The sequence below is a fragment of the Pseudonocardia asaccharolytica DSM 44247 = NBRC 16224 genome (assembly GCF_000423625.1).
Taxonomy (GTDB): domain Bacteria; phylum Actinomycetota; class Actinomycetes; order Mycobacteriales; family Pseudonocardiaceae; genus Pseudonocardia; species Pseudonocardia asaccharolytica.
In genome coordinates this window covers 1-88,141 of sequence record NZ_AUII01000021.1, presented here as the reverse complement: position 1 = coordinate 88,141, position 88,141 = coordinate 1, and the positions used below count along the sequence as shown (strand labels likewise).

83 protein-coding genes, 1 tRNA gene and 9 pseudogenes are annotated in these 88,141 nt (G+C 71.2%); 53 read left to right on the top strand and 40 right to left on the bottom strand.

Features of this window, described 5'->3' with window-relative positions:
• Window positions 1-294 (top strand): integrase core domain-containing protein (locus G567_RS29785; RefSeq protein ID WP_037057649.1); only part of this gene is annotated, 294 nt, incomplete at its 5' end.
• Window positions 295-338: 44 nt separating this feature from the next.
• Window positions 339-1,508 carry an IS3 family transposase gene (locus tag G567_RS0118640; RefSeq protein ID WP_084796250.1) on the top strand — a complete coding sequence of 390 codons (1,170 nt, stop codon included), beginning with the start codon at window positions 339-341 and terminating at the stop codon, window positions 1,506-1,508.
• Between the two features lie 336 nt (window positions 1,509-1,844).
• Here G567_RS0118640 and G567_RS0118635 read toward each other — a convergent pair whose 3' ends face one another.
• On the bottom strand, window positions 1,845-3,473 hold the full coding sequence (locus G567_RS0118635) for a helix-turn-helix domain-containing protein (protein WP_028931177.1): 1,629 nt from the start codon (window positions 3,471-3,473) through the stop codon (window positions 1,845-1,847).
• Window positions 3,474-3,746: 273 nt separating this feature from the next.
• On the opposite strand from G567_RS0118635, the gene G567_RS0118630 reads away from it, so the two are divergent.
• The 7 genes from G567_RS0118630 to cofD all read left to right on the top strand — a co-directional run bounded on the left by G567_RS0118630 (window position 3,747) and on the right by cofD (window position 11,822).
• On the top strand, window positions 3,747-5,312 hold the full coding sequence (locus tag G567_RS0118630; protein WP_028931176.1) for an AMP-binding protein: 1,566 nt from the start codon (window positions 3,747-3,749) through the stop codon (window positions 5,310-5,312).
• Window positions 5,313-5,335: 23 nt separating this feature from the next.
• Window positions 5,336-6,562, top strand: a complete 1,227-nt coding sequence (locus G567_RS0118625) for a thiolase family protein (RefSeq protein WP_028931175.1) — start codon at window positions 5,336-5,338, stop codon at window positions 6,560-6,562.
• Between the two features lie 39 nt (window positions 6,563-6,601).
• Window positions 6,602-7,384, top strand: a complete 783-nt coding sequence (locus G567_RS0118620; RefSeq protein ID WP_028931174.1) for a nitroreductase family protein — start codon at window positions 6,602-6,604, stop codon at window positions 7,382-7,384.
• The gene (locus tag G567_RS0118615) at window positions 7,381-7,734 is read left to right on the top strand and encodes a hypothetical protein (protein WP_028931173.1); all 354 of its coding nucleotides are present in this window, start codon (window positions 7,381-7,383) and stop codon (window positions 7,732-7,734) included. The genes G567_RS0118620 and G567_RS0118615 overlap by 4 nt, the downstream gene beginning before the upstream one ends.
• A 209-nt stretch (window positions 7,735-7,943) precedes the next feature.
• Window positions 7,944-8,462 carry an LLM class flavin-dependent oxidoreductase gene (locus tag G567_RS0118605; RefSeq protein WP_028931172.1) on the top strand — a complete coding sequence of 173 codons (519 nt, stop codon included), beginning with the start codon at window positions 7,944-7,946 and terminating at the stop codon, window positions 8,460-8,462.
• Window positions 8,459-10,816: a bifunctional FO biosynthesis protein CofGH gene (locus G567_RS0118600; RefSeq protein WP_037057646.1), complete on the top strand. Its 2,358-nt coding sequence runs from the start codon at window positions 8,459-8,461 to the stop codon at window positions 10,814-10,816. The genes G567_RS0118605 and G567_RS0118600 overlap by 4 nt, the downstream gene beginning before the upstream one ends.
• A 22-nt stretch (window positions 10,817-10,838) precedes the next feature.
• Complete coding sequence (gene cofD, locus G567_RS0118595) at window positions 10,839-11,822, top strand: 2-phospho-L-lactate transferase (RefSeq protein ID WP_051233276.1); 984 nt, start codon at window positions 10,839-10,841, stop codon at window positions 11,820-11,822.
• 72 nt (window positions 11,823-11,894) lie between these two features.
• Here the strand turns inward: cofD and G567_RS0118590 are convergent, their stop codons facing one another.
• A complete protein-coding gene (locus tag G567_RS0118590; protein WP_084796247.1) occupies window positions 11,895-13,736 on the bottom strand; it encodes a LuxR C-terminal-related transcriptional regulator in 1,842 nt (613 codons plus the stop codon).
• Window positions 13,737-13,835: 99 nt separating this feature from the next.
• Between G567_RS0118590 and G567_RS0118585 the strand changes: the two genes are divergently transcribed.
• Together G567_RS0118585 and G567_RS0118580 are read left to right on the top strand one after the other, a co-directional pair.
• Window positions 13,836-14,720 (top strand): nitrilase-related carbon-nitrogen hydrolase, encoded by an 885-nt coding sequence (locus G567_RS0118585; protein WP_028931168.1) that lies wholly within the window; start codon window positions 13,836-13,838, stop codon window positions 14,718-14,720.
• A gap of 26 nt (window positions 14,721-14,746) precedes the next feature.
• Window positions 14,747-15,586: a polysaccharide deacetylase family protein gene (locus G567_RS0118580; protein ID WP_028931167.1), complete on the top strand. Its 840-nt coding sequence runs from the start codon at window positions 14,747-14,749 to the stop codon at window positions 15,584-15,586.
• A gap of 166 nt (window positions 15,587-15,752) precedes the next feature.
• Here G567_RS0118580 and G567_RS34895 read toward each other — a convergent pair.
• Both G567_RS34895 and G567_RS0118575 read right to left on the bottom strand, forming a co-directional pair.
• A pseudogene (locus G567_RS34895) lies at window positions 15,753-16,543 on the bottom strand (transposase family protein); the annotation flags it as partial.
• A 667-nt stretch (window positions 16,544-17,210) separates the two neighbouring features.
• Complete coding sequence (locus tag G567_RS0118575) at window positions 17,211-17,558, bottom strand: spore germination protein GerW family protein (RefSeq protein ID WP_028931166.1); 348 nt, start codon at window positions 17,556-17,558, stop codon at window positions 17,211-17,213.
• A 346-nt stretch (window positions 17,559-17,904) separates the two neighbouring features.
• Here G567_RS0118575 and G567_RS0118570 point away from each other — a divergent pair, with 346 nt between their 5' ends.
• From G567_RS0118570 to G567_RS0118550, 5 genes are read left to right on the top strand one after another with little or no spacing between them, the layout of a single operon-like run.
• Complete coding sequence (locus G567_RS0118570) at window positions 17,905-18,885, top strand: LLM class flavin-dependent oxidoreductase (protein WP_028931165.1); 981 nt, start codon at window positions 17,905-17,907, stop codon at window positions 18,883-18,885.
• Window positions 18,885-19,313, top strand: a complete 429-nt coding sequence (locus G567_RS0118565) for a YybH family protein (RefSeq protein WP_028931164.1) — start codon at window positions 18,885-18,887, stop codon at window positions 19,311-19,313. The genes G567_RS0118570 and G567_RS0118565 overlap by 1 nt, the downstream gene beginning before the upstream one ends.
• Entirely contained in the window at window positions 19,310-20,116 is an 807-nt protein-coding gene (locus G567_RS29780) for an alpha/beta fold hydrolase (RefSeq protein ID WP_037057645.1), read from the top strand. Before G567_RS0118565 ends, G567_RS29780 begins: the two co-directional genes overlap by 4 nt.
• On the top strand, window positions 20,113-21,024 hold the full coding sequence (locus G567_RS29775; RefSeq protein ID WP_051233275.1) for a DUF1028 domain-containing protein: 912 nt from the start codon (window positions 20,113-20,115) through the stop codon (window positions 21,022-21,024). The genes G567_RS29780 and G567_RS29775 overlap by 4 nt, the downstream gene beginning before the upstream one ends.
• On the top strand, window positions 21,017-22,348 hold the full coding sequence (locus tag G567_RS0118550; protein WP_028931163.1) for a M20/M25/M40 family metallo-hydrolase: 1,332 nt from the start codon (window positions 21,017-21,019) through the stop codon (window positions 22,346-22,348). The genes G567_RS29775 and G567_RS0118550 overlap by 8 nt, the downstream gene beginning before the upstream one ends.
• 9 nt (window positions 22,349-22,357) lie before the next feature.
• On the opposite strand, the gene G567_RS29770 is transcribed toward G567_RS0118550, so the two are convergent.
• Window positions 22,358-22,981: a TetR/AcrR family transcriptional regulator gene (locus tag G567_RS29770; RefSeq protein WP_084796244.1), complete on the bottom strand. Its 624-nt coding sequence runs from the start codon at window positions 22,979-22,981 to the stop codon at window positions 22,358-22,360.
• A 131-nt stretch (window positions 22,982-23,112) separates the two neighbouring features.
• Here G567_RS29770 and G567_RS29765 point away from each other — a divergent pair, with 131 nt between their 5' ends.
• A complete protein-coding gene (locus tag G567_RS29765) occupies window positions 23,113-24,681 on the top strand; it encodes a sensor histidine kinase (protein ID WP_051233273.1) in 1,569 nt (522 codons plus the stop codon).
• Window positions 24,682-24,727: 46 nt separating this feature from the next.
• Here the strand turns inward: G567_RS29765 and gap are convergent, their stop codons facing one another.
• From gap to G567_RS34890, 3 genes are all read right to left on the bottom strand, one after another.
• Window positions 24,728-25,750: a type I glyceraldehyde-3-phosphate dehydrogenase gene (gap, locus tag G567_RS0118535; protein WP_028931162.1), complete on the bottom strand. Its 1,023-nt coding sequence runs from the start codon at window positions 25,748-25,750 to the stop codon at window positions 24,728-24,730.
• Between the two features lie 133 nt (window positions 25,751-25,883).
• Window positions 25,884-26,537 (bottom strand): response regulator, encoded by a 654-nt coding sequence (locus G567_RS0118530; protein ID WP_028931161.1) that lies wholly within the window; start codon window positions 26,535-26,537, stop codon window positions 25,884-25,886.
• Between the two features lie 56 nt (window positions 26,538-26,593).
• On the bottom strand, window positions 26,594-27,043 hold the full coding sequence (locus G567_RS34890) for a pyridoxamine 5'-phosphate oxidase family protein (RefSeq protein ID WP_051233272.1): 450 nt from the start codon (window positions 27,041-27,043) through the stop codon (window positions 26,594-26,596).
• 294 nt (window positions 27,044-27,337) lie between these two features.
• On the opposite strand from G567_RS34890, the gene G567_RS0118520 reads away from it, so the two are divergent.
• Window positions 27,338-28,108 carry a hypothetical protein gene (locus G567_RS0118520; RefSeq protein WP_147201049.1) on the top strand — a complete coding sequence of 257 codons (771 nt, stop codon included), beginning with the start codon at window positions 27,338-27,340 and terminating at the stop codon, window positions 28,106-28,108.
• A gap of 4 nt (window positions 28,109-28,112) precedes the next feature.
• Here the strand turns inward: G567_RS0118520 and cydD are convergent, their stop codons facing one another.
• From cydD to G567_RS0118505, 3 genes are read right to left on the bottom strand one after another with little or no spacing between them, the layout of a single operon-like run.
• Window positions 28,113-31,505 (bottom strand): thiol reductant ABC exporter subunit CydD, encoded by a 3,393-nt coding sequence (gene cydD / locus G567_RS0118515; RefSeq protein ID WP_028931158.1) that lies wholly within the window; start codon window positions 31,503-31,505, stop codon window positions 28,113-28,115.
• Window positions 31,502-32,467 carry a cytochrome d ubiquinol oxidase subunit II gene (cydB, locus tag G567_RS33415; protein ID WP_084796242.1) on the bottom strand — a complete coding sequence of 322 codons (966 nt, stop codon included), beginning with the start codon at window positions 32,465-32,467 and terminating at the stop codon, window positions 31,502-31,504. The genes cydD and cydB overlap by 4 nt, the downstream gene beginning before the upstream one ends.
• A complete protein-coding gene (locus G567_RS0118505) occupies window positions 32,370-32,657 on the bottom strand; it encodes a cytochrome ubiquinol oxidase subunit I (protein ID WP_084796249.1) in 288 nt (95 codons plus the stop codon). The genes cydB and G567_RS0118505 overlap by 98 nt, the downstream gene beginning before the upstream one ends.
• On the opposite strand from G567_RS0118505, the gene G567_RS34390 reads away from it, so the two are divergent.
• A complete protein-coding gene (locus tag G567_RS34390) occupies window positions 32,656-32,871 on the top strand; it encodes a hypothetical protein (protein WP_147201050.1) in 216 nt (71 codons plus the stop codon). The two genes, G567_RS0118505 and G567_RS34390, sit on opposite strands and share 2 nt — an antisense overlap.
• 370 nt (window positions 32,872-33,241) lie before the next feature.
• Here G567_RS34390 and G567_RS0118500 read toward each other — a convergent pair whose 3' ends face one another.
• From G567_RS0118500 to G567_RS34885, 3 genes are all read right to left on the bottom strand, one after another.
• Window positions 33,242-33,658, bottom strand: coding sequence for a PspC domain-containing protein (locus tag G567_RS0118500; RefSeq protein WP_028931156.1), 417 nt, complete (start codon window positions 33,656-33,658; stop codon window positions 33,242-33,244).
• Between the two features lie 101 nt (window positions 33,659-33,759).
• Window positions 33,760-34,188, bottom strand: coding sequence for a pyridoxamine 5'-phosphate oxidase family protein (locus G567_RS0118495; RefSeq protein ID WP_211223967.1), 429 nt, complete (start codon window positions 34,186-34,188; stop codon window positions 33,760-33,762).
• Between the two features lie 142 nt (window positions 34,189-34,330).
• Window positions 34,331-34,804, bottom strand: a complete 474-nt coding sequence (locus G567_RS34885; RefSeq protein WP_028931154.1) for an Hsp20/alpha crystallin family protein — start codon at window positions 34,802-34,804, stop codon at window positions 34,331-34,333.
• A gap of 229 nt (window positions 34,805-35,033) precedes the next feature.
• On the opposite strand from G567_RS34885, the gene G567_RS0118480 reads away from it, so the two are divergent.
• Both G567_RS0118480 and G567_RS29755 read left to right on the top strand, forming a co-directional pair.
• Window positions 35,034-35,831: an IclR family transcriptional regulator gene (locus G567_RS0118480; protein WP_147201051.1), complete on the top strand. Its 798-nt coding sequence runs from the start codon at window positions 35,034-35,036 to the stop codon at window positions 35,829-35,831.
• Window positions 35,832-35,982: 151 nt separating this feature from the next.
• Window positions 35,983-36,669 (top strand): TetR/AcrR family transcriptional regulator, encoded by a 687-nt coding sequence (locus G567_RS29755; protein WP_051233269.1) that lies wholly within the window; start codon window positions 35,983-35,985, stop codon window positions 36,667-36,669.
• Here the strand turns inward: G567_RS29755 and hcaB are convergent.
• From hcaB to G567_RS0118460, 3 genes are read right to left on the bottom strand one after another with little or no spacing between them, the layout of a single operon-like run.
• On the bottom strand, window positions 36,620-37,441 hold the full coding sequence (gene hcaB, locus G567_RS0118470; RefSeq protein WP_028931152.1) for a 3-(cis-5,6-dihydroxycyclohexa-1,3-dien-1-yl)propanoate dehydrogenase: 822 nt from the start codon (window positions 37,439-37,441) through the stop codon (window positions 36,620-36,622). The genes G567_RS29755 and hcaB overlap by 50 nt on opposite strands.
• A gap of 8 nt (window positions 37,442-37,449) precedes the next feature.
• Entirely contained in the window at window positions 37,450-37,752 is a 303-nt protein-coding gene (locus G567_RS0118465) for a bifunctional 3-phenylpropionate/cinnamic acid dioxygenase ferredoxin subunit (protein ID WP_028931151.1), read from the bottom strand.
• Window positions 37,752-38,678 carry an alpha/beta fold hydrolase gene (locus G567_RS0118460; RefSeq protein WP_028931150.1) on the bottom strand — a complete coding sequence of 309 codons (927 nt, stop codon included), beginning with the start codon at window positions 38,676-38,678 and terminating at the stop codon, window positions 37,752-37,754. Before G567_RS0118460 ends, G567_RS0118465 begins: the two co-directional genes overlap by 1 nt.
• 176 nt (window positions 38,679-38,854) lie before the next feature.
• On the opposite strand from G567_RS0118460, the gene G567_RS0118455 reads away from it, so the two are divergent.
• From G567_RS0118455 to G567_RS34385, 7 genes are all read left to right on the top strand, one after another.
• On the top strand, window positions 38,855-40,231 hold the full coding sequence (locus G567_RS0118455) for an aromatic ring-hydroxylating oxygenase subunit alpha (protein WP_028931149.1): 1,377 nt from the start codon (window positions 38,855-38,857) through the stop codon (window positions 40,229-40,231).
• Window positions 40,232-40,260: 29 nt separating this feature from the next.
• A complete protein-coding gene (locus G567_RS0118450) occupies window positions 40,261-40,806 on the top strand; it encodes an aromatic-ring-hydroxylating dioxygenase subunit beta (RefSeq protein ID WP_037057640.1) in 546 nt (181 codons plus the stop codon).
• 29 nt (window positions 40,807-40,835) lie between these two features.
• A complete protein-coding gene (locus tag G567_RS0118445) occupies window positions 40,836-41,750 on the top strand; it encodes a VOC family protein (protein ID WP_028931147.1) in 915 nt (304 codons plus the stop codon).
• An 84-nt stretch (window positions 41,751-41,834) separates the two neighbouring features.
• A complete protein-coding gene (locus G567_RS29750) occupies window positions 41,835-42,560 on the top strand; it encodes a maleylpyruvate isomerase family mycothiol-dependent enzyme (protein WP_051233268.1) in 726 nt (241 codons plus the stop codon).
• A gap of 97 nt (window positions 42,561-42,657) precedes the next feature.
• The gene (locus G567_RS0118435) at window positions 42,658-45,009 is read left to right on the top strand and encodes a heavy metal translocating P-type ATPase (protein ID WP_028931146.1); all 2,352 of its coding nucleotides are present in this window, start codon (window positions 42,658-42,660) and stop codon (window positions 45,007-45,009) included.
• Window positions 45,010-45,028: 19 nt separating this feature from the next.
• Window positions 45,029-45,436, top strand: a complete 408-nt coding sequence (locus tag G567_RS32280; protein ID WP_051233267.1) for a DUF302 domain-containing protein — start codon at window positions 45,029-45,031, stop codon at window positions 45,434-45,436.
• A gap of 293 nt (window positions 45,437-45,729) precedes the next feature.
• Window positions 45,730-45,897: a hypothetical protein gene (locus tag G567_RS34385; RefSeq protein ID WP_154667163.1), complete on the top strand. Its 168-nt coding sequence runs from the start codon at window positions 45,730-45,732 to the stop codon at window positions 45,895-45,897.
• A 108-nt stretch (window positions 45,898-46,005) separates the two neighbouring features.
• On the opposite strand, the gene G567_RS34380 is transcribed toward G567_RS34385, so the two are convergent.
• The gene (locus G567_RS34380) at window positions 46,006-46,179 is read right to left on the bottom strand and encodes a hypothetical protein (RefSeq protein ID WP_154667162.1); all 174 of its coding nucleotides are present in this window, start codon (window positions 46,177-46,179) and stop codon (window positions 46,006-46,008) included.
• A 290-nt stretch (window positions 46,180-46,469) separates the two neighbouring features.
• Window positions 46,470-46,793, bottom strand: coding sequence for a hypothetical protein (locus G567_RS0118415; protein WP_028931145.1), 324 nt, complete (start codon window positions 46,791-46,793; stop codon window positions 46,470-46,472).
• On the opposite strand from G567_RS0118415, the gene G567_RS0118410 reads away from it, so the two are divergent.
• The 7 genes and pseudogenes from G567_RS0118410 (at window position 46,792) to G567_RS36700 (ending at window position 52,671) form a co-directional block, all read left to right on the top strand.
• Window positions 46,792-47,019, top strand: coding sequence for a hydantoinase B/oxoprolinase family protein (locus tag G567_RS0118410; RefSeq protein WP_147201052.1), 228 nt, complete (start codon window positions 46,792-46,794; stop codon window positions 47,017-47,019). The genes G567_RS0118415 and G567_RS0118410 overlap by 2 nt on opposite strands.
• Window positions 47,020-47,099: 80 nt before the next feature.
• Complete coding sequence (locus G567_RS0118405; RefSeq protein ID WP_028931143.1) at window positions 47,100-48,062, top strand: MBL fold metallo-hydrolase; 963 nt, start codon at window positions 47,100-47,102, stop codon at window positions 48,060-48,062.
• Window positions 48,063-48,095: 33 nt separating this feature from the next.
• Entirely contained in the window at window positions 48,096-49,772 is a 1,677-nt protein-coding gene (locus tag G567_RS29740) for an FAD-dependent monooxygenase (protein WP_084796236.1), read from the top strand.
• Complete coding sequence (gene fahA, locus G567_RS0118395) at window positions 49,769-50,983, top strand: fumarylacetoacetase (RefSeq protein WP_028931142.1); 1,215 nt, start codon at window positions 49,769-49,771, stop codon at window positions 50,981-50,983. The genes G567_RS29740 and fahA overlap by 4 nt, the downstream gene beginning before the upstream one ends.
• 125 nt (window positions 50,984-51,108) lie before the next feature.
• Window positions 51,109-51,342: pseudogene (locus G567_RS36310) on the top strand (trehalase-like domain-containing protein); the annotation flags it as partial.
• 113 nt (window positions 51,343-51,455) lie between these two features.
• A pseudogene (locus tag G567_RS36705) lies at window positions 51,456-52,025 on the top strand (glycoside hydrolase family 15 protein); the annotation flags it as partial.
• A 28-nt stretch (window positions 52,026-52,053) separates the two neighbouring features.
• On the top strand, window positions 52,054-52,671 hold the full coding sequence (locus G567_RS36700; protein WP_261763835.1) for a glycoside hydrolase family 15 protein: 618 nt from the start codon (window positions 52,054-52,056) through the stop codon (window positions 52,669-52,671).
• 149 nt (window positions 52,672-52,820) lie between these two features.
• Here G567_RS36700 and G567_RS0118380 read toward each other — a convergent pair whose 3' ends face one another.
• Together G567_RS0118380 and G567_RS0118375 are read right to left on the bottom strand one after the other, a co-directional pair.
• Window positions 52,821-53,465 (bottom strand): class I SAM-dependent methyltransferase, encoded by a 645-nt coding sequence (locus G567_RS0118380; RefSeq protein ID WP_028931139.1) that lies wholly within the window; start codon window positions 53,463-53,465, stop codon window positions 52,821-52,823.
• Between the two features lie 20 nt (window positions 53,466-53,485).
• A complete protein-coding gene (locus G567_RS0118375) occupies window positions 53,486-54,541 on the bottom strand; it encodes an NAD(P)/FAD-dependent oxidoreductase (protein ID WP_245585696.1) in 1,056 nt (351 codons plus the stop codon).
• A 55-nt stretch (window positions 54,542-54,596) separates the two neighbouring features.
• Between G567_RS0118375 and G567_RS0118370 the strand changes: the two genes are divergently transcribed.
• The 6 genes and pseudogenes from G567_RS0118370 to G567_RS37260 all read left to right on the top strand — a co-directional run bounded on the left by G567_RS0118370 (window position 54,597) and on the right by G567_RS37260 (window position 63,459).
• The gene (locus tag G567_RS0118370) at window positions 54,597-55,229 is read left to right on the top strand and encodes a helix-turn-helix domain-containing protein (RefSeq protein ID WP_037057638.1); all 633 of its coding nucleotides are present in this window, start codon (window positions 54,597-54,599) and stop codon (window positions 55,227-55,229) included.
• Window positions 55,230-55,497: 268 nt separating this feature from the next.
• Window positions 55,498-55,986 carry a transcriptional regulator NrdR gene (nrdR, locus tag G567_RS0118365; protein ID WP_028931136.1) on the top strand — a complete coding sequence of 163 codons (489 nt, stop codon included), beginning with the start codon at window positions 55,498-55,500 and terminating at the stop codon, window positions 55,984-55,986.
• Window positions 55,987-56,095: 109 nt separating this feature from the next.
• Window positions 56,096-60,004: pseudogene (locus tag G567_RS36920) on the top strand (LAGLIDADG family homing endonuclease); the annotation flags it as partial.
• Between the two features lie 321 nt (window positions 60,005-60,325).
• Window positions 60,326-61,324, top strand: a pseudogene (locus tag G567_RS36915) (LAGLIDADG family homing endonuclease); the annotation flags it as partial.
• A gap of 27 nt (window positions 61,325-61,351) precedes the next feature.
• A pseudogene (locus G567_RS36910) lies at window positions 61,352-62,512 on the top strand (TSCPD domain-containing protein); the annotation flags it as partial.
• A 151-nt stretch (window positions 62,513-62,663) separates the two neighbouring features.
• Window positions 62,664-63,459 (top strand): annotated as a pseudogene (locus G567_RS37260) (helix-turn-helix domain-containing protein).
• Between the two features lie 19 nt (window positions 63,460-63,478).
• On the opposite strand, the pseudogene G567_RS34375 reads toward G567_RS37260, so the two are convergent.
• A pseudogene (locus G567_RS34375) lies at window positions 63,479-63,601 on the bottom strand (IS5/IS1182 family transposase); the annotation flags it as partial.
• A 92-nt stretch (window positions 63,602-63,693) separates the two neighbouring features.
• On the opposite strand from G567_RS34375, the gene G567_RS0118345 reads away from it, so the two are divergent.
• From G567_RS0118345 to G567_RS0118315, 7 genes are all read left to right on the top strand, one after another.
• Window positions 63,694-63,951: a type II toxin-antitoxin system Phd/YefM family antitoxin gene (locus G567_RS0118345; RefSeq protein WP_028931133.1), complete on the top strand. Its 258-nt coding sequence runs from the start codon at window positions 63,694-63,696 to the stop codon at window positions 63,949-63,951.
• A complete protein-coding gene (locus G567_RS0118340; protein ID WP_028931132.1) occupies window positions 63,948-64,391 on the top strand; it encodes a type II toxin-antitoxin system VapC family toxin in 444 nt (147 codons plus the stop codon). Before G567_RS0118345 ends, G567_RS0118340 begins: the two co-directional genes overlap by 4 nt.
• Window positions 64,392-64,801: 410 nt before the next feature.
• Window positions 64,802-65,260 (top strand): NUDIX domain-containing protein, encoded by a 459-nt coding sequence (locus G567_RS0118335; protein WP_028931131.1) that lies wholly within the window; start codon window positions 64,802-64,804, stop codon window positions 65,258-65,260.
• A gap of 36 nt (window positions 65,261-65,296) precedes the next feature.
• Entirely contained in the window at window positions 65,297-66,271 is a 975-nt protein-coding gene (locus G567_RS0118330; protein ID WP_028931130.1) for a pirin family protein, read from the top strand.
• Window positions 66,272-66,341: 70 nt separating this feature from the next.
• Window positions 66,342-67,028, top strand: coding sequence for a transglutaminase-like domain-containing protein (locus tag G567_RS0118325; protein ID WP_084796234.1), 687 nt, complete (start codon window positions 66,342-66,344; stop codon window positions 67,026-67,028).
• Window positions 67,029-67,074: 46 nt separating this feature from the next.
• The gene (locus tag G567_RS0118320) at window positions 67,075-68,133 is read left to right on the top strand and encodes an MBL fold metallo-hydrolase (RefSeq protein WP_028931128.1); all 1,059 of its coding nucleotides are present in this window, start codon (window positions 67,075-67,077) and stop codon (window positions 68,131-68,133) included.
• A gap of 281 nt (window positions 68,134-68,414) precedes the next feature.
• Window positions 68,415-68,903 carry a DUF3145 domain-containing protein gene (locus G567_RS0118315; RefSeq protein ID WP_028931127.1) on the top strand — a complete coding sequence of 163 codons (489 nt, stop codon included), beginning with the start codon at window positions 68,415-68,417 and terminating at the stop codon, window positions 68,901-68,903.
• A gap of 267 nt (window positions 68,904-69,170) precedes the next feature.
• Here the strand turns inward: G567_RS0118315 and G567_RS0118310 are convergent, their stop codons facing one another.
• The 7 genes from G567_RS0118310 to aceE form a co-directional block, all read right to left on the bottom strand.
• Window positions 69,171-70,400: a beta-ketoacyl-[acyl-carrier-protein] synthase family protein gene (locus tag G567_RS0118310; RefSeq protein WP_028931126.1), complete on the bottom strand. Its 1,230-nt coding sequence runs from the start codon at window positions 70,398-70,400 to the stop codon at window positions 69,171-69,173.
• A 31-nt stretch (window positions 70,401-70,431) separates the two neighbouring features.
• The gene (locus G567_RS0118305; protein WP_028931125.1) at window positions 70,432-70,674 is read right to left on the bottom strand and encodes an acyl carrier protein; all 243 of its coding nucleotides are present in this window, start codon (window positions 70,672-70,674) and stop codon (window positions 70,432-70,434) included.
• 36 nt (window positions 70,675-70,710) lie between these two features.
• Window positions 70,711-71,700, bottom strand: a complete 990-nt coding sequence (locus G567_RS0118300; RefSeq protein WP_028931124.1) for a beta-ketoacyl-ACP synthase III — start codon at window positions 71,698-71,700, stop codon at window positions 70,711-70,713.
• Complete coding sequence (locus tag G567_RS0118295) at window positions 71,697-72,638, bottom strand: ACP S-malonyltransferase (RefSeq protein ID WP_028931123.1); 942 nt, start codon at window positions 72,636-72,638, stop codon at window positions 71,697-71,699. Before G567_RS0118295 ends, G567_RS0118300 begins: the two co-directional genes overlap by 4 nt.
• Window positions 72,639-72,790: 152 nt before the next feature.
• Window positions 72,791-74,038 (bottom strand): PucR family transcriptional regulator, encoded by a 1,248-nt coding sequence (locus tag G567_RS0118290; protein WP_028931122.1) that lies wholly within the window; start codon window positions 74,036-74,038, stop codon window positions 72,791-72,793.
• 93 nt (window positions 74,039-74,131) lie between these two features.
• Complete coding sequence (locus G567_RS0118285) at window positions 74,132-74,338, bottom strand: cold-shock protein (protein WP_028931121.1); 207 nt, start codon at window positions 74,336-74,338, stop codon at window positions 74,132-74,134.
• Window positions 74,339-74,531: 193 nt separating this feature from the next.
• Entirely contained in the window at window positions 74,532-77,300 is a 2,769-nt protein-coding gene (gene aceE / locus G567_RS0118280) for a pyruvate dehydrogenase (acetyl-transferring), homodimeric type (RefSeq protein ID WP_028931120.1), read from the bottom strand.
• A gap of 188 nt (window positions 77,301-77,488) precedes the next feature.
• On the opposite strand from aceE, the gene G567_RS0118275 reads away from it, so the two are divergent.
• From G567_RS0118275 to G567_RS0118265, 3 genes are all read left to right on the top strand, one after another.
• Entirely contained in the window at window positions 77,489-77,923 is a 435-nt protein-coding gene (locus G567_RS0118275; protein WP_028931119.1) for a DUF3052 domain-containing protein, read from the top strand.
• A gap of 76 nt (window positions 77,924-77,999) precedes the next feature.
• Window positions 78,000-78,458, top strand: coding sequence for a peroxiredoxin (locus G567_RS0118270; RefSeq protein WP_028931118.1), 459 nt, complete (start codon window positions 78,000-78,002; stop codon window positions 78,456-78,458).
• A gap of 43 nt (window positions 78,459-78,501) precedes the next feature.
• Window positions 78,502-78,576: transfer RNA gene (locus tag G567_RS0118265), tRNA-Val, on the top strand.
• A gap of 202 nt (window positions 78,577-78,778) precedes the next feature.
• On the opposite strand, the gene G567_RS34370 is transcribed toward G567_RS0118265, so the two are convergent.
• The 6 genes from G567_RS34370 to sigJ form a co-directional block, all read right to left on the bottom strand.
• Entirely contained in the window at window positions 78,779-78,919 is a 141-nt protein-coding gene (locus G567_RS34370; RefSeq protein WP_154667161.1) for a hypothetical protein, read from the bottom strand.
• Between the two features lie 198 nt (window positions 78,920-79,117).
• On the bottom strand, window positions 79,118-79,387 hold the full coding sequence (locus G567_RS0118255) for a hypothetical protein (RefSeq protein WP_028931117.1): 270 nt from the start codon (window positions 79,385-79,387) through the stop codon (window positions 79,118-79,120).
• Window positions 79,388-79,390: 3 nt separating this feature from the next.
• On the bottom strand, window positions 79,391-79,591 hold the full coding sequence (locus G567_RS0118250) for a hypothetical protein (RefSeq protein ID WP_028931116.1): 201 nt from the start codon (window positions 79,589-79,591) through the stop codon (window positions 79,391-79,393).
• Between the two features lie 41 nt (window positions 79,592-79,632).
• Window positions 79,633-79,956 carry a hypothetical protein gene (locus G567_RS0118245; protein ID WP_147201053.1) on the bottom strand — a complete coding sequence of 108 codons (324 nt, stop codon included), beginning with the start codon at window positions 79,954-79,956 and terminating at the stop codon, window positions 79,633-79,635.
• 165 nt (window positions 79,957-80,121) lie between these two features.
• The gene (locus G567_RS29720; protein WP_084796233.1) at window positions 80,122-80,418 is read right to left on the bottom strand and encodes a PASTA domain-containing protein; all 297 of its coding nucleotides are present in this window, start codon (window positions 80,416-80,418) and stop codon (window positions 80,122-80,124) included.
• A 120-nt stretch (window positions 80,419-80,538) separates the two neighbouring features.
• On the bottom strand, window positions 80,539-81,429 hold the full coding sequence (gene sigJ, locus G567_RS0118235; protein ID WP_028931114.1) for an RNA polymerase sigma factor SigJ: 891 nt from the start codon (window positions 81,427-81,429) through the stop codon (window positions 80,539-80,541).
• Window positions 81,430-81,530: 101 nt separating this feature from the next.
• Here sigJ and G567_RS0118230 point away from each other — a divergent pair, with 101 nt between their 5' ends.
• On the top strand, window positions 81,531-82,346 hold the full coding sequence (locus G567_RS0118230) for an SDR family oxidoreductase (protein ID WP_028931113.1): 816 nt from the start codon (window positions 81,531-81,533) through the stop codon (window positions 82,344-82,346).
• A 191-nt stretch (window positions 82,347-82,537) separates the two neighbouring features.
• Here G567_RS0118230 and G567_RS0118225 read toward each other — a convergent pair whose 3' ends face one another.
• Window positions 82,538-84,010, bottom strand: coding sequence for a DHA2 family efflux MFS transporter permease subunit (locus G567_RS0118225; RefSeq protein WP_028931112.1), 1,473 nt, complete (start codon window positions 84,008-84,010; stop codon window positions 82,538-82,540).
• A 595-nt stretch (window positions 84,011-84,605) separates the two neighbouring features.
• On the opposite strand from G567_RS0118225, the gene G567_RS0118220 reads away from it, so the two are divergent.
• The gene (locus tag G567_RS0118220; protein ID WP_028931111.1) at window positions 84,606-85,229 is read left to right on the top strand and encodes a sigma-70 family RNA polymerase sigma factor; all 624 of its coding nucleotides are present in this window, start codon (window positions 84,606-84,608) and stop codon (window positions 85,227-85,229) included.
• Window positions 85,230-85,264: 35 nt separating this feature from the next.
• Here the strand turns inward: G567_RS0118220 and G567_RS0118215 are convergent, their stop codons facing one another.
• From G567_RS0118215 to G567_RS34880, 4 genes and pseudogenes are all read right to left on the bottom strand, one after another.
• A complete protein-coding gene (locus G567_RS0118215; protein ID WP_028931110.1) occupies window positions 85,265-85,726 on the bottom strand; it encodes an ArsI/CadI family heavy metal resistance metalloenzyme in 462 nt (153 codons plus the stop codon).
• Window positions 85,727-86,043: 317 nt separating this feature from the next.
• Window positions 86,044-87,186 carry an RNA-guided endonuclease InsQ/TnpB family protein gene (locus G567_RS0118205; RefSeq protein WP_037057635.1) on the bottom strand — a complete coding sequence of 381 codons (1,143 nt, stop codon included), beginning with the start codon at window positions 87,184-87,186 and terminating at the stop codon, window positions 86,044-86,046.
• 136 nt (window positions 87,187-87,322) lie between these two features.
• Window positions 87,323-87,880: an AmmeMemoRadiSam system radical SAM enzyme gene (amrS, locus tag G567_RS0118200; RefSeq protein WP_028931108.1), complete on the bottom strand. Its 558-nt coding sequence runs from the start codon at window positions 87,878-87,880 to the stop codon at window positions 87,323-87,325.
• 38 nt (window positions 87,881-87,918) lie between these two features.
• A pseudogene (locus G567_RS34880) lies at window positions 87,919-88,141 on the bottom strand (hypothetical protein); the annotation flags it as partial.

The following is an 88,141-nucleotide window of genomic DNA, read 5'->3' as shown; positions in this document are numbered from 1 at the left end:
CGCCCGCACACCCCCGAGGACCAGGCCTGGATCGAGACCCTGTTCGGCCACGTCAAGGGCGAGTGGCCACACCTGGAGAAGATCAGAGACCCCGGCGAGCTCGAGCGCGAGCTCGACCGCCGCCGGGCCGAGTACAACTCCGTGCGGTTGCACGCCGGCGTCGGGTATGTCACGCCCGACGACGAACACGAAGGCCGCGGCGAAGGCATCCGCCAAGCCCGCCGCGACGGGCTCGCCGCGGCCCGCGAGGCACGGATCAACTACCGTCGAAACACGAGCAAGGACCACCGATGATCACTACCCGCTCGTGGTCGGGTATTCCATCGCCCGGCTGCTTCATTAACTCGGACACACCTCAGCGACGTGCGCTGGATCTGCTGGAGACGGGTCGTTCGGTGCGTGATGTCGCCGCGTCGTTGGGCATCGCCGAGTCCTGTCTGCACCGGTGGAAGTCGAGGGATCTGCTCGAGCGGGGTGTGAAGGCTGCGACCGCGCAGCAGGTGGAGTCGGCGGCGTTGGCCGCGGCCCGGGCGCGGATCGCGGAGCTGGAGACCGAGGTCAAGATCCTGCGCAAGGCCGCGGCCGCGGTGGAGCAGGTGGTGCCCCCAAAAGCACGGTTCGCTCTCGTGGCTGAGCTGGCCGCCGAGGGCGTGCCGGTCAAGCAGGCGTGTGTGTCGTTGGGGGTGTCACGATCGGGCTTCTACGAGGCGCAGACTCGTCCGCCCTCGGCGCGCACGATCCGCCAGGCCTGGCTGACCGATCAGATCACCGCCATCCACGAGGCGTCCCGCCAGACCTACGGCGCGCCGCGGGTGCGCGCTGAGCTCGTCCTGGCCCAGGGCGTGATCGTCTCGCGCAAGACTGTCGCGGCGCTGATGCGCCGCGCGCGTCTGGCCGGTCTTCCGTTGCGGCGTAAGGCCAAACGGGTCCCGCCGGCGATCACGGTGACCGACCTGGTCAAGCGGGACTTCCGCCGTCACGGGCCGAACCAGCTCTGGGTCACCGACATAACCGAGCACCCCACGCGCGAGGGCAAGCTCTACTGCTGCGTCGTGCTGGACGCCTACTCCCGCCGCGTCGTCGGGTGGGCGATCGACGCGCGCCAACGGGCCGACCTGGCCACCGCCGCGCTCGGGATGGCCATCGACGCGCGCGGGATCGCCGGGCAGATCCCGGGCGGGATCATCCACGGCGATCACGGCACCCAGTTCACCTCGTGGACCTTCACCGAACGCGCCCGCCGGGCCGGCCTGCTGCCCTCCCTCGGCAGCGTCGGTGACCCGTACGACAACGCCGTCGCCGAGGCCTTCTGGGCACGGATGCAGACCGAGCTGCTCGACCGGCAACGCTGGCGCACCCGCGTCGAGCTGGCCAACGCGATCTTCGAGTACATCGAAGGCTTCTACAACCGCCGCCGCCGGCACTCCGCATTGGACTGGCTCAGCCCCGTACAGTTCGAAACCATCGACCACCCGTCAGCCCCGGTCTCCTCACCGACGAGTCCGTGAAACGGGGTCAACATCAACCTGTCCGGTCCCAGGGGCCAAGCTCAAGCAGCGTGTAGGCGAGGGGTCCAGATCGGTGTCTGGTTGTCCTGGACAGGGTCGACAACTCATCCGATCCGGGCGCCGTCGACGGCGCCTGAAGCTGGATCCAGATCCGATCTTCGACCGCGGCGGTGTTGGCCCGGCCTTCCCGGGCTGCAGCAGCACCGCCAGCGGTTCTCAGTGCACTCGACCTGTACTGAACCAACGTCCACGGCGGCTGATGCCCGCGACCGCGCTTGAACGTCGGCGTGGCGCCCTCCTTGTCCGAATGCAATGCCGGCGAACAGGCGTGGGGTTCTACCCGTGCTCGAGGGCGGCCTGGACGCGCAATGCCAACTCGAGCAGGAAGCGGTCGTCGGGGTCGCGCAGGTTGACCTCGAGCAGCTCCTGAGCCCGCGCGAGCCGGTACCGGACGGTGTTGGGGTGGATGTGCAGGGCCGCCGCGGTCCGCTCGAGGTGGCGGTCGTTGGTCAGGTAGGTGCGCAGGGTCTTGACATATTCCGGGCCGCCGTCGGCGTCCGCGGCCAGCACCGGTCCGAGTGCCCGCCCCACCATCGACTCCATTGTCTGACGTGTAGAGCTGCGGACGAGCAGGCCATACAGACCGAGGTCCCGTGGCGAGAGCACTTCACCAGGAGCTGCCCGGCGGCGCGCGAGGTCGAGCGCGAGCGAGGCCTCGGCGTAGGAGTCGATGTACTCGTCCACGTCCGTGCACAACCTGCCGAACCCGGCCGCGAGCGTGTCCGGTGTTCCCGGGCGTACCCGGACGAGCTCCTGGAGCGACCGGTGAACCTGGCGGGAATCCTCGGTGCCGGGCGGCAGCAGGACGAGGACGTCTCCGCTCCGTGGCACGACGACTGCCTTCGGGTACCGGCTGTGCATCGCCCGCTCGACGCGGTCGAGGGTCTGCGGACCGATGAAGCGACCCTCTCCCGGGCCCGCCGTGTGGACACCCAGGCAGACGACGTGACGCGGGACCCGGAGATCGATGCCGAGCAGTGCCGCTCGCGCCTGCAACCCGGGCCGGTCGTCGATCCGCCCTTCGAAGAGATCGTCGAGGAACTCGGCGTAGACCCGGAGCTCGGAACGCAGGGCTGCTCGCTGGCGGAGCAGGTGGAGCGCAACGATCTCGCTCGTCGTCCCGAGCAGGTCGCGCTCGGTCGGATTCAGGTCGCGTCCGCCACGCACCCGCAGCCGGCCCATCGGCTCGTCACCGAGATCGACCTCGAAGCGGACCGGCTCCTCCGGGTCGGCGCCAGGTTGCCCCACGAGCGGCTCACCCGAGGGACCAGCCAGTTCCACCGGCATTCCGAGAGTGTGGGCGAGCACGCCGAGCCCGGCGCCGAGATCGTCGCTGCGGACCATCGCGGCCGCGACCTCGGTGGCCACGAGGAGGCCTCGGCGTGCGTCCAGAGCCAGCCGGCGATCCTGTGCCGAGCGGCGGCTCGCCGCCTCCACCTCGCAGATCCGGTGGATCGCCGAGCCCGTGTCGCGGGCGAGCCCGGTGACGAGGTGGAAGTCGTCCGGAGCCCAGTCGCGCGCGCGGCGGTCGGCCGCATACAACACGCCGAGGACCTCGGGACCGTGCACGAGCGGAGCGCAAAGCGCCCCCCGCATGCCCTCCTCGTCGATCAGGCTCTTCATCACGGGGGCACGCCGCGGGTCGTGCCGGTAGTCCCGCACGGCGAGCGCCCGTCCCTCGGCCGCCACCCGCCCCCCGATCCCCTCTCCGAGCGGCAGCCGCCATGTGGCGGGCATGCGAGAGGTGCGCAGGCCGCTGTGGGCCGCCATGGTCAGCACGCCGTCGGTGATGACTCCGCTCCAGCTGATGTCGACGCCGAGTGCCGTGCGGACGGTGTCGACGGCCGCCTGTGCGGCCGTTCCGACCGACCGCGCGGACAACAGACGTCGCAGGAACTCCTCCATGAGTCCGCCGGCCGGCTCGGCACCATCGGCGACACTGCCGTGAGCAGCGGTTTGATGACCGAGCGTCGACATCACACCCGTCAGGATAGGCACGAGTGCGCGGTCGATCACGTAGCGGACTGTGCCGGTCTGCTAGGCGGGCGACCGGGCTTCTGGCAGCCCGGCACATTGTCCAGGCCCGCGCCCGCTGTCACGGTTCATCTTCGACGTTGACGGTTGGCAGCGGTGGGGCGGGGCGGGCGAGGTCCGTCCCGCCGCCGGGAACGGAGAGCGATGGCCCGCGCGCGAGGCATGGTCGAGGACCTGATCCGATCACGTGTCGCCGAGCACCCGGACGCCACATGGCTGAAATGGCAGGACGAGGAGGTGCCGTGGCACCAGGTCCTGTCGCTCACGCAGCGCGCAGCCAACGGCCTGCTCGATCTCGGGGTGCGGCCTGGTGATCGTGTCGCCCTGATGATGAGCAACTGCCCGGAGTTCATCTGGATCCACCTCGGGATCCTCATGATCGGCGCGCACTCGGTTCCCGTGAACATCTCCCAGCGCGGGGCGACGCTGGCGCACATCCTCGCCGATTCCGATGCGACCACGGTGATCTGCCAGGCCGACCTCCGAGACGCGGTGCTGGCCGTCCGCCATGACCTCCCGGCGCTGCGCCACGTCGTCGTGCACGGCGGTCAGGTCGGCGGGGGAGTGGACTGGGACGTCGACCGGTTGCTGTCCGGTGCCGACCGCGAGCCGGACGTGGAACTGACCGAAGCCACCGGTGGGGTGGGGATGATGTACACGTCGGGCACGACCGGGCCACCCAAGGGTGTCGTGGCGACCAGGTACGACCTCAACCCGCTGTTCGCGGTGCTCAAGGCGTCCGGCGTGCAGCCAGGGGAGACGCTGTACACCGGTCTGCCGCTGTTCCACGCGAACGCGCTGCTGGTGTCGATGCTGGGCTCGATGTTCCTGGACGCCAAGCTGGCGCTGGCGCCGAAGTTCACCGCCTCGCGGTTCCTCGACGACTGCCGACGCTACGAGGCGGTCGCGTTCAACACCTTGGGCGGGATGATCTCGATCCTGCTCAAGCAACCGCCGCGCGACTCCGATCGTGACCACGAGGTGCGCACGGCGGTGTCGGCCGGCTGCCCCCCGGACCGGTGGCAGGAGTTCGAGCAGCGCTTCGGCCTGCGGATCATCGAGTGGTTCGGCATGGTGGATTCCCCGGGAATCCTGCTCAACGACGTCGGCAAGATCGGTTCCATGGGCCGAGCCGGGGTATCCGGGGTCGAGTTCCGCGTGGTGGGGGAGGACGACGCTTCGCTGCCGCCGGGTGCGGTGGGCGAGTTGGTCTTCCGTCACCCGAAGGGCCGGCTCACCTACTACCACAAGCTTCCGGAGGCCACCGAGACCGCGTACCGGGGCGGCTGGTTCCATTCGGGGGATCTCGCCGAGATGGACGCGGACGGGTTCTTCTACTACCGGGGCCGGAAGAAGGAGTCCATGCGCCGGCTCGGGGAGAACATCTCGGCCTGGGAGATCGAGACCGTCGTCAACGCTCACCCCGCGGTGCTGGAAAGTGCCGCGCATCCCGTGGCATCGGAGCTCGGCGAGGACGAGGTGAAGGTCTGCGTCGTCGTGCGAGCGGGTCATGAGCTGACGCCGGAGGCACTGCTCGATTTCTGTGTGGGCCGCATGGCGAACTACGCCGTCCCCCGGTACGTGGAGTTCCTCGACGAGCTCCCCAAGACCGCGACCGAACGCAACCAGTACGCCGCGCTGCGCTCCCGCGGAGTGACTCCGCAGACCTGGGACCGCGAGCAGGCCGGCTACCGGCTGCAGCGCGTATGACGGCACCCGCAGGAGGCCACGTGATGAACGACGTCGCGATCGCCGGCACGGCGATGACCCGCTTCGGCAAGTTCCCCGCCGCCACCATCCGCACCCTCGCGGAGGAGGCGGTCCGCGGCGCGCTCGCCGACGCCCGCATGAGCGCGGCGGATGTCGGCATGGTGTTCTTCTCCAACGCGGTCGCCGGCGTGATCACCGGCCAGGAGATGATCCGGGGCCAGGTTGCGCTGCGGCACACCGGGTTGCTCGGCAAACCGATCGTCAACGTGGAGAACGCGTGCGCGTCGGCCTCGACGGCGTTCCACCTCGCCGTCGGTGCCGTGGCGTCGGGTTCGGTCGACGTCGCGCTCGCGGTGGGGTCCGAGAAGCTGACTCATCCCGACAAGACCCGCTCGTTCGCCGCGATCGGCACCGCGGTCGACCTGTTCCAGATCGACGAGCTCAAGCGGTGGACCCGCGGCGAGTCGGCCGGGTCACCCCTGCCCATGGAGGCAGAGGACGACGACAGCAAGCGATCGTTCTTCATGGACGTCTACGCGGCCAACACCCGCGCCTACATGAAGGCGAGCGGGGCGACCGTCGAGGACTTCGCCGAGGTCGCGGTCAAGAGCCACGCCCACGCGGCGCTGAATCCCCACGCGCAGTACCGCTCCCCCGTGACGGTCGAACAGGTGCTCGCCAGCCGGACGGTGGCCCACCCTCTCACGCTGCTGATGTGCTCGCCGATCGGCGACGGTGCCGCGGCGGTGGTGGTCTGCTCGGCCGATCGGGCCCGACGCAACGGGCTCGACCCCGTCCGGGTGCGCGCCAGCGTTCTGGTCTCGGGCACCGACCATGCCCCCGACGAGCCCGGCTCGGTGGAGCGCGCATCCGCTCTCGCGTACGAGCGCGCGGGGATCGGCCCGGAGGACCTCGACGTCCTCGAGGTGCACGACGCCGCGGCGCCGGCCGAGCTCATGACCTATGAAGAGCTGGGCCTGTGCCCGGCCGGGAGCGGGCCGGCGCTGCTCCGCTCCGGTGCGACGTGCCTGGGTGGTCGGCACGTGGTCAATCCCAGCGGCGGCCTGCTCGCGAAGGGCCACCCCATCGGTGCCACGGGGTGCGCGCAGCTCGTCGAGCTCGCCGACCAGCTCCGCGGCCGATGCGGCGGGCGGCAGGTGGCCGGCGCACGGACGGCGCTGGCCGAGAACGGCGGAGGTTTCCTCGCCACCGACACCGCGGCCATGGCGGTCACCGTGCTGTCAGTGTGAGGCGCACGGTCCAGTTGTTCCCACCAGAGAGGAAGAACGATGGAGTTCAAGCAGGTCGTCGGTAACCGGCGGACGATCCGCTTCTTCGAACCGGAGAAGCCGGTCGAGCCAGAAAAGATCCACATCATGCTCGAGGCCGCCAACCGCTCCTCCCGCGCGGTCAACGCCGATTTCGTCAAGGCGGTCGTCTGCTACCGCGACGAGCTGGGCGAGGAAACCCTCGAAAAGCTCAAGACACCGACCACCACGGTGCAGCTCGACCTCGCTCCCGTGGCCATCTTCTGGTACGGAGACACCACCTTCGACCAGGGCGCCCAGGACCGGCTCAAGGAACTCACCGACCTCGGCGCGCTGCCCGTGACGCACGGATGGTCCCACGCCTATGTCGACGAGGTGGCCTACACCCAGGTCGTGGCGCCGATGGCCAAGGACCAGATCGCGAACACCTGGGCGGTCTCGGTCGAATGCGGTCTCGCGATCAACCAGGCGATGCTCGCCGCGGTCGACGAGGGGTTGGGGGTCGGTCTGCACGCGTTCAACGGCGCCGTCGCCAAGGAGGCGCTGAACATCCCGGACCACTGGATCCCGATGTGGCTCATGCTCGTCGGCTACCCCGCGGAAGACCCCAGGGGTGGCGGCCAGCGGCCGCGCCGTCCGCTCTCGGCCAACTTCTACCGTGGGCGGTACGGCACGCCGTGGGAGGACGTTCCCGGGGTCGCCGAGAAGCTCGTCGCGGCGGGGATGCTGCAGGAGCCGATGGATGCGGAGAGGCGCAGGGCGGAGGTCCGTCAGCTGGCCGAGCGATTCGGTCTGCCGCTGTGACGGAAGACATCCGAGCTGCCGACTCGGTCAAGCGCTGGTTCGCCAGCGCTGGACACGACGCGGCCCCGGCGCAGACGCAGGAACACTACCTGCACGTTCTGGTGCAGTTCAGCGCACACGCGGGGAAGCCCCCGGATGACCTGGTCGCCTTCTGCTTCCTGCGCAAGAGGGGCACCGGCGAGCGGTTCGTGAGCGTCAAGCGACGGGTCACGATGAACGAGTGGATCGCGGCCTTCGTCGCCGAGCAGGGTTGGAGGGGCAAGGACGCCGTCGCCAACGCGAACATCGTGCGCGGTTTCCTCATCCACAACGGGGTCCTGATCCAGGGCAAGGTCTGGACCGGATCCTGACCATGGCCGGCGCTGCGGCACCGACCGGGAACGCCGGTGCCGCACCATCGGGTGCACTTCCGTCGGCCGGTGCCCGTGCCCGCGACGGTCAGCCCGCACGACGAGCGCCACCCGCGCACGAAGATCGACCGGCTGGGACGCTACCGCCCAGCGCACCGTCGCAGCGGCGTCGGGTGAGACCGGCCCGACGGCGGGAAGAGGATGGGTCATTGAGCATCAAGATCGGCTACAAGGCGTCGGCGGAACAGTTCGGACCGCGGGCGTTGGTGGAGTTCGCGGTGCGGGCCGAACAGGCGGGCCTGGACAGCGTGTGGACCTCGGATCATTTCCTGCCCTGGCGGCACCGGGGCGGGCACGCCCCGTTCGCGCTGGCCTGGCTGGCGGCCGTGATCGAGATCAAGCTGTCCTACGACCGTGACCCCGCGGCGGCGCTGGAGAACTGCCGGTTCTGGGCGCCGTTGTCGCTGACCCCCGAGCAGAAACACAGCGTGGACTCGGCCGAGGAGATGGAGCGGCTGGCCGACGCGTTGCCGATCGAGCAGGTGGCCCGGCGTTGGATCGTGGCCTCGGATCCGGACGAGGCGGTCGCGCAGATCAAGCCCTACCTCGACGCCGGGCTCACCCACCTGGTCTTCCACGGCCCCGGCCACGACCAGCAGCGGTTCCTGACCCAGTTCACCGCGGACATCCTGCCGCGGCTGCGCACGCTGACCTCGGAGACGCCGTGACCAACACCGCGCTGCTGGACCTGCCCCTGCCGGAGCTGATGGCCCGGGCGCGCGCCGTGCGCGAGGGCCGAACCGGGACCCGGGTGACCTACTCGCCGAAGGTCTTCATCCCGCTGACCCACCTGTGTCGGGACCGGTGTGGCTACTGCACCTTCGCCCAGCCACCGCGTGCCCTTGACGCACCGTTCCTCGCCCCGGACCAGGTGCTCGCGATCGCGGTGCGCGGTGCCGGTGCGGGTTGTCACGAGGCGCTGTTCACCCTGGGCGAGCGACCGGAGCTGCGTTATTCCGACGCCCGGCGGTGGCTGTCCGAGCACGGTTACGCCTCCACCGTCGAGTACCTGGCGGCCATGTCCCGGCTGGTTCTCGACGAGACCGGCCTGTTGCCGCACGCCAACGCCGGCGCGTTGACGACCGAGGAGCTCTCGTCGTTGCGGCCGGTCGCGGCGAGTCAGGGCATGATGATCGAGTCGCTGCGCCCGGATCTGGCGGCGCATCGCGGCGCCCCGGACAAGAGCCCGGCCCGTCGCCTGGCCACCCTGCAGGCCGCCGGGGCGCTCGGCATCCCGTTCACCACCGGGATCCTCGTCGGCATCGGGGAGAGCGCCGCCGACCGGCTGGCGGCGCTGGAGGCGATCGCGGACGCGCACCGCCGCCACGGCCATGTGCAGGAGGTGATCGTGCAGAACTTCCTGCCCAAGCCGGGCACGGCGATGCGCGCCGCCGCCCCGTGCCCCCGGGAGGATTTCCTGGCCGCGATCGCGCTGGCCCGGTTGGTGCTGCCGCCGCAGGTGCACCTGCAGGCCCCGCCGAACCTGTCCGACGAGTTCGGGAGCCTGCTCGACGCCGGCATCGACGACTGGGGCGGGGTGTCCCCGGTCACCGCCGACCACGTGAACCCGGAGCGCCCGTGGCCGGCGCTGGACCGGCTGCGCGCGGTCACCGAGTCGGCCGGGATGGTCCTCGCGCCCCGCCTGACCGCGTATCCGGAGTACGTGCGCGAGCCCGAGCGCTGGTTGGACGAGGGGCTGCGGTTCCCGGTCCAGGACCGGGCCGACGCCGAGGGCCTGGGCCGTGACGATCCGGGGGCAGTATTCCCCGAGCGCTACACCGACGCCCAGAACGTGGGGACCGGGGCCGAGGTGGTGTTGCTCGGTCGCCGCTCGACGGCCTGGTACTCCGGCGCGGACCGGCCCCCGCCGACGCTCGTGCCGGCGCGCGGGTCCGCCCGCGGGGCGGTCGCCGAGGTGCTCGCCGGGGTGCGCGCCGGGCAGAAGGTCGGCGAACACGAGATCGTCACCCTCTTCGCCGCCCGCGGACCGGAGGTCGCCGCCGTGGCGGAGTTGGCCGACGAACTGCGCGCGGCGGCGGTCGGGGAGCGGGTCACCTACGTCCGCAACCGCAACATCAACTACACCAACGTCTGCACGTTCAAGTGCCGGTTCTGTGGCTTCTCCAAGGGGCCGCTCTCGCTCAACCTGCGGGGCAAGCCCTACCTGTTGACCCTCGAGGACGTCGCCGACCGGGCGCGCGAGGCGTGGACGCGGGGCGCGACCGAGGTCTGCCTGCAGGGCGGCATCCACCCCGGCTTCGACGGCGACTTCTACGTCCAGCTCACCCGCGCCGTGACCGCGGCCGTGCCCGACATCCACGTGCACGGCTTCACCGCGCTGGAGGTCATCGAGGGCGCGCGCCGGCTCGGGGAACCGCTGGCCGAGTACCTGCGCCGCCTGCAGGACGCGGGTCTGCGCTCCCTGCCCGGCACGGCCGCGGAGATCCTCGACGACGAGGTGCGCGCCGTGCTGTGCCCCGACAAGATCGACACCGAGGAGTGGTTGGACGCGCATCGGACCGCTCACCGCATCGGGCTACGGTCCAACATCACCATCATGTTCGGGGCGGTGGAGCAGCCCGGGCACTGGGCCCGGCATCTCCTCCGCACCCGGGCGCTGCAGCGGGAGACCGGGGGGTTCACCGAGTTCGTGGGTCTTCCGTTCGTGCACATGGCCGCACCGATCTACCTCAAACGGGCGGCCCGTCGGGGTCCGACCTGGCGCGAGGTGGTGCTCATGCACGCCATCGCCCGGATCGTCTACCACGGTCTCATCGAGAACATCCAGGCGTCCTGGGTCAAGCTCGGCACCGGTGGGGCGGCGCAACTGCTAGCCGCGGGGGTCAACGACCTGGGCGGGACGCTCATGGACGAGAACATCAGCCGCGCCGCGGGGGCCGCCCACGGCCAGCTGCTCGACGAAACAGCGCTCCGAGCCCTCGTCGACGGTGCGGGGCGTCGCCTCGTTCGACGCACCACGCTCTACCAGCACGCCGACACCGACCTGGTCACCCAGCCCTGAGGAGCGGAACGGAACTGTCCGAATGCTGAAAGACACCCGCGTCCGACGATCCCGCCGGATCGTCGGGCTCGGCGGCGGGATCGGCGCGTCCCGGCTCTGGCGCGCGCTGGTCGCCCTGGTGCCGCCGACCGATCTCACCCTCGTCGTGAACACCGCCGACGACCTGTGGATGCACGGGCTCCGAATCTGCCCCGACCTCGACACCACCCTGTACGCCCTGGCCGACCGGCAGGACACCCAGCGCGGATGGGGACTGCGCGACGAGTCGTTCCGCTGCATGGAGGCGCTGCGCGACCTCGGCCACGACGTGTGGTTCAACCTCGGCGATCGCGATCTGGCGACCCATCTGTTCCGGACCGGGCTGCTGCGAACAGGCGTTGCGCTGACCGAGGTGACCCAGAGGTTGGCCGCCGGGATGGGCGTTGCGGTGCGCGTGCTGCCGATGACCGAGGCCGAGGTGGCGACGCGAGTCACGACGGTCGACGGACGCGGCCTGCACTACGAGGAGTTCCTGGTCCGCGAGCACGCCGCTCCGGCCGTCGCGGACGTGGACTACGCGGTGTCCGGCGAGCCGGTCACACCGGCGCCGGGCGTGCTCGACGCGCTGCGTGCCGCCGATCTCGTGGTGATCGCCCCGAGCAACCCCGTGGCGAGCATCGCGCCGATCCTGGCTGTTCCCGGCATCCGCGATGCCGTGGCGGAGGCCCAGGACGTGGTCGCCGTCACGCCGATCGTGTCGGGTGTGCCGATCACCGATCCGGGCGAGCAGCGGCGAGCGGTCGCCCGCGCGGCCCTGCTGGCCGCCGCCGGCGTCCCGGCAACCGCATCCGGAGTCGCCACGCTCTATGCGAAGCTGTGCGCGCGATACGTGCTGGACGTCGCCGACTCCGCCGAGGCCGCCGCCGTCGCCTCGCTCGGGTTGGAACCGCTGCTGGTTCCGACCCTGCTTCACCAGGGCGCTTGCGCGCGGGACCTGGTGGCGACGGTGCTGGGACGGTCGGCGTGACGGAGCCGGGTGCCCTGACGGCGCCGTCCAGTTCCGCAAGCCAACCTCGTCCTCGACCGCGCGGTGGCCGACTCACGCACGCCGATGTGTCCGGCGAGCACGGGACGCAGCCTCGGGCCGCCGGGCTGCTTCGGGCGCCGGTGGGCGGAAGGGTGCCGAGGGGTACGGGGCCGGGGCGATGATCCGGTGTTGGCCGGCCTGTATCTGGTAGACGAGGTGGGCTTGCGCGATCGAGGGGTCAGCGGTCTCGTCGGGGTAGACGAGATTGGTCTGGTTGGCGGTGCCGAGGTGGTAGGAGCCGTTGACTCCTCGGTGGATTCGGTGCCGGAGCAGGTCGTTGACCAGGCGGAAGTCGTGGGGGGCGGCGCATTGCGACCAGGTGGCGGCCAGCAGGTGCACGATGTCGTAGTGGATTCCGGCGCTGGACATGCCGGGTTCGGCGTGGTGGCGGTGGCGGAACCGGCGGCCGAATTCGTTGCCGAAACGGTCGTTGTAGCGGCCGGTGACGGTCGCCCAGAGGAGATCCTCGGCCGCTGGCCCGGCTTGTTCGAGGAATTCCGGTATCGATGGTGAGTAGAGCGTGTAGAGCAGCGCGTCGGTGGGCGTGTGCCGGAATCGGTGGAGAAAGCGCGCCGTTTGAGGCGCAGAGAAACAGGCGATCATGACGGCGGCGGGATCGAGAGCATGAATCCTGTCCACCGCCGCGCGCCAGTCGGGCTCAAGCGGGCTGATGTGGTCGACTGCCGGTTGCCATCCGCTGCGTTCGGCGGTATCGAGAGCCGGCGCCGGGAAGGTGGTGAGGTCCGGATCGGCGGAGTCGAGGACGAGCAGCCGCCTCGATCTCGGACTCCACCGGCCGGAGTCGCGCAGGGCGTTGAGCGTGCGCAGGAATCCGGCGCCGTACGCGCTCTCCTGCGCGCAGACCTGGAACACGTTGCCGAACCGGTCCGGCTCGTCGGCGACGAGCCGGGCGGCGCTGGCGGAGGTCGAGTGGTGCAGCAGCGGGCAGCCGGCGGCGGAGGCGGGGCCGAACTGGGCGGCGAGACCGCTGCGGCTGCGTTCGAAGGTGTAGCCGATGGTGATCGCGTCGACGTCGCGGGCCACCAGTTGCTCGACAGCGGCGCGGATGGCGGCGCCGCGGGTGGCGTCGGCGTGTACGGCGAGGTGTTCGAGCAACCGGCCGCCGATGCCGCCGCGTCGGTTGATCTCCTCGACCGCCAGCTGGGCGCCGCGCTGCATTTGCTGGCCATCGCGGGCGGAATCGCTGTTCGCGGGGTAGACCGCGCCGATGACCAGTGGCCGTCGCCGCAGCGGGCGTGGTCGGTGTGGGGCGGGGGCCATCGCGTCGGCCGCCCCGCGGACCTCCGCCTCGAGTCGGAGCAGTCCGACCGGTGCGAGTCCGCCCAGGCTGGTTCCGGGTAAGGGGAGGGCGAGCAGCTCACGGTCCAGGGCGAGCGCGGCCGCCGCGGCCCTGCTGGGTACCTCCAGCTTGCCCAGAACCCGCTCCACGTGGGTGGCGGCCGTGCGCCGGGAAACGCCCAGGCGCGCCGCGATGTCGGGGTTGGTCAGGCCGCACGCGAGCAAGGTCAGTACCTGCAGCTCCCGCCTGCTGAGCCCGGCGACGTCGTCCGGCTCCACCGGGTCCAACTCCACCTCGCAACTCCCAGCCACGCGGCCGGCAGTGATGCGCACCCGCAGCCGCCGCCCGGCCTCGGGCGAGCCGGGCGGATCCGGGGCGAGCTCTCCGATCCACACGAAGGAAAGCGGCGAGGTCGAGCCGAGCCCGGCCGCGGCCCGCAGATAACCGGTCAGGCGGGCGTGCCGGGTGACCGCGCCGATAGGCCGGTCGCGAATCGACCCCGCGCGTGACACCTGCGCTGTCGCCCCCGACCAGCGCCCCGCACTGGTGGCCATCAACGGATGCTAGCCCGGCCTGTCGGTCAGATGACCGACGCGAACCCGGCCAGGGTCCGGTCACGATGCTCTCGACCCACACCCTCGAGGAGGAACTCGATGCCCCGCATCGCCGCCTGCACCTCCCTGTTCCGCGAGGTCACCGACTTCGACGCCTTCGCCGCGCACGTCCGGGAGCTGCTCGACCGGGCAGCCGGCGCGGACCTGGTCGTGCTCCCGGAGCTGGTGACCTTCGAACTCATGACCGCGGTCCCCGGATGGCGGGATGCCACCGACCTGCAGCCCGCGATCGAGACCGCCCGGTTCGCCGAGCAGTACCGCGAGTTCATCGCCGCCGAGGCTGCCCAGCGCCGCCAGCACGTCCTGGCCGGATCACATCTGGTGCGCACCGGCGACGGCGGCCTGCTCAACGTCGCGCCCCTCTACGGCCCCGACGGAACGCTGGTCCACGAGCACGCCAAGACCCACCTGTTCCCGCTCGAGTTCACCCTCGGCATCGGTGAGGGCGACGAGATGGCCGTGGTCGAGCTACCGTTCGCGACCGTCGGTGTCAACATCTGCTACGAGGCGGAGATCCCCGAATGCTCGGCGTCGCTGGCCGAGCAGGGCGTGCAGATCCTGCTCAGCCCGTCGCTGACCCTGACCGAAGCCGGATACTGGCGGGTCCGGCACTGCCTGGCCGCCAGGGCCATCGAGAACCAGATCTACACCCTCCACTCCGGCGCCGCCGGCCCCGCCCGTGGGCCGTGGCCGGGCGCGTGGGCGCGCAGCTCGATCCTCGGCCCGTGCGACACCGGCTGGCCGGACAACGGGATCCTCGCCGAGACCGCACCGAATGTCGATGCGGTCGCGATCGCCGACGTCGACCTCGATCGACTGGCCGAGAACCGCAAGACCGGCGCCGCGACCACCTTCGCCGATCGCCGCCGCCGCGCCGAGCGCTACCAGGTCTGGCCCTCCCACCACGCCGCCACCACCCACTGACCCATCCCCCGAGGAGAAAGCTGTTCATGAGCAAGCCCACCGTGTGCCTGACCTTCGACTTCGACGCCATCTCCGTCTGGATCGGCAGCTTCGGGGTCTCCACCCCCACCTACGTCTCGCGCGGCGAGTTCGCGGCGAACGTGGCGACCCCCCGGATTCTCGACCTGCTGGAACGCGAGGGCGTCACCAGCACCTGGTACATCCCGGGTCTGGACGTGGACACCTACCCGGAGGTGTGCAGGCGGATCCGCGACGCCGGCCACGAGATCGGCCACCACGGCTACGCCCACGAGGGACCCACCAGCCTGGAGGAGCCCGCCGAGCGCGAGGTGCTCGAGCGTGGGCTCGACGCCCTGGACCGGGTCCTCGGAGTGCGCCCCGCCGGGTACCGCTCGCCGGCGTTCGACCTCTCGCCGAACTCCACCCGCCTGCTGGCCGAGTACGGGTTCCGCTACGACAGCAGCATGATGGGCCACGACTTCGAGCTCTACCGCTGCCGCACCGGCGACGTGATCCACACCGACCGGGCGATCGAGTTCGGGCCCGAACTGGACCTGGTCGAGGTACCGGTCTCCTGGACCCTGGACGACTTCCCGTTCATGGAGTTCGCGCTCGTTCCACCGATGATCGTGCCGGCGTCCACCGACGTCGAGGGCCTGGCCAACCGCTGGCTGTCCGATTTGGACTTCATGGTCGAGCACGTGCCGCACGGGGTGTTCACCCAGACCTTCCACCCGCAGTCCATCGGCCGCGCCGGACGCATCCGCATCCTCGAACGGATCATCCACCGGGCCAAGGACCACGGCGCCCGGTTCGCCACCGTGAACGAGGCCGTCGGCTCGTGGGCGGCACGGGCCGCCGCGTGAGAAGTGGTCTACGCCTCGTGATCATTTGGAGGTCACGTGGCCGGGTCGCCCTGCCATCTTGGTTGATCGCACCGTTGTGGGACCAGTTCGCCGCGCTGTTGCCCGTCCAGGGAGTCAACGAGGCCTTTCCAGTAATGGATTGATCATTTGGTCTGCTCGTGCCGGGGTGAAGCAGGACCAGGGACGCGGCGGCGACGGCGTCGATGCGCCAGGGGTACAGACTGACCCCACGCAGGGCCTTGTACGTGGTCATGAGCAGGGAGGTCCCGCGTTCGGCCGGCGCGCGGGTCGCGGTGTGCAGGGCACTGACGGTGTGCTGCACGGTGCTGAGCCGGGCCGGCCCCGCTAGCTTCTCGATCGGGCAGGTGAGTCGGCCAGCCTCACCGATATAGCCCAGGTCGGCCAGCACCGCGTGGGCCTCGTCGGCCCAGTCGGCAAACCCATCGACAGCCCGGGGTGAGCGCGGGCGCAGGTCAGGTCGTGCTCTCGGCCCGGGCGCACCGGCGACACCTACAGCGGCCAGCCGTCCAGAGCGGTCACCACCTGGATGTTCCCGCCGTGATGACGATACTTGCGGGAACCACGACAGATCCACTTTCGCAGTCGGGCCGACCGCGCGAGCGGTCGGTGTGGACCACGATGCCGTCCAGGGTGCCGTCCAGCTGGACGTGGCCGTACCCGGCCGCCCGCGTCGCCAACAGGGCGCCGCACAGGCCGGGGCGCCCTCGGCGAGCACGTCGAACGCCTCGTGCAGGTACTGGTAGACCGTGGACTGGCCGATGGCATAGTCGACGGCGAGCTGCGCGATACGGGTGGCATCGATGAACCAGCACAGCACCGACCCGGCCTGGTCATGGCAGTCCAAGACGCGGCGGCCCTGCAGGGTCCCGCGACAGGCCCGCTCACCGACCAGAGGGCCGGCCAGGAATGCAACGGTGGAGGCCTCGATCGGAGCACGGCGGTGTAGGTGACAGAATCAGAAACGCGGGACCTCGGTGTTCAAGTCGATTGTAGAGCGCCCGGCAAACGAGGGTGGAATGTGGCTACGGGTAGAGGCACGGACCCATAAGTGATCACCGGGGTGCTGAGTCCTGGCTGTGGCATCGCCGCGCCCGACGGCTGGCCGCTGTGGATCGTTGACGTGGCTCTGGCCGCGAGCGCGATACTCTGTGCGCCCGCCGCCACACCAGACTGATCGACGCACTCGAAGCCTGGACCAGTGAAGGCCACGTGGTGCTTGCCGACCTGGGCCACGAGGACGAGAACACCCGCTGGTCCTGCCGATCGAGACCACCCGAGGCCAGCGGCTGACGGAGGACCAGCGCACGGTCAATACCCTGCACGCCGCAACCCGCGCGCAGGGGCCCGGCCAGCCTGCCGGCCTGGAGGAGCAGAAGCTCTGCCCAGTCGCGGGAGGTCGTCAGCGTGCGGCTGATCTTGCCGGAGGCGAACTACCTGGCTTCGCTGGCTCGTCGTCCTGCACCTCGCAGGTCGCCGCGGCAGCGGCCGCCACCTCCAGCGCCGCCCACCCGGACGGCACTGGCTTCGCCTCGGCCGCAAGATTCACGAGGCAGGAAGACCCATCGCGAGTGGGCGGTGCGCCGACGACGAGGGCCTGCCCCGATCATCGGTTCGCGCGGGCCTGGGCCTTCGCGATCGTGCGGGCGGTGAGCAACGCGGTGACGGCGACCGTGGCGACGGCGGCGATCAACCGGTTCACGTCCACCGCGGGCTCCCACCGCACCGTCCCCTCGCGCACCACGAACGCTCCGCTCGGCCGGCCGCCCCAGCCGATCCCTCCGCCGGATCCCTCGCCGCCCTGCTTGGCGTCGCGACCACCGCCACCGCCCGCCCCGCCGCCGACGCGTGCCGCGGGGATGATCGTGACCTCGTCCGCGGTGACCGGCTCGCCGTAGACCCGGTTGACCCGGATCGCGTCCTCGACCCGCTGCATGGCCGTCGACACGTCCATCCTGCACCTCACTCTGCTCGCCACGGCCCCGGTCGGGGCCGTCCGGCTCATGCTGGCGCCGACCGCGGCCCCCGGCAAGGCCGGAGGTCTGCCGCGACCCGGGCCGACCTTCCCGCTCGCTCGGGCGACACCGCGCTCCCGGCGCCGGCTCTCGTCGTGCGGATTGCGAATGACCCGACCGATCGATCTGGTCAGAGTCGAATCTCGTTCCTCGGATCGCGGTCTATTCCTTGAAGATCCGCGCTAAATCCTGGCCTTGACGACGCCGAGTGGGCCCAATACCTTACAGACCGATCGATCGGGTCTTGCCACCGATCGTCCGCATCGACGGGAGGCGCCCGTGCGAGTGAGCATCGGGTTCACGGGATTCGGTCCCCTGGGTCCCACGTTCGAGGCCGTCCGCGCCGCGGAGGAGGGCGGGCTCGACGGCGTCTGGAGTGCCGAGCACATCGGCTTCCATGACGCGGTCGTGCCGTCGGCCGCCTACCTCGCCACGACCGAACGGATCGACGTCGGCCTGGTCGGCCTCGCCCCGGCGAGCCGGCACCCGGCGATGACCGCGACCGAGCTGACCTCGCTGTGCGAGCTGGGGCCGGGACGGGTGCGGGTTCAGGTCGGCACCGGTGACGCCACCCTGGTCGCCAAGCTCGGCGCCCGCCATCCGCGTCCTTTGGAGACGGTCGCGGCCTACGTCCGGGTGCTGCGCGACGTGCTGGCCGGACGCGAGCTGCACGTGGAGCTTCCGGTGGGACGGTTCGACGGCTTCCAGCTCGCCCCGGTCGCGGTACCGCCGGCGATCGACGTCATGGCGATCCGCTCGAAGATGCTGCGGCTGGCCGCCGAGATCGGCGACGGCGTCTCGCTCAGCGCCGGCGCGTCGGAGACCTACCTGACCGAGACGGTCGCCGAGATCGAGGCGCATCTGGCCGAACAGGGCCGCGACCGAGGGTCCTTCCGCATCACGGCCTTCGCGTTCGGGCTGGTCGCTCCCGATCCCGAACCGCTGGTGAGCGCGTTCGGGGCGCTGCTGACCACCTTCCCGGCCGAGACGGCCGCCTACCTGGCCCGCGGCGCCTTCGACACCGACGCCTACCTGGCGGCGGTCGCGGCCACCCGCACGCTCCAGGCGGCCAAGCTCATTACCCCGGAGGTGGTCCGCGCGATCACCTTCACCGCCGCGCCCGACGAGATCGCCACCGAGCTCGCGCGGTACGCGGCGACCGGCGTCGACGAGCTGGCGATCCTGCTCGTCACGCCGCCGCCGCTGCTCGCCGACGCGGTCACCGCGATCGCGGCCCCGCGTTCCGCCGACCTGCAGGAGGTCTGATGTCCACCGCCGCGACCGACGAGGCCGCCGTCCGCGAACTGCACCGGGGATTCATCGACGCCAACAAGGTCGGCGACGTCGCGTTCCTCAAGGCGCACATGGTGCCCGGCGACAAGCTCATCTGGGACAACCTCAACAAGAGCGTCTACATCGGACTCGACCACATCTGCCGCCTGTGGGAGTACCTTCGATACGTCTCCGGCGGCGTCCCGGCCCAGGTCGAGGTCTGGGACGAGCAGGTCCATGTCGTCGGCGACCTGGCCTGGGTCCACGCGATGATGCGCTTCCAGGCCGACTTCGGCCCGGTCGGCAAGGTCGACATGCCCAGCCGGGAGACCGAGATCTGGCAGCGGATCGACGGCGAGTGGAAGATGGTCCACTTCCACTGCTCGATCCACGAGCCCGAGGGCGCGGAGGGCGGGTTGTGACCGGGCGGCCGTTCACCGCCCCGGGGCCGGTCGGCGCGCTGCACGGCGTCGACGGCGGCGTCCCCTCCGAGCGCCCTCCCGTGGTCTTCGTGCACGGCATCAACGGCTCGGCCGCGGACTGGGCGGAGGTGGCCGAGCTCCTCGGCGAGGAGCGGCGCACGATCGTGTTCGACCTGCGCGGGCACGGCGCCTCGGTCGGGTGCGGGCCGTTCGGCGCCCGCGACTATCTCGGCGACCTGCTCGCCGTGCTCGACGATCGCGGAATCGGGCGGGCACATGTCGTGGGTTCCTCGTTCGGTGGGTCGGTGGCGGTGGCCGCGGGTGCGCTCGCCGCGGAGCGCACCCGCTCGATCGTCGTGCTGGGCGGCGCGTTGTGCGTCGAGGAGCCACCCGACATCGAGGCGGGTGTGGCGGCGATGCGCGAGGCGGGTGCGACGGCGGTCTTCGCCGCGATGCTGGCCCAGATCTCGTTCGCGCCGGGCACCGATCCGGCGCTGGTTCGGGCGGCGGCCGAGCGGGCGGGGGCGCGAGAGATCGACGTGATCGCCGAGGTGACCCGGACCGCGTTCGCCGCCGACATCACCCCGCTGGCCGAGCGGGCCGCCGTCCCCGCGCTGGTGATGGCCGGGGAGCACGATCGGACGACGCCGGTCGCGCTGGCCGAGCGGCTCGCCGCGGCGCTGCGCACCACCGCGCAGGTCCTCCCGGGCCGCGGTCACCTGGCCATGCTCGAGGATCCCGCCGCCGTGGCCGCGCCGCTGCGCGAGCACCTGGCCGCCCACGACGGCGGCGGCGACCGGTGACCTACTCGATCGTGGCGCGCGACCCGGACAGCGGAGCGCTCGGGGTGGCGGTGCAGTCGCACTACCTCGCCTGCGGCTCGGTGGTGGCGTGGGCGCAGGCCGGCGTCGGTGCGGTGGCGACGCAGTCGGTGGTGGAGGTCGGGTACGGCCCGGACGGGCTGCGCCTGATGGACGGCGGGGCGCCGGCACCGGAGGCGCTCGCGCGACTGCTGGCCGGCGACGCGCAGGCCGCCGTACGCCAGGTCGCGATGGTCGACGCCGACGGGCGGGCCGCCGTGCACACCGGCCCCGGCTGTGTCGGCGCGGCAGGGCACCGGATCGCGGACGGCGTCAGCGCGCAGGCGAACATGGTGGCCGACCCCGCGGTGTGGGAGGCGATGATCGCCGCCTACGGGGCGAGCGCCGAACCGGATCTGGCCGGCCGGCTGCTGGCCGCCCTCGACGCGGCCGAGACCGCGGGCGGGGATCTGCGCGGCCGTCAGTCGGCGGCGATCCTCGCCGTCGGCGGCGAGCGCGGGGCCCGGCCGTGGGACGGCCGCCTCGTCGACCTGCGGGTCGACGAAGACCTAGCGCCGCTGTCCGCGCTGCGCCGCCTGCTCGACGTGCAGCGGGCGACCGCGCGGATGACCGGCGTCCTGTTCAGCGGCGTGCTGTTCGCGTCCTCCCCGAGCCACGGGGAGGTGGATGCGGCGCTGACGTCGCTCACCGCCGCCCAGGACGGCCTCGACGGCAACCGCGAGCCGACGTTCTGGGCGGCGGTGCTGCTGGCCAGGGCGGGCCGGGCCGAGGAGGCCCGCCGCCGGCTCGCACAGGCGACGGCCGAGCATCCCGGGTGGGCCCCGTTCGTGCACCGGGTCGCCGCCGCCGGCCTGCTCACCCCCGACCAGGCGGCGGCGCTGCGTGGCTGACCCGACGGCAGAGACCGTCGACCTGCTCCAGCAGCTGATCCGCAACCGCTGCGAGAACGACGGCACACCGGAGTCCGGCCAGGAGGTGCGCAACGCGGCGGTGCTGCTCGACCGGCTGGAGTCCACGCCGCTGGACGTCGAGACCTACGAGCCGGCACCCGGCCGCACGAGCCTGGTCGCCCGGATGGACGGCAGCGACCCCGGCGCCCCGGCGCTGCTGCTGATGGGCCACACCGACGTCGTCCCCGCCGACGCCGACCGGTGGCGGCGCGACCCGTTCGGCGGCGAGTTGGTGGACGGCGAGGTGTGGGGTCGCGGCGCGGTCGACATGCTCAACCTGACCGCGTCGATGGCGGTCGCGGTGCGCCGGCTGGCCCGCTCCGGCTTCCGTCCGCGCGGCACGCTGATCTACCTCGCGGTCGCCGACGAGGAGGCGCTCGGCGTTCACGGCGCGCAGTGGCTTGTCGAGCACCACCGCGACGCCGTCGCCGCCGACTACGTCCTCACCGAGACCGGTGGGATCCCGTTCCCGTCGCCGGGCGGGGTGAAGCTGCCGGTGCTGGTGGCCGAGAAGGGCATCCAGTGGTGCCGGCTGCGGGTGCGCGGCACCGCCGGTCACGGCTCGCAGCCCTACCGCACCGACAACGCGCTCGTGCTCGGCGCGGAGGTCGTGCGCCGGCTGGCCGAGCACGAGGTACCCGCACAGATCCACGAGGTCTGGCGACGCTTCGTCGAGGGGATGGGCTACGGGCCCGAGCTGCGCGACGCGCTGCTGTGCCCCGAACGGCTGCGCGAGCTGCTGCCCACGCTGCCGCTGGGCATGGCACGGCAGTTCCACGCCTGCACCCACCCCATGATCGCCCCGACGATCGTCTCGGGCGGATCCAAGATCAATGTCATTCCGGACGCGGTCGAGCTGCAGCTCGACATCCGCACGCTGCCCGGTCAGTCGGCACGCGACGTCGAGGAACTGCTGCGCGACGCCCTCGGCGACCTGCGCGATCGCGTCGAGATCGACACCGAGGTGGCGGTGGAAGCCAGCGCGTCGGCGATCGACACCCCGCTGTGGGACACGCTGCGCCGCGTCTCGGCGCGGTTTCACCCGGGCGCGGCCACGGTGCCCTATCTCGTCGTCGGCGCCACCGACGCGCGCTTCCTCCGCCGGCTGGGCGCCACCGCCTACGGCTACGGCATGTTCTCCCGCAAGATGACCTTCGAACAGTTCGGGACGATGTTCCACGGCACGGACGAACGCATCGACGTCGAGTCGCTGGGCCTCTCGGTCGCGCTGTGGGAGGACGTCTGCCGCGACCTGCTGGGGTGAGCCGGATGGTCAAGGCTGCGCGCCGCGCAGCAGGATCTCGATCGTGTCCCGGACGAGCTGCTCGGTGGACACGTCAGGGTCCAGCAGCCGGACGTCGGCCGCCGCGGTCCCCATCATCCAGAGGATCCGGTTGAGCATCGTGGGCTCGATATCGGCCCGCAGGTAGCCGTCCTCCGCGGCCCGGCGCACGAACGAGGACACCAGCATCTCGTAGTGGCGGTAGCGCCCCATCACCGACGGCACCGCCCCGGCCATCGCCGGCAGCCGGCGCATCAGCCCGATGTTGGGATCGCCGTCGATGGCCCCGCTGAGCGCCTCGGTCATCATCATCCGCAGCTGGTCCATCGAGGTGCCGCCGGAGGCTGCGATCGCCGCGCTGCGCGCCAGCAGCTTGCCCATCGCATGATCGACGGCCAGTTCGAGCAGCTCCCGCTTGCTGCGCACGTGATGGTAGATGCTGGACTTCGCCAGGCCGCTGGCCTTCGCGAGATCGGCTACCGAGGTGCCGTCGTAGCCGCGTTCGGTGAACACGGCAATGGCGACGGTGACGACGTCGTCGAGATCGCGACGCGCCGACGCCCGCGGACGTCTCGTCCTCGCCCCGGAGCTGCGCGCCGACGCCATGGTGGCCATCGTCGTTGATCCTATATCCCGCCCTCGCTCGCACTGGGATATCGGGGTGATTGCCCTCGGGAGGTGTCCGTGCCACGTTGGCAGGAGGCTCCACCCGTGCGCCGGACCGCTTGTGAGGACAGGGGGATCCGATGCCGACCGACCCTCCCGCCGTCGCCGAGGGACGACCCCGGCCCGACGTGTGGGGACTGCTGGACGCTGTCCTGGTCGTCGGGTCGGACCTGGAGCCGGACGCCACCCTGCGGCGGATCGTGCAGTCCGCCGTGGAGCTCGTCGACGCGCGATACGGGGCGCTCGGCGTGCTGGGGCCCGACGGCGCCATCTGCCGGTTCATCCACGTTGGACTGGACGAGGCCACCCGAGCGCGGATGGGTCCGCCTCCGGAGGGCAAGGGGTTGCTCGGCCGGCTGATCCGCGATCCGCGGCCGCTGCGGCTGGCGGATCTGAGCGCCCATGAGGCGTCGGTCGGGTTCCTGCCGAACCACCCGCCGATGCGCAGCTTCCTGGGTGTTCCGGTGCGGATCGGCGACTCGGTGTTCGGCAGTCTGTACCTCACGGAGAAGGCCGGCGGCGGCGAGTTCACCGCCGACGACGAGGCGGTGGTGCTGGTCCTCGCCACGGCGGCGGGGATCGCGGTACGCAACGCGGACCTCTTCGAGCAGGCCCGGCTGCGGGAGTCGTGGCTGGAGGCGTCGGCGGAGATCCGCGGTGAGCTGCTGTCCGGGGCGACCGAGGAGGACGTGCTCGACCTGATCGCGCTGCGCGCGCTCCAGCTCACCAGCTCGGACGCGACGTTCATCGTGCTCGGCCCGGATCCGGTCGACGGGTGTTTCATGGTCCGGGCGCAGCGGGGACTCGCGGAGGCGGGCATGGTGGGCCGCCGGCTGGACGGGGGGAATCCGCTGCTCAGCGGGACGGCGGACGGCTCGACGGTCGCGGTGCCGCTCACGTCCGAGGAGCGGGCGATCGGAATGCTGGTCGCGGTGCGCGGGCACGAGCGGCATCGCTTCCAACCCGCGGAGATGCCGCTGCTCACCTCGTTCGCCGAACAGGCGGCGCTCGCCCTGGAGCTGGGCGGGAAGAACCGGGCGCAGCGTCAGCGCGACATCCTCAGCGACCGCGACCGCATCGCCCGCGACCTGCACGACCACGTCATCCAGCGACTGTTCGCCACCGGCCTGCTGCTGCAGAGCACGTTGCGCGGCACCGATGACCCGATCGTGCGGCGCCGGATCCAGCAGGCCGTCGACGAGCTCGACGAGACCGTCCGAGAGGTCCGCACCTCGATCTTCGACCTGCACACCTCGAGCGAGGACACCGACGGCGGGCTGCGTCGCCGGCTGGTGGACGCCGCGGCCGAGGTGACCCAGGGGCGCGGGCTGTCCCCGTCGGTGCGGATCGCCGGGCCGGTCGACACACTCGTGCCGGCGCAGGTGGGTGCGCACGCGGTCGCGGTGGTGCGCGAAGCGGTCAGCAACGCGGTGCGGCACGCGGCCGCGGCCGCCGTGACGCTCACCGTGGAGGCGGGGGAGGACCTGCTGATCGAGGTGGCCGACGACGGGATCGGGATCGATCCCGGAGCGGCCCGCAGCGGGCTGCGCAACCTGGCGGACCGGGCGCACGAGTGCCACGGCGAGTTCACGGTGCGGCCGCAGCCCCAGGGCGGCACCCGATTGCGGTGGCGGGTGCCGCTGCGGTGACGGCCCCGGGGTGACGGCCCCGGGGTGACGGCCCTGCGGCAACGACTCAGCGCTCGTCGTCCGGGAGGGTACGGGCGATCAGGTCGACGAGATCGACCGTCCGCTGCGCGAAGCCCCACTCGTTGTCGTACCAGCCGAAGACCTTGACCGTGTTCCCCACGGCACGTGTGAGCGCGGTGTCCACCAGGCACGATGCGGGCTCGCCGATCACGTCGGTCGAGACGACCGGTTGCGCGGTGCAGCGCAGGATGCCCTTGAGCGGCCCATCGGCCGCTGTCGTGAACGCGCGGTTGATCTGACCGGTCGTCGCCGGTTCGGTCAGCCGGACCGTCAGGTCGACGAGCGAGACGTTCACCACCGGGACGCGCACCGCCACCCCGTCGAGGCGACCGGCCAGCTCGGGGAGCACGGTTCCGATCGCGTCGGCGGCGCCCGTGGTGGTGGGGATGATGTTCACCGCGGCCGAGCGGGCCCGGCGCAGGTCGCGGTGCGGCCCGTCGAGCAGGTTCTGGTCCGCGGTGTAGCTGTGCACGGTGGTGATCAGGCCCTCCTCGATCCCGAACGCGTGGTGCAGCACCTGGGCCATGGGGGCCGCGCAGTTCGTGGTGCACGAGGCGGTGGAGACGACGTCGTGCCGCAGCGCGTCGTAGACGTCCTGGTTGATGCCCATCACCACGGTCGCGTCGACGTCCTTGCCCGGGGAGGTGAGCACCACCTTCCGCGCCCCGGCGGCCAGGTGGGACGCGGCCTGCTCGCGGGTGCGGAACCGGCCGGTGGCCTCGATGACCACGTCCACGCCGAGCCCGCCCCAGTCGAGCAGCGCCGGATCGGGCTGCTGGAAGGCGCGCACCTGGCGGTCGTCCACCGCGAGGTAGTCGCCCCCCACGGCGACGCGCCGATGCCACGGCCCGTAGGTGGAATCGTGGCGCAGCAGGTGCGCCACGGTCTCCACCGGCGCCACGTCGTTGACCGCCACGACCTCGAAGCCCTTGTCGTCGCGTTCCACGGTGCTGCGCAGAACACCCCGCCCTATCCGTCCGATCCCGTTGATGCCGACGCGGACAAGCATGATCCACTCCATTCACCGCCGCTGCTGGTCGCCACCCATCGTCGGCGCGGCGGCACGGCACTCCCACGGTCGTGCGGCCTCCGTCGCGGGGGCCCAACGCCCCCGGCAGCCGGGACCGAGGCGCCAGGCCGGGCTATCCGGCCGAGCCGGAGCGGCGCCGCTCCGCGGCGTAGACAGCGGCCTCGGTGCGCCGGGAGAAGCCGAGTTTGTGCAGCAACGAGGACACGTAGTTCTTGACGGTCTTCTCGGCCAGGAACAGCTCCGCGCCGATCTGACGGTTGGTCAGCCCGTCGGCGACGAGGCCGAGGATGCGCCGCTCCTGGGGGCTGAGCGAGGCGTAGCGCGGGTCCTCCGGCTCGTCCCCCTTGCGCAGCCGCTCGAGCACCACAGCCGTGGCCTTGGGGTCCAGCAGCGAACCGCCCGCGGCGACGGTGCGGACGGCGCCGACGAGGTCGCCCCCGCCGACCTGCTTGAGCAGGTAGCCCGCCGCGCCCGCCATGATCGCGCCGAACAGCGCCTCGTCGTCGGAGTACGAGGTGAGCATGAGGCAGGCGGGCGGCGGATCGAGGGCGGCGCGGATGTCGCGGCACACCGAGACCCCCTCGCCGTCGGGGAGCCGGACGTCGAGGATGGCGACGTCGGGACGCAGCGCCGGGACGCGGGCCAGTGCTTGCGCGGCGGTTCCGGCCTCACCGATGACCTGGATGTCCTCCTCGCTCTCCAGCAGCTGGGCGATCCCGCGGCGCACGATCTCGTGATCGTCGAGCAGGAAGACAGAGATGGGCACGGTGGTCTCCTCCAGGTGATCGTCCGGGCCGCTCGGCGAGCCGGCTGCGGGTGGTCTCATCGGCGCGGCGCACCGTTGGGGAGCAGGCGCAGCCGGCGGCCGGTCAGGCGCTGCAGGGGGATCGCCACGAGGTGCGCCGCGCGGGCCGGAGCCCAGGGAACCGGGGCGCGCTGGTCGAGCGCCGCCAGCCGGTCGGGGTCGGTCACCTCGTACGCCTGCCCGACGCCCAGCACGCTCCACCCGATGCGCCGCACCGGGTCGAGCTCGTCGATCTCGAATGCGATGACGGCGCGGTCCGTCGCGGCCAGCGTCCGTCCGTCGGCGGTGCGGAACAGGACCTCCTCGCCGTCGAGCACATAGTTGACCGGATGCGCGGCGGGCATCGCAGCCTCGGTGAAGACGACGCGGCCGACCCTGCCCTTGAGCAGCAGACTGAGGCATTCGGCACGGTCGAGCGAAACGAGCTCGACGGCAGGGGCCACGGTGTCCGGGTCGGGGAGGGTCACGGACAGCCAGTCTGGGTGAGGCCGAGCCGCATCGGTAGGGGCGGATGTCCCATCATTCGGTGGCCCCGATAGGGCCTTTTGGCACCCCCCGTGGGCGCAGGAGGACCCGCAGTGCTTGCAGGGTGCGCCATCGGGGTGAGCATGACGGGGCCGGGCCCCGCGGGGCAGAGTCGGATGGCCCTCCGGCCCCGGCCGGAGGTCCCCGGGTCGGCACCGAACGACCCGACGGACGGCGCGGGTCATCGGGCCCTCCGGCCGTCGGGCGCGCGGCCCGGAACATGCAGGCTGGAACGCGTGACCGCGCAGCAACTCAGCCAGCCACAGCCGCCCGCCGGAGCACCCGTGTTGACGGCGGCGCTCGACCGGGCACTCACTGCCGTGAGCACACCGATGTTCACCGGAGCGGTCCGCTGGTGGGTCAGCGGTACCAACGGGGGGATCGAGCTGCGGACGGCCGTCAGCGGGAACATCCCGGTCTCCGTGCAGCGCCCGACCCGCGTCGCGGCGGGGTCGGCGCTGCTCGCCGCGCGGCTCGCCATCGCGGTCGCGGGGTACCGGCCGTTCACGACCCTGCTGCCCGACCACCGCCGCCCCGGGATCCTCGCCGTGCTGCGCAAGGGCGGCGCCGCCGAACCGAACCAGTCGGAGCGGGCCCTCTACGGCGCGCTCGTTCAGCCCGCGGTGGAACGCGCCGGCCGGCCGATCGGTGTCGCGGCCACCCTCCCGCTGCTGCGGCGGGCCGCCGACACCGAGGGTGCGTGGCTGCGCAGCTCCCTGGACCCGGGCGACCGCACCCGGATGGAAGCACTGCTCGACGAGTCCGGCGGCGCCGTGCCGTCCGGCGGGCTGCTCGTGGTGGTCGGCAGCCACCACGACCTGCCGACCGGCGATCTGCGGGCGGGGCTTGCCGTGCAGCGGGTCCTGCTCTGCGCGGCGGCGCTCGGTCTGTCCGCCGAGGTGCTGGCCGGGCCGGTGGAACTCGCCCGCCGCAGCCACGAGCTGCCCGGCGCAGGTCCGGGTCTGGTCCCGCAGGTGCTGCTGCAGGTGAGCAGCCCCATCGGGTAGGTCGTCAGCCGATCGGTCCGAGCCGGGCCGGGCCGCCGCTGCCGGCGGGGTGGCCGAGCCGCACCTGCGGGATGCCGGGGGTCTGCTCGGGCCGGTGCGTGACCAGCAGCGCCGTTCGTCCGGCGGTGGCCGTGAGCAGCTCCGCGGACAACGCATCCGCCGTCTCCGGATCGAGATGCGCGGTGGGCTCGTCGAGGATCAGCACCGGCCGGTTCGCCAGCAGTGCCCTGGCCACGCCCAGCCGCTGGCGTTCGCCGCCGGACAGGGCGCCGCCGTGCTCGCCGATCGGGGTGTCGAGACCCTCGGGGAGGCCGGCGAGCCAGTTGCCGAGCTGGGCCCGGCGCAGTGCGTCGACGAGCTTCTCCTCGGTCGCGTCCGGCGCGGCCAGCTGGAGGTTCGCGCGCAGCGTGTTGTCGAACAGGTGGGTCCAGGCGCCGCACCAGGCGATGCCGCTGCGCACGTCGTCACCGGTCAGGGTGCGGGCATCGCGGCCGCCGGCGAGCACGCGGCCCGCGCTGGGGTCGAGCATGCGTTGCAATGCGGCGACGACGCTCGACTTGCCCGATCCCGACGGGCCGGTCAGGGCGACCCGGCCGCCGTCCAGCAGCAGCAGGTCGACATCGCGCACCACGTCGCGGGTCGCGCCCGGCCAGCGCACCGCGAGCGACTGGGCCTCCAGCGTGGCAGGCGGCCCGACCGGAGCGGGGTGTTCGGGGTCGGTGACCGGCGCCGGCCGGCGCTCCAGTTCGGCGAGCCGCTGCGCGGCGGGCCCCGCGGCGAGCAGCCGCACCGCCGCGTCCGGGAGCCCGGCCACCACGTCGGCGAGCGCGAGCGGGGTGAGCGCCAGCACGGCCAGCCCCGGCCCGGGCAGCAGCCCGGCGCGCAGCGCGGCGATCCCGGCGGCGGTGGCGAGCACGGTGGTGGTGCCGATGGCCAGCACGCCGAGCGCACCGCCGAGCCCGCGAGCGGTGGCGCTGCGCCGCAGCAGCCCGCCCAGCCGGACGTCCGAGGCGGCGAGCCCGCGGTGGTAGCGCTGCGCCGCGCCGAACACGAGGAGATCGGGTGCGGCCTCGAGCACCTCGACGGCGCGGGCGACCACGTCGCTGCGGGCGGCCGCGGTGCGCCGCTCGGTGCGGTGCACGGCCCAGGCGGTGAGCGCGGGCGCCACGATTCCGGCGACGACGACACCGACGGCCACGACGAGGCCCGCGACCGGCAGCAGGAGCCCGAGCCCGACCGCGGTGCCCAGCCCGACCACGGCGGCCGACGCGGCCGGCAGCAGCACCCGTACCAGCAGGTCCTGCTGGGCGTCGACGTCGCCGATCAGGCGGGAGAGCAGCTCACCGCGGCGCAGCCGGGCGGTCGCGGGGGGTCCGAGGCGGACCAGCGACTCCCAGATCCGCACCCGCAGCTCCGCCATCGCGCGCAGCACGGCGTCGTGCGAGACCAGCCGTTCGGCGTAGCGCAGCACGCCCTTGCCGAGGCCGAAGGCGCGCACCGCGACGATCGCGACCATCAGCGTCAGCACCGGCGGTTGCAGGGCCGCGGTGGAGATCAGCCAGGCCGAGGTCGCGGTGAGCGCCACCCCGCAGCCCAGCGCCGCGCTGCCCAGCAGCACGGCCGGTGCGAGGCGGCCCCGCTGCGGGCGGGCCGCCGACAGCACCCAGCGCAGGGCACCCCGGACCGGCCGGACGTCGGTGAGTTCCGGAGCGGACACCGAGACCGCCGGGGGCGCGCCGATCTGCGGTGCCGGGGGTGCCGGGGGCGCGGTCACCGGGCTGGCGACGGCCCCGAGCTCGACCACCCGGTCGCAGTGGGTGAGCACCCGCGTCCGGTGGCTGACCAGCACGACGGTGCGTCCCGCGGTGATCCGCGGCAGTGCCGCGGTGATCGCGGCCTCGGTGTCGGCGTCGACCCCCTCGGTGGGTTCGTCGAGCAGCAGCAGCGGCCGGTCGGCGAGCACCGCGCGGGCCAGCGCGACGCGGCGGCGCTGACCGGTGGAAAGGCCGGTGCCGTCCTCGCCGACGGGGGTGTCGAGCGGGACGTCGAGGGCAGCGACCCGGGCGGCGTGGCGGACCCGCTCCTCGGCGGCGTCCGGGTCGGCGAGCCGGATGTTGTCGGCGACGGTGCCGGTGAGCAGCACCGGCCGTTGCGGGACCCACGCGACGCGCCGCAGCCAGGCGGCCCGGTCGATCTCCGCCAGGTCGACACCACCAAGGGAAATGCGGCCCGCATCGGGCCCGCGCAGACCCAGCAGCAGGTCGAGCAGCGTGGACTTGCCCGCGCCGCTGCGCCCCCGCACGCCGAGCACGGTGCCCGGCTCCACGACCAGATCCAGCCGGTCCAGGATCCGGCCCGCGCGGCCGTCCACGACCACCTGTTCGAGCCGGAGCGGCACCCGTGCCGGGTCGGGCGCGGGCGTGCGCCCGGCCGCGGCGGGCGCGGGCGTCTCCAGCACGGCGAACACCTCGGTCGCGGCGGCCAGGCCCTCCGCGGAGTCGTGGAACCGCGCCCCGACCGCGCGTAGCGGCAGGTAGACCTCCGGCGCCAGGATGAGCACCAGCAGCGCGGTCGCCAGGTCGAGCCTGCCCTCGACCAGCCGCAGCCCCACCGACACGGCGACGAGGGCGACCGACAGTGTCGCGAGCAGCTCGAGGGCGAGCGCGGACAGGAACGCCACCCGCAGCGTGCGCATCGTGGCCTTGCGGTAGGCCCCGGCGAGGATGCGCAGGCGGGACGACTGGTGACCGGCCCTGCCGAACGCGACCAGCACCTCGAGCCCGGCGACCAGATCGAGGAAGTGGTGCCCGAGGACGGCCAGCGCGCGCCACTGCCGGTCGGTGGACCGCTGCGTGTACAGCCCGATCAGGATCATGAAGATCGGGATCAGCGGCGCCGTCACCGCGATGACCAGCCCGGAAACCCAGTCGGCGAACAGGATGCGCCCCGCCACCACGGCCGGCACCACCGCCGCCACCAACAGCGTCGGCAGGTACCGGCTGAAATACCCCTCCAGCCCGTCGAGCCCGCGGGTCGCGAGCGTGGCGAGCTCACCGGTGGGCGGGACATCCCGGTGCCGGGGACCGAGCCGCAGCACATGCGTCACGAGCTTCGCGCGCAGCTGCCGGATGACATCGGCGGCGGCGCGGTGCGCGGCGACCTCGCCCGCCCAGGACAGCGCGGCGCGCCCGGCCACGAGCGCGAACAACAGCAGCAGGACCGAGGTGAGCTCGCCGAGCCCGGCGCCGCCGAGGAACGCACGCTCGATCCCGTCGGCCAGCAGCTCCGCCTGGACGAGGACCAGCAGCGCGGTGGCCACCGCGACACCCGCGGCGAGCACGACGAACCGTCGTGCCGCCGAGGCGTGCCGCAGCAGCCGTGGGTCCAGTGGTTTCACGGTCGCCCGCTGGTGGCGGGTTGTCTGCGGGGCGGCAGGCCGGCGGCGGGCGGGATGTCGGAACGGCCGATCCGGCGGCGGAACCCCCAGAACGTCCAGGCCTGGTAGGCGAGCACGACCGGGGTGAAGACCGCAGCGACCCATGTCATGATCTTCAGCGTGTCCGGGGTGGACGCGGCGTTCGTCGTGGTGAGGCTGTAGGCCGGATCGGTCGTCGACGGCAGGACGTCCGGGTAGAGCGAACCGAACAGCGTCACCGTCACCGCGATCACCGCCACCGCCGTGAACAGGAACGCCCAGCCCTCGCGCCCCATGCCGGCCGCACCGATGCCCGCGACCAGCGCGAGCGCGGCGACGATCGCGGCGACGCCGGCCCCGCGGGCCAGTCCGGCGGTCCGCACCTGCACATCACCGGTGGTCTTGAGGGCGAGGAACACCGCGCCGTGCAGGAGGAACAGCAGCACGGTGGCCAGGCCGCCGAGCAGTGCATAGGGGTTGAGCAGGGTCAGCAGCGTGCCGGTGAACTCGTGGTCGGCGTGCAGCGGAACGCCCTGCACCATGTTGGCGAACGCCACGCCCCACAGTAGCGCGGGCACGAACGAGCCGACGATGATGGCGCGGTCCCAGTTCCGCCGCCGGCGATCGCTGTCGATCTTGCCGCGGAACTCGAACGCGACCCCGCGCAGGATCAGCGCGACGAGGATGAGCAGCAGCGGTAGGTAGAACCCGGAGAACAGGCTCGCGTACCACTCCGGGAACGCGGCGAAGGTGGGGCCGCCCGCGACTCGTCGGTGTCGTCGTCGCCGGCCGGAGCCGATGGGGGCGGGCCCGCCTGGGCGTAGCGGACCATCAGCACGCCGTCGATCACCGCGAGGGCGCCGTAGAGCACGGTGAACAGGCGAACGGGGTGATGAGCCCCGCGACGGCCGCCGGGTAGAACCAGCGGGGCACGCTGCGGGCACGGCGGCGGGTGAACCACAGCCCGAGCACCGAGATCAGCCCGGCGAGGAGACCGAAGCCGATCATCAGCCGGAAGCTCCAGCAGGAGACGGGGATGTTCGGGCGGTAGTCGCCGGGGCCGTGGGTCTGCTCGGCGGCCGCCTGCAGGTCGTTGATTCCCTCGACCTCACCGTCGAAGGAGCCGGTGGCCATGAACGACAGCACACGGGGCACCCGCCCCCGGACCGCGGTTCAGCGCCGAGCCGACCGCGCCCGCCCCCGCCGTCGCGGTCCCGACGATGATCAGCAGCAGCGGCCCGACGAGCGCCCAGCTCACCGCCAGCAGCCCCAGCTCCTGCAGCAGCAGGGCGGTGCCGGCGAGCAGGAACCCGAGCGCGGCGCCGATGGTGAGAGGGACCGGCGGTGAAGGTCCGGTCGCCCACCGGGCCCGCCCACCGGTTCGCGCCGACGCCGACCGCGATGGCCAGCAGCAGCAGGATGATCCCGAGGGAGACGAGCCCGCCCCGGCCTCGACCTCCGGTCAGCGACAGCAGCAGCACGACGCCCACCACGATCACCGTGATCGCGGGTGCCATCCGCCACGGAATGGGCACGCCATGGCCGTCGAGCAGCCAGGCCAGGCCTCCGACGGTGAGCAGCAGGCCGACGGCGATGCGGTTCCAGTGCGGCTGTCTTCGTGGCGGTCTGCCGGGCTCGCCGAGGGCCGATCCGGTCCCGGCGAGCCGTTCAGCGTCCATCGTGGCCGGAGCGTTCACGCTGTTCCCCGTGCTCACGGCTCACCGCCTCGCCGAGAACACGACGAGCACGCCGATGGCCACGACGACCAGCGGCCAGAACGCGTGCTCGCCGAACCACGGCGCCCACTGCCGCAGGAACAGCAGCACACCGAGCGCGACGAGCGACGCGCCGACGGCGACGGCCACCGTCTGCCATGCGGCCGGTGACCCGGTGTGTTCGGGTTCGTCCTCGCGGGCCTCGGGCAGCGCCACCCAGGCGACGATGTAGGCCAGTACCCCGGCGCCGCCCGACAGGGCCAGCGCCACCGCGGCGATACGGAGCAGAACGGGATCGACGCCGAGGTAGCGGGCGATGCCGCCGCAGACGCCGCCGATCATGCGATCGCGCCGGCTGCGGCGAAGCCGGCGCACGTTGTGCTCCTGGACGGGTGGGGACGGGGAACCGGGATCCGTCATGGCTCACCTCCGGATGGGCTCGACCTCGACGGTGCCGCGCGCGTCGTCGCGTGTCGCGGGCCGAAAGCCCGGGGTCGAGGCGGCGGAGGGCCCCTCTCCGGTCAGCTCACCGCGCTGACCACCGCAAGCCTGCGCCCGCTGAGCTGCTGCAACGGGATCGCGATCGTGTGCGCGATGCGACCGGGAGCCCACGGGGTGGGCATGCGGCCGGCGAGGTCGACGAGCCTGCCGGGCTCGGTCACCTCGTAGGCCACGCCGACGCCCAGGACGCTCCACCCGGTGCGGCTGTCCTCGTCGATCTCGTCGACCTGGAAACCGACGACCGCGTTGCGGGTCGCCACCGCGAGCTTGCTCCCGGTCCCGGTGCGGAAGACGACCTCCTCACCGTCCAGGATGTAGTTGACGGGATGAGCTGCGGGTAGGGCGAAGTCGGTGAACACGACTCGGCCAACGGCTCCGCTCGCCATGAGCCGGAGGCACTCGTCGTGGCCGATCTCGACGAGCTCGGTGTCCCTGGCTGATGTGGACAAGATATGGCCTCCGGTCGTTCTCTGTTTCGCCTGCATGGTCGCGGGCTGTGCCCCTGTTGGACAGGGCCGGAGGTCCCATTCCGAATCGGGACGCGACAGGGCCGGGCCACCCGGTCGGACGACCCGGCGTCGCACGCGGGGCTCAGCCCTTGGTGATCTGGATCTTGGCGGGCTCGCGCTCGACCTGCTCCGGCTCGGGAACCCGGATCTCGAGGATGCCGTTCTCGTAGGTCGCCTTGATATCGGGCTCGGCGACACCGTCCGGCAGGGGGATCGTCCGGCTCAGGCTGCCGTAGCGCAGCTCGCGGCGCAGGTAGCCGTCCTCCTCCACCTTGTCCTCCATGCGGCGCTCGGCGTTGATGCGCAGCATCCCGTCGCTGACGGTGATCTCGACGTCCTTCTCGGGGTCGACGCCGGGCAGCTCGGCTCGGATGACCTGGGTCTTGCCGTCACGGAATACATCGACGCCGATGAGGTCCTCGCCGGGCCATTCCCAGCTGAGCCCGAACGGCCGGCGCACGGACAGGGATCGCATCCAGTCATCGAACATGCGGTCCATCCGGTTGAACCGGTTTGCGAGGTCGCTGCCGCGGTCACGCCGCATCACGCTGCTCATGTGCAGTCCTTCCGTAGGGACGATTCCGACGCCCTCGACCCTGCCCCGGTTCCGCGGCGGCGGGCAGGGACCTTGTCCCCGATCCGCGGGGGTCCGAGGGCTCCGACCGGGCGCGACGACCGTCGCGCCCGGTCGGAGCAGTACGCGGTCACCACCTTGTCCGTTGACAGTTGCAACGGAGCCCCCTAGCATGTAAATAATTATTTACTTCGCAGTGATCGAGGTCGCCATGAGTGAGGCCAGCGTCGTCGTCCAATCGGATTGTCGGCGTTCTCGGCAACTTCTGGGAAATCCGGTTCCAACCAATGCGGCGAGTCGTACGTTGGCACTGTTGAGTGCTTTCGACGGATCCCGGTCCGTACTCGGGGTGAGCGAGCTCGCCTCGCGCGCCTGCGTGCCGAAATCGACCGCCCATCGATTACTGGCTGTGCTGATCAATCACGGATATGTGAAACGGGACGGAAACCGGTACCGGCTGGGCGAGCACGTCTTCGAACTCGGGTCGCGCGCGCTGCGGCCTCGCGGGCTGCGCGAGCAGGCCGTTCCGTTCATGGCCGAACTGCACCACGCGACCCTCGAGACCGTGCACCTCGCCATCCTGCACGACCAGCAGGTGCTCTACCTGGAGAAGGTCTTCGGACACCGCGCCGTGCCCTGCCCGACCACCGTCGGCGGGCGCAATCCCGCGCACTGCACGGCGCTGGGCAAGGCGATCCTGTCCCGCTCGGCCCCGGAGACGGTCGAACGCGTTGTGGCGCATGGTCTGGCCCGCCGCACCCCGCACACCACGACCAACCCCGACCTGCTGCGCCGGAACCTGTCCCGGGCGCGGGACGAGGGGGTGGCGGTCGACCTGGAGGAATGCCGGCTGGGGCTGGCCTGCGTCGCGGCGCCCATCGTCGATCGCCGCACCGGTGAGGCGATCGCCGCGCTGTCGATCAGTTCGCCGACCGCCCGGTTCGACCCGCGGCGCCTCGGGGCCCGGCTCGGCAAGGTGGCCGACACGCTCTCGCGCGCCTGCTCCTGATGCCCATCCTCGAGCGCGCGCCGCCGCCACCGACGTTATGGCTCCATAACGTCGCTGAAGGTGTGCCGCCACCGACGTTATGGCTCCATAACGTCGACGGCTGTGGTTGGGTGGGAATGGCGTATCCGGCACGTGGTGAAGGAGATGGACGATGGACGGCGTTCGGATGGCGCAATCCCTCACCGACGGCGGGGCGGGCGAGGATAAAGCTACCCGGCCGCGCCGCAAGAAATCCGCCGAGCAAACGCAGCGGGATATCCTCGTCGCAGCCGGCCGCCGGTTCGCCCGAGCCGGATACGCCGCCGTCACCCTCAAGGACATCGCCGACGACGTCGGGGTGACCGCCCCGCTCGTCGTGCGCTACTTCGGCTCCAAGCACAACCTGTTCCGGGAAGTGGCGAAGATCGAGGGTGGTCCCGATATCGACGCGGCTGATCTCGCGGGGCCGCTGGAGACGCTGGGCCCGCGGCTGGCGCGCCAGCTCGTGGCGTACTGGCTGGACCCGGACATCAGCTTCCCGGCGATCGCGCTGGTGCGGTCCCTGGACGTCGAGGAGGCCAAGACGCTGTTCGTCGAGGAGGTGAACCGGCGCCTGATCGACCCGCTGGTGGCCACCCTGCCCGGCCCCGGTGCATGGCTGCGGGCCCGGCTCGTCGCCGCCCAGGCGGTCGGGTTCGGCCTGTTCGCCTTCGGTACCCTGCTCGAACCCGACACCCGGCTCCCAGCGGCATCCGATATCGAGGTCGAGGACATCGTGACGCTGTTCGGGGCCGCGTTGCAGGCCTGCATCACTCCTGCAGGCTCGCCATCGCCGCCTCCATCGCCCGGCGCCCGCTGATCCCGACGCCCCCGTCGCAGTTGTGCACCGATCCCGTCGCGGTCCGCGCGTTGTCCCGGGACGCCAGCAGCACGTAGTGGCCGGTGTAGTCCGACGGCGTGATCCGGATCTCCAGCGGCGAGAACCGCTCCGTCATGTCCTCGACCGGCAGCGCCCCGAACGACGTGTCCTGCAGGTCGAGTGCGCGGGGGCCGCGCAGATCGGTCGGCATCGCGCCGGGCGCGACCCCGTTGACCCGCACGTCCGGGCACAGCTCGTAGGCCAGCTGCTTGATCAGGCCCATCACCGCGTGCTTCGACGCGGTGTACAGCGGGCCGCCACCACCCGGCCAGAACCCCGCATTGGACACGGTGAAGATCATGCTGCCCTCGCTCTCGCGCAGTGCGGGCAGCGCGGCCTTGGCCCCGAGCAGGTAACCCTTGACGTTGAGCCCGAAGATCTGGTCGAAGGCCGCCGGGAGCGTCTCACCCGGCAGCGCCTCGAGCGGGGTGTTGAAGTCCCAGAGGCCGGCGTTGCCGATGAAGGTGTCGAGCCGGCCGAACTCGGCGAGCGTCTCGGCCACGGCCCGTTCGTTGTCGGCGAGGCTCGTCGCGTCGCCCTCGACCACGAGGACCCGCTCGCCGAAGCGGCCGGCGAGCGCCTTCGCCTTGTCGGGGTCGAGCTCCAGCACACCGACCCGCGCCCCCTCGGCGACGAAGCGATCGACGATGCAGCGGCCCAGCCCCGAACCCCCACCGGTGAGCAGGGCGACGTCGCCGTCCAACCAACCCATGGCTTCTCCTAGATGTCGACGAAGACGGCGTCGTCGGCCACCCGCACGCGGTAGGTGGTGAGGTCCTCGGTGGCTGGCAGGCTGAGGGCCCGGCCGGTGCGCAGGCAGAACTTCGCGAAATGCCACGCGCATTCGACCTGCGCGCCGTCGACGTAGCCGTCGGCCAGCGACGACTCCTCGTGTGTGCACGTGTCCGAGGTGGCGAGGAACTCGCCGTCGACGTTGAACACCGCCACCGGCGGGTCCGCGTCGATCCGGGCCGCCTCACCTGGTTTGATCTCTGAGGCGCCGCAGGCCCGCACCCACGCCATCACCGGTCGCCCTTGATGAAGTCGATCAGGACCTGGTCGTGCTCCTCGGGTTTCTCCCACTGCGGCCAGTGCGCGGCATCGGCCATGTTGTAGAACTTGGCGCCCGGGATCAGCCCGGCGACGTACTCGCCGTAGTCCGGGCCCTGGCCGGGATTGTGCTCGGTCCAGAAGACCAGCGCCTCGGGCTGGAACTTCGTGAGCTCCTCCTCCTCCCACCGCGGGGCCCACCGCCACTGCCTACCGATCCAGTACACGTTCTGCATCGACCGGTAGATCTCCGGGAAGGAGTAGAGCCGCAGCCGGATCTCCACCATTTCGTCAGTCATCCGCTCCGGGCTGGCGACCAGCCATTCCATGCGTTTCCGGACGGTCTCGAACGTCGGGTTCACCACCGACCGGACCGACAGTTCCTGCAGCGCGGGGCCGCCGCCGGGCTGGGGGCGAAAGTCCGTCTTCTTGAGGTTCACCATCCCGAACCCGGTGTTCAGGATGAGTTTCCCGCACATCTGCGGGTACCGCATACCGAACTCGAAGGTGATCACCGCGCCCATCGACTCACCCTCGATATGGGCCCACGAATAGCCCAGCCCCTCGATCAGGTCCGCGAGCGCATCCACCTGCAGGTCCAGCCGCTGTTCGTCGTTGTAGGGCTCCTTGTCGGTGAAACCGTGGTACAGCGCGTCGGCCGCGTAGACACGGAAGCCGTTGGCGGCCAGGTTGTGCAGGTTACGGGCGTAGGTCTCGGCGTGGCCACCGACGCCGTGGATCAAGATGAGCGGCTCGCCGTCGCCGCATTCGATGACGCGGTGTCGCCAGCGCTTTCCCTGGACGATTCTGGTCTGGGTGCCGAGCAGCTCGGTCGCGACCGACTTCCACTCGGTGAGCGGCTTGCACGCGACCGTCTTCGACAGCGTCAGGACCTCCATACGGAGCAGACAAGCCCATCCGAGGCGGCTCTCGGTACGGCGCTGTTCCACGACGTGGAACCGAGCTGGGACGGCGGATCGGTTCCACGACATGGAACGAGCCGCTCGGTCGGCTGTGCGCGGCGAACATAGGTTGGCCCTGCGCCGGCGTCGCGAGCCAGATCAGGAGGAAAGCCATGGCCATCGCGGCCGAGAAGTTGCAGCAGCTCGTCTCTCTGGACCGAGGCGAGATCGATCGCAGCATTTTCAGCGACTCGGAGATCTTCGAGCAGGAGATCACGTCGATCTTCGGTCGCAGCTGGTTGTTCCTGTGTCACGAGAGCCAGATCGCCAAGGCGGGCGACTTCTTCGAGGCCCCGATGGGCCGCGACAACGTCCTGGTGGTGCGCCAGAAGGACGGTGGCATCAAGGGGTTGCTCAACACCTGCGCGCATCGCGGAAACGCGGTCTGCCGGGCCGAAGAGGGCAACGTCAAGAACTTCATGTGCACCTACCACGGCTGGACCTACGACCTCGCGGGGAAGCTGATCGGGGTCCCGGGCTTGCAGGAGCTGTACCACAACGAACTCGACCTCGCGGCCCACGGGCTGCGCGAGGTCGCGCAACTGGACACCTACCGGGGCTTCGTCTTCGCGACCGCGGACCGCGACGCTCCACCGCTCGCGGAGTTTCTCGGCCGCACGGGACGCGCCGGGCTCGAGATGATCGCGGGCCAGGGCGAGATGGAGGTGGTCCCGGGGATCCAGAAGTTCGTCATCCCGTGCAACTGGAAGTTCGCCGTGGACAACCTGTTCGACTGGTACCACCCGCAGATCACCCACCTGTCCGCCCTGCAGGCCGGGCTCGTCCCGGCGCCGACCGATCCGCGGGGCAGGCAGATGTCGGCCACCGGCGTCGCCGGCCCCGACGGCGCCGAGCTGGAGCTGATGGGCGGCGTGGCGAACGAGGACACCCCCGACCAGATCGTGTTCCTCGACGTCTTCGGCCACGCCCTCGCGGGGCCCACCGTGGAGACGATGGGCAACCTCGACGGAGCGGTCGACCACTCCTGGCGCGATACCCCGCGGGCGCGCGAGGCGCTGGGGCCGATGGCGCGGCGGGCGGTCGGCCACACCAACATCTTCCCGACGTTGTGGATCGCCCCCGAGATCCGGCAGGTCTCGCTACGGGTGCCGCGGGGCCCGGAGCTGACCGAGATCTGGTGGTTCACCTTCGTCCCGCGCGAGGCCGGCCCGCAGGAGCGGGCGATGACGATCCAGGCCGCCATCCACGTCTTCGGGCCCGCCGGCGCGCTGGAGCAGGAAGACGGCGAGAACTGGACGCAGAGCACCATACAGACTCGTGGCACGGCCAGCCGGATGATCCCGCAGGCGCTCAAGATGAACCTCGGGCGCGGCAAGATCGTGGACGACGACGGCCAGGACCCGCCCTATATCGAATGCGGCATCAACGAGCACGGGCAGCTGTGGACCTTCGCGTCGTGGATGGCGTGGCTGTCCGGATGCGGCTGGGACGAGCTGCGCAACCGCACCACCCCGCCCGACGTGATCTGACCGCCGACCGAGCCGAGAACAGGACGACCATGACCGTCGACCACAGCATCCGAGCCGAGACCGACACGCTCGCGGCCGCGCTGCGGCAGTTCGAGGTGGAGCGCTTCTACACCGACGAGGCGGCGCTGCTCGACGCCCACCGCTACCACGAGTGGGTGCAACTGTTCAGCGACGACACGCATTACTTCATGCCGATCCGGCGGACCCGGCTGCGCCGCGAGCTGGACAAGGAGTTCACGAAGCCGGGGGAGATCGCCTATTTCGACGACACCAAGCCGATCCTGCTCGGCAGGGTCGCCAAGCTCGCGACCGGCACGGCGTGGGCGGAGGACCCGCCGTCGCGCACCCGGCATTTCGTCACCAACGTGCGGATCGAGGAGGACCGGGGTGACGAGCTGGAGGTGTCGTCCAACTTCATTCTCTACCGCACCCGGCTGAAGTCGGAGGAGACGACCTGGGCCGGCTCGCGCCGTGACCTGCTGCGTCGCCACGAGGGCTCGTTCCTGATCGCCCGGCGGCACATCCTGCTCGAGCAGACGGTCCTGCTGTCGCAGAACCTCAGCAACTTCTTCTGATCCACGCGCGGCATCGAACCGGAGCAACCATGAAGATCACATCGCTCGGCTACCTGCGGCTGGAGTCGCCGGAGGCGAAGGAGTGGTCCACCTTCGGTCCCGAGGTGCTCGGGCTGGCGGTGTCGGAGGACCCGCTCGGCCGGGACGGCACCGTCGCGCTGACCAATGACGACCGGCCCGGCCGGATCGTCATCAGCGAAGGGCGCCACAACCGGCTCCAGCGCATGGGCTGGGAGGTGCCCGGCGCGGACGACCTCGCCCTGGCCGTCGAGGAGCTGGAGCGGGCCGGGGTGGCGGTGCGGCGAGCGACCGCCGAGCAGTGCGCGGCGGCCCGGGTGCGCGATCTGGTCGGCTTCACCGATCCCGCCGGGTTCGCCCACGAGGTGTTCTACGGCCAGCTGGTCGTGCCCGGGTCGTTCCGGCCGGGGCGGGCCATGTCGGGTTTTGTCACCGGAGCCCAGGGCCTCGGCCATATCGTGCTCATGGTGCCCGACCTCGCGGAATCGCTGGAGTTCTACCGCACCGTGCTGGGCTTCAAGGTCAGCGACGAGATCGACATGGGCGGAGAGCGGCTGGTCTTCCTGCACGTCAACCCGCGCCACCACACCCTGGCGGTCGCCGGCGTCCCGGGCATGCGGGGGCTGCATCACCTGATGCTGCAGGTCGGCTCCGTCGACGATGTGGGGATGGCCTACGACCTGTGCCTGGATCGGAAGATCCCGATCGCCATGACGCTCGGCAGGCACACGAACGACCGGATGCTGAGCTTCTATCTCCGTTCCCCGAGCGGGTTCGAGATCGAGTACGGCTGGGGCGCGGACACCGTCGACGAGGACCAGTGGGTGGTCACCCATATGAGAAGCCCCAGCATCTGGGGCCATCGGCCCGGCGACGCGCCCCCGCCCGGCTGCCTGGAGCCGGGCGCCGGGAGTCGTTCGTCCTGACCGGGCCGGGCTGGACGGGCCCGTCGGGTCGATGCACGATGCCGGTGTGACGATGTACGGCCGTCCGGCTCCGGGATCCCCCCGATGAGGGCGCAGGACCGCCGCGAGCTCGCGGTCACCCGTCCTTGGATGCGCGACGGCGAGACATTCGTCGCGGAGATCGTCACCAAGCTCTCCGACGACCAGCTGCGTGCCCCCAGCGCGCTGCCCGGGTGGAGCCGCGCCCACGTCGTCGGACACCTCGCCCGCAACGCCGAGGCGCTGCAGCGGCTCGCGACGTGGGCGCGCACGGGCGTCGAGACCCCGATGTACCCGAGCCCGGAGCACCGCAGCGCCGCGATCGAGGCGTCCGCGCAGGCGCCGGCGGCCACGCTGCGCGAGGAGCTGCACACCACCGCCGCGGCGCTGGAATCCGCGCTGGACGCGTTCGACGACGCGACCTGGCGCGCCGAGGTGCGCAGTGCTCTTGGCCGTCCGATCCCGGCCGCGGAGATCCCGTGGATGCGGGTGCGCGAGGTGTGGCTGCACGGGGTCGACCTGGACGCCGGCGCCACCGTCGCCGACCTGCCCGCCGGGGTCGTCGACGCCCTGCTCGACGATGCGACGGACACCATGTCCGCGCGGGAGGACATGCTGTCGGCGCGGCTGGAGGCGACCGACCGGGACCGTGCCTGGACGCTGGGGCAGGGCGAGGGGCAGGTGCTGCGCGGGAGCGCGGCCGACCTGCTCGGCTGGCTCCTCGGACGCACCGACGGCTCGGGCGTCACCGCCGGCCCCGGCCCGCTTCCCGTCGCCCCCCGCTGGCTCTGAGCTGACCCGCCCCGTCACGCCGCGGCCCGACCCGGGTTCCCTAATACCTTAGGGGGGTATAGTATCTGCGCCCGCGGTCGAGCGCAGGGAGGGCACATTGAATGCGAACACCGCGACCACGGTCATCGAGGCCTCCGGCCTGCTCCGAGGCTCCTCGAAGGGCGTCGTGGAGGCCGCGCTGTCGCGCCGGCCGGGCGTGATGAGGGTGGCGATGAACCCGGTGGCCCAGACCGCCACGATCACCTACGACCCTGCGCGGACCTCGGTGGCCGACCTCGCCGAGTGGGTCCGCGACTGCGGCTACCACTGCGAGGGCCGGTCGGTTCCGGAGCATGTGTGCGATCCGATGCTGCAGCCCCAGGAGGAGATGGCGCACGGCGGCCATCACGCCGGCATGTCGATGGACGCGATGGCCCGCGATATGCGCAACCGGTTCCTGGTGGCCGCGGTGCTGTCGGTACCGATCCTGCTGTGGTCGCCGATCGGGCGCGAGGTGCTGGGGTTCACGGTGCCGGCGCCGTTCGGGCTGCGCGACGACGTGTTCTCGCTGCTGCTGAGCCTTCCGGTCATCGGCTACTCGTCGTGGATCTTCTTCGACGGCGCGTACCGGGCGCTGCGGGCCCGCACGCTGGACATGATGGTGCTGGTCGCGGTGGCGATCGGGGCCGGCTGGAGCTACAGCCTGGGGGTCACCCTCACCGGCGGCGGCGAGGTGTTCTACGAGGCCGCCGCGGTCCTGGCCGCGTTCGTGCTGCTGGGGCACTGGTTCGAGATGCGGGCCCGGGGTGGGGCGAACGACGCCATCCGGGCGCTGCTGGAGCTGGCGCCGCCGATGGCAGTGGTGCTCCGCGATGGCCAGGAGGTCGAGGTGCCCACCGCCGCGGTGCGGGTGGGGGACCTGCTGCTGATCCGGCCAGGCGCGAAGATCCCGGTCGACGGCGTGGTGACCGACGGCGAGTCCGAGGTCGACGAGTCGATGGTGACCGGGGAGAGCCTCCCGGTGACGAAGTCGCCCGGCTCCGAGGTGATCGGTGCGTCGATCAACGCGAGCGGGACGCTGCGGGCGCGGGCCACCAAGGTGGGCTCGGACACCGCGCTCGCCCAGATCGTGGCGATGGTGCAGGAGGCCCAGAACTCCACGGCGCCCGGGCAGCGACTTGCCGACCGCGCCGCGTTCTGGCTGGTGCTCGTCGCGCTCCTCGGCGGTGCCGCCACGTTCGCCGGATGGGCCCTGTTCTCCGAGGAACCGATCAGCGTGGCGCTGCTGTTCGCCATCACGGTCGTGGTGATCACCTGCCCGGACGCGCTCGGGCTGGCCACCCCCACCGCGGTCATGGTCGGCACCGGGCTGGGCGCCAAGCGGGGCGTGCTGTTCAAGAACGCCACCGCGCTGGAGGCCTCGGCGCGGATCGACACCGTCGTGATGGACAAGACCGGAACCCTGACCAAGGGTGAGCCAGAGGTCACCGACGTGATGGTCGACGGGATGGCCGAGGACGAACTGCTGGCGCTGGCCGCTGCGGTGGAGCGGGAGTCCGAGCACCCGCTGGCCGCCGCGATCGTTCGGTACGCGGCCGGGCGCGGCATACCGGACCTGACCCCGACCGGTTTCCGCAATGTCCCCGGTCACGGGGCGTTCGCTCAGGTGCGGGGTCGCCGCGTCGTGGTGGGCAACCGCAAGCTGATGGTGACCGAGGACGTCGCCTTCGACGCGCTCATGCCGCGCCGGGACGAGTTCGCCGCCGCGGGACGCACCGCGGTGCTGATCGCGGTGGATGGGCGCGGGGTCGGGGTGATCGCCCTTGCCGACGCCCCCAGGGAGACGGCCGCGACGGCGGTCGCGGAGCTGCGCGAGTCCGGCGTCGAGGTCGTCATGCTCAGCGGGGACAACGAGACGACGGCCCGCCGGATCGCCGGGCAGCTGGGCATCGACCGGGTGATCGCCGAGATGCTGCCGGGGGAGAAGGCCGCGACGATCACCGAGCTGCAGCGGGCCGGCAAGCGGGTGGCGATGGTCGGGGACGGGGTGAACGACGCCCCGGCGTTGGCCCAGGCCGACGTGGGCATCGCGATCGGCGCCGGCACCGACGTCGCGATCGAGACCGCCGACCTGGTGCTGATGCGCTCCGACCCGCTCGACGTCCCCACCGCCCTCACGATCGGCCGCGGCACCGTTCGGAAGATGCGGCAGAACCTCGCCTGGGCCGTGGGGTACAACGCGATCGCCCTGCCCATCGCCGCCGGCGTGTTCGCCCCGGCGTTCGGGCTGGTGCTGCGCCCCGAGATCGCGGCACTGTCGATGTCGGGATCCAGCTTCCTGGTGGCGGTCAACGCCCTGCTGCTCAAGCGTCTGAAGCTGCCGCGGCCCCCGGAGCCGACCCCGGCCCCGCCGCACGCGCCGGCGAGCCGGCCGGCCGGCGCTGAACCACGAGCGCAGCATCGCGGTTGACCTGCCCTATCCCGAGGCGGTGTCGCGGACCCGCGAGGTGCTGGTCGAGCAGGGCTTCGGCGTACTCACCGAGATCGACGTGCAGGCCACGCTGCGGGAGAAGCGGGGCCTGCAGATGGAGCCCTACGACATTCTCGGGGCCTGCAATCCGGACCTGGCCCACCAGGCGCTCGATATCGACCGCAGCATCGGCGTTCTGCTGCCGTGCAACGTCGTGGTGAGCGCCCGCGACGACGGGCGGCGCGGGCGAGCCCGGGATCCGCGACAAGCGCCGCGCCCAGGCCGAGCGTCAGCATCATCGCGGCGGCGAGCCCCAGCCAGCCGACCCCGACGGCGACGTGCGCGGCGCGCAGGATCCGTCGCGGTCGTCCGGCCAGCCGGATCCGGCCACCGATCGCGGTTGCCGCGGCGGAGTCGCCGGGCGTGAGCATGGTCGAAGCGGATACTCGGGCATCGTCAGTGGTCCGGGGCGGCGCGGTCGTCCCGTTGTGGTGGTCGGCTCGGCTGCTCCCCGGGCGGTAGTCGCGGAGCGGCGGCTGCTCCTCCCGGCGTATCCGCCGGCGCGGAATCGGCCGTCCAACACCACCGAGAGCGCGGTGAATGCGCCCGTGAATACATCCAGTGCGGCAGGTCAGGTGTCTCCCGCAGGCCGGTCCGGGTCGAGGTCGAAATTCCTAGCGTTCTCCTCGTCCGATCCGAACCTGCAAATGGGAGATGACGATGCAGCTCACGACCACGAATCCGACCCCGATCGCCACGATCTCCGTTCTGTCGGACGGCAACCCACTGCTGCTGACCACCGAGGGCGAGTTCGTCATCAAGAACCTGGTGCTCATCGCGGGTGCGCTGTTCGTCGCGGCGACCCTCCCGGCGCGACGCCGGGCATGAACGGGCGAGTGTGGTGCGAGTCGCCGGTGCGCGGCGCGCACCCGGCCGCGCCGTCGGCCCGAGGCGCAGGCACCACCATCGCCAGGCGCCGACCGATGACCGTCGGGCTCAGGTTCTGCTGCGGACCACACCATGATCGGGGGCGAGATTTCGTTCCAGGAGCGAGAATGCCTCGGCGAGTTCACGGATTCCGGATGGACTGTTCGCGACGGTCGGCGCCGACTTGATGATCGCCTTGAGGACGGCCTCGTGGGCCTGCTCGATGAGACTTTGGTCAGCCATGCGTGCCGAGGCTAGACCCCCCTGTGAGCGCGTAACAGTGTTCTAACACTGTTACGCACTCACAGGGGGCTCCCTCCTGCAAGGGATGCGTCGGCGGGGCCGGCTGTGTCCATCAGCACTCGGAGCCCGCCGGGCCGGCCGGACGAATGGGGCAACGCCGCGGACTGACGGCCGACTCCGTGGTCCGTCACGCGCATTGCCCGGGAGCGGGCGGCGGCGACTCAACGCCGCCGCGCATGCCCTGTTGCAGCGTCTCCCTCCCGGGGACCCCGCGGTCTGGCTCGAAGACCTCATGGCCGCGGCCCTGGCGGCGCGGGCCGGTGCGGAGCGGGCCTTCTCCTGGGATGTGTCGCTGCGTCCTCCGGCGGCGGGCCCCACGACCAGTACGAGTTGTGCCCGCTGTGCGCGGGGGCGAGCAGGGCCCGCCGCGCCCACGCCGCCCCACGTCCGGCCCACCGCAGCACCGGCTCCGCGCCCGCCGCCAGCAGCACCGGATAGAGCCCGGCCAGGTAGTAGGGCTTGCCGCCGGTCACCAGGAACGTGGCGGCGACCAGCACGTACGCGACGGCGGCCAGCGCGGCGAGACCGGACCAGGCGGCGGGGACGCGCCTCATGACCGCATCACCATCCACAGTGGATCCGATTCTCGCGTCGGTGCTGCAACGCAGGGTGGACGCCATCGCCGAGGAGATGGCGACGATGCTCGTGCGCTCCTCGCGTTCGTCGATCTTCAACGAGATCGGCGACCTGGTCACGGTGCTGTTCGACGAGCGCGGCCGCACCTGGCGCAGGCCGGGTTCGCCGCTGTCCGGCCCGGCGGTCATCGAGCTGGGGGTTTGATCTGCGGGGTTCCCCTGGGTCGGTTTCCGGCGTACTCTTCCGGCAAGATAGTCAAAGTTTTGATCGTCGGAGGGGTCGGGATGGGACCGAAGCCGTTCGCATCGTCGCAGGACCTGGCGGTCAAGGAGCAGACTCTCGAGGCGCTCGCCGAGGGCGTCTACGCACTCACCGCGGAGGGCGACCCGAACGTCGGCGCGATCGAGGGGGAGGACTTCCTGGTCTGCTTCGAGGCCATGGCGACACCCGTGGCGGCGTCGAAATGGCTCGCCCGGCTGCGCGAGCACACCGACAAACCGGTCCGCTACCTCGTGCTGTCGCACTACCACGCGGTGCGCGTGCTGGGGGCGTCGGCGTTCGAGACGGACGTGATCGTCGCGCATGAGCAGACCCGGGAGCTGATCGCCGAGCGCGGCAAGCAGGACTGGGACTCGGAGTACGGGCGGATGCCGCGGCTGTTCGACACCCCCGAGTCGATCCCCGGCCTCACCTGGCCGACCCTCACCTTCTCCGACCGGCTCACCATCGACCTCGGCGGCGACCGCGGCGACCTCGTGCTGCAGTACTGCGGCCGCGGGCACACCGAGGGCGATATCGTCGTCTGGCTGCCGCGCCAGCGGATCCTCTTCGCCGGGGACCTCGTGGAGTCCGCCGCGGCGCTCTACACCGGCGATGCCTTCCACCGCGACTGGTCGACGGGCACGCTGGACCGGGTGGCGGCGTTCGGGGCGGAGATGCTCGTGGGCGGTCGAGGCGCGGTGGCACGCGGCCGCGGGCAGGTCGACGCCGCGATCAGCCAGACGCGGCATTTCCTCGAGGTCATGATCGGCGAGGTGCAGGCCGTGCAGCGGCGCGGAGGCACGGCGCGCGAGGCGTTCGAGACCTGCCATGCCGCACTGCACCCGCAGTATGGGCGGTGGCCGATCTTCGAACACTGCCTGCCCTTCGACGTGTCGCGCCTGTGGGACGAGCTGTCCGGCGTCGAGCGCCCGGTCATCTGGACGGCCGAACGCGACCGCGAGGTCTGGGCTCAGCTGCAGTCCTAGCGAGCCGGCGTCCGCGACGACGGGAGTTCCGTCATGAACAGTGGACCGATCTCGTGGCCCGCCGACCCGGTCGTCGTGGTGGGTGCCGGCCCGGTCGGCCAGACCGCCGCGTTGCTGCTGGCCCGCTGGGGGGTGCCGTCGGTGGTCCTCGACCAGCGCAGCGAGCGCGACCCGATCGGGTCGAAGGCGATCTGCCAGCAGCGTGACGTCCTCGATATCTGGGAGGCCGCGGGTGCCGGGGCGAAGATCGCCGCCGAAGGCGTCACCTGGACCACCGCGCGGACCTTCCACCGTGACCGCGAGTTGTTCAGCTACACCTTCGTCGACGCCGGCAGCTCGGCGTTCCCGCCGTTCGTGAACCTCTCCCAGGCCCGCACCGAGCAGGTGCTCGACGAGCGGATCGCCGTCGAGCCGCTGGTCACGCTGCGGTGGGCGCACCGGGTCGTCGACCTCACGCAGCACGCGAACGGCGTCACCGTCCACTGCGACACCCCGGCCGGACCGACGGCCCTGCGGACGCCGTACCTGCTCGTGTGTACCGGGGCGCGCTGCGAGGAGCTGCGCCGGCTGCTCACGGTGTCCTTCGACGGCCAGTCCTTCGACGACCGGTTCCTCATCTGCGATATCCGCACCGACCTGCCGGGCTGGGCCTCCGAGCGACGGTTCTACTTCGACCCGGTGTGGAACCCTGGCCGGCAGGTGCTCATCCACCCCTGCCCGAACTCGACGTTCCGCATCGACTGGCAGGTTCCCCCGGACTACGACCTGGACCGCGAGGAGGCGTCGGGGGCGCTGGACCTCCGGATCCGGGCGATCATCGGTGATCGCGACTACGAGATCGTGTGGAAGTCGGTCTACCGCTTCCATTCCCGCTGTGTGAACCGGATGCGCGTCGGACGGGCGCTCATCGCCGGCGACGCCGCGCATCTGGTCGCCCCGTTCGGCGCGCGGGGACTCAACTCCGGGGTGGCCGACGCCGAGAACGCCGCGTGGAAGATCGCCTACGCCGGTCACGGCTGGGCGCCCGAGGAGCTGCTGGAGACCTACCACGCGGAGCGGCACACCGCGGCCCGGGAGAACCTGGAGGTCACGACGGCGACCATGGACTTCCTGGTGCCCCCGGACGCGGCGCGGGCCCGGCGGCGCGTCGAGGTGCTGGCCGGCGCGGCGACCGACCCGGCGGTCCGCGCGCAGGTCGATTCGGGGCGGCTGTCCGAGCCGTTCTGGTACGTCGAGTCCCCGCTGACCACGACCGACCCCTCCCGGCCGTTCACCGGTCGACCGCCCCGCGGCGCGGCGCCGCCCGCCGGGCCCGGCGTGCTCGTACCCGACGCGCCGATCAGGATGCCCGGTGGCGGGCCCGGCCGGTTCCGAACGCTCGCCCGCGACGGGTTCCTGCTCCTGCTCGCCGCAGACGCCGACCCGGTTCCGACGCGGGAGGCCGCCGCGGCCGCCCGCGGACCGGTCCGGGTACTCGCCATGAGCGACATCGACCCGGCCGGTGCCGTGTCGGAGGCGTTGCGGGCCCGGCCGGGCGAGGTGTGGGTGATCCGGCCCGACGCGCACGTCGCCGCCGTGCTGGGTGCGCCCGCGACCGCCGCGGTCACGGCCGCGCTCGACCGCGCGCTCGGCCGCACGGCCGTCATGGGCGAAGATCGGACGCAGTGCCACCGATCCACCCCCGCACCTCTGCTGGAGACGCCCTCATGACCTGGCTCGATCTGCCCGAGGACACCGGTTTCGGACTGGAGAACCTGCCCTACGGCGTGTTCAGCCCGGCCGAGGGACGCCCCCGGATCGGCGTCGCGATCGGCGCTGCGGTGCTCGACGCCGGTGCCGTGGCCACCGCGACGGGCGCACCGTTCGCGCAGCTGCTCGCGGGCCCGGTGCTCAACCCGCTGCTGGCGGCGGGCAGGCCGACCTGGCAGCAGGTGCGGCGGGCCCTCGTCGAATGGCTCACCGAACCCGTATTCGCGGACGTGGTGCGTCCGCATCTGCATCCGCGCGCCGAGGTGACGCTGCAGCTGCCGGTCGAGATCGGCGACTACGTCGACTTCTATGCCAGCGAACACCACGCCACCAACGTCGGCCGGATCTTCCGGCCGGACTCGGATGCGTTGACGCCCAACTGGAAGCACCTGCCGATCGGCTACCACGGCCGGGCCGGCTCCGTCGTCGTGTCCGGGACCCCGATCGTGCGCCCCACCGGGCAGCGCAAGGGCCCGGCGGACCCGGAGCCGGTGTTCGGTCCGTCGGTGCGGCTGGACATCGAGGCGGAGGTCGGGTTCGTCGTCGGTGCCGGCAGCGCGCTCGGCACCTCGATCCCGGTGGCGGACTTCGCCGAGCACGTGTTCGGGGTGTTCCTGCTCAACGACTGGTCCGCCCGCGACATCCAGGCGTGGGAGTACGTGCCGCTGGGCCCGTTCCTCGGCAAGTCGTTCGCCACCTCGGTCTCGCCGTGGATCGTCCCCTTGGAGGCGTTGCGGTCCGCCCGCGTCGCCCCGCCCGCGCGCGACCCGCAGCCACTGCCGTATCTGCGCGGCGCCGAGGACTGGGGACTCGACCTGGCGATCGAGGTGCGGCTCAACGGGCACCGGCTCGCCCGCCCGCCGTTCGCGGCCATGTACTGGACGCCCGCGCAGATGCTTGCGCACCTGACCGTCAACGGGGCGCCGACGAGGCCGGGGGATGTCTACGCCTCGGGCACCGTCAGCGGGCCGGAGCGCGACCAGCGCGGATCGCTGCTGGAGCTGTCCTGGGGCGGCACCGAGCCGCTCACCCTAGCCGACGGCAGCACCCGTACGTACCTGGAGGACGGCGACGAGGTGACGATCAGTGCGTCCGCGCCGGCGCCCGGCGGCTCCCGGATCGAGTTCGGCGAGGTCAGCGGCCGGATCGTGCCGGCTCCGGACCGCACGTGAGTGACACAGGCGCCGCGGAGTGACGCTTGCACCGCTCGAGCAGCAGGATCGTCGGCGTGCAGAACCCCGGCGCCGCGCACGACTGACCGGTCAGATCCCGTCGAGGACAACCCCGAGGAGCGACCGTGACCAGCACACCCATCGCCGACCACGCCCTGCTCTCCGACCGGCATACCGCCGCGCTGGTCAGCCGCACCGGATCGATCGACTGGCTGTGCCTGCCGCGGTTCGACTCGCCGTCGGTCTTCACCCGGCTGCTCGACCCGGGTGCGGGCCACTGGTCGGTGCACCCATCGGACCCGGACGCCGACGTGCGCCGCCGCTACGTCGACGAGACGATGCTCCTCGAGACGACCTGGACCACTGCGACCGGCACGGTGGTGGTGGTCGACGCGCTGGCAACCGGCCCCGGCGAGGATCCGCATTCGCTCGGCGCGCACGCCCCGCGGCTGCACCAGGCCTACCAGGGCCCGTGGCGCGAGCTCGTGCACCACAGCGGCCGGGTCCTGCAGGCGCTGTCCTACCAGCCGACCGGCGCCGTGGTGGCCGCCCCGACCACGTCACTGCCGGAGGATGCGGGCGGGGAACCCAACGGGACTACCGCTTCTCCTGGGTCCGCGACGCGAGCCTCACCCTGGAGGCGCTGTGGGTCGCGGCCTGCCCCGACGAGGCGCACCAGTTCTTCGACTACCTCGCCGCCAGCTCCGCAGGCGAGGTCCGCTCGGGCGCGGACCTGCAGATCATGTTCGGCGTCGGCGGCGAGCACGACCTGACCGAGCGGGAGCTTCCCCACCTCGTGGGCTGGCGCGACAGCCGTCCGGTCAGGGTCGGTAACGGCGCCTGGAACCAGCGGCAGATCGACGTCTACGGCGAACTGCTCGGCTCCGCACATCGCCTCGTCGCGCAGCTCAACCCCGACCATCCGGGAGCGGTGGCCTGGCGGGAGTTCCTCATCGCCTGCGCCGATGCCGCGGCCCGCCGCTGGCGGGAGACCGACCAGGGCATCTGGGAGGTGCGCGGCGAGCCGCGGCACTTCCTGTACTCCAAGCTGATGTGCTGGGTCGCGCTCGATCGGGCCATCGCGATGGCCGACACGCTCCCGGGCCGGCGACCGCACCACGGACTGGCATGCCGCCGCCGCGGAGATCCGCGAGGCGATCCTCACCCGGGGCTGGAGCGACATCGCCAAGTCCTTCACCCAGTCCTTCGGGTCATCGGACCTCGACGCGTCCAACCTGATGATCCCGATCGTCGGGTTCCTGCCCGCGGACGACCCGCGGGTGCTCGCCACGATCGACGCCGTGGCGGAGCGGCTGACCGATGCCCGCGGGCTGGTCTACCGGTATCGCACCGAGAGCGGCACCAACGCCGACGGCCTGGCCGGGGAGGAAGGCGCGTTCCTGCTCTGCACGTTCTGGCTCGCGCAGGCACTCGCCGTGTCGGGGCAGGTGTCGCGGGCCCGCGCGGTGTTCGAGCGGGCCATCCGCTACGTCAACGACGTCGGCCTGCTGGCCGAGGAGGCCGAGCCGGCCACCGGTGAGCTGCTCGGCAACTTCCCGCAGGCGTTCAGCCACATCGGCCTGGTCAACGCCGCCTGGGCGATCAGCCAGGCCGAGGCCGCACGGGCCGCTTCGGCAGGAACGCGGCCGGGACCAGGCACAGTACGGCGATCACCAGGGTCTAGGTGAACGTGGAGGCGAACGCGTCCGCGCCGGCGGCCGCGGCCGGCTGGCCCTGGCTGGTCGGCACGCCGAGCTTCCGAAATGGTGGTCACGGGCCGGTGTCCTTTTGAGTCAATGGAGTTTTGGCGTTTCTTGCGCGCCGCGGCATCGGCAGGTCATGGACGCTTACGAGCTCGAAGGACCGAATCATGCAGTGTGCTCTCGTGGCCGTGCGGGCCGGTGGCCTGCCGGGGCCGGGACTCGGCGACGACGATGGCCCACCGGTCGGGGTCGAGGCCGGCCGCGGCCTCCTCGGCGGTGAAGCACGCCTCGTGGGGTGGGGCGTGCCCGTCGGTGGTCGGCGGATCCGCTGGGTGGTGGCCGACGACGAGCAGCGTGCCGCCCGGCGCGACCGCGGCCGCCAGCCGGCGCAGCAGCGCCTCGGGCGCTGCCGCCGGGTGCACGTAGTGGGTGGAGACCAGGTCGAAGTGTTCCTCGGCCGGAGCCCAGGTGGTCAGGTCGGCCTGTACCCAGTCGATCCGGCTCGTGATGTCGGCGCCGAGGGTTTCGGCGTGCTCGTGTGCGCGGCGCAGCGCGGTGGTGGCGATGTCCACCGCCGTCACCCGCCATCCGCGCGAGGCCAGCCAGATGGCGTCGGCCCCGTGGCCGCAGCCGGCGTCCAGTGCCGTGCCGGGTGCGAGATCGCCGGCCTCGACCACCAGCTGCGGGTTGGGTCCCCTGCCGTGGACCGCGGCGGCGTGGTCGCGGCAGACCTGCTCCCAACGCTGTTCCCAGTACGCCTTGCTGAATTCTTCGGACACGACGGTTCCTTTCCGTGGTTCTAGAGGCCGTGGCGACGGTTGCCGATCACCAGTTCGCCGACACGCGCTTCCGACTCGGCCGACAACGGGTCCCGGTAGGCGGCGACCGCCTGGCGGGTGTCCTCGGCGACCAGGTCGGCGTTGATCTGGGCCGCCGCGGTCGCGCCCGCCGCCGCGGCGGTACCGACCTGGGCGGCCAGGTCGGTGACGTTGCCCGCGACCCACACCTCGGGCACCTCGGTGCGGCCGGTCGCGTCGGCAGGGATGTGCTCACCGAGCCCCGAGGGGTGTTCCGCCGGCGCCAGCCCGAGCGCGGCCAGGAAACCGGCGCGCGCCACCATCCGCGGCGGGACCGCCAGCGCCTCGCGGGTCACCACCGTGCCGTCGGTCAGCCGCACGCCGGCCAGGCGGTCCTCGATGATCTCCAGGGCAGCCACCTCGCCGTCCATCACCCCGATGCCGCGGGCGGCCAGCTGCTCGGCCTGCTCGCCGGTCGGCGGCGGCATGGTGTGGGTGAAGAACGTGACGTCGGCGCTCCACTGCCGGAACAGCAACGCCCCGTGCACCGCCAGCGGCCCGGTGGCCAACACTCCGATGGCCCGGTCGCGGACCTCCCAGCCGTGGCAGTACGGGCAGTGCAGCACGTCCCGGCCCCACCGGTCCCGCAGCCCCGGGATCTCCGGCAGCTCGTCGACCAGTCCGGTGGCCACCAGCAGCCGGCGCGCCCGGACCGTCCGGCCGTCGGCCAGCGTCACCGCGAAGCCCGTCCCATCAGTACCGTCCTCGCGTGCCACGCCGGCCACCTCGCCGGTCACCACGCGGCCGCCGTAGCCGCGGACCTCGGCGCGGCCCCGCTCGAGCAGCTCCGTCGGCGGGGTCCCGTCCAGGGCCAGCAGCCCGTGCACACCCGTGGCCGGGGCGTTGCGCGGGGCACCCGCATTGATCACCACCACCGACCGCCGCGCCCGGGCCAGCAGCAGCGCCCCGCTCAATCCCGCGGCGCCACCGCCGACCACCACCACGTCACAGCCGTCCCCCAGCCGATCGGTCACCACGATCACCTCCACGGCGACCATGCGCCGACCCCGGGCATATCTGCAAACCTTATTGCTGATCTGGCAAACTAAGGGCATGGACGACATCGACCAGGCGCTCGACGCGGTCGGCCCCCGGCTGCGCGCGCTGCGCCGGCGGCGCGGGACCACGCTGGCCGACCTGTCGGGGGCCACCGGCATCTCGGTGAGCACCCTGTCCCGGCTGGAGTCCGGCACCCGCCGGCCGACCCTCGAGCAACTGCTCCCCCTGGCCAGAGCGCACGGCGTCACGCTCGACGAGCTCGTCGACGCCCCACCCACCGGCGACCCGCGCATCCACCTGCGCCCTGTCGCCTGTCCCGGCGGGATGATCGTCCTGCCCCTCACCCGGCGCCCCGGCGGCGTCCAGGCCTACAAGTTCGTGATCCCGGCCAGCCTCCACCCGATAGAACCCGACCCGCAGACCCACGAGGGCTACGAATGGCTCTATGTCCTCGACGGACGGCTGCGGCTCGTCCTCGGTGAACACGATCTGGAGCTCTCGCCCGGCGAAGCCGCCGAGTTCGACACCCACGTACCGCACTGGTTCGGCGCCGCAGGCACCGAACCGGTCGAGTTCCTCAGCCTCTTCGGCAAACAGGGCGAACGCGCACACCTCCGCGCCCGCCCCAGGACAAGACACCCACTCGAACGATCCGACCAGCGCAGAACTGTCGGGGGCCGCTGGTAGACCTCACACAGGTATCCCGACCAGACCCGGTCGGCCGGGTCGCGGCGACAGGGAGGCGCCTCGATGCAGGATGTCGTTGCGGGCGCGCTGTGCCGGGTGAGCACGGCGTGTCGCGGACGGGCGCCACCTCCCCGCCGTCCACGAACGAGCGATGCTGGGCCGTATCGGCGTGCCGGAGTTCGCGAATCCCACATCTTGTGGTTACATACGTGTCGTTCGGCCACAGGTTGTGGTTCGGCGGCCTCGCAGGAGGAGGAGGATCGTCGCCATGCGCTGCCCGTTCTGCCGTCATTCCGACTGTCGCGTCATCGACTCCCGCGAGGTCGACGACGGCAAGGCCACGCGGCGCCGCCGGTCCTGCGCGGAATGCGGCCGGCGGTTCACCACCGTCGAGGAGGCCGTGCTCGCGGTGGTGAAGCGCAGCGGCGTGACCGAGCCGTTCAGCCGGGAGAAGGTCGTGCGCGGTGTGCAACGGGCGTGCCAGGGACGTCCGGTCGGCGAGGATGCCCTGCAGCAGCTCGCGCACCGCGTCGAGGAGGCGGTGCGGGCGAGCGGGTCCGCCGAGATCCCGAGCCACGAGGTCGGGCTGGCCATCCTGGGGCCGTTGAAGGAACTCGACGAGGTCGCGTATCTGCGCTTCGCGAGCGTCTACCGGTCGTTCTCCTCCATCGAGGACTTCGAGAAGGAGATCGCCGATCTGCGCAGGCCGGTTGCCGGGGAAGCAACCGAGCTGCCGGGTCGGCCCCCGCGGGAGTGAACGACGCACAACTGAGCACGAGGGGCCAGCGCCGACCCCGGCCGGACACCGCCCGCTCGCGGCAGCGGCGGTGTGACAGCAGCATGTTCGGATGCAGGAGAGGGAGAGCATGACGGAGACCGTCGGGGCCGGATCGGCCTCGGGTAACGCAGCCTCGGACACGGCGAAGGGCAGGGCGGCGAAGGCCGGCGCCAAGAGCGAGGACAAGCGCAAGCGGCCCGCTGGGCTGACCGTCGAGCGCCTCCACACCAGCCCCGGGGTGCACCCGTACGACGAGGTGAACTGGGAACGTCGCGACGTCGTCATGACGAACTGGCGGGACGGCACGGTCAACTTCGAGCAGCGCGGCGTCGAGTTCCCCGACTTCTGGTCGGTCAACGCCACCAACATCGTCACCAGCAAGTACTTCCGCGGCGCGGTGGGCAGCCCGCAGCGCGAGTCGAGCCTGCGGCAGCTGATCGACCGGGTCGTCGGCACCTATCACCGCGCGGGTGTGGAGCACGGCTACTTCGCGACGGAGCAGGACGCCGAGATCTTCGCCCACGAGCTCACCTGGATGCTGCTGCACCAGGTGTTCAGTTTCAACTCGCCGGTGTGGTTCAACGTGGGGACGTTGAGCCCTCAACAAGTCTCGGCGTGTTTGACGTACGACTCGCTGGTCAGTACTCCCGCCGGGCTCGTCCCGATCGGCGAGCTCGTCGAGCGCGACGCGGTGGGTATGAAGGTCTTCGACGCCCAGGGGCTCACCTCGATCGTCGCGACCAAGGCCAACGGGGTGCGTGAGGTGATCCGGCTGCACACCAAGGCCGGGCATCAGCTCGACCTCACGCCGGACCACGTGGTCTGGAAGAGCACCGGAGCAGGTACCGGCAGTTGGGTCGAGGCCGGCACGCTTCAGCCCGGCGACCAGCTGGAATGGCACCGCACCCACTCATACGGCGAGTCGGCCATCGAGGTCGCCCAGCTTGCCGAGGCCTCGTTGGCCGGCTGGCTGCAGTCCGACGGGTTCGTCGGAAAGTACGAGCTGGGCGCCAACCGGTCGCTCACGATCGAGGCGATGACGGTGAACCCCGCCGAACACGCCTGGGTCACCGCTGCGATCGACGCGGTCTTCCCGCAGGTCCACCGCCACGAGCGCATGGTGGCGACGCAGAACGCGGCCCTCGACTGCCGACGAACCCGCCTGTATGGCGCCGAGCTCACCGCGTTCGTCGATCGCTGGCGGCTGCTGACCCGCGGCGTCGACACGACCGTGCCCGAGCACCTGTTCACCGCGCCGCTCCCGGTCGTGGCCTGCTATCTGCGCAGCCTGTTCCAGGCCGAGGGCTACGTCTCCCGTCGCGAGCGCTCCACGCTCCTGGCCATGGACATGATCAGCGAGAAGCTGATCCGGGGCGTGCAGTCCCTGCTCGGACGGTTCGGGATCTTCGCCCGCGTCCGCCGGAAGGCCGAGAAGTGCCCGGACCGGCACGACCTGTGGTGCATCCAGATCCAGAACGCCGGCGATCGCCGAATCTTCGCCGACGAGATCGGGTTCGTGGATCCCGTGAAGGAGGCAAGGCTCGAAGCGTCGTTCGACCTGCCAGGGCGGCCCGCACGGGAGGTGAAGCGGCTCCAGATCGCCTCGATCGAGCAGCTCGGCGAGCGGGAGGTCTTCGACATCCAGACCGAGTCGGGCGAGTTCCTCGCCGACGGCCTGCGCGTGCACAACTGCTTCATCCTCGCGGTCGACGACACGATGGAGTCGATCCTGAACTGGTACCGGGAGGAGGGGCTGATCTTCAAAGGCGGCTCCGGTGCCGGGCTGAACCTCTCGCGGATCCGCTCCTCGAAGGAACTGCTGTCCTCCGGCGGCACCGCGTCCGGCCCGGTGTCGTTCATGCGCGGCGCCGACGCCAGCGCGGGCACCATCAAGTCGGGCGGGGCCACCCGGCGCGCGGCCAAGATGGTCGTCCTCGACGTCGACCATCCCGATATCGAGGAGTTCGTCCAGACCAAGGCCAAGGAGGAGGCCAAGATCCGGGTGCTGCGCGACGCCGGGTTCGATATGGACCTCGGCGGCGCCGACATCACCTCGGTGCAGTACCAGAACGCGAACAACTCGGTCCGTGTCACCGACGAGTTCATGCGCGCGGTCGAGGAGGGTACCGAGTTCGGACTGCGGGCCCGCCTGACGGGCGAGGTCATCGAGCGGGTACCGGCTCGCAAACTGTTCCGCGGTATCGCCCAGGCGGCCTGGGAATGCGCTGATCCCGGAATCCAATACGACGACACGATCAACGACTGGCATACGTGCCCGGAGTCGGGGCGAATTACGGCGTCGAATCCGTGCTTCCCGGCCGATCAGCGAGTCTTGACCGACGCCGGCCTGGTACCGATCGGTGAGCTGGTCCGCCGTGCGGCGACCGGCGAAGCGTTCGCGGTGTACACCAGCGACGTCACCAACGAGGCGAACCCGGCGTCGGCGGTGGTGGCCACGCGGCCCACCCGCTACATGGTCACCGGTGTCAACGAGATCCTGGAGCTGCGGTTTCGCGACGGCAGCCGGCTGCGGTGCACACCGAACCACCGCATCTGGACCGCCAACAAGGGCTGGGTGCGCGCGGAGGACCTCACCGAGGACGACCGCGTCGTGCGATCGGTCGAACATGCACCACGGCCGCACGCCGGCGTCGCTCTGCCGTCGCTCGCGATCGACGCCGGGCGGATCGCGCGTGGCCGCCCGCTCGCCGAGGTGCCCGAGAAGTGGACACCCGAGCTGGCTGGATACCTCGGGTGGCTGGTGGGCGACGGCTGCCTGACCTCGGCGGGCTCGGTCACGATCTATGCGGGTGAGTGGGAAAGGGAATCGCTGCTCCCGCGGCACCGGGCGCTACTCGCACGGATCACGGGCGCGGAGGCCAAGCCGAGCGTGCAGTCGAATGGCACCGTGCAACTGCGCGCACTGCGTGGCCGGTTCGCGACTTTCCTGAGGATGCTCGGCGTGACTCTTGGACGGGCCGCGGCCAAGACCGTTCCGGAACCGCTGTTCGAAGCCCCGGAGGAAGCGGTTCGTGCGTTCCTGCGTGCGCTGTTCGACGCCGATGGATGTGTGGTAGATCAGGCGGCGAAGGGCACGCATTACGTCGGGCTCAGTAGCCGGTCGGAGGAGCTGCTCATCGGCGTGCAGGAACTTCTGGCGAGCCTGGGGATTCGGGCGCGGATCTACCGGACGGGCACCACCGACGTGACCTTCCGTTACGTTCGGAAGGACGGATCCGAGGCCACCTACGGCAGCGACGGCCCGGGTTACGACCTGCGGATCAGCGGGCGCCATATCGGCCGCTTCAGCGAGCACATCGGGTTCGACCATCCCGAGAAGGCCGAGCGGCTCGCCGACGTCCTGCGGCGGTACTCGTTCTACGACGTCGACGAGACCACCCGCCTCGCGATGCGCGTGTCCCGTGGTTTCGAGACGACCTACAACCTCACCGAGCCTCGCAACCATTCCTATGTCGTCAGCGGCATCGTGGTCGCAAACTGCTCCGAATACGTTCATCTGGACAATTCCAGCTGTAACCTGGCGTCGCTGAACCTGCTCAAGTTCCTCGACGACGGCGCGTTCGACGCGCAGCGGTTCGCGAAGGCCGTCGAGCTGGTCGTCACCGCGATGGACATCTCCATCTGTTTCGCCGACTTCCCGACCGAGCGGATCGCCGACACCACCCGCAAGTTCCGCCAGCTGGGCATCGGCTACGCCAACCTCGGCGCGCTGCTGATGGCCAGCGGGCACGCCTACGACTCGGAGGGCGGACGGTCGCTCGCCGCGTCGATCACCTCGCTGATGACCGGTGCGGCGTACAAGCGTTCGGCCGAGCTCGCCGGGGTGGTCGGGCCCTACGAGGGCTACGCCCGCAACGCGGAGGCGCACCAGCGGGTGATGCGCAAGCACGCCGCCGCGAACGACGACTACCGCACCCTGCCGGCCAGCACGCCCGTCCGGAAGCTCGCCACACTCACCTGGAAGGCATGCCTGGAGATCGGCGAGCGCAACGGCTGGCGCAACGCGCAGGCCTCGGTACTCGCACCGACCGGTTGTCTCACCGGCGACACGCTGGTGACGACGAGTCGTGGGCTCGCCCGTCTCGGCGAGATCGGCAACGTCTACGGCGACCGGTGGCAGGACCTCGACACGGAGGTGTCGACCGACGAGGGTCCGCGCCGCGCCACGAGGTTCTTCGTGAACGGCGAGGAACCGACCCGGAAGATCATCACCCAGGGCGGCTACACGATCCAGGGCACCCTGGCGCACCGGATCAAGGTCGTCGACCGGGCGACAGGGGAGTGGCGCTGGAAGCGGATGGCCGACGTCGCCGCCGAGGACATCGTGCCCATGCAGCTCGGCATTCTGGTCGGGGCGCCGCGGAACGTGCCGATGCCGGTGCTCGACCAGGCCTACTACACCGGCGAGCGCGGAGTCGTCGTCCCGGACACGATGAACGCCGAGCTGGCCGAGCTGGTCGGATATTTCATGGGTGACGGCAGCCTGCACGCCAAGGGGATCCGGCTCTGTGTGGCGGACGAGGACCTCGATGTCGTCGAGCGGCTCGCCGTCCTGAGCAAGGAACTCTTCGGGATCGAGCCGGTCATTCGTCCACAGCAGGGTTACCGCGAGGTGACCATGCAGTCCGTTCGTCTGGCCCGGTGGTGGCGGGCCGCGGGCTTCGCGAAGCGAGCACCCCGCGACGACCACGCCGGGAAGGGGTGGCGCCCACACGTGCCCTCCGCGGTCCTGGAGAGCAACGATCCGGCGGTCTATGCGGCCTTCCTCCGCGGGCTGTTCGAAGCCGACGGCACCGTGCTCGACGGCGTCCCGTCGGTGTCGACCGCATCGGCGACGTTCGCCGGGGAGGTCCGGACGCTGCTGCTGGCACTCGGAATGGTGACGACCACCCGGGAAACGGTCAGCGGATGGGGAGGCAGCCAGTACCAGGTTCGGCTGCGCAATCTCGACCACGCGCTGGTCTACGACGAGTGCGTGGGCTTCATCGGCGAACGCAAGGCGCGGCTGCTACCTGATCTCGAGCCCACCCAGAGCGGCAACCGCGACCGAATCGTGCTGCCCCGCGCTGTGTGGGAGGAATTGGCTCCGGTCGGGCACGAGCGGCGGAACCTCATCCTCGACGCCGTCCGACGCAGCGGTGGCGTGTCGCGTTCGACGGCGAGGCTCCTCCAGGCGGAGAGCCCTGATCCGCGTCTTGAGCATGCCCTCGGATATGCGTTCGAGACGGTGGCCGAGAACGCGGACGGGGGGGTCCGGCCCACCTACGATCTCTCCGTCCCGGACAACGTCACCTACGTGGCCGGCGGTTTCGTCAGCCACAACACGATCGGGCTGATGATGGACTGCGACACGACCGGCATCGAGCCGGACCTGGCGCTGGTCAAGTTCAAGAAGCTGGTCGGCGGCGGTTCGATGCAGATCGTCAATCAGACCGTGCCGCGCGCGCTGGCCGCACTCGGCTACCAGCCCGAGCAGGCCGAGGCGATCGTCGAGTACGTCGCCGAGCACGGCCACGTGATCGACGCCCCGGGCCTGCGCCCCGAGCACTACGAGGTGTTCGACTGCGCGATGGGCGAGCGTTCCATCGCCGCGATGGGGCACGTGCGAATGATGGCGGCGGTCCAGCCATTCCTTTCGGGGGCTATATCAAAGACCGTGAATATGCCGGAGGCAGCGAGCGTCGAGGACGTCGAGAAGATCTACCTCGAGGGCTGGCGGCTCGGCCTCAAGGCGCTCGCGATCTATCGCGACAACTGCAAGGTCGGCCAGCCGCTTTCGGCGGGCAAGGAGGCCCGCAAGGACGCCAAGGAGGAGGCCGCCGGGCCGGTGGAGGTGCGGCCGGTCAGGCGTCGGCTGCCCAAGAAGCGCCCGAGCGAGACCGTGTCGTTCACCGTCGGCGGTGCCGAGGGCTATCTGACCGCGGGCTCCTACCCCGACAACGGCCTCGGCGAGATCTTCGTGAAGCTCGGCAAACAGGGCTCGACGCTCTCCGGGGTGATGGACGCGTTCTCGATGTCGATCTCGGTCGGGCTGCAGTACGGCATCCCACTGGAGTTCTACGTCTCGAAGTTCTCCAACCTGCGCTTCGAGCCGGCCGGGATGACCGACGACCCGGACATCAGGATCGCGACGAGCGTGCTCGACTACCTGTTCCGCAGGCTCGCGCTCGACCATCTGCCCTACGAGAAGCGCGCCCAGCTGGGCATCTTTTCCGCGGAGGAACGCGCGGCGCAGATCGCGGACAATGACGCCGAGGTCGATCTGGAGGGTCTGCGCACCGGTGTCGACTCCAGCGGCGCGCCGCGGCCGACGGCGATGGCGACTCCGGCGCCGGTCGAGGTCGGCAGCTCCACCGAGCTGCTGGAACTGCGGCTGGGCAAGGCGGCCGACGCGCCGCTGTGCCTGACCTGCGGGACGAAGATGCGTCCGGCCGGTTCGTGCTACGTGTGCGAGGGCTGCGGCGCGACCAGCGGCTGCAGCTGAAAACGAGCGCTGTTGCACTAAGCGCCTATCCAGGAGTCGTGCGTGTAACTCGGCACGAGGTCGCCGGGCGGGGGGACGTTGACAGGGGCCTCGCCGGGGGTTGGATCGAGGCTGCTCGCATCGTCCGTCCACCGGCGAGGTCGTGGTCAGTATGCGCCCGCCCAGCGTGTTCGCCAACGGTCCGGGATCGGAGATCACGCGGCTGCGCGCCCTGTTGCGCGGCCGGTGGCGCCAGGCGCGGCGCGCGGTGATGGTGCTGCTGTCGCAGCACGGGATGGCGGCGGCCGAGATCGGGGCGCTGCTGGGGTGTCATCCGGTCACGGTGCGGCGCTGGGTCGGCCGGTTCAACGCCGAGGGGATCGCCGGCCTGGCCGACCGTCCCCGCTGTGGGCGGCCCCGCCTCGGCGGACCCGGCTCACCGAGCGGATCGCCGCGCTGCTGGCCCGCCCGGGGCCGTGGACCCTGCTGAGGGTCGTCACCCCGGGCCGCAACCGGCAGGTGACGGTGTTCGGGGCGTTGGAGGTGGGCACCGGGCGGTGGGTGTATCGGCTGGGCCGCCGGCACGCGGCCGGCTTCGTCGCCCTGCTGCACCTGCTGCACCTGCTGGTCCAGGCGGTCCCGCAGGCCCCGGCGATCGTGGTGATCTGCGACAACGACAGCATCCACCATGCCCGCGCGGTCACCGCCTTCCTGCGGGAGCATCCCCGGGTGGAGGTGCTGTACGGGGGCACGCTACAGCCCGCACGACAACCCGGTGGAGCGGATCTGGGCGGCGTTGAAGAACTTCGTGGCCAACACCGCCGTGGGCTGGCCGGGCCGCCGGAGACAGATCCACACCTTCTTCCGCGCCCGCTCACCCGACCAACTGTTGACCACCGCCGCGCCCTGGACCAGCCCCTGGCTGGCTGCCACCCGGTTACGAACAGAACTTCTGGAATGCCGCTTAGAGCGCCCGGCAAATGAGGGTCAGCGCAAGCGGCGGGTGGTGGGCCGGGTGGGCCAGCGGTAGAGGCTGCGGGCGCGGTTGATCAAGCGGCGGATCACGGTGAGCGCGGCGGCGAGGCAGAGGTAGAACTCGACGACGGTGGATGCAACACCTCGGCCGCTGGCAGTCTGGAGTCGCGTGACACGTCGACCAGCTCCGTCTAGTCTGTCTAGATAAGGGGTCGAGGAGGGTTGCGATGAACGGACACTGGCAGTTGCAGGAGGCCAAGCAGCGTTTCAGCGAGCTGATCAGGTCAGTCGAGACCGATGGTCCACAGTTCGTCACCAGGCACGGCGAGGAGGTCGCCGTGCTCATCGACATTGCCGAGTACCGGCGTCTCCGAGGTGGTGAAGAGGACTTCAAGGCGTTCCTGCGGTCCGCTCCTGACGTCGACCTGGAGATCTCTCGGTCGGCAGCGCCTGCGCGAGTTGTCGGCTTGGATGCGGGGGAATGAGCTTTCTGCTCGACACCAACATGGTGTCGGAAATCCGTAAGAAGGTGCCGAACGCCGGCGTTTCTGCCTGGTTCGCGTCGGTTCCCGCGAGCGAGTTGTTCCTGAGCGTGCTGGTTGTCGGCGAGATCAGGCAGGGTATCGAGCGGCTGGCTCGGCGGGACTTGGGCCAGGCCGAGACTTTCGAACGGTGGCTCGGACAGCTGGTCGACGTCTATAGCGACCGGATCGCCCCCGTCACCGCTGAGGTGGCCGAGGTTTGGGGGCGCCTCAACGTCCCTGACCCTTTACCGGTCGTTGATGGCCTATTGGCAGCAACCGCGCTGGTACATGGATGGACCCTGGTCACGCGGAACGTCAGGGATGTCGCCTCAACCGGTGTGCGCCCCTTGAATCCCTTCACCACGGAGGGCGTCCGGAGGAATAGCGCACGCCAGGAATAAGCGCACTGCGCCAGTAGCGCTCGGGCGAGGGCCGGTCAGGCGGCGTAGTCGGGGAGATCCGCGTCCGTGCCACCGAATTGGTACTCGAGACCAGCAGCCGTTGGATCATGCTGGTTTTGAGCATGGCGTTCCGCATCCGCAGTCCGGTTGCGGTGGCGGGTGCCAGGAACTTTCCCGGATTGGCGCCGCGCTGCCATTTTGCGGCGTACCCGCGTCGGCGCGAGGGCGATCGGCCCCAAGGAGATCGGCTGACTGGACCAGGCGGTCGTTGCGCTCGCCGGCACCGGTCTGACCGGAGCGGAGATGCTCGACGTTGCCGCAACACTCGCCGGTCGGGCCGCCGCCCGCCCTGGAACCTGACGGCGGCCCGCCGCCGGTCGCCCCGAGGCGCGGCCCTACTGTCACCAGCCGTGACCGCGCGTTTCCGGCTCGTTCCGGCTGCCTACGTCGTGCTGCGCCAAGACGATCAGATCCTGCTCCAGCTGCGTCAGGGCACCGGTTTCATGGACGGGCACTGGGCCACCGCGGCCGCGGGGCACCTCGAGGCCGAGGAGTCGGTGCTCGAGGCCGCCTGCCGGGAGGCGGCCGAGGAACTGGGCATCACAGTCAAGGCCGACGACCTCGTCCCGCTCACCGCGATGCACCGCACCCGGCGCACCGGCCGGTCAATCGACGAGCGCGTCGACTTCTTCTTCGAGTGCCGGCGCTGGAACGGGGAGCCGCGCCTGGTGGAGCCGGACAAGGCCGCCGAGCTGCGCTGGTTCCCGCTCGACGCGCTGCCCGACCCGGTGGTGCCGCACGAGCGGTCGGTGTTCGAGCGGCTCGCCTGTGGCGGCCTGCCCGCGGTGGTCACCTTCGGATTCGACTGATGGCCGCCCCACCCGCCGCGACGTACTGTCGGCGGGATGAGCAACACGGTCACCGATCCCGTCGTCGAGATGTGTGCGAGCGCGGCCACCGCGGGCCCGGTCCGCGACGTGCAGCCGGCCAAGACGGTCATGCTGGGGGAGAGCATGCAGGTGCGGCGCCTGCTGCCGAGCCTGCGCAGGCGGATGGTGGGCGCGTGGTGCTTCGTCGACCACTACGGTCCCGACGACATCGCCACCGAACCGGGGATGCAGGTCCCGCCGCATCCGCACGCCGGGCTGCAGACCGTCAGCTGGCTGCTGGAGGGGGAGGTCCATCACCGCGACAGCCTCGGCGGCGACCAGTTCCTCCGGCCCGGTGAGCTGGGGCTGATGACGGCGGGATCCGGGATCGCGCACGCGGAGCAGTCGCCCGACCCGCACGCGCCGCGATTGCACGGCGCCCAGCTGTGGATCGCGCTTCCCGACGCCGAGCGGGCGATCGCACCCCGCTTCGAGTACCACGCCGACCTGCCCGTGGTCACCGACCGGGGTCTGCGTGCCACCGTGCTGATCGGCGAGCTCGCCGGGGCGGCCTCACCGGGACGGGTGCACAGCCCGCTGGTCGGGATCGACCTCGAGCTCGCCTCGGGTGCCGACGTCCGGATCCCGATCGAGCCCGACTTCGAGCACGCCGCGCTCACCGTGTCCGGCGTGGCCGATATCAACGGCGAGCTCGCGCCGGGTGCATTGTGCTACCTGGGATGTGCGCGCTCCGAACTGCGGCTGCGCGCCGCGACCGACAGCCGGCTGCTGCTGCTCGGCGGGGTGCCGTTCGAGGAGCAGATCGTGATGTGGTGGAACTTCATCTGCCGCAGCGGCGAGGAGGTCGCCGAGGCGCGGGCGGCGTGGCAGGCCGAGCTGGCCGGCAGTGGCGAGGTACGGTTCGGCGCGGTCTCCGGCTATGACGGCCCGGCGCTGGCGGCTCCGGAGCTTCCGCCGACCCCGCTGCGACCCCGGGGGCGGGCCCGGTAGCGGGTCGTGACGGACGCCGCTGCGACCCACGTAGCGTGGTCATCGGGTAATCGGATCGAGGAGGTTGATCGTGACATCGCCGCAGGTCAGCTCCGACTACACCGCGCCCGGCTCCTTCGTCGACTCCGGCTCGTCGCAGGTCCGCGCGTTCGCCGCCCGGGTCGTCGGCGACGAGACCGACCCGCTCGCCCAGGCCGTGCTGCTGTTCGAGACCGTCCGCGACGAGATCTGGTATGACCCGTTCGGTCTCACCACCGATCCGGCGGCCTACCGGGCGAGCGCCGTCGCGACATCAGCGAGCAACTGGTGCGTGCCCAAGGCGGTGCTGCTCACCGCGGCCGCCCGGGCCGTCGGGATCCCGGCGCGGCTGGGCTTCGCCGATGTCCGCAACCACCTCAACACCCCGCGGCTGCGGCAGCGGATGGGTGGGGTCGACCTGTTCGTCTTCCACGGCTACACCGACCTGTTCCTCGGCGGCCGCTGGGTCAAGGCCACCCCGGCCTTCAACAGCGAACTGTGCGCGCGGTTCGGGGTCGCCCCGATCGCGTTCGACGGCCGCCGCGATGCCCTCATGCACGAGTACACCGGCGGCGGCGAGCAGTACATGGAGTACGTGCACGACCGCGGTACCTACACCGATCTTCCGCTGGAGGAGATCTTCGCGACGTTCCGTGCGCATTACGGGGACGCGATGTTCACCGGCGGGCCCACCGGTGGCTCCGACGCCTTCACCGCACCGGCCCGCGGCGGCCGATGAGGACGCGCCGGCGACAGGTCGTCGGTGGCCGACCTAGGGTGCGGAAATGGCCCCCATTCGCGTGACCGACGACGACCCCGACGGGGACTGGACCGTCTCCGGCGTTTTTCGCTGCGCGCCGGAGGTGTATCGGATCCCGCTACCGCTGCCGAACGACGGGCTGCGGGCGGTCAACGTCTACGCCATCGCCGACGACAGCGGCTGGACGCTCATCGACTCGGGATGGGCGATCGCGGCGGCGCGAGAACAGCTCGCGGCCGGGCTCGCCGCGCTGGGGGCCGGGCTCGGTGACGTCCACCGCTTCCTGATCACCCACGTGCATCGGGACCACTACACGCAGGCCGTGGTGCTGCGCCGCGAGTTCGGGGGGAAGGTCCTGCTCGGACGCGGCGAGCGGCAGGCCTTCGCGGAGATCAACCGGCCGGGTCGCCGGCAGGGCAGCACCGTGCACATCGAGCGGCTGCGCCGGGCCGGTGCCGCCGCGCTCGCCGAACAGGTCGCGGCGTACCAGGGGGAACCCGTGGACCTGTCCGTCTGGGCGGCCCCGGATGAGTGGATCGAGGACGGGGCGGTGATCGCGATCGGGGCGAATGCGTCCCAGCGGGGGCTCACCGCGATCGAGACGCCCGGGCATACCCGGGGGCATCTGGTGTTCGCCGACCCGGCGGGTGAGCTGTTGTTCGCCGGCGACCACGTGCTGCCGTCGATCACGCCGTCGATCGGCTTCGAACCGGTGCCGCCGCCCAGCCCGCTGGCCGACTTCCTGGTCTCGCTGCAGCTGATGCGCGATTGGCCGGACGCCGCCCTGCTGCCGGCGCACGGGCGGGTCGGACGGCGGGTGCACGAGCGGGTCGACGAGTTGCTCGCGCACCACGGCCAGCGCCTCGACGCCACGTTGAAGGCGGTCGCGGACGGCCGGACCACGGCGGCGGAGGTCGCCGCCGCGCTCCCCTGGACCCGCCGCGAGCGGGCGCTCGCCGAGCTGGACACGTTCAACGCGATGCTGGCGACCTTGGAGACCAGCGCGCATCTCGACGTGCTGGTCGAGCGGGGAGCCGTCGCCTGCGACGAGGTGGGCGGGGTCGCGCACTACTACCCGAAGTAACAATCTCGACACGAAATATGACCATCGTCTCGGGCCGGGGTATCGGCCCAGGTGGCCGCTCTTGCGTGGGCTGCAGCGAGCCGGCGCGACACACCCGCGACACGCCCACGCGAGTATTCGGGGCTGGCCGAGCGCCGTCGGATCGGGCAGAGTGATCACCGGCATCGACATCGCTACCCGTCACTCCGGGCCGGGGGACCCGGACATACAGCGCAGCTTCGGCGGCCGACGCGTTGCGAGGACGTAGGGGAAGACGTTCCTCGTCTTGAAGCGGAGGTCCTGTGAGCACACGCGGCGTGGTCTTCGTCCACTCGTCGCCGACTGCGGTGTGCCCGCATGTCGAGTGGGCGATCTCAGGCGTGCTGGGAAGTCGGGTCGCGCTCCAATGGACGCCGCAACCGGCAGCCCCCGGGCAGTTGCGCGCCGAGTGCACCTGGATGGGGCCCGCGGGCAGCGGTGGCGCGCTCGCCGGCGCGCTGCGCGCCTGGCCGATGCTGCGCTTCGAGGTCACCGAGGAGCCCAGCCACGGCGTCGACGGGGAGCGCTTCTGCCACGTTCCGGGCCTCGGCCTGTGGAGCGGGCGGACCAGCGCGAACGGCGACATCGTGGTGGCGGAGGACCAGCTGCGGGCGCTGGTGGCCGGGGTGCCGTCGAGCCAGCTGCCGGCACGGCTGCAGGAGTTGCTCGGATCGCCGTGGGACGCGGCCCTGGAGCCGTTCCGGCTGGCCGGCGACGGCGCCCCGGTGACCTGGCTGCACCAGGTTGGGTAGCCCCTGTGGCTGGACGCGCGTCCGCGTCAGGGCGGCCTGCGCGGCGGCGCGCCGTTCGACGTCGTACGAGGCGAGGAGCCCGGCCGGGGCCCGGCCGTGGACGGTGGCCGACGCCCGTCTCCGACGCACCTGTTGTCAACTCAGGCTGACAAGCGGAGGGCCGTCTTGTCAGCCTGAGTTGACGTGCAGTCCGGTGGCTCGGCGCCCGGGGTGACGGCCGGAACGCGGATGCGGATGCCGGTCAAGCATCCGCATCCGCGCAGGGCGTCAGGGACGGGTGAACACGAGCGACGCGTTGTGCCCGCCGAAGCCGAACGAGTTGTTCATCGCGGCGGACAGTTCGACCTTGCGGGGCTCGCCCGCGACGACGTCGAGGCTGACGCCGGGATCGAGGTCCTCGAGGTTCAGTGTCGCCGGGATGACGCCGTCGCGGACCGAGAGCATCGCGATGAGCCCCTCGACCGCCCCGGCGGCCCCGACCAGGTGCCCGAGCGCCGACTTCGGCGCGGTGAGCACCGGATGCTCGCCCAGCGCCTTGCGCACCGCCACGCTTTCGCCCACGTCGCCGACGACGGTGGAGGTCGCGTGGCAGTTGACGTGCCCGATATCCGACGGCTCCAGACCGGCACTGCGCACGGCCGCGGCCATGGCCCGGGTCTGCCCCGCACCCTCCGGATCGGGCCCGGTGATGTGGTAGGCGTCGGAGGTGAGCCCGATGCCGGCGAGCTTGCCGTGCACGGTGGCTCCGCGCGCGGCGGCGAAGTCGGCCCGCTCCAGCACCATGATCCCGGAGCCCTCGCCGAGCACGAAACCGTCGCGGCCGACGTCGAAGGGCCGGGAGGCCCGCTCCGGCTCGTCGTTGCGCCGGCTCAGGGTCCGGGCCTGCACGAAGCCGGCGACGGTGATCCCGGTGATGCATGCCTCCGCGCCGCCCGCTACGACCACGTCGACCTCGCCCGCGCGCAGCAGCCGCCACGCCCACGCGAGCGCCTCGGCGCCGGACGCGCACGCCGAGGCCGGTGCGTGCACCCCGCCACGGGCGCCGATCTCGAGACTCACCATCGCGGCCGGGCCGTTCGGCATCAGCATCGGGACGGTCAGCGGTGACACCTTGCGCAGCCCGTCGTTCTCCAGCAGGTCGTCCTGCGCGAGTAGGGTGACCGCGCCGCCGATGCCGGTGCCGATGACGACGGCGAGCCGTTCGGACTCCACCTCCGGCGATCCGGCATGCGCCCACGCCTCCCGTGCGGCGACGACCGCGACCTGCTCGCAGCGGTCCATCCGCCGGGCCTGCACGCGCGCGAGGATCTCGGTCGGTTCCACGGCGAGCTGCGCGGAGATCTTCACGGGCAGGTCGTACTTGCCGACCCACTCGCCCTGGGTCAGCCCGACCCCGGACTTGCCGGCGAGCAGCGCGTCCCAGGTCGACACGGCGTCCCCGCCCAGCGGGGTCGTCGCGCCGTACCCGGTGACGACGACGTCCGGAGGAGTGCTCATGGCCTCACCTCGGGCAGCGACCGCGATACCGTCACTTGTTCTTCGCGATGTAGCTCACCGCGTCGCCCACCGTCTTGAGCTCGGCGAGCTGGTCGTCGGGGATCTTCACACCAAACTTGTCCTCGGCCTGCACGGCGATCTCGACCATCGACAGCGAGTCGATGTCCAGGTCGTCGACGAACGACTTCTCCGTCGAGACGTCCGCGGCATCGATGCCCGCAACCTCTTCGACGATCTCGGCGAGGCCGGACAGGATCTCGGCGTTGTCAGCCACTGGGTTCTCCTTCTGGTGAAACTCGGGTCCGCCCGGCTACGGGCAGACGACGACCTGGCTCGCGTACGACAAGCCCGCGCCGAAGCCTACGAGCAGGAGGGTGTCTCCGGAGCAGACCCGCCCTTCGGCGCGCATGTGATCCAGCGCCAACGGGATCGACGCCGAGGAGGTGTTGCCGGAGTGCACGATGTCGTCGGCGACCCGCATGTCCTCGCGGGCGCCCTTGCTGCGCAGTCGTTTGGCGATCGAATCGACGATCCGCAGGTTGGCCTGGTGCGGAATCAGCACGTCGATATCGGCCGGGGTCAGCCCGGCCAGCTCGATGGCGCGCAACGCGACCGGGGCGATCTTCGTGGTGGCCCAGCGGAAGACGGCCTGGCCCTCCTGGAACAGCGCGTTGTTCTCGGTGCGGATCCGGATCATCTGGTTCAGGTCGCCCGCGCTGCCCCAGGCCACCGGCCCGATCCCGATCCGGTCGTCCGAGCCGGCGGCGCCGACCACCGCCGCACCGGCGCCGTCGGCGAAGATGATGCAGGTCGAGCGGTCCTGCCAGTCCAGCCAGTCCGACAGCTTCTCCGCCCCGATCACCAGGGCGTGCCGGGCCGAGCCCGCCCGGACGAGGTCCGAGGCGGTGCCCAGCGCGTAGCTGAACCCGGCGCAGGCGGCGTTGAGGTCGAAGGCGCCGGGGGCGCTGATGCCGATCCGGTCGGCGGTCTGGGCCGCGGCGTTGGGGATCGGGCTGGGCATGGTGCACGTCGCGACGATGACGGTGTCGATGTCGGACGGGGTCAGCCCGGCGTCCTTGAGCGCCCGGCCGCCCGCCTCGACGGCCATGTCGACGACCGTGGTGTCCGCATCGGCGATCCGGCGCTCAGCGATGCCGACGCGGTCGCGGATCCATTCGTCGCTGGTCTCGACGCGCTCGGCGAGATCGTCGTTGGTGACGATCGTGTTGGGCTGGCTGCTGCCGATGCCCAGGATGCGCGCGCCTGCGGCCCCGGAGGGGAGGGTCATCCGGCCGCTCATCGCGCCGCTCCGGCGTGCTGGGCGATCAGCTCGACAGCCTTGTCCAGGTCGTCTGGGGTCTTGAGAGCGAGCGTGGCGGTGCCCTTGAGCTCGCGTTTGACCAATCCGACCAGTGTGCCCGCCGGCGGTAGCTCGATCACCGCGGTCACCCCCATCTTCTGTAGCGTCGCCATGCATTCGTCCCAGCGAACCGGCCGGGTCACCTGAGCGACGAGCCGGTTGAGCGCGTCCTCGCCGCTGGTGACGACGGCGCCCTCGGCGTTCGAGAGTAGCGGCCGACCGGGATCGGCCGGTCGGACCGATACGGCATGGGCGCGCATCGCCTCCTCCGCCGGGGCCATGAAGCGGGTGTGGAACGCCCCGGCGACGGCCAGCGGGATCACCCTGGCCCGCTCGGGCGGGGCATCGGCCAGCGCCGCGAGCGCGGCGACCGGGCCTGCGGCCACGATCTGGCCTGCCCCGTTGCGGTTGGCCGGATCGAGGCCGAGCTCACCAAGCCTGGTGAGCACCTGTTCGGGGTTCCCGCCCAGCACCGCGCTCATGCCTGTCGGCTCGGCCGCGCAGGCGGCGGCCATCTCCCGCCCGCGGACCGCGGCCAGCGCGACGGCGGCATCGGGCGAGAGCACCCCGGCCACCGCGGCGGCGGCCAGCTCGCCCACCGAGTGGCCCGCGGTCGGGGCCGGGGCGGGCAGCTCGACGCGGGCGGCGAGCCGGGCGGCGGCCAGCAGCGCGGTGGCGACCACGAGCGGCTGGGTCACCGCAGTGTCCTTGATCTCCTCGGCGTCGGCCGTCGTGCCCAGTCGTCGCAGATCGAGCCCGGTGGTCTCGGACCAGGCGGCCAGTCCCGAGCCGGCCGAATCGGTCGCCGGGTCGTCCAACCAGGGGGTCAGCATGCCGGGGGTCTGGGAACCCTGACCCGGCGCGAGCAACGCGATCACGTCCGCGAGCAAACACTGCCGCGAGCCTCCGCGGGGATGACGCCACGCACGAACTCCGCGGTCTGCGTTTAGAGGTTCCCTCCAAACGGTGAACGGTGGCACCTGGGACTCGCCGTGCGCGGCGATGGCGGTTTGTAGGGTTCTGCCGCAGCTCAGCGGCTTTCCGGAGGCTCATCGGAGCCGCCCGCGGACTGCAGCCGGCCGACGACGAGCGCGGTCCGCAGCACCAGTGAATCGCGCGGATCCATGGGGGAACGGCCCGTGAGTTCACTCACTCGACGTAGCCGGTAGCGCACGGTGTTGGGGTGGACGAACAGCGCGCGAGCGCACGCCTCAAGGGCCGCGCCGCCTTCGAGATAGGCCGCGAGGGTGCGCAGCAGCTCGCCGCCCGCCTCGGTCAGGGGTGTCACGACGGCCTCGACGAGCCTGCGGTGCGCGGCCGGATCACCCGACATCGCCCGTTCGGGGAGCAGATCTTCGGCGTCCACCGGCCGCGGTGCCTGCGGCCAGCCCGCGACCGCGCGCAGCCCGGCCAGCGCGTCCCGGGCACTCGCGTACGCCGTGGTCAGGTCGGATGCAACCGGCCCGACGACGATGGGCCCCGGCCCGAAGTCCTCGGCGATCCGGCCGATCGGGTCGGTGTCCGCGCCACCGCCGGGCTGTTCTGACAGCAGGACGATCAGCCGGCTGCCCTGCGCTCCGACCAGTACCGAGCGTCCCATCCGGACGGCGCTGCGGCGCAGCTCGCCGAGGCGCTCGGGCGGGTTGTCCCGCGGCGGCGCGCCGACCAGCACGCGCACCGCCGTCGAGGGGTTCCAGCCCAGTGCCGATGCCCGGGAGACGAGCTCGTCGCCGCCGTCGCCGCGCACCACGCCGTCGACGACCAGGGCCTCCAGCCGCGCGTCCCAGGCGCCGCGGTCCTCGGCGGCGCCCGCGTAGGCGGTGGCCGCGGCGAACGCGACCTCCCGGCCGAACCGCAGCACCGCCTCCGAGAGCGCCTGGAACTCGCTCCCGTCCGCGGCGAGCGGTGGCATCCGCTGCTCCAGCACGTCGGTGGCGATCCGGACGAGCTCGACGGTCTGGCACAGGGTGAGCTGCCGGGCCAGACCGCGGGGGGCGATCCGGAAGGCCTCGGCGGTGAGCCGGGTCGTCCCGGTCGCGGTCCCCGCGGTGTGATTGCCCTGACCGAGCCACGCCACGAAGTTCGCAACGCCGGTCTGGGTCACCAGCTGCACGCCCGCGCGCTGGTCCGCGGGCAACCGCGCGAACCACGGCTGCCGCGTCACCATCGCCGCCAGACAGGCGCCGGCAACCTCCCCCGCGGCCCGTTCGAGACGGCGCAGGGTGGCCGCGGATACCGTGGTGGGAGCCGGCCGTGGCCGGACACCGGATGCGGTCACACCGGGCAGCATGTCATGGAGGCGGGGACCGGCCCGGACGGCAGTATCTGCCGCCCGGGTCCGATCGATCAGCGCGCGGTGTGCGCGCGACGCTCAGCCGAGGGGTGTCACCTTTGTGGCCTGCGGGCCCTTCTGACCTTGTTCGATGTCGAACGAGACTCGCTGGCCCTCATCGAGGCTCTTGTATCCGTTGACCTGAATTGCGGAGTAGTGCACGAATACGTCCGCTCCGCCACCGTCGGGAGCGAGGAAGCCGTAGCCCTTCTCGCTGTTGAACCACTTGACGGTGCCCTCTGCCATTCTTGCTCTCCTCGTACCTGGTGCCAGGGCACTCGCCCCCGGCATCGCGCCGCCTGGCCGCTACGCTCCGCGCCCGGGTCGGGACGCCGTTTCGCGATCAGCGACCTCGGCGTCGGCCGGAGCGTACCGTGAGAAGACGATTCTGCCGAGGGTCATCGACCTGGGGTTTACCGGGAAACGGTTTCCCCGCCCCTCACGCGACACCGGGATCGCTGGTTTGCGGCCCGGCCGCCTGGGGGTCGTCGATGGCGTATTTGGCGGCCGCTTCGGAGACGTCACCGCGGTCGATCTCGCCCCGTGCCGCGAGTGCGGCCAGCGCACCGACGGTGATCGATTCGGCGTCGACCGCGAAATGCCGCCGCGTCGCGGGCCGGGTGTCCGACAGCCCGTAGCCGTCGGTGCCCAGCGTCGTGAACGGCGCCGGTACCCACTGCCGGATCAGGTCCGGGACCGCTCGCATCCAGTCCGACACGGCGATGACCGGGGAGTCGTTCCCGGCCAGCGCGGTGCGGACGTAGGGCACCACGGGCTCCTCCTCGGGGTGCACCAGGTTGTGGTGCTCGGCCTCGACGCCATCGCGGCGCAACTCGCCCCACGACGTCACCGACCACACCTCGGCGCCCACTCCCCACTGCTCGGCCAGCAGGTCGCGGGCCCGCAGCGCCCACGGAAGCGCGACGCCGGAGGCGAGCAGCCGGACCTGCGGGCCGTCGGCGCGGGCCGAGCCCGCGTAGCGGTAGATCCCCCGCAGCAGCCCGTCGACGTCGAGGTCCTCCGGCTCGGCGGGCTGCACGTACGGCTCGTTGTAGACCGTCAGGTAGTACATGACGTCCTCCGGCCGCTCGCCGACCATCCGGCGCAGCCCGTCGCGCACGATGTGCGCCACCTCGAACGAGAAGGCCGGGTCGTAGGCGACGACCGCCGGGTTGCTGCTGGCCAGCAGCAGCGAGTGCCCGTCGTTGTGCTGCAGACCCTCCCCGGTCAGCGTCGTGCGTCCCGCGGTGGCGCCGATGAGGAAACCCCGCGTCATCTGGTCGCCTGCGGCCCAGAGCGAGTCGCCGGTGCGCTGGAACCCGAACATCGAGTAGAAGACGTAGACCGGGATCATCGGCTCGTCGTGCGTCGCATAGGACGTGCCCACCGCGATGAACGAGCCGACCGAACCTGCCTCGTTGATGCCCTCGTGCAGCAGCTGTCCCTGCTCGCTCTCGCGGTAGGCCAGCAGCAGCGAGGCGTCCACGGACGTGTACTGCTGTCCCTGCGGGTTGTAGATCTTCTGCGTCGGGAACATCGAGTCGATGCCGAACGTGCGCGCCTCGTCGGGGATGATCGGCACGAGCCGGGGACCGATCTCCGGGTCCTTGACCAGCTCGCGCAGCAGCCGGACGAACGCCATCGTGGTGGCGACCTCCTGCTTGCCCGAACCCCTGCGAACGACCTCGTAGGCCTTGTCGCCGGGCAGGACCAGCGGCTTGGCCGTGGTCCGCCGCGACGGCACCGGGCCACCGAGCGCGCGGCGCCGCTCCTGCATGTACTGCAGCGCGGCATCGTCCTCGTCCGGGTGGTAGTACGGCGGCAGGTAGGGGTCGCGCTCGAGGTCGCCGTCGGAGATCGGGATGCGCAGCTCGTCGCGGAACTGCTTGAGGTCGGCGAGCGAGAGCTTCTTCATCTGGTGGGTGGCGTTGCGCCCGGCGAACGAGCTCAGGCCGTAGCCCTTGATCGTCTTGGCCAGGATGACCGTCGGCTGGCCGTGGTGCTCCAGCGCGGCCGCGTAGGCGGCATAGACCTTGCGGTAGTCGTGCCCGCCGCGCTTGAGCCCCCAGATCTGGTCGTCGGTCAGCGGATCGACGAGCGCCTTGGTGCGCGGGTCGCGGCCGAAGAAGTGCTCCCGGACGAACGCCCCGTCGTTGGCCTTGTAGGTCTGGTAGTCCCCGTCAGGGGTCTGGTTCATCAGGTTGACGAGCGCGCCGTCGCGGTCGGCGTGCAGCAGCGCGTCCCACTCCCGGCCCCAGATCACCTTGATGACGTTCCAGCCGGCGCCCCGGAAGAACGCCTCCAGCTCCTGGATGATCTTGCCGTTGCCGCGGACCGGGCCGTCGAGCCGCTGCAGGTTGCAGTTGATGACGAAGGTGAGGTTGTCCAGAGCGTCGGTGGCGGCGACGTGGATCAGCCCGCGCGACTCCGGCTCGTCCATCTCGCCGTCGCCGAGGAAGGCCCAGACCCGCTGCTGCGAGGTGTCGCAGATGCCGCGGTCGCGCAGGTACCGGTTGACCCGCGCCTGCATGATCGCGTTCATCGGCCCGAGCCCCATCGAGACCGTGGGGAACTCCCAGAAGTCGGGCATCAACCGGGGGTGCGGGTAGGAGGGCAGGCCCTGGCCGGGGCCGCCGTGGGACAGCTCCTGGCGGAAGCCGTCGAGCCGGTCGGCCGACAGCCTGCCTTCCAGGAAGGCCCTGGCGTAGATCCCGGGCGAGGCGTGGCCCTGGATGAAGACCTGGTCTCCTCCACCCGGGTGATCTTTGCCGCGGAAGAAGTGGTTGAACCCGACCTCGTAGAGCGTCGCGGACGACGCGTAGGTCGAGATGTGCCCGCCGACGCCGATGCCGGGCCGCTGGGCGCGGTGCACCATCATCGCGGCGTTCCACCGGATCCAGCGCCGATAGGCGCGCTCGGTCTCCTCATCGCCGGGGAACCACGGCTCGCGCTCGGTCGGAATCGTGTTCACGTAGTCGGTGCTGGTCAGCGACGGCACCCCGACGTGGCGTTCACGGGCCCGCTGAAGCATGCGAAGCATGAGGTAGCGGGCGCGCTGCTGCCCTGCCGCGTCGAGGACCGCGTCGAAGGAGTCGAGCCACTCCGCGGTCTCCTCCGGATCGATGTCCGGCAGATGCGCGGCGAGGCCGTCCCGGATGACGTGTACGCGGCGAGGTGTCGCGCCGGGGCTGCTGGTGGTGCCGATCAAGGGATCTCCCTGCGTGGCTCAAGCTCTGCTCTGGTTGTTGTGCTGCTGTACCTCTATCGTGCCCCTCGCTGCGTGATCGCGGAACGGCGGTTGCGCGGGGCCGTGCCGTCGTGTTCGGATGCCGCATCCAAACACCGGACACGGGCACCAGGCCCGGACCGGAGAACAGAGCGAAATGGGGTACACGCGTGGTCGCCGCGGGAGATGCCGGACGGTCGTCCGACATCGCGGGTAAGCTCGGCATCGAGCCGGGCATGGTCGTCCAGGAACTCGGTTGGGACTCCGACGTCGACGAGGCGGTGCGCGACGCCGTCGAGGAACGCTGCGGCGATGAGCTGCTCGATGAGGACGCCGTCGACGTCATCGATGTGGTGTTGCTGTGGTTCCGGGAGGGCGACGGTGATCTCGTCGACGTCCTCGTCGATGCCCGGAGCCCGCTCGCCGATAACGGGGTCGTGTGGGTCTTGACGCCCAAGACAGGGCGGACGGGCCATCTGGAGCCCAGCGAGATCGCCGAGGCCGCGCCCACGGCCGGGCTCTCACAGACCTCGAACGTCAGCGTGAGCGACGACTGGGCGGGCGCACGGCTCGTCGCGCCGAAGTCGGGCAAAGCCAAACGCTGAGCGTGGCCTAGGCTCAGCTGTCGCCGCCGCCCGCCGCCATGGGGGTGGGTAGTCCGTGCCGAGGGGAGACCCGTACATGGCGCCTGAGGTGGGAGCCGAAGCTCCCGACTTCACGCTGAAGGATCAGAACAACCAAGAGGTGACGCTCTCGTCGTTCCGCGGTCGCAAGGGCGTGCTCGTGGTGTTCTACCCGTTCGCGTTCTCCGGCATCTGCACCGGCGAACAGTCGGCGGTGCGAGACGACCTGTCGAGCTTCCAGAACGACGACGTTCAGGTCGTGGGGATCTCGGTCGACCACCCCTTCACCCTGAAGGCGTGGTCCCAGGCACAGGACTACGATTTCCCACTGCTGGCCGATTTCTGGCCGCACGGCGCGGTGGCCCAGAGGTACGGGGTCTTCGACGCCGACCGGGGCTTCGCGCTGCGCGGGACCTTCCTGGTGGACAAGGAGGGAACGGTGCGGTTCGCGGAGGTCAACGGCCCCGGCGAGCCGCGCGACCAGAGCATCTGGAAGAAGGCGTTGGCCGCGTTGTAGGTCATCGGCATGCCCGGGCCCGTCCACGGGTCCTGGGCACGCGGGGCGCGTAGCTCAGCGGGAGAGCACTCGGCTTACACCCGAGCGGTCGCAGGTTCGAACCCTGCCGCGCCCACCACTGTGACCAGCAGGTTCTGGGTCGTTGCGGATCGCCTCTGGTGTTCATGACACGAGACGCGGACGTCGGCCACGCCCGACGTCGGGCCGCACAACGCATCACATGTACACGCGCTCCACGGAGAAGCACCTCCGGCGGCTTGGCCGCTGGCACCGGACACGTCCTCCGGGGGGACCCGTCGAGCCGTCGCCGGGAACCGGTCTCAGAAGCTGAGGACCGCGATCGCCGCGGTGTAGACGGTGACGAGCGTGACGCCCTCTAACCCGACCCGGCCGGGCCCGCAGGCCTGGCGGACCAGGAGCCCGCTGACCAGCAGGAGCCCGCTCACCAGGACGACGGTCATCAGCGCGCTGACGAGGGTGAGGAACAGCTCGTCGGGCCCGGCCTGCTGGTAGAGCGAGCCGCCCCGGTATAAGACGTCACCGACGGCGACGTCGAGCGCGTCGAGGCAGTTCCCGCCGAGGACCGCGGCGATCGCCAGGGCCAGCGCCCCGCGGCGGACGACCGCGATCCCCGACGTAGGCGGCCTCGGGCACGATGGTCATGGGCGGATCGCGGCCACGGTGGCCTCGGGCAGGTAGCCGACGAGCACGAGCAGGGCCATCAGCAGCCAGCCGAACAGGATGTTCGACAGCGACGCGGCGGCGTGCTCCAGGATGCCGCGCCGGTGGAACAGGTCCGCGACCGCGATGGCACCCGTCTGGGCGGCGATGCCGCCGACGGCGTTGCTGTAGGCAGGTCGGGGCTGTCGCTCGCGGCCGCGACGGCGGTGATGACGGTACCGGACGGTGTGCGCGGCGGTGGTGGCCACCGGCTATGGCCCGGCGGTGAGCGCGAGAACGACCAGGAAGCAGAGGAACACCAGACTCATGACCAGCGCGGCTGCCAGGGCGACCTTGTCCGCGATCCCCTGATCCGTCACCTCGGTATCCGCTGACCGGCTCTCGGACGACGGGTCGAAAACCTGGTCGACCTGCTCACGAATCCAGGCCGTGTCCGGGTCGTCGCCGTCCATCTGGGTCCCCTCGCCGGGACGCGAAGCGGTCGGCGCGGCTGCTATCCGTGCTGCTCGGTGTCGACCGGCTGGTCGTGGTCGTGGTTGTGCCGGACGGCGAGATGCTCGAACGTCCCGGCCGTCTCGCTCCAGTCGTGGGTCACGTGCCAGTGCTCATGGTCGTGGACCATCGCGTCGTGGATGTGCTCAACGAACTCCTGCCCTGCTATGAGTCGCCTCCTCACCTGTAGCGCGGTCACCGAGAATGCCCCGTCCCGCAGCTCGCTAACCGCCGAAAGCAGGTCACCCGCGGTTGTCGACGCGAGCGTGCTCGGGCCCGCGCTCGTCGACGACAACCCTGACAGGTCCGACTCGGGGCCGCTCATCACCGCCGACACGCGCCTTGCGAACGGCTCTGAGCTGTCCTGCCGGGTGGAACTGCTGAGCTGAGCAACGGTTGGCCGCTGCCAGCGGCCGTCGCCGCCGCCCGGGACCCCCGGAGGGCCGTGTCCCAGGGGCTACCGGACATCGCCCTCCGACCGGCTGCTCGACTACTTGGTGCCGGCCGGCAGCAGCGGGCGCGGCCCTGTCGGCAGCCTCGATCCGCCGCCGCCACCACCGCCACCGTCGCTGTCGGTGCGGACCCAGATCAGCACCGACGTGCCGACCTTGACCTCGCGACCCGGCATGGGCTGCTGCCGGACCACCGTCCCGTCCATCGTCGCGGTGTGGCTCGGGTCCTGGTCGACTGCCAACACCCCTGCGTCCAAGGCCGCGTCATGCGCCGCCTCCGCGGCGAGCCCGACGAGCCTCGGCACACGTACCGGCTCCATGGATCGCCGTTTCATACCTGCCAAAAATACCCCGGCCCACGGGGAAGCGGGACAAGGCACCTGCGGACGGGACCTGGACCTGCGGTGCTGCGGCTCGACGAGGGTCCGCCCTGATACTGGAGACGCCGGATGGATCTACGGTGAGCCATCGAGGCCCGCCAGGTCGAAGTCGGCCAGGCGCTCGGGGTCGTTGAGCACATCGATAGCGACGATCTTCCCGTGCGCAACGGTGAAGCCCATGACCGACAACGGCCGCCCGCCCGCGGCGACGACGACGCCGGCGGCTCCGTTGATCAGCGCCGGTCGGGCGAACGGGGAGAGCCGTCCGAAGGTCCGCGCCTGCTCGGCCACGGCTCGGGCGCCGTGGATCACGACGGTCTGACGGGCGCGCGCCACGCCGCCGTCGGCCCGTAGCACGACGTCGGGGTCGAGCACGGCGACGAGCGCGTCGAAGTCGCCGTGGCGGGCGGCAGTGAGGAACGCGTCGACGACGTCGCGTTGGCGGGTGAGATCAGCGTCGGGAGCCGGGGCCTGACCCCGCACGCGGCGGCGGGCGCGGCTCGCGAGCTGCCTCGCCGCGGCCGGGGAACGCTCGATCATCGGGGCGATCTCCTCGAACGGCACGGCGAACATGTCGTGCAGCACGAACGCGAGCCGCTCGGCCGGCGTCAGTGCGTCGAGCACCACCAGCAGCGCCAGCCCCACCGAGTCGGCCAGCAACGCTTCCTGTTCGGGGTCGCCCCCGTCCTCGTGGCTGATGATCGGGTCGGGCATATGCACGTCGAGGGGCTCCTCGCGTCGCGCCTCGCGGCTGCGCAGCATGTTCAGACACACCCGTGCCACCACCGTGGTCAACCAGCCGGCAAGGTTCTCGACGCTGCCGGTGTCGGCGCGATGGAGGCGCAGCCAGGCTTCCTGGACGGCGTCATCGGCCTCGTTGAGCGAGCCGAGCATCCCGTAGGCCACCGCCCGCAGGCGAGTCCGGTGTTCCTCGAAACACTCGGTCAGCGATCCGCGCTCGTCCATCGGTCACATTCCTTCGTCGCGGGGTGTCATATCAGTAGACCTCCGAAAATCAGCAGATGTGACCGGGAGATCGGCCCCGGACGAACGAAGTGGAGATGACCATGACCGCACCCCTTCTGGTTACCGGCGGCACGGGCACGCTCGGGCGCCTCGTCGTACCGCTCCTGAGGGAGGCCGGCTGCACTGTGCGGGTGCTCAGCCGGCGCAGCCACGAGCCGGGGGACGGCATCGAGTTCGTGACCGGCGATCTGGCCACCGGCGAGGGGCTCGACGCCGCGATGCATGGGGTCGAGAGGATCGTGCACCTCGCGGGCAACGCCAAGGGCGATGAGGACAAGGCCCGCAAGCTGGTACGCGCGGCGTCGCAGGCCGGCGCCCGGCATCTGGTGTACATCTCGGTCGTCGGCGCCGGCCGGATCCCGGTCGTCAGCGGTGTGGATCGCGCCATGTTCGGCTACTTCGCGTCCAAGCGGGCCGCAGAGCAGGCGATCGCCGACTCCGGACTGCCGTGGACGACATTGCGCGCCACCCAGTTTCACGAACTGATGCTGATGGTGGCCCGGAGCCTGGCGAAGCTGCCGGTGATACCGGTCCCGGCCGGCTTCCGGGTCCAGCCGGTCGACGCCGCGGAGGTGGCGGCTCGACTCGTCGAGCTTGCCCTCGGCACGCCGTCCGGTCTCGTGCCCGATATCGCCGGGCCGCGGGTGTACGGGGCGGCCGAGCTGCTCCGCGAGTATCTGCGGGCCAGCCACCGGCACCGGCCGATCCTGCCGGTCAGGCTTCCCGGCAAGGCCGCCGGCGCATTCCGGGCCGGTGCGAATCTGGAGCCCGAACGGGCGGTGGGGCATCGGACGTGGGAGGACTTCCTGGCCGAGCGGCTGAGTTCAGGGCACCGAGCCGTCGCGGTCGGCAGCTGACGTCCGAGCCGTCCCGCCCCGAGCGCCGACCCTTGCCGGGAACCCTGCTCACCAATGATCACCGAAAACGGGACACACACCGCACGTACGCGGCGCATGTCCCGTTTTCGTCGATCAAGGACGTCCGTACAGCTTCGGACGGCGTTGAGCCCGGCCGCCACTGCCGGAGACTTCGGCGGCCGGGTCCGGACTCAGTGGGCCGGCGGAGCCTCGTCCTGGGCGGGCGGACGGATCAGGAACGCGCCGATGATGGCGATCGGAGAGAGGCACGCGGCCACGAGGAACGCGGTGTGCATCCCCGCCGCGGTCTGCTCGATCACGCTGACGCCGGCAGTGGCGACCTCCGCGGCGCGTACGCTGAGCACGCTGACGAGCAGGGCGACACCGGCGGCGCCGGCCAACTGCTGGGTGGTGCCGAAGACCGCGCTGCCGTAGGAGTACAGGTGCGGTGGAACGGCGCCGAGGCCCGCGGTGAACAGCGGCGTGAACACGAACGCCAGCCCGACGCTGAGCAGCAGATGGAACACCAGGACGAGCAGGACCGGGCTGGTCGCGTCGAACAGGGTGGTGAACCACAGGGCGGCGCTGGTGACCACGGTGCCGGGCACCAGCAGCTTCCGCGCACCGAACCGGTCGTACAGCCTTCCCACCACGGGGCCGAGCAGCCCCATGAGCAGGCCACCGGGCAGCAGCACCAAACCGATGGCCAGTGGCTCCATTCCCAGGACGTTCTGCATGTAGATCGGCAGCAGGACGATCATGCCGAGCAGCGTGCCCATCATCAGCATCATCATCACGGTCGCCACGGTGAACGTGCGCGACCCGAAGGTGCGCAGGTCGAGCAGGGCGCGGTCGGTGCGCTGGAGCACGATCTGCCGGGTGAGGAAGGCTGCCAGGCCGATCGTCCCGACCACGAACGCCGACCAGGTGGCGGGGGTGAGCGGGTTGCCTGCCTGCTGCCCGATATTGCTCAGCCCGTACACGAGGCCACCGAAGCCGAGCACCGAGAGCACGACCGACCAGAGGTCGATCGGCGTGCTGATAGATTCACCGAGGTCGGTCAGCCGGCGCAGACCCAGCACGAGGGTGACGAGTGCGATCGGCAGCACGATCCAGAACAGGAAGCGCCAACCGAGCACGCTGAGCACCAGACCGGAGACGGTGGGCCCGATGGCCGGTGCCACCGAGATGACGATCGAGATGTTGCCCATCACCGCCCCGCGGCGGGTGGGCGGCACCAGAGTCATCACGGCGGTCATCAGCAGCGGCAGCATGATCGCCGTGCCGCTGGCCTGCACGACTCGGGCGGCCAGCAGCACGCCGAAGCCCGGCGCCAGCGCGGCGACCAGCGTGCCGGCGCTGAACAGCGCCATCGCGACGCCGTACAGCCGCCGGGTGGCCACCCGGCGGATGAGATAGCCGGTGATGGGGATGATCACGGACATGGTGAGCAGAAAGCCCGCGGTGAGCCACTGGCCCACGCTCGCCTCGACCTGCAGATCGTCCATCAGCACCGGCAGCGCCACGCTCATGATCGTCTCGTTCAGGATGACGACGAACGTGGAGACGAGGAGTACCGCGATCACCGTGCGATCGCGGGTGGTCAGCTGAACGGGCGCGCCCGGAGGGATCGCCTCGGGCACAGCGACGTCGGCGTTGGTCACAGTTGTCCTTGTCGTCGGGGGGCGCATGACCCGGCAGAGAGGCCGTGGCCGTCTGGCCCGAATCTAGGAGATAGGACCGACAGAACGCGCTGGATTTATCGGTGCCGACGGTCACGTCCCGAGGCCGGCCCGCGAGGGGTCGATCTCGGCGGCCTGACGACCGCCACTCCGCGGCAGCTCACGGTGCCGTCACGTCACACGCGGCAGAGGATTTCGCCGTGGGGGATGGCGAACCAGCCGTCGGGGTGCTCACACCCAGGCCGTCCAGGCCGCGGAGATTCCTTCCAGTTCGGCCCGGGTGGCGTGGCCGCCGTCGACGGCCTGCTCGGCGAGGCGGGAGTCGAGGATCCGGTCGGCCCACAGCCCGTCCCACCAGGCCCGCTCGTTCGGCGCTCTCGGCGATCGTCATGACCGACGTCTACGGCAAGAACATCGCCCGAGGGCGGCCGAACCCGCGCGCTGATGAACAGGATCATCAGCGCGCCTCACAGCCCGTAGTGGATCGGGCCGGACAACCCATCGCGATGCGTCCTTCACGCACTACCGTCGTCAGTAGAGGCGAGGCGCCCGTGGCGGGCGCCGGAGCGGCGGCGACATGGATACGGACACGACGACCGTCGGCCCCTCGGCCGAGGCGAACCAGCTCACCGAGCAGATGTGGCGCGAGGTGATGGCGCAGCTTCGCGCGTTCGTCCGCCGGCGCATCGCCGACCCGGATCGGGCGGACGACCTCGTCGGGGAGATCCTGCTGCGCGTCCACCAGAGGCTCGACTCGGTCGACGACCGGGCTCGCCTGGCGAACTGGGTCTTCCGGGTCGCCCGCAACGCGGTCATCGACGAGTACCGCCGTGCTGGGCGGGACCGCGAGCGGCTGGTGCCGACGCCGGTTGACTCGCCCGCCGAGGGTCCGGTGCCCGGGAACGAGGACTCGACCGGTGCCGTCGAGGAGCTCGCGAAGTGCCTGCGCCCGTTGCTCGGTGGGCTGCCGCCCGACCAACGCCGGGCCGTGGAGCTGATCGATCTCGACGGGTGGCCCCAGTCCCGCGCCGCACGCAGCGAGGGTGTCTCGCTGTCGGGCATGAAGTCCCGCGTGCAGCGCGGGCGACGTCGTCTGGCAGACCTGCTCGGGCAGTGCTGTGAGCTCACCCTCGACGCTCGTGGCCTGCCGATGGACTACACGGCTCAACAGCGCTGCGACTGCGCCGGCGACATGCGGTGACCGGCGTTCTGCCGGTCACCGCGGATGCGGCGTGATCAGCCGCAGCAGGTGGCGTCGGCGGTGTCCTGGGCCGCGCAGCTCGCCGCGCACACCGACGTCGTCTGGTTGTCCGGGTTGTCCGGGTTGTCGTCGGTGACGCTGTAGTACTCCCACCATCCGTGGGGCACGTCCGGGGCGGCCACGAACACCTTCTCCTGCACCGCGTGGCAGCACAGGTCCCGCTCGGCGACGGTCGTCTCCAGACCGTCGGCCCGGAACCTGGCCAGCGCCGTGGCCACGTCGTCCGGTGTGGATGCCTCGACCCCGAGGTGGTTGAGCCGCTCCGTCGCGCCCGGGTTCTCGATCAGCACCAGCTTCAGCGGCGGGTCCGCGACCGCGAAGTTGGCGTAGCCGTCGCGGACCTTGTGCGGCCCCACCCCGAACAACCGGGTGTAGAAGGCGGTCGCCTCCGCGAGGTCGTCGACGTTGAGCGCGAGCTGGATCCGTGTGCTGGACATGATCGGTGCCTCCTGGTCGAGGTCGTGCGTTGCTGTCGTCCTTGTTGACGACGAGGCGGCCGATCGGACGCAGCGGCGACGCGAGCCGCGTCCACTCCGCGGGCCCGCCGTCAGACAGGAGGGCTGACGTCTTCCCCCGACTTCCCGCAGGAGAGCAACATGGTCCGCCACACCACACACCCCCGCACCGGTCGCGTCACCCTCCGCGAGCTGCGGCGGGACGAGCCAGACGTCCTCGACGTCCTCATGTCCGGCTTTTGACGCTCCCCCGCCTGAAGGCGGGGGATTCCTGCTTCTTCAACGGATGCCTCCTCGCTTCAGGAGCGCGGCGGTCTCACTCCATCTCCACAGGCGGACACCGCCAGCCCGGCGGCCAGAACGCTGCGTGCCGCGTTCACGTCGCGGTCGTGGACCGCGCCGCAGCGGCAGGTCCACTCCCGCACGGAAAGCGGCAGTTGCTCGCGGATCGCGCCGCAGGCCGAGCACGTCTTGCTGCTCGGGTAGAACCGGTCGATCACGATCACCTCGCGGCCGTACCAGGCCGCCTTGTACTCCAGTTGCCGCCGCAACTCCGACCACGAGGCGTCGGAGATGGCGCGGGCCAGCGAGTGGTTGCGCACCAGGTTGCGGAGCGACAGGTCCTCGATGACGATCACTTGGTTTTCGTTGATCAGTCTCGTGGACAGCTTGTGCAGCAGGTCGCGGCGGCGGTCGGCGATTCGGCCGTGGATGCGGGCCACCCGCAGCCGGGCCTTCGCCCGGTTCGCCGACCCCTTCCGCCTGTGGGCCAGCGCCCGCTGGGCGCGGGCCAACCTCGTCCGGTCGCGCCGCTCGGGGCGCGGGTTGGTGACCTTCTCCCCGGTGGACAGGGTGACCAGGGAGGTGATCCCGGCATCGATCCCGACCTGTGCGGTCGTGGCAGGCGCGTCGTGCACGACGGTCTCGACCAGGATCGAGAGGTGGTACTGGCCCCGCGCGTTCCGCGACACCGTCACCTGCGACGGCACGGCACCGGTCGGCAGCGGGCGCGACCAGCGGATGTCCAGCGGACGGTCCTGTTTGGCCAGGGTGACTTGGCCGTCCCGATAGGTGAAGCAGCCCCGGAAGTAGGTGGCCGAGTCGGTGCTCTTGCCCTTGCGCTTGAACGTCGGGTACCTGGCGCACTTGGTCCAGAAGTTCACGAACGCGGTTTGCAGGTGCCGCAGGGTGGCTTGCAGCGGCCCCTTCGACGGCTCGGCCAGCCACGCGGTTTCCGGGTCCCGCTTCCATCCGGTGAGCCAGCGGTCGGTCTCGGCGTGCGTGACCCGCCGCTGCTCGGCGGTCCAGGCTCGGGACCGCTCCGCGAGGGCCCGGTTGTAGACGTACCGGACGCATCCGAACGTCTTTGCCAGCTGTTCGGCCTGCGCGGGGGTCGGGTAGCAGCGGTACCGGTAGGCCCGCTTCACCACCCGCTCTCCCATGGTTGACAGAATAGCAGATTGCTCTGTCAGGTGATCGCCGATGCGCTATCACCGGCCTGAAGGCCGGAGCCTGCGCGCTACGTCTTTCGGTCACCGTGGGCGTCCCGCTGGTGAGGCTTTGAGAGTGATCAAGTGGCTACGTTCTGGAGTGAGATCCGTGAGGACCGGGAGCGGGGTTCGTGGTGCTCGCACAACCGTCGTGGTGCTCACAACGAGAGCGGGACGGGTGTGCGGACACTGCGCCGTTTGTGCGGGCACCCCGACGGGTGTGTGGGTACCTGCACCTCCCGGACCGATCTGGGCGACGTGTCAGCGCGGCCTCGGCGATGTCGTCGGGGCTCGCGGCGTCGGCCAGCTGGTCGATCTCCCGCGACTTGGAGATGTCCCAGTTCTGGCAGAACCGGCAGGCCAGGTTGCAGCCCGTGGTCCCGAACGAGAGCACGGCGGTGCCGGGCAGGAAATGGTTGAGCGGCTTCTTCTCGACCGGATCCACGCAGAACCCGCTGGACCGGCCGTAGGAGGTGAGCACCACCTGGTCGCCGGTCCGGCCGCGGACGAAGCACAGCCCCCGCTGGCCCTCGCGGAGCCGGCAGGCCCGCGGGCACACGTCGCACTGCACCCGGCCGTCGGGGAGCCGGCGCCAGTAGCGGCCCGGCACGGTGTACCGGTCGTCGAGGCTGATCTCGGAGGTCATGGCGGGCTTCCTCCTGGCCCACCCTAGTGCTGCGTTCCTCAAAGCAGGTAGATGAACTTACGGCGGAGTGTGCGGTGGGGCGGTGGCAGCCGTCCCCACACCCAGGGTGTGGCGCGGGCGTTGAGCTGGGCGGTGGCCAGCGTGACGGCAGCGGCGATCTCGTGGGCGTCGGCGAAGGTCTGGCCGGCGAACGCGGCGCGGCGCAGCAGCCGCCACCAGCCTTCCTGCAGGTTGAGCCAGCAGGCGCGGACCGGGATGAAC

What these genes read in the sequence shown, in the direction of transcription:
- nrdR (WP_028931136.1), top strand. Translation starts at nt 55,498, where the DNA reads ATGCGCTGCCCGTTCTGCCGTCATTCCGACTGTCGCGTCATCGACTCC.
- G567_RS0118215 (WP_028931110.1), bottom strand. Translation starts at nt 85,726, where the DNA reads ATGTCCAGCACACGGATCCAGCTCGCGCTCAACGTCGACGACCTCGCG.
- G567_RS0118310 (WP_028931126.1), bottom strand. Translation starts at nt 70,400, where the DNA reads ATGAGCACTCCTCCGGACGTCGTCGTCACCGGGTACGGCGCGACGACC.
- G567_RS0118460 (WP_028931150.1), bottom strand. Translation starts at nt 38,678, where the DNA reads ATGGAGGTCCTGACGCTGTCGAAGACGGTCGCGTGCAAGCCGCTCACC.
- G567_RS0118480 (WP_147201051.1), top strand. Translation starts at nt 35,034, where the DNA reads ATGAGTGAGGCCAGCGTCGTCGTCCAATCGGATTGTCGGCGTTCTCGG.
- hcaB (WP_028931152.1), bottom strand. Translation starts at nt 37,441, where the DNA reads ATGGGTTGGTTGGACGGCGACGTCGCCCTGCTCACCGGTGGGGGTTCG.
- G567_RS0118455 (WP_028931149.1), top strand. Translation starts at nt 38,855, where the DNA reads ATGGCCATCGCGGCCGAGAAGTTGCAGCAGCTCGTCTCTCTGGACCGA.
- G567_RS0118465 (WP_028931151.1), bottom strand. Translation starts at nt 37,752, where the DNA reads ATGGCGTGGGTGCGGGCCTGCGGCGCCTCAGAGATCAAACCAGGTGAG.
- G567_RS34385 (WP_154667163.1), top strand. Translation starts at nt 45,730, where the DNA reads ATGCAGCTCACGACCACGAATCCGACCCCGATCGCCACGATCTCCGTT.
- G567_RS0118445 (WP_028931147.1), top strand. Translation starts at nt 40,836, where the DNA reads ATGAAGATCACATCGCTCGGCTACCTGCGGCTGGAGTCGCCGGAGGCG.
- G567_RS29750 (WP_051233268.1), top strand. Translation starts at nt 41,835, where the DNA reads ATGAGGGCGCAGGACCGCCGCGAGCTCGCGGTCACCCGTCCTTGGATG.
- G567_RS0118405 (WP_028931143.1), top strand. Translation starts at nt 47,100, where the DNA reads ATGGGACCGAAGCCGTTCGCATCGTCGCAGGACCTGGCGGTCAAGGAG.
- G567_RS29770 (WP_084796244.1), bottom strand. Translation starts at nt 22,981, where the DNA reads ATGGCCACCATGGCGTCGGCGCGCAGCTCCGGGGCGAGGACGAGACGT.
- G567_RS0118370 (WP_037057638.1), top strand. Translation starts at nt 54,597, where the DNA reads ATGGACGACATCGACCAGGCGCTCGACGCGGTCGGCCCCCGGCTGCGC.
- G567_RS0118205 (WP_037057635.1), bottom strand. Translation starts at nt 87,186, where the DNA reads ATGGGAGAGCGGGTGGTGAAGCGGGCCTACCGGTACCGCTGCTACCCG.
- sigJ (WP_028931114.1), bottom strand. Translation starts at nt 81,429, where the DNA reads ATGGACGAGCGCGGATCGCTGACCGAGTGTTTCGAGGAACACCGGACT.
- G567_RS29740 (WP_084796236.1), top strand. Translation starts at nt 48,096, where the DNA reads ATGAACAGTGGACCGATCTCGTGGCCCGCCGACCCGGTCGTCGTGGTG.
- G567_RS29755 (WP_051233269.1), top strand. Translation starts at nt 35,983, where the DNA reads ATGGACGGCGTTCGGATGGCGCAATCCCTCACCGACGGCGGGGCGGGC.
- G567_RS0118635 (WP_028931177.1), bottom strand. Translation starts at nt 3,473, where the DNA reads ATGGAGGAGTTCCTGCGACGTCTGTTGTCCGCGCGGTCGGTCGGAACG.
- G567_RS0118220 (WP_028931111.1), top strand. Translation starts at nt 84,606, where the DNA reads ATGGATACGGACACGACGACCGTCGGCCCCTCGGCCGAGGCGAACCAG.
- G567_RS0118375 (WP_245585696.1), bottom strand. Translation starts at nt 54,541, where the DNA reads ATGGTCGCCGTGGAGGTGATCGTGGTGACCGATCGGCTGGGGGACGGC.
- G567_RS0118585 (WP_028931168.1), top strand. Translation starts at nt 13,836, where the DNA reads ATGCCCCGCATCGCCGCCTGCACCTCCCTGTTCCGCGAGGTCACCGAC.
- G567_RS0118565 (WP_028931164.1), top strand. Translation starts at nt 18,885, where the DNA reads ATGTCCACCGCCGCGACCGACGAGGCCGCCGTCCGCGAACTGCACCGG.
- G567_RS0118410 (WP_147201052.1), top strand. Translation starts at nt 46,792, where the DNA reads ATGACCGCATCACCATCCACAGTGGATCCGATTCTCGCGTCGGTGCTG.
- G567_RS0118340 (WP_028931132.1), top strand. Translation starts at nt 63,948, where the DNA reads ATGAGCTTTCTGCTCGACACCAACATGGTGTCGGAAATCCGTAAGAAG.
- gap (WP_028931162.1), bottom strand. Translation starts at nt 25,750, where the DNA reads ATGCTTGTCCGCGTCGGCATCAACGGGATCGGACGGATAGGGCGGGGT.
- G567_RS29720 (WP_084796233.1), bottom strand. Translation starts at nt 80,418, where the DNA reads ATGAAACGGCGATCCATGGAGCCGGTACGTGTGCCGAGGCTCGTCGGG.
- fahA (WP_028931142.1), top strand. Translation starts at nt 49,769, where the DNA reads ATGACCTGGCTCGATCTGCCCGAGGACACCGGTTTCGGACTGGAGAAC.
- G567_RS0118625 (WP_028931175.1), top strand. Translation starts at nt 5,336, where the DNA reads ATGAACGACGTCGCGATCGCCGGCACGGCGATGACCCGCTTCGGCAAG.
- G567_RS0118270 (WP_028931118.1), top strand. Translation starts at nt 78,000, where the DNA reads ATGGCGCCTGAGGTGGGAGCCGAAGCTCCCGACTTCACGCTGAAGGAT.
- G567_RS0118500 (WP_028931156.1), bottom strand. Translation starts at nt 33,658, where the DNA reads ATGACGGATCCCGGTTCCCCGTCCCCACCCGTCCAGGAGCACAACGTG.
- G567_RS0118285 (WP_028931121.1), bottom strand. Translation starts at nt 74,338, where the DNA reads ATGGCAGAGGGCACCGTCAAGTGGTTCAACAGCGAGAAGGGCTACGGC.
- G567_RS0118250 (WP_028931116.1), bottom strand. Translation starts at nt 79,591, where the DNA reads ATGGACGGCGACGACCCGGACACGGCCTGGATTCGTGAGCAGGTCGAC.
- G567_RS0118245 (WP_147201053.1), bottom strand. Translation starts at nt 79,956, where the DNA reads ATGAGCGGCCCCGAGTCGGACCTGTCAGGGTTGTCGTCGACGAGCGCG.
- G567_RS0118590 (WP_084796247.1), bottom strand. Translation starts at nt 13,736, where the DNA reads ATGGCCACCAGTGCGGGGCGCTGGTCGGGGGCGACAGCGCAGGTGTCA.
- G567_RS34370 (WP_154667161.1), bottom strand. Translation starts at nt 78,919, where the DNA reads ATGACCGTCGTCCTGGTGAGCGGGCTCCTGCTGGTCAGCGGGCTCCTG.
- cofD (WP_051233276.1), top strand. Translation starts at nt 10,839, where the DNA reads ATGCTGAAAGACACCCGCGTCCGACGATCCCGCCGGATCGTCGGGCTC.
- G567_RS0118580 (WP_028931167.1), top strand. Translation starts at nt 14,747, where the DNA reads ATGAGCAAGCCCACCGTGTGCCTGACCTTCGACTTCGACGCCATCTCC.
- G567_RS0118320 (WP_028931128.1), top strand. Translation starts at nt 67,075, where the DNA reads ATGGCCCCCATTCGCGTGACCGACGACGACCCCGACGGGGACTGGACC.
- G567_RS0118230 (WP_028931113.1), top strand. Translation starts at nt 81,531, where the DNA reads ATGACCGCACCCCTTCTGGTTACCGGCGGCACGGGCACGCTCGGGCGC.
- G567_RS0118345 (WP_028931133.1), top strand. Translation starts at nt 63,694, where the DNA reads ATGAACGGACACTGGCAGTTGCAGGAGGCCAAGCAGCGTTTCAGCGAG.
- G567_RS34885 (WP_028931154.1), bottom strand. Translation starts at nt 34,804, where the DNA reads ATGAGCAGCGTGATGCGGCGTGACCGCGGCAGCGACCTCGCAAACCGG.
- G567_RS0118415 (WP_028931145.1), bottom strand. Translation starts at nt 46,793, where the DNA reads ATGAGGCGCGTCCCCGCCGCCTGGTCCGGTCTCGCCGCGCTGGCCGCC.
- G567_RS0118505 (WP_084796249.1), bottom strand. Translation starts at nt 32,657, where the DNA reads ATGGCCACCGGCTCCTTCGACGGTGAGGTCGAGGGAATCAACGACCTG.
- G567_RS0118450 (WP_037057640.1), top strand. Translation starts at nt 40,261, where the DNA reads ATGACCGTCGACCACAGCATCCGAGCCGAGACCGACACGCTCGCGGCC.
- G567_RS0118630 (WP_028931176.1), top strand. Translation starts at nt 3,747, where the DNA reads ATGGCCCGCGCGCGAGGCATGGTCGAGGACCTGATCCGATCACGTGTC.
- G567_RS0118575 (WP_028931166.1), bottom strand. Translation starts at nt 17,558, where the DNA reads ATGGACGTGTCGACGGCCATGCAGCGGGTCGAGGACGCGATCCGGGTC.
- G567_RS0118300 (WP_028931124.1), bottom strand. Translation starts at nt 71,700, where the DNA reads ATGAGCGGCCGGATGACCCTCCCCTCCGGGGCCGCAGGCGCGCGCATC.
- G567_RS29765 (WP_051233273.1), top strand. Translation starts at nt 23,113, where the DNA reads ATGCCGACCGACCCTCCCGCCGTCGCCGAGGGACGACCCCGGCCCGAC.
- G567_RS34380 (WP_154667162.1), bottom strand. Translation starts at nt 46,179, where the DNA reads ATGGCTGACCAAAGTCTCATCGAGCAGGCCCACGAGGCCGTCCTCAAG.
- G567_RS0118620 (WP_028931174.1), top strand. Translation starts at nt 6,602, where the DNA reads ATGGAGTTCAAGCAGGTCGTCGGTAACCGGCGGACGATCCGCTTCTTC.
- G567_RS34390 (WP_147201050.1), top strand. Translation starts at nt 32,656, where the DNA reads ATGAACGACAGCACACGGGGCACCCGCCCCCGGACCGCGGTTCAGCGC.
- G567_RS0118330 (WP_028931130.1), top strand. Translation starts at nt 65,297, where the DNA reads ATGAGCAACACGGTCACCGATCCCGTCGTCGAGATGTGTGCGAGCGCG.
- amrS (WP_028931108.1), bottom strand. Translation starts at nt 87,880, where the DNA reads ATGACCTCCGAGATCAGCCTCGACGACCGGTACACCGTGCCGGGCCGC.